General features: G+C 41.9%; 73 protein-coding genes, 5 tRNA genes and 2 pseudogenes (1 of these 80 only partly in view). 25 read left to right on the forward strand and 55 right to left on the reverse strand.

Features of this window, described 5'->3' with window-relative positions; translation table 11 throughout:
- From V6259_RS12055 to V6259_RS12080, 6 genes are all read right to left on the reverse strand, one after another.
- Positions 1-310 carry the 5' portion of a LysR family transcriptional regulator gene (locus V6259_RS12055; RefSeq protein ID WP_341584701.1) on the reverse strand. The gene continues 593 nt to the left of window position 1, outside the view, so the window shows 310 of its 903 coding nt (coding positions 1-310); its start codon is at positions 308-310; the stop codon falls past the left edge of the window.
- A 167-nt stretch (positions 311-477) separates the two neighbouring features.
- Positions 478-1,140: a helix-turn-helix domain-containing protein gene (locus tag V6259_RS12060; protein WP_341584702.1), complete on the reverse strand. Its 663-nt coding sequence runs from the start codon at positions 1,138-1,140 to the stop codon at positions 478-480.
- 182 nt (positions 1,141-1,322) lie between these two features.
- Positions 1,323-1,772, reverse strand: a complete 450-nt coding sequence (locus V6259_RS12065; protein WP_341584703.1) for a sodium-independent anion transporter — start codon at positions 1,770-1,772, stop codon at positions 1,323-1,325.
- A gap of 53 nt (positions 1,773-1,825) precedes the next feature.
- On the reverse strand, positions 1,826-3,031 hold the full coding sequence (locus tag V6259_RS12070) for a SulP family inorganic anion transporter (RefSeq protein WP_341584704.1): 1,206 nt from the start codon (positions 3,029-3,031) through the stop codon (positions 1,826-1,828).
- Positions 3,032-3,044: 13 nt separating this feature from the next.
- Positions 3,045-4,622 (reverse strand): beta-lactamase hydrolase domain-containing protein, encoded by a 1,578-nt coding sequence (locus V6259_RS12075; protein ID WP_341584705.1) that lies wholly within the window; start codon positions 4,620-4,622, stop codon positions 3,045-3,047.
- 59 nt (positions 4,623-4,681) lie between these two features.
- Positions 4,682-5,560 carry an MBL fold metallo-hydrolase gene (locus V6259_RS12080; RefSeq protein WP_341584706.1) on the reverse strand — a complete coding sequence of 293 codons (879 nt, stop codon included), beginning with the start codon at positions 5,558-5,560 and terminating at the stop codon, positions 4,682-4,684.
- 208 nt (positions 5,561-5,768) lie between these two features.
- Between V6259_RS12080 and V6259_RS12085 the strand changes: the two genes are divergently transcribed.
- Positions 5,769-7,115 carry a sigma-54 interaction domain-containing protein gene (locus V6259_RS12085; RefSeq protein ID WP_341584707.1) on the forward strand — a complete coding sequence of 449 codons (1,347 nt, stop codon included), beginning with the start codon at positions 5,769-5,771 and terminating at the stop codon, positions 7,113-7,115.
- A gap of 128 nt (positions 7,116-7,243) precedes the next feature.
- Positions 7,244-7,417 (forward strand): annotated as a pseudogene (locus V6259_RS12090) (redoxin domain-containing protein); the annotation flags it as partial.
- Between the two features lie 97 nt (positions 7,418-7,514).
- On the opposite strand, the gene V6259_RS12095 reads toward V6259_RS12090, so the two are convergent.
- The 5 genes from V6259_RS12095 to V6259_RS12115 form a co-directional block, all read right to left on the reverse strand.
- On the reverse strand, positions 7,515-8,381 hold the full coding sequence (locus V6259_RS12095; protein ID WP_341584708.1) for an energy transducer TonB: 867 nt from the start codon (positions 8,379-8,381) through the stop codon (positions 7,515-7,517).
- Positions 8,378-8,809, reverse strand: a complete 432-nt coding sequence (locus V6259_RS12100) for an ExbD/TolR family protein (RefSeq protein WP_341584709.1) — start codon at positions 8,807-8,809, stop codon at positions 8,378-8,380. Before V6259_RS12100 ends, V6259_RS12095 begins: the two co-directional genes overlap by 4 nt.
- Positions 8,806-9,228 carry an ExbD/TolR family protein gene (locus V6259_RS12105; RefSeq protein WP_341584710.1) on the reverse strand — a complete coding sequence of 141 codons (423 nt, stop codon included), beginning with the start codon at positions 9,226-9,228 and terminating at the stop codon, positions 8,806-8,808. Before V6259_RS12105 ends, V6259_RS12100 begins: the two co-directional genes overlap by 4 nt.
- The gene (locus tag V6259_RS12110) at positions 9,218-9,895 is read right to left on the reverse strand and encodes a MotA/TolQ/ExbB proton channel family protein (RefSeq protein WP_341584711.1); all 678 of its coding nucleotides are present in this window, start codon (positions 9,893-9,895) and stop codon (positions 9,218-9,220) included. The genes V6259_RS12105 and V6259_RS12110 overlap by 11 nt, the downstream gene beginning before the upstream one ends.
- Before the next feature lie 374 nt (positions 9,896-10,269).
- A complete protein-coding gene (locus tag V6259_RS12115) occupies positions 10,270-11,724 on the reverse strand; it encodes an aldehyde dehydrogenase family protein (RefSeq protein ID WP_341584712.1) in 1,455 nt (484 codons plus the stop codon).
- Between the two features lie 464 nt (positions 11,725-12,188).
- On the opposite strand from V6259_RS12115, the gene V6259_RS12120 reads away from it, so the two are divergent.
- Positions 12,189-13,283 (forward strand): GGDEF domain-containing protein, encoded by a 1,095-nt coding sequence (locus V6259_RS12120; RefSeq protein WP_341584713.1) that lies wholly within the window; start codon positions 12,189-12,191, stop codon positions 13,281-13,283.
- Between the two features lie 30 nt (positions 13,284-13,313).
- On the opposite strand, the gene V6259_RS12125 is transcribed toward V6259_RS12120, so the two are convergent.
- Positions 13,314-14,261 (reverse strand): LysR family transcriptional regulator, encoded by a 948-nt coding sequence (locus V6259_RS12125; protein WP_341584714.1) that lies wholly within the window; start codon positions 14,259-14,261, stop codon positions 13,314-13,316.
- Between the two features lie 116 nt (positions 14,262-14,377).
- On the opposite strand from V6259_RS12125, the gene V6259_RS12130 reads away from it, so the two are divergent.
- Positions 14,378-15,148, forward strand: a complete 771-nt coding sequence (locus V6259_RS12130) for a class II aldolase/adducin family protein (RefSeq protein ID WP_341584715.1) — start codon at positions 14,378-14,380, stop codon at positions 15,146-15,148.
- A gap of 82 nt (positions 15,149-15,230) precedes the next feature.
- Here V6259_RS12130 and V6259_RS12135 read toward each other — a convergent pair whose 3' ends face one another.
- The 15 genes from V6259_RS12135 to paaF form a co-directional block, all read right to left on the reverse strand.
- Positions 15,231-16,256: a TRAP transporter substrate-binding protein gene (locus V6259_RS12135; protein WP_341584716.1), complete on the reverse strand. Its 1,026-nt coding sequence runs from the start codon at positions 16,254-16,256 to the stop codon at positions 15,231-15,233.
- Between the two features lie 91 nt (positions 16,257-16,347).
- Entirely contained in the window at positions 16,348-17,676 is a 1,329-nt protein-coding gene (locus V6259_RS12140) for a TRAP transporter large permease (RefSeq protein WP_341584717.1), read from the reverse strand.
- A 1-nt stretch (position 17,677) separates the two neighbouring features.
- Positions 17,678-18,211 (reverse strand): TRAP transporter small permease, encoded by a 534-nt coding sequence (locus tag V6259_RS12145; RefSeq protein ID WP_341584718.1) that lies wholly within the window; start codon positions 18,209-18,211, stop codon positions 17,678-17,680.
- Positions 18,212-18,278: 67 nt separating this feature from the next.
- Positions 18,279-20,333, reverse strand: coding sequence for a phenylacetic acid degradation bifunctional protein PaaZ (gene paaZ / locus V6259_RS12150; protein ID WP_341584719.1), 2,055 nt, complete (start codon positions 20,331-20,333; stop codon positions 18,279-18,281).
- Between the two features lie 77 nt (positions 20,334-20,410).
- Complete coding sequence (gene paaE / locus V6259_RS12155) at positions 20,411-21,484, reverse strand: 1,2-phenylacetyl-CoA epoxidase subunit PaaE (protein ID WP_341584720.1); 1,074 nt, start codon at positions 21,482-21,484, stop codon at positions 20,411-20,413.
- Positions 21,485-21,521: 37 nt separating this feature from the next.
- Complete coding sequence (gene paaD / locus V6259_RS12160) at positions 21,522-22,055, reverse strand: 1,2-phenylacetyl-CoA epoxidase subunit PaaD (protein WP_341584721.1); 534 nt, start codon at positions 22,053-22,055, stop codon at positions 21,522-21,524.
- A complete protein-coding gene (gene paaC / locus V6259_RS12165) occupies positions 22,042-22,809 on the reverse strand; it encodes a 1,2-phenylacetyl-CoA epoxidase subunit PaaC (protein ID WP_341584722.1) in 768 nt (255 codons plus the stop codon). The genes paaD and paaC overlap by 14 nt, the downstream gene beginning before the upstream one ends.
- Positions 22,810-22,814: 5 nt before the next feature.
- Positions 22,815-23,096, reverse strand: coding sequence for a 1,2-phenylacetyl-CoA epoxidase subunit PaaB (gene paaB / locus V6259_RS12170; protein ID WP_341584723.1), 282 nt, complete (start codon positions 23,094-23,096; stop codon positions 22,815-22,817).
- 18 nt (positions 23,097-23,114) lie between these two features.
- Complete coding sequence (gene paaA, locus V6259_RS12175) at positions 23,115-24,101, reverse strand: 1,2-phenylacetyl-CoA epoxidase subunit PaaA (protein WP_341584724.1); 987 nt, start codon at positions 24,099-24,101, stop codon at positions 23,115-23,117.
- 162 nt (positions 24,102-24,263) lie between these two features.
- Entirely contained in the window at positions 24,264-25,583 is a 1,320-nt protein-coding gene (gene paaK / locus V6259_RS12180) for a phenylacetate--CoA ligase PaaK (RefSeq protein WP_341584725.1), read from the reverse strand.
- A 97-nt stretch (positions 25,584-25,680) separates the two neighbouring features.
- Positions 25,681-26,895 (reverse strand): 3-oxoadipyl-CoA thiolase, encoded by a 1,215-nt coding sequence (gene pcaF / locus V6259_RS12185; RefSeq protein ID WP_341584726.1) that lies wholly within the window; start codon positions 26,893-26,895, stop codon positions 25,681-25,683.
- Positions 26,888-27,349: a hydroxyphenylacetyl-CoA thioesterase PaaI gene (gene paaI / locus V6259_RS12190; protein WP_341584727.1), complete on the reverse strand. Its 462-nt coding sequence runs from the start codon at positions 27,347-27,349 to the stop codon at positions 26,888-26,890. Before paaI ends, pcaF begins: the two co-directional genes overlap by 8 nt.
- Positions 27,342-28,868 carry a 3-hydroxyacyl-CoA dehydrogenase PaaH gene (gene paaH, locus V6259_RS12195; protein WP_341584728.1) on the reverse strand — a complete coding sequence of 509 codons (1,527 nt, stop codon included), beginning with the start codon at positions 28,866-28,868 and terminating at the stop codon, positions 27,342-27,344. Before paaH ends, paaI begins: the two co-directional genes overlap by 8 nt.
- 3 nt (positions 28,869-28,871) lie before the next feature.
- Positions 28,872-29,663, reverse strand: a complete 792-nt coding sequence (gene paaG, locus V6259_RS12200; protein ID WP_341584729.1) for a 2-(1,2-epoxy-1,2-dihydrophenyl)acetyl-CoA isomerase PaaG — start codon at positions 29,661-29,663, stop codon at positions 28,872-28,874.
- Positions 29,664-29,715: 52 nt separating this feature from the next.
- Positions 29,716-30,501, reverse strand: coding sequence for a 2,3-dehydroadipyl-CoA hydratase PaaF (paaF, locus tag V6259_RS12205; RefSeq protein WP_341584730.1), 786 nt, complete (start codon positions 30,499-30,501; stop codon positions 29,716-29,718).
- A gap of 343 nt (positions 30,502-30,844) precedes the next feature.
- Between paaF and V6259_RS12210 the strand changes: the two genes are divergently transcribed.
- On the forward strand, positions 30,845-31,432 hold the full coding sequence (locus V6259_RS12210; RefSeq protein WP_341584731.1) for a phenylacetic acid degradation protein PaaY: 588 nt from the start codon (positions 30,845-30,847) through the stop codon (positions 31,430-31,432).
- Between the two features lie 109 nt (positions 31,433-31,541).
- Complete coding sequence (gene paaX, locus V6259_RS12215; RefSeq protein WP_341584732.1) at positions 31,542-32,465, forward strand: phenylacetic acid degradation operon negative regulatory protein PaaX; 924 nt, start codon at positions 31,542-31,544, stop codon at positions 32,463-32,465.
- Positions 32,466-32,581: 116 nt separating this feature from the next.
- Here the strand turns inward: paaX and V6259_RS12220 are convergent, their stop codons facing one another.
- A complete protein-coding gene (locus V6259_RS12220) occupies positions 32,582-33,826 on the reverse strand; it encodes a dihydrolipoamide acetyltransferase family protein (protein ID WP_341584733.1) in 1,245 nt (414 codons plus the stop codon).
- Positions 33,827-33,834: 8 nt separating this feature from the next.
- Complete coding sequence (locus V6259_RS12225; RefSeq protein ID WP_341584734.1) at positions 33,835-35,940, reverse strand: alpha-ketoacid dehydrogenase subunit alpha/beta; 2,106 nt, start codon at positions 35,938-35,940, stop codon at positions 33,835-33,837.
- Positions 35,941-36,100: 160 nt separating this feature from the next.
- Here V6259_RS12225 and V6259_RS12230 point away from each other — a divergent pair, with 160 nt between their 5' ends.
- Both V6259_RS12230 and V6259_RS12235 read left to right on the forward strand, forming a co-directional pair.
- Positions 36,101-36,583, forward strand: coding sequence for an Lrp/AsnC family transcriptional regulator (locus V6259_RS12230; protein ID WP_341584735.1), 483 nt, complete (start codon positions 36,101-36,103; stop codon positions 36,581-36,583).
- 177 nt (positions 36,584-36,760) lie between these two features.
- Complete coding sequence (locus V6259_RS12235; protein WP_341584736.1) at positions 36,761-38,608, forward strand: M3 family metallopeptidase; 1,848 nt, start codon at positions 36,761-36,763, stop codon at positions 38,606-38,608.
- A gap of 159 nt (positions 38,609-38,767) precedes the next feature.
- Here V6259_RS12235 and V6259_RS12240 read toward each other — a convergent pair whose 3' ends face one another.
- Both V6259_RS12240 and V6259_RS12245 read right to left on the reverse strand, forming a co-directional pair.
- Positions 38,768-39,793, reverse strand: a complete 1,026-nt coding sequence (locus tag V6259_RS12240; protein WP_341584737.1) for a TRAP transporter substrate-binding protein — start codon at positions 39,791-39,793, stop codon at positions 38,768-38,770.
- 328 nt (positions 39,794-40,121) lie between these two features.
- Positions 40,122-41,807, reverse strand: a complete 1,686-nt coding sequence (locus V6259_RS12245) for a thiamine pyrophosphate-dependent enzyme (RefSeq protein WP_341584738.1) — start codon at positions 41,805-41,807, stop codon at positions 40,122-40,124.
- A gap of 194 nt (positions 41,808-42,001) precedes the next feature.
- On the opposite strand from V6259_RS12245, the gene V6259_RS12250 reads away from it, so the two are divergent.
- The gene (locus tag V6259_RS12250) at positions 42,002-42,928 is read left to right on the forward strand and encodes a LysR family transcriptional regulator (RefSeq protein ID WP_341584739.1); all 927 of its coding nucleotides are present in this window, start codon (positions 42,002-42,004) and stop codon (positions 42,926-42,928) included.
- A 33-nt stretch (positions 42,929-42,961) separates the two neighbouring features.
- On the opposite strand, the gene V6259_RS12255 is transcribed toward V6259_RS12250, so the two are convergent.
- The 11 genes from V6259_RS12255 to hpaE all read right to left on the reverse strand — a co-directional run bounded on the left by V6259_RS12255 (position 42,962) and on the right by hpaE (position 54,887).
- On the reverse strand, positions 42,962-44,017 hold the full coding sequence (locus tag V6259_RS12255; protein ID WP_341584740.1) for a methyl-accepting chemotaxis protein: 1,056 nt from the start codon (positions 44,015-44,017) through the stop codon (positions 42,962-42,964).
- A gap of 116 nt (positions 44,018-44,133) precedes the next feature.
- Positions 44,134-45,525 carry an APC family permease gene (locus V6259_RS12260; protein WP_341584741.1) on the reverse strand — a complete coding sequence of 464 codons (1,392 nt, stop codon included), beginning with the start codon at positions 45,523-45,525 and terminating at the stop codon, positions 44,134-44,136.
- A gap of 38 nt (positions 45,526-45,563) precedes the next feature.
- The gene (locus tag V6259_RS12265; RefSeq protein WP_341584742.1) at positions 45,564-46,856 is read right to left on the reverse strand and encodes an NAD(P)/FAD-dependent oxidoreductase; all 1,293 of its coding nucleotides are present in this window, start codon (positions 46,854-46,856) and stop codon (positions 45,564-45,566) included.
- 66 nt (positions 46,857-46,922) lie between these two features.
- Positions 46,923-47,345, reverse strand: coding sequence for a RidA family protein (locus V6259_RS12270; RefSeq protein WP_341584743.1), 423 nt, complete (start codon positions 47,343-47,345; stop codon positions 46,923-46,925).
- A gap of 81 nt (positions 47,346-47,426) precedes the next feature.
- Complete coding sequence (locus V6259_RS12275; RefSeq protein WP_341584744.1) at positions 47,427-48,566, reverse strand: tyramine oxidase subunit B; 1,140 nt, start codon at positions 48,564-48,566, stop codon at positions 47,427-47,429.
- Between the two features lie 422 nt (positions 48,567-48,988).
- Positions 48,989-49,918 carry a 3,4-dihydroxyphenylacetate 2,3-dioxygenase gene (gene hpaD / locus V6259_RS12280; protein ID WP_341584745.1) on the reverse strand — a complete coding sequence of 310 codons (930 nt, stop codon included), beginning with the start codon at positions 49,916-49,918 and terminating at the stop codon, positions 48,989-48,991.
- A gap of 24 nt (positions 49,919-49,942) precedes the next feature.
- Positions 49,943-51,271: a TRAP transporter large permease gene (locus tag V6259_RS12285; RefSeq protein ID WP_341584746.1), complete on the reverse strand. Its 1,329-nt coding sequence runs from the start codon at positions 51,269-51,271 to the stop codon at positions 49,943-49,945.
- Positions 51,271-51,807, reverse strand: a complete 537-nt coding sequence (locus V6259_RS12290; RefSeq protein WP_341584747.1) for a TRAP transporter small permease — start codon at positions 51,805-51,807, stop codon at positions 51,271-51,273. Before V6259_RS12290 ends, V6259_RS12285 begins: the two co-directional genes overlap by 1 nt.
- 6 nt (positions 51,808-51,813) lie before the next feature.
- Positions 51,814-52,845 (reverse strand): TRAP transporter substrate-binding protein, encoded by a 1,032-nt coding sequence (locus V6259_RS12295; RefSeq protein WP_341584748.1) that lies wholly within the window; start codon positions 52,843-52,845, stop codon positions 51,814-51,816.
- Positions 52,846-52,953: 108 nt separating this feature from the next.
- Complete coding sequence (locus V6259_RS12300) at positions 52,954-53,334, reverse strand: 5-carboxymethyl-2-hydroxymuconate Delta-isomerase (protein ID WP_341584749.1); 381 nt, start codon at positions 53,332-53,334, stop codon at positions 52,954-52,956.
- 89 nt (positions 53,335-53,423) lie between these two features.
- Positions 53,424-54,887 (reverse strand): 5-carboxymethyl-2-hydroxymuconate semialdehyde dehydrogenase, encoded by a 1,464-nt coding sequence (gene hpaE / locus V6259_RS12305; protein ID WP_341584750.1) that lies wholly within the window; start codon positions 54,885-54,887, stop codon positions 53,424-53,426.
- A gap of 263 nt (positions 54,888-55,150) precedes the next feature.
- Here hpaE and V6259_RS12310 point away from each other — a divergent pair, with 263 nt between their 5' ends.
- Positions 55,151-55,900, forward strand: a complete 750-nt coding sequence (locus V6259_RS12310; protein ID WP_341584751.1) for a helix-turn-helix transcriptional regulator — start codon at positions 55,151-55,153, stop codon at positions 55,898-55,900.
- Between the two features lie 73 nt (positions 55,901-55,973).
- On the opposite strand, the gene V6259_RS12315 is transcribed toward V6259_RS12310, so the two are convergent.
- A complete protein-coding gene (locus V6259_RS12315) occupies positions 55,974-57,332 on the reverse strand; it encodes an aldehyde dehydrogenase family protein (RefSeq protein ID WP_341584752.1) in 1,359 nt (452 codons plus the stop codon).
- Between the two features lie 259 nt (positions 57,333-57,591).
- Here V6259_RS12315 and V6259_RS12320 point away from each other — a divergent pair, with 259 nt between their 5' ends.
- The 7 genes from V6259_RS12320 (at position 57,592) to V6259_RS12350 (ending at position 63,680) form a co-directional block, all read left to right on the forward strand.
- Positions 57,592-58,329, forward strand: coding sequence for a fumarylacetoacetate hydrolase family protein (locus V6259_RS12320; protein ID WP_341584753.1), 738 nt, complete (start codon positions 57,592-57,594; stop codon positions 58,327-58,329).
- A 9-nt stretch (positions 58,330-58,338) separates the two neighbouring features.
- Complete coding sequence (locus V6259_RS12325) at positions 58,339-59,106, forward strand: fumarylacetoacetate hydrolase family protein (RefSeq protein WP_341584754.1); 768 nt, start codon at positions 58,339-58,341, stop codon at positions 59,104-59,106.
- Between the two features lie 10 nt (positions 59,107-59,116).
- Positions 59,117-59,920 carry a 2-oxo-hept-4-ene-1,7-dioate hydratase gene (hpaH, locus tag V6259_RS12330; protein ID WP_341584755.1) on the forward strand — a complete coding sequence of 268 codons (804 nt, stop codon included), beginning with the start codon at positions 59,117-59,119 and terminating at the stop codon, positions 59,918-59,920.
- 12 nt (positions 59,921-59,932) lie between these two features.
- A complete protein-coding gene (gene hpaI / locus V6259_RS12335; protein ID WP_341584756.1) occupies positions 59,933-60,739 on the forward strand; it encodes a 4-hydroxy-2-oxoheptanedioate aldolase in 807 nt (268 codons plus the stop codon).
- A gap of 99 nt (positions 60,740-60,838) precedes the next feature.
- Positions 60,839-61,768: a helix-turn-helix domain-containing protein gene (locus V6259_RS12340; protein ID WP_341584757.1), complete on the forward strand. Its 930-nt coding sequence runs from the start codon at positions 60,839-60,841 to the stop codon at positions 61,766-61,768.
- Between the two features lie 36 nt (positions 61,769-61,804).
- The gene (locus V6259_RS12345; RefSeq protein WP_341584758.1) at positions 61,805-62,230 is read left to right on the forward strand and encodes a GlcG/HbpS family heme-binding protein; all 426 of its coding nucleotides are present in this window, start codon (positions 61,805-61,807) and stop codon (positions 62,228-62,230) included.
- Positions 62,231-62,249: 19 nt separating this feature from the next.
- Positions 62,250-63,680, forward strand: a complete 1,431-nt coding sequence (locus V6259_RS12350; protein ID WP_341584759.1) for an aldehyde dehydrogenase family protein — start codon at positions 62,250-62,252, stop codon at positions 63,678-63,680.
- A gap of 242 nt (positions 63,681-63,922) precedes the next feature.
- Here the strand turns inward: V6259_RS12350 and V6259_RS12355 are convergent, their stop codons facing one another.
- Entirely contained in the window at positions 63,923-64,933 is a 1,011-nt protein-coding gene (locus V6259_RS12355; RefSeq protein ID WP_341584760.1) for an MsnO8 family LLM class oxidoreductase, read from the reverse strand.
- Positions 64,934-65,166: 233 nt separating this feature from the next.
- Here V6259_RS12355 and V6259_RS12360 point away from each other — a divergent pair, with 233 nt between their 5' ends.
- From V6259_RS12360 to V6259_RS12375, 4 genes are all read left to right on the forward strand, one after another.
- Complete coding sequence (locus tag V6259_RS12360) at positions 65,167-66,336, forward strand: p-hydroxyphenylacetate 3-hydroxylase oxygenase component (RefSeq protein ID WP_341584761.1); 1,170 nt, start codon at positions 65,167-65,169, stop codon at positions 66,334-66,336.
- 80 nt (positions 66,337-66,416) lie between these two features.
- Positions 66,417-67,331 (forward strand): p-hydroxyphenylacetate 3-hydroxylase reductase component, encoded by a 915-nt coding sequence (locus V6259_RS12365; protein WP_341584762.1) that lies wholly within the window; start codon positions 66,417-66,419, stop codon positions 67,329-67,331.
- A gap of 205 nt (positions 67,332-67,536) precedes the next feature.
- Positions 67,537-67,959 (forward strand): homoprotocatechuate degradation operon regulator HpaR, encoded by a 423-nt coding sequence (hpaR, locus tag V6259_RS12370; protein ID WP_341584763.1) that lies wholly within the window; start codon positions 67,537-67,539, stop codon positions 67,957-67,959.
- Between the two features lie 186 nt (positions 67,960-68,145).
- Positions 68,146-68,661, forward strand: coding sequence for a GMC family oxidoreductase (locus tag V6259_RS12375; protein WP_341584764.1), 516 nt, complete (start codon positions 68,146-68,148; stop codon positions 68,659-68,661).
- A 218-nt stretch (positions 68,662-68,879) separates the two neighbouring features.
- Here the strand turns inward: V6259_RS12375 and V6259_RS12380 are convergent, their stop codons facing one another.
- The gene (locus V6259_RS12380) at positions 68,880-69,911 is read right to left on the reverse strand and encodes a phenylacetaldoxime dehydratase family protein (protein ID WP_341584765.1); all 1,032 of its coding nucleotides are present in this window, start codon (positions 69,909-69,911) and stop codon (positions 68,880-68,882) included.
- Positions 69,912-69,980: 69 nt separating this feature from the next.
- Positions 69,981-71,009, reverse strand: coding sequence for a carbon-nitrogen hydrolase family protein (locus V6259_RS12385; RefSeq protein ID WP_341584766.1), 1,029 nt, complete (start codon positions 71,007-71,009; stop codon positions 69,981-69,983).
- 332 nt (positions 71,010-71,341) lie between these two features.
- Between V6259_RS12385 and V6259_RS12390 the strand changes: the two genes are divergently transcribed.
- Positions 71,342-72,292 (forward strand): AraC-like ligand-binding domain-containing protein, encoded by a 951-nt coding sequence (locus V6259_RS12390; protein ID WP_341584767.1) that lies wholly within the window; start codon positions 71,342-71,344, stop codon positions 72,290-72,292.
- A 349-nt stretch (positions 72,293-72,641) separates the two neighbouring features.
- Here V6259_RS12390 and V6259_RS12395 read toward each other — a convergent pair whose 3' ends face one another.
- Positions 72,642-73,415: an IclR family transcriptional regulator gene (locus V6259_RS12395; protein ID WP_341584768.1), complete on the reverse strand. Its 774-nt coding sequence runs from the start codon at positions 73,413-73,415 to the stop codon at positions 72,642-72,644.
- 163 nt (positions 73,416-73,578) lie between these two features.
- Between V6259_RS12395 and V6259_RS12400 the strand changes: the two genes are divergently transcribed.
- A complete protein-coding gene (locus V6259_RS12400) occupies positions 73,579-75,423 on the forward strand; it encodes an FAD-dependent oxidoreductase (protein ID WP_341584769.1) in 1,845 nt (614 codons plus the stop codon).
- Between the two features lie 354 nt (positions 75,424-75,777).
- Here the strand turns inward: V6259_RS12400 and V6259_RS12410 are convergent.
- A pseudogene (locus tag V6259_RS12410) lies at positions 75,778-75,985 on the reverse strand (IS5/IS1182 family transposase); the annotation flags it as partial.
- 155 nt (positions 75,986-76,140) lie between these two features.
- Here V6259_RS12410 and V6259_RS12415 point away from each other — a divergent pair.
- Positions 76,141-78,075 carry an FAD-dependent monooxygenase gene (locus V6259_RS12415; RefSeq protein ID WP_341584770.1) on the forward strand — a complete coding sequence of 645 codons (1,935 nt, stop codon included), beginning with the start codon at positions 76,141-76,143 and terminating at the stop codon, positions 78,073-78,075.
- A gap of 1,292 nt (positions 78,076-79,367) precedes the next feature.
- Here the strand turns inward: V6259_RS12415 and V6259_RS12420 are convergent.
- The 6 genes from V6259_RS12420 to V6259_RS12445 all read right to left on the reverse strand — a co-directional run bounded on the left by V6259_RS12420 (position 79,368) and on the right by V6259_RS12445 (position 80,488).
- Positions 79,368-79,444 (reverse strand) — tRNA-Met (locus V6259_RS12420).
- Between the two features lie 130 nt (positions 79,445-79,574).
- Positions 79,575-79,651 (reverse strand) — tRNA-Met (locus V6259_RS12425).
- A 74-nt stretch (positions 79,652-79,725) separates the two neighbouring features.
- Positions 79,726-79,802 (reverse strand) — tRNA-Met (locus V6259_RS12430).
- A 71-nt stretch (positions 79,803-79,873) separates the two neighbouring features.
- A tRNA-Met gene (locus V6259_RS12435) sits at positions 79,874-79,950 on the reverse strand.
- A gap of 162 nt (positions 79,951-80,112) precedes the next feature.
- Positions 80,113-80,189: transfer RNA gene (locus tag V6259_RS12440), tRNA-Met, on the reverse strand.
- A 95-nt stretch (positions 80,190-80,284) separates the two neighbouring features.
- Positions 80,285-80,488 carry a hypothetical protein gene (locus tag V6259_RS12445; protein ID WP_341584771.1) on the reverse strand — a complete coding sequence of 68 codons (204 nt, stop codon included), beginning with the start codon at positions 80,486-80,488 and terminating at the stop codon, positions 80,285-80,287.
- A gap of 158 nt (positions 80,489-80,646) precedes the next feature.
- On the opposite strand from V6259_RS12445, the gene msrA reads away from it, so the two are divergent.
- The gene (msrA, locus tag V6259_RS12450) at positions 80,647-81,306 is read left to right on the forward strand and encodes a peptide-methionine (S)-S-oxide reductase MsrA (protein WP_341584772.1); all 660 of its coding nucleotides are present in this window, start codon (positions 80,647-80,649) and stop codon (positions 81,304-81,306) included.
- A gap of 96 nt (positions 81,307-81,402) precedes the next feature.
- Here the strand turns inward: msrA and V6259_RS12455 are convergent, their stop codons facing one another.
- On the reverse strand, positions 81,403-88,242 hold the full coding sequence (locus tag V6259_RS12455; protein WP_341584773.1) for an Ig-like domain-containing protein: 6,840 nt from the start codon (positions 88,240-88,242) through the stop codon (positions 81,403-81,405).
- Between the last annotated feature and the right edge of the window lie 17 nt (positions 88,243-88,259).

Here is an 88,259-nt window from a genome sequence, read left to right on the forward strand (position 1 = left end):
CACCTGAAATCGTCGGTACAGAAATACGAATATGACCCGACATCGATTCACTATAACCCGCAATAGCATCAAAGGCAGACTGTGCTACCTGATTTAAGGTTTTTGCACGACGGTATAGTACTTCTCCCGCTTCTGTCAGAGACAATTTGCGAGTAGTTCGATAGAGCAGCTGAACACCAAGTTCTTTTTCTAATTTACTGATGCGCTTACTCACTACGGATTTTGTGATGCTATTTAGGTCAGCCACTTTACTAAATGAACTGTGCTCAATGACTTGAGTGAATAGAATTAAATCGTCTATAGCAGGCATGCTGAGTCTCAGGTTTGGGTCGGTTATTTGGATGTTACAGAGGGATTATTGAATGATTTACGGTCTAGAATAACATAATCAGCGCATACAGAAATACGAACTGGCACTAGTATGACCTGGGTCTTGAATGTGACCACTCATCATATCAAGACAAGGCAAGACAGTAATCACGCCTTAACCAAAGAAGTGGATTTTATATCATCGATTAGACTATTCATTGCAGGAAAATCTATGATCGAAATGTCTTTTCCTTTTATTTTGATGATATTTTCATTCTGAAACTTAGTGAATGCTCGGCTGACCGTTTCTACGGTCATCCCCAGATAACCACCAATATCATTACGAGACATGGTTAGCCTAAAAAAATCAGACGGTGAATCTTCTCTATTAAATCGAGCAGACAAGCTAAGTAAAAATGAAGCCACTTTTATATCAGATCCACTTCCAAGTAATGCTAGCATTCTTTGATTATTAACTATTTGTTGGCTCATTATTTTGAAAATTTGATGTTTTAAATAGGGTATTTCTGTCGATAACTTTTCCAGTTTATGAAATGAAACTTTACAGATAGTCGTTGTTTCCAACGTTTTGGCAGAAATATGGTAATAACCAGAATCAATACCACTAAAGCCCACGATATCATTCGCGTGGTAAAATCCCGTGATATGCTCTTTCCCAAGGTCATTCATATTGAATGTTTTAACACTACCCGTTTGCAGCACATATACAGAGTCAAACGCTTGACCTTGTCGACAAACAAATTCACCCTTGCCAAGAACCAACGTTTTTTCTATTACATCTCCTAAACAAATAGAATGCTCATTGGCCAATGAAACTGAAGAGCAAAACAGGCTGGCTCATTTGACAGATCTGGCACTGAAAAGAGGACTATTTATCACTAACCTGACGAATAGAATTTGACATATAAGTATCTATAATTTAAACCTTTCAACGCTAACTAAGGTCGAGATAAACAACCTATTATGTATAAAATCTAAACAGAAAATAACGATTACATCTCAGACAATATCTTAAATGCCTTATATTGAGATAGATACACTTTCCCACTCAAGTGTTGCAAAAAGCCGCTTAGCTCTAATCGATCCATGACCGGCCCCTTAACTTCAGACAATGAAAGTGTAATATGCAATGCGCTTAATTGATTATTCAGCGATTCAAGCATTTCTAAAGCACTGAAATCAATTTCATTGACAGCACTACACTGAATAACCACATTGGTAATGTCTTGGCGTTTATTAATACAGTCGAGTATAAAGTCTTCCAGAAAAGCAGCATTAACAAAAAACAAACTTTCATCAGGACGTAAACAAAGCAAATTTGGGGATATTTTAACATTATAACGTTTTACATTACGAAAATGCTCTGTTCCTTCAATCAAACCAACTTCAGCAACATGAGGTTTAGAGGTGCGCGACAAGTGCAATAAGATAGACAAGCCCACGCCAGAGGCAACGCCTACTTCTACCCCTAATAATAGTGTGATGATAATAGTCGCTAATACCGCATAAAAATCACTGCGCGAAAAAAACCAAGTTTTTTCAAAATTGAAAAATCAATCAGTGTAGTCACCGCCACAATAATAGTGGCTGCCAGCGTTGCTTTAGGTAAGAAAAAAAGTACGGGAGTCAAAACAACAGAGGCTATCATAATACCGAGAGCCGTCATTATACCGGCTAGCTGAGTAACCGCCCCCGCATCAAAATTCACAACTGAACGAGAAAAGCCACCAGTTACTGGAAAACCGCCAGAAATGCCGGAAGCGATATTCGCAGCCCCTAAACCAATTAATTCTTGGTTTGGTTGCACTTTTTCGCCGCGTTTTGCGCCTAAAGTTTTACCCACTGAAATGGATTCTACATAACCTATCACTGAAATCATTAATGCCGGCAATGCCAATGTCTTAACTAATTCAAGTGAAGGAAAAGTCAAACTCAAATGCGGCAATCCAGCCGGTATATTGCCGGTAATATTGACACCATAAGCTTGTAAATCAAAGGCATACACAAGACCTAAACTGGATAAGACACCCAGAATAGGCGCTGTTTTTGCTAAGGAAGACGCATAGGTTTCAGGCACTTTTAACATGATAAAAAAGCGTTTTGCATAACGGCGAGCTAACAATAAAAATAAGACAACCGAAGCGCCCACTACAAACGTCATCAGATTAAATTGCCCGATATTCTTAATCATACTAAGCAATTGTGTAACGACATTATCACCATGTGATTGAATGCCAAAAATATGCTTAAGCTGGCTCAAGGCGATAATAATACCGGATGCTGATATAAAGCCTGAAATAACAGAGTGAGAAAGAAGATTAGTAATCATACCAAGCTTCATAACTCCCATAACCACCAGCATAGCCCCTGATAATAAAGCGAGTGTGATGGCTCCAGTTAAATAACTTGTCGTGCCCTGTTCTGCAATTGCCGCTAATGCGGTTGCCGTCATTAAAGAAGCAACCGCTACAGGGCCTACCGACAAAGAGGTACTCGTACCAAATATGGCATAAAGAACTAACGGCAAAATACTTGAATACAAACCCACTTCTGGCGGCACTCCAGCCAACATTGCATACGCTAAGGACTGTGGTATCAGTAACATAGTAACAATAAATGCAGCCGTGGCATCTTGGCCAAATTGCACCTTGTTATAGTTTTTTAACCAAGATAATGCTGGGAATACGCGTTCAAATATCATGCTTGAGCTCTCACTATTTACGCATTTTTGGTTTAACGAACCACTCATGACCCTTTAACATGCCATGCCAATAAAATGGAGGTAAGATATCTTTTTTTAAGATCCAGGCTAAGCGCGTGGCCTTAGAACCATCATTAATCCACTTTGGAAACGTTGGCATAACGACCCCACCGTAAGCAAATTCAGCCAATACAATCTTCCCAACTTCTACCGTTAATGGGCATGAGCCGTAACCATCGTAAATCGCATTAATTTGACGTTTTTCAATACTGTCTGAAATATTTTGCGCAACCACTGGGGCCTGTTTACGAACAGCTGCCATTGTTTTCGCATTAGGACTATTGGCAACATCACCTAACGACCAAATATTGGAAAAAGAGGTGTGCTGTAACGTTTCTTTGTCCACATCAACCCAGCCAGCAGCATCTACTAAAGGACTATTACGAATGAAATCTGGTGCGGTTTGTGACGGGCAAACGTGCAGCATATCAAACTCAGCTTCTACTATGACAGCTTGATCATTTCCATCTTTCGTTTCGAAATACGCGCGTTTATTTGGGCCATCGACTTTGACTAAGTTATGGCTAAAATGTGTGCCAATTTGATATTTTTTAATGTAGCTTTCAAGTGCTGGAACATACTCAGAAACACCAAACAACACACCACCTGCATTGTAAAATGAGATGTCAATATTACTAAGTGTCTCTTGTTTGAACCAATGATCACACGATAAATACATCGCTTTTTGTGGTGCACCAGCACACTTAATAGGCATAGGAGGTTGTGTGAATATTGCTTTCCCAGTGTTAAGTTTCTGGGCTAGCTCCCACGTATAAGGGGCTAAATCATAGCGATAATTCGACGTAACACCATTTCGGCCTAATGTTTCAGACAAGCCTTCCACCGCATCCCAATTTAATTTAATGCCCGCAGCAACCACCAAAAATTGATACGTTACTTCTTGTCCGTTTCCAAGCGTCACTTTATTGTCACTTGGCTGAAAAGTATCCACCGCCTCTTTTATCCACTTAACACCTTTAGGGATAACATCTGCCATGTTTCTTCGCGTTTTCTCAGCACTAAACACACCACCACCGACTAACGTCCATCCCGGCTGATAAAAGTGATCCGATGCTGGGTCGATTAAGCAAATAGTCACATTCGGTTTACGCTTCAATAGACTCGCTGCGGTTGATATCCCTGCCGTACCAGCACCCACAATAACAACGTCGAAGTGAACACTATTCACTTTTGCTTTTTGAGAAGACTCATTAGCCGCTTCCCAAATTAAAGAGGCTCGCTTGCCTGTACGGCAGAAAGCATGAATATTCTCACTACCTTTCGTGGCTTCTTTAAACGCTTCAATATCAGACGATTGCATCTGTCCAGCAGAAAAAGGTATATGCACCGCCTTAATATTCTTTTCTTTCGCCGCTGCCGCAATGTCAGCAAAAGCCAACTGCCCTTCTTCTTCATTATCTGGTCGATTCGATATAATCAATGTAATGCCAGACTCTGCCAAGGTATTCACATCGTCTAAGCTAATCTGCCCAGAAACTGAGTATTTGCCTGTTATTTGTTTACGTAGCATGGTTATTCTCCCGATATTTTTATTTGATTGCTGCGGCCTTTACGAACAATACCGCTATCTTATTTAAACGCATTCAAAGGGATTTTTAAGTAGGCCAAGCCATTGGCCTCTGGCTCAGGCATGTGACCTGCTCGCATATTTACCTGTAAAGAAGGTAAGATTAAACGTGGCATATCGAGTGTCTTGTCTCGCGTTTCACGCAAATCAACAAATACCGATTTACTGATGTCTTTTTTCACATGAATGTTTTCTTCACGCTGCGCTTTAACCGTTGATTGATACTCTAACTCTCGACCATTAGGGCAATAGTCATGGCACATAAAAATACGATAATCCTCCGGCAACGCTAATATTTTTTGAATAGAATCGAACAAGGTTCCAGCATCACCACCCGGAAAATCAGCGCGAGCCGTACCGGCATCAGGCATGAATAAAGTGTCACCAACAAATACCGCATCACCTAGAGTGTGGGTAAAACAAGCTGGCGTATGTCCTGGTGTATGCATTGCAGTACATGACATTGAACCAACTTTATAGTGTTCGCCATCATGAAATAAATAATCAAACTGAGACCCATCGTGTTTAAAATCCGCCCCTTCATTGAAAACCGTACCAAAAGTGTCTTGCACGATAGTAATCTGTTCACCAATACCAATTTTCCCACCTAACTTTTCTTGAAGGTACGGAGCGGCTGAAAGATGGTCAGCATGTACATGGGTTTCAATTAGCCATTCGACGGTTAACTGATGAGAAAGAACGTATTCTACGATCTCGTCTGCCCCTTTATAGCCAGTACTACCTGAGGAATAATCAAAATCTAAAACACTGTCTACAATTGCACAACTTGATGAACTCGGATCCTTAACAACATAAGAAAACGTATTCGTGGGTTTATCAAAAAAAGCTGCCACATTAGGCGTCATCACAGCATCAATCATAACTTGTACCTCTATTTCAATCTGTTGATCAGTCGAAACCGCTTAGCGGCTTTATACTTTAGATATAGCAGAAAGCGTGCCATTCCAAAAAATACTCATAAGGCGCTGATTTATATAGATTTAAAATAATAGATTTCAAATTAGATTTGACTGAAATGGTTTTAATTGTCATATTTGACTTTATATTTTGACAAATATGGCAATCACTATGAACATCATTTCTTCTGACGCACCGACTTATGAAACGCTCGCCAATATGCTTGAAGGGTACGACTGTCCTGCTATTTTAGTGTCTGTTGATTATCACATTCTCGCCATCAACAAACATTATCGGCAAGAATTTGGCGAGGTGCCATTACAGAAGCAATCTCGATGTTTTGAGGTCTCTCATGGCTATAGCGTTCCCTGCGATGAAGCAGGCGAAGACTGTCCTTTATCCGCTGTGTTGCAAACGGGACATAGAGAGCGTGTGCTTCATATTCATCAGACACCAAGAGGCAAAGAGCATGTGGATGTAGAAATGCTGCCGATTCATGACAATCACGGAGAACTTCTTTTCTTTGTCGAATTGTTGCGCACAGTCTCAGTGGCAAGCGCTGAGAACATGAGTAGTACACTAGTGGGGTCGAGTAAAAAGTTTAATCAAATGCTCGAAAAAATCACTCGTGTCAGCCAAAGTAATGCTTCTATTCTCTTACTCGGTGAGTCAGGCAGCGGTAAGGAACTCGTGGCCAATGCTGCTCACCAAGGAAGCCAAAGAGCCAACAACGCATTAGTGACACTAGAATGTTCAGGCCTTACTGATTCGTTGTTTGAAAGCGAATTGTTTGGTCATGTCAAAGGGGCTTTTACAGGAGCAAACTTTAATCGTACAGGATTAGTAGAGTTGGCGAATGGCGGTACTTTATTTCTAGATGAAATTGGTGATGTCCCCCTTTCTATGCAAGTAAAACTATTGCGCCTTATCGAGACAGGCTCCTTTCGTCCAGTTGGATCATCGACCGTCAAGCACACTAATTTTCGCTTAATATGCGCGACCAACAAAAACCTAATGAACATGGTTAACAAAGGAGAGTTTCGTAAAGATCTCTATTATCGAATTAACGTCTTCCCTATCTATGTGCCTTCATTACGCGAACGCCGAGATGATCTATCCTTGTTAATCACCACCTTACTGAAGCGCATCAGCGAACGAAAAGAGTACCATCTTACTGACTCTGCGTTACAAACCTTAAAGCAATATGACTTCCCGGGCAATATTCGTGAGCTTAGAAACATCCTTAATCGTGCCATTATCCTGACTGACACTAATGTGATCGAACGCAGTACAATTGAAGAATGTTTAGAGATCGATAAGGAATCTGACCAACAAGAAACTATTTTTCTAGTACCTGAATCAGAGTCAAACGCTGCCCGTGAATGGGTCGACTTAAAAACAGCAGAGAAACGCTATTTATCAGACCTCATGTCATTTCATAATAATGATAAAGAAAAAGTAGCGAGCATCGCCAACATCAGCCTACGCTCGTTATATCGAAAGCTTGAATTATCATAGTAATTACTAATGAGACAAATAGTAAAACAGTGATTGAAATTAACATTAGATAGCTCTAATGTTTATAGATCAAGCAGAAACACTTACCGTTAACTACCTAAGTAAATATCACTCGAAGGAGTACCGTTATGTCGTTACGCATTAATGATATTGTTCCAAATTTAGAACTTGAAACAGATCAAGGAACATTCAAATTACACGACTGGATTGGCGACAGTTGGGCTATTTTATTTAGCCACCCTAAAGACTTCACTCCAGTTTGTACGACTGAATTTGGTGCCGTTTCTCGACTTTCTGCAGAATGTCCCGTCCTGAAATAGGTTTACACCTAGGAGACCTATTTTAGGACGAGACATACTAACAAAGCGTCACCACAATGCTTTCTATCGTGATGATGTTTTAGTCACTCAACTGGAATGATACTGGTAAGGTGATTTTCAAAGACTTCTCAGTCATATCATCAGAAAATCTAGGCAAAGGGACTGCTCGTTTCAACATATCCAAAACAGCCTTATCTAAACGATGATGCCCCGAACTTTTAATGATTTTCGCATCAGACACCCCACCATTCGCATAAGCCATAAACGATAAAGTAACAACACCCTCTTCGTTTCGACGACGAGAGGCCCGTGGGTATCGTTTGCTTTGTGCCAGCGCAGAAGCCAGCAAGGTAAAGTACTTAGCTTTTGCGCCCGCATGACCACCAGTCGTAGCCGCATGGGACTGACCCGTCGTTGCCTTTTGATTTGCTTTGGAAACTGGTCCCTTATTTATTGGCTTAGCATCCGCTATTTGTGTGTCTTTTTGCGTTGTTTTCACGTCAATAGACTTGAGGGGCGCATCCTGCTTCTTCTTTGGCTTCACTTTTGGCATCACAATGGGTGAAGTTTGTTTTACAACCACTGGTGGCTTAGGTTTAATCACAAGCTCTGGCTTTTCTACAGTGTCTGGTTTCGGTTCTTTTATTACCACCGTTTTTTCTTCTATTTCTTCAGACTTCTGCTCCTCTACAATATCTGGGACTTCTTTTTCTGGCTCTTCTATCGGCTCTACATTAGTTTTGGGTGCAGTGACTGCCTCTTGCTGAGCTACCCTTGTTTGCGCAGCGGCCCCCATATCTCCAATCATGCCAAGATCAAATTGAACGCCTTGATCGCCCGGCGCCTTACTGCCTTCCAAGGGTTGGTAAAAGACCGTATAAAAAACAATACCATGTATAAAAATAGCCACGCAACCTGCGATCAACCAATGGCGCTTAGACATCATTTCGACCCTCTTTGTAACTGAGTGGCTAAGCTAACTTTGGTTAATCCTGATGCACGAATTTCGTTAAATATTGGGCGCAATGTCTCTACCGGAACAAGGCCATCTGCTTTAATTTGAACCCAAAATTTTTCTTTGTCTTCTACTCCTTTAAACTGACTTTCTAAGGCAGGCTTTATCGTCTCAAGTGTGGCCAATTTATCGTTCAAATAAATCTGTTTATTTCCTCCTACAACAATCAAGACGTTCGGATCTGTCGCTGCCTTATGGTCGTTAATGGAGCTGGGTGGGATCACTGGAATAGGATCAGCTTTACGAATTTGCCCTGCCACCATAAAAAAGACCAACATTAAAAACACAACATTGATCAGTGGCACCATAGCATCGTCATCGGTTTTATTTTTGACCGCGAATTTATCCGCTATCTTCATTTGTCATCCTTACTCGAAAACGCGTTCGCAATAGACACGGTTTTCGCACCACTTTCCTTGAGACGATCTGCTAAATTCATCAAAGTTTGTAGATTCACGCCATTTTCTGCATTCACAGAAAAGGCACTATTTTCATGATCTATAAACAATTTTTTAAACCAACGAGTATCTGACAAAGAATGGCTGACGCCATCTACCCATACCATTTGATCGTTCTGTTTTAACGTTAACACAACAAGATCATTATCCTTAAGGGGGGCGGTTTTATCAGAAGGAACCGCTAAAGGAGCATCCACCGTACGCCAAGGTACAAAACTAGACGTCAGCATGAAAAACAACAGCAAAATAAAAACAACATCAATTAGGGGGGTCAGACTAATCGCGGTCTTGCGCTTCGGCTGGCTTAAATTAAGCGGCATGCAAAACCTCTTTCGCCGCCTTAGTGACCAAACGTTCCGCCTCTTCGCAGGTAAACACCTGAGTGACAGCATCATTGATCAGATTAGAAATACGCTCAACCTTACGTTCTAACCAGCTGTGCATCGTTACGACAGGGATCGCCACCGCCAAACCAACTGCAGTGGTTAACAAAGCCTGCCAAATGCCCCCAGACAAAACCGATGGATCAACCTGATTACCTGCGCCTTCCATTTGTTGAAACGCCGTAATCATACCCAATACGGTTCCTAACAAACCAAGCAAGGGACTAAGAGAGGCGATAATTTCCAATGGACGAAGATAAGAACGCAATTGATTCAGCTTGCTCATTGCAAGCCGCTCAACCTCCTCGCGGATAAGAGCGACATCCATATTAGCGACTTGCAAAGAGCGAATAGAAAAGCCTACTAGAAAATCAACAGGGCGTTTTTCATCAAGCAGCTCAAGCGCTTCAACGGCATTATTGTTACGCCAAGCAATCAAGGCGATATCGACTGTATTGCGACTTTCGGCCCGAATTGAAGCAAATTGCCAAAGCTTCATCAGAACAATAGTTAAGGCGACAACAGAAAAGCCCATTAATATCCAAACTACGGGCCCACCGACCTGAAGGAAACCAATAATCTGTTGTTGTGCTGAATTATCCACGCTGAACTCCAAATAAAGGGACGATTAATTTTTTCAAATGATATTCATTATCAACAGTATTTTCAATACATTGTTGGATGCTTTTTGTTTTTTAAAACACTAAGGTAGTTAACAGAAATTTTTTAAAATGCTTACCCAAAGAGGGTAAATGAAAACAAGGAGTAATGATTTAGCGCGAGAGAATATGAAACCGACCCTACATCCAATACTAGATTACATAGGTGCCATAACCTTTCAAGTTCAGCTTACAAAGAAGAGATAAGAATGAAGGAAAATAGATAATTGGACTGTTTATTAATATTAAAGACTAATGTAAAGCCATATCTGAAATATGGCTTCCAACAGCATTGAGGTTTGGGAATGAAAGTTAGCGGCTAGGATTTGAGTTTTACAATGAAATTCAGTATTCGAGTGGCTAATTTCCCATAGGGTGGCATTAAAAGTTTGGCACTTGAGATATTCGCTTGATAGAAAACAGGCCGCATTTTTGAAAACGTAACAAAGCCTTCATAGCCATGATAATGACCCATGCCACTGCCTCCGATGCCCCCAAAAGGTAGGTCATGCTGACCCACATGAAACAAGGCATCATTTACCGATACACCACCAGAGAGAATCTTGTCTATATAGTGACTTACTGTTGTTTTATTATGACTAAATGGATAGAAAGCTAAGGGGCGATCACGCTGTACAATGTAACGAATTACCTCATCAGCCTGCTGATAGGTTTTTACCATTAAAATAGGCCCAAACGTCTCCCGCTGGCTGATGATCATGTCATCTGTCGCACCTAAAATTAACATCAATGGGAATTTTCGAGTCTTAGCATCAGGCTCTTGCTCACTTAAATTAATAACACTCGCACCCTGTTTTCGAGCATCATCAACGGTTTCGAGCAAGCGAGTAAAGGCGGTATTATCTATAATCGAAGTGTAGTTCTTATGATGAATATCTGAGCAGCGCTTCTTAACCCATTTTTTACAGGCCGCTATAAAAGGCGCTAATTGTGTTTGATGCACAAACGTATAATCGACCGTAGTACAAATCTGCCCCGCATTAAATTGCTTAACGAACATGATCCTCTCAACTGCTTTTACTAACGGAAATTCTGGATCAATCACCGCTGGGGATTTTCCCCCCAACTCTAACGTAACTGGCGTTAAGTTAGACGCACAAGCGGCCATCACTTTTCTGCCAGTCGCACCTGATCCAGTGAACATTAAGTGATCAAATGGTAACGCTGAAAAAGCAATACCCACCTCACCCGTTTCCGTGAAAAATTGCAGTTTGTCTGAGCTAAAATACTTCGGGCTCAATACTTTACATAACTCAGACAAAGACACCGAATTTTCCGACATTTTAACCATGGCTCTATTTCCTGCGGCAAAGGCAGCAGACAACCCTGAAAAACTTAAGTTAAGTGGAAAATTCCAAGGAATAATAAATCCAACAACCCCAATACCTTGGGGAATAACTCGATTTTTAGCGCCCAAATACAAGCTATGATCCACGCTGCGCTTTTGAACACGCATCCATTTTTTTAGATGCTTAACCGTACTGGTAATATCACTGATCACGGTGATCACTTCAGCCAACAACGTTTCATGGTATGAGCGATTGCCATAGTCTTGATTGATCGCCTCAATGATTGCTTCACGATTTTCGGTCAATAATAGCTTCAGATTAAGCAGATGCTGTTTTCGCTCTTCATAACTTTCTTGCCCATGCACAGCAAAAGACTCTCGCTGCTGAGCAAGGCATTGGGTCAGTTCGTCTGTTGTGTTCTTTTCACACAATTCGAGGGTGTTAAGCGCAGTCGTGTTGTTCATAACTAATGACTCTCAGCAATAAAAAATGTTATGACACCTTAAGATAGAGCTATGATAGCCCTCGGTGCAAGGCAATAAACAGCTTAACCATTATTTATCATTTATTGATTCTTAACAAAATAGAAAAGACAATTAAACACAAGCCCAACAAAATCGACATTATCAGGCATTGTAAAGATAATACTATTACTGCAGCTTATAATTACTCTCTTCTGCATAGTAAATTTTAGTTCCTTAAACGAATTAATCTGGTACTGTTTAATTAACCAATTGTTTTCTAAAGGATCTTAGGTTTCCTAAGCTAGAATACGGCCATTTACTCCAAATTTTTGGATTATTACTAAAATCAAGGATTGATAAACCATGAAAAATCACAGCCAACTGATCACCTGTTTAATCAAAGATTCTATAAAGCAAAGATAGTATCGCCCCTTATTCTGTATGAGAGTGTCACAGGAGTTATGATGTCTACCACTCATCCAAAACTTATAAGAATTCTGATCGATCAAACGCCTAGAGCAATGGTTGCAATGCTGATCGTTACTGCAACGTATTTTTTGATCTTTATCAAATATATACCAGCTATAGATTTAGTTGCCTGGTCTTTTCTTCAGATTATCTTAGCTGCATTACGCATGCATAATATAAAAAGCTTTGAGAAAAACTTATCATTAGAAGATGAAAAGAATATAGAAAAAGATGAATGCTTTTTTATAATTTTAAATCTATTTCAGGCTTCAACATGGACGATATCATCTATATTAGTAACAATTTACGCACCTGAGCCTTATGAATTAGTCAGCTTGTTAATGATCATAGGTATTATCACTGCGGCTACATTATCTATGTCTTCGTTGCATAAAGCGTACTTAACTTTCTTCTTTGCTATGATAATCCCACAAATAATCATTTTGCTCTATCATGGGAAACATCAGCACCTTGCTTTAATCGCACTCATCTTGATTTATATACCAGCGACTATTTTATTATCAAAATCTATATTATACAGCCGCATATCAAGCATTAAAGCTCATGATGAATTAGAGCAAAATACTGAGAAATTTAGAAAGCTATCAACCATCGACAATCTTACAGACATATATAATCGGAGATATTTTTTTGAAATATCTCAGGATATAATTTTATCCTCCTATATGGAGCGTAAGAAAGTATCACTTTTAATGATTGATATTGATCATTTTAAAAAAGTAAATGATAACTACGGCCATCATGCTGGCGATTTTATCTTAATGAGTTTAGTGAAAGAAATTGAAGCAATCATACGCAAAGAAGATATCTTTGCTCGTATTGGGGGTGAAGAGTTCGCTATCTTGCTTAACCATACGTCGCTTTATGATGCGAAGTCTATCGCAGAAAAAATACGCATATCGATAGAAAATGAAATTTTTTATTATAATACCACTCAGATAAAAATAACGCTTAGTATTGGTCTATCTAACTTGAATGAAGAAAATACATTAATAGACCACTTATATAAAAAAGCGGACCAACAGCTCTATATCGCTAAAAAGAATGGACGGAACCGTGTATGTTACTGATAGTCTAAATAATAAATCAACATCAGTTGATTATAGAAGTAGTTCGCCCTGCCAGCGACCAGATTTCCATTCTGATTTCGTCACCTCCTCTATTAAGGGTATAACCGCCTTAAGTATAGCCGTTTGAGGACGCTCCGTTGAGATCGATACATAAACATTTCGCCATAATGTCGGCTTTATAACTTCTATTGCTTGGACTTGGCTTGTTTCCTGTAAATGATAAAAAGCTGATGTTGGGGATAGTAAAGCACCATAGCCATCAATGACGTATCGCAAAGTAGTCATTAGCTGACCGAAGGCAGGTTTATGACGCAATTTTATAGTGGTTTCCTCCTCATATTGACTTAACAGATACCCTAGAGAATCACGCACACCTGTGATCATCACATCATGATTTGCTAACTCTTCAAAGGTAATCGTCTTTTTTCCAGCTAGACGCTTATAAGATTCAATTTTTGGATTATGCCCTATCGCAAGAAAAAGCTTTTCCTGAAATATTTTTGTTTGTTGTGTCAAACTGCTATCAGAACCATCTGGAGATGAAATAGCGAGGTCTATTTCGCCACACTGTAATTGGCTTGATAAAACATAAGAAAGGCCAGTATGAAAGTCTAATTCAATATTAGGATAACGCTGATTAACAAGAGCTAATAAGGGCACTGAAACAATATTGCCAATGGGCTGCGTCATTCCAATAGATAAAACCCCTGATGGTTCATTTTCAAGCTGCTGAACGTCACATTTTGCCTGCTCTATATGCCGAATTATTGACTCTGCATGCTCTCGAAATACATGGCCACTTTGAGTTAATACAACGCCTCGAAAGCTACGAATAAATAAACTAGCGTTAAGTTCATGTTCTAAGTTTTCAATTTGTAGACTAATACTTGGCTGTGCCACATCCAACGCTCTTGCCGCTGCAGCAATGCTACTTAGCTCTGCAGTCTTCAGAAAAAACATAAGCTGTTTACTGTTCATACGCCCCTAGCTACATAATAAATATTGAACCACAGCATATTTATTATAGTTTTTTATAGCCACCTTTTTCTTTATTCTTCTAATTAAAATAACAATACAAAAAAAGTGAGTATGAGATGTCTTCAAATAAACGATATTTTGAACAGCCTAGTCGATTTAGTAATGAGGAGTGGCAAGCTCGTCTTGATTTAGCCGCCATGTATCGCATCTTTGCCTATCTAAAATGGGATGAGTCTATTTATAACCACATTTCACTGCGGATCCCAGGTGACGATGATCACTACTTGATAAATCCCTTTGGTTTGCATTACAGCGAAGTATCAGCCTCAAACCTCGTCAAAGTAGACCTAGAAGGGAATATCATTGGTCATTCAGATTGGCCAATAAATCCAGCAGGATTTACATTTCATAGCGCCATTCATGACAAGGTAGAAAGTGCTCATTGTGTCATGCATGTCCATACCACTTCGACATTAGCAGTCTGCTGCTTAGAAGAAGGTATTTCTTATAGCAATTTCTACTCAGCTCAAATTTTCGACAAAGTCGCCTATCATGATTTTGAGGGTATAACGCTGCATATGGAAGAAGGTCAACGCATTTTAGACAGCGCAAATGGAAAGCCCATTTTGATGTTACGCAATCATGGCCCAGTTATAATGGGAGCAACATTAGCTCAAGCGTTTGCTTTAATGTGGCTTGTTAATCGAGCCTGCGAAGTTCAATTGGCGTCTATGTCGATGGGAAAAGTACGAGAAATACCAGAAGAAATATGTCGAAAATGCACAGCTGATTCACTGCCACTTAATCCTAAATACGGTGCAGGCGAGGATGTTTTTGCGGCTATGAAGCGCATCATTGATAAACAAGATCCTTCATATAAACAATAAAACCGATGTACACGTTATAAATAAAAACCGCTATGATATTTTCATAGCGGTTTTCATAATAATTGATCAAAAAACAGTCAGCCTATTGGCTTAACTCATTCATATTTTTTCTAAAATAAGCCAATGCCCCTTTTGCATCAACTTTTCGGTCAGCAACAGACTCAATCCATGTTTGATCCATTCCTTCCTCTAACTTGTGTACGTTTATTACTCTTGGGTCATCTTTAGCTAGATACACCACATTCACTCCACTTGCTTTCGCAGCAGCGATCCCTTCTTTGTCTGCTTCTCCCCAAGCAGCCCCAGCCAATTTTGACAATTTCTCACCTGAAACGCTCATGATCGCGTCTTGATCTTTTTTACTGAGACTATCAAATGTATCTTCATTCATTACGATACTAAATGCTGTGGTATAAAGCCCTTTAGGAAATAAAGTCAAATTGGTAGAAACTTCACTCAAACGAAGTGTTTTTTGCTGTTCCGCTGGCAAAAAAGTCCCATCAACCACACCTTGCTGCATTAGTTCATAAGATTTAGTTGCTGGTGCCGAGATAGGTGTTACCTGTAAACGCGCAGCAAGCTCATTAACCAAGCCTCCGCCCACGCGCATTTTCTTGCCCTTCAAGTCCGCCAATGAGTTCACTGGAAATTTTGTTTGCAACTGACCTGGCCCATGTACAAATAGAGCAAGTAACTGAAGGCCTTGAAATTCTTTAGCCGGCTTAAAAAACGCTTCATATGTACGCCACAAAGCGACGGATCCCGCTTCAGCACTCGTAATTTCTCCAGGTATTTCAGATACACTAGCCAATTTAAAACGCCCAGGAAGATAAGCATTAACACTAAAACCCACATCATACACACCATCTTCTACTGCATCGAAAATGGTCTTAGGCGCACCAGTATAATTCTCAATATCCACTTTAACACGACCTTCTGTCGCCGTTTCGACCCATTTTTTCCATGTTGGCCATACCACCGCATTCTGAGCACTAGTCGGTGGCAACCACGTAGCTACGTGCAATGTCGTCGTAGCTGACGCAGCGCCTGACACAGATAATAGACCGACACAGAGGCCTGAAAGTAAACTTTTCTTAAGATTAATCATATTTATTATTCCTATTTTTATGATTCGTTGTGTTGAGAATGACTCGTTCCATTACTTTTTATATCTATCTTGATATTCATAATACCGGTACTTATTTATAGAGAAGATGTGGCAAAAACATTGAGACCTGAAACACAAAAACAATGATCAATAGCCTGATAATGTCCGCACACCAAAATGGCGTTACTCCTTTAAAAATAGTACCCGCTTTAACGTCTTTTAAGACCGCACTTAACACGAAGACATTCATCCCCACTGGCGGAGTAATCAAACTGATCTCAGTCACCACTACAACCACAATACCAAACCAAACAGGGTCGAACCCGAGACTGACCACAAGCGGATAAAAAACCGGCACAGTCAGTAACAGCATAGAGAGACTCTCGAATACCATACCCAGCACGATGTAAATGCCTAAAATGACCATAATAACCAGCATCGGAGACAAGTTCAGCGCCGTAACAAAACTCAACAAGGCGTCTGGCAAGCCCGCACGGTTAATAAAATCTGAGAATATAAATGCCCCAATCACCACACAAAATAACATCGCAGATGTTCGAGTGGTGTCGACCAAGGTTTCAAAAATCGCCCCAAAACTTAAGCAACGTCGCGCTAGACCAATAAGAAGTGCACCACCAGAACCAATACCTGCCGCTTCCGTTGGGGTGAATATACCTAAATAGATCCCGCCCATAACAACGGTGAAGAGTATTAAAACGCCCCAAATACTTCTTAATGCAATCAGGCGTTCTTTATACCCCATTTTTTCGCCAGCAGGACCCGCAGATGGATTACGCCACACCACATAACGAACCGCACACATGTACAAAACAATACCAAGCAGGCCCGGAATAAATCCTGCGGCAAAGAGCTCACGGATGCTGGACTGAGTTAATAGTCCATAAATCACTAAGATAACGCTGGGGGGAATTAAAATCCCCAGTGTTCCACCGGCGGCAATCGAGGCCGTAGCCAGACTATCCGCGTAGCCAAACTTACGCATCGGCGGCATGGCGACTTTAGCCATGGTGGCAGAGGTCGCCAAACTGGAACCACAAATGGCAGAAAAACCACCACAAGCCAACACAGTAGACATCGCCAGGCCGCCTTTACGGTGACCTAAAAAAGCATATGACGCGTTATATAACTCTTGAGACAATCCCGTTCGAGTGACTAAATTCCCCATCAAAATAAACAACGGGATCACCGACAAATTATAATCTTGTACTGTTTCTATAACGCGGTTAGAAGCCAGCGTTAATGAAGCGGTCCAACGAAACGAGAAGACATTATCGAAGCTTAATCCCTGCAAAATAGCAAAGCCAAAGAAGCCCACGATACCCATTGCAAATGCGATCGGCATACGCAGAACTAAAATCATCAAAAGAAGAACAGCAAAGCCTATTAATACCACCGTCATACTATTCTCCAACCGTTTGTGTAACAGGGCTTTCTTTCAGCACCCGATAAGCGCCATACGTCAGCATGCATGCTGCCGTCACCCAACTCATAATGGCAATGTACTGAGCCAGATACCCTGTCGGTATATGCAAGTACTCAGTCACTTCGCCACGACGAAGTGACCGACCTGCAAGTTCATAAATGCGTACCGCTAAGAAATAAAACGATGTGGAGACAATAAAGACGGAAAAGATGCCAAGGACCTTGATGATGCGATGGCCTAAAATATGATCCAAGAGATCCACCACCACATGACTTCCTCGCCAAGTGATCACGGGCATTTGAGCAAATACCATGATCGCCAGCCCCATTTGAGTAATTTCAAATGCCCCATTAATAGAATTATTAAACAGATATCGTCCGATGACATCGCAGCATGTCAGCGCCATTAAAAAGAATAAAACGGCGGCTGAAATGCCTTCTAACAACAATCCCACCCAGCGATAGATGTTGGGTTCTGGATAATGTTTTTCTATCCATCCACGTAATGACATGGAAACTCCTATGTTTTTTTATTATTGTAATTAGGTCATATAGACAATGTCATCGAAAACACTATTTTCAATTGGACTGCTTTTTAACCAAGGTCAAAATATCATAACTTGCGACTAATTCATCGTCTTGATTTGTTACTTGAACATCCCAAACGACCACACCTTGAGGCTCTCCTTTTGGACTAACTTTACCTTGGTCTATTTTTCGCTTACACGTTAAACGAGCACGAATAGTTGTGCCAATCGGTACTGGTGTAATAAATCGCAAATTATCCAAACCATAATTGGCGAGTACAGGACCTTCGCCAGGTGATACGAACAAGCCAGCAGCGGCAGACAAAACAAAATAACCATGTGCAATGCGTTGCTCAAATTGAGACTCTCGTGCGGCAATATCATCAAAATGCATGTAAAAATGATCGCCAGACAAACAACCAAAATTAACAATATCCGCTTCTGTCACCGTTCTACGGTGCGTCACTAAGGACTCGCCAATTTGGAGGTTTTCAAAGTATCGTCTAAAAGGATGCACTTCCGTTTCAATCGTCGCTCCGCCACGAACAAATTCTTTTGTGACAGCACCCAACATCGTTGGGGAGCCTTGAATCGCAGCGCGTTGCATATAGTGCGTAACGCCACGAATACCGCCTAATTCTTCACCACCACCCGCTCGGCCTGGTCCGCCATGTTTCAGCATTGGCAGTGGCGAGCCATGACCCGTTGATTCTTTAGCCGCTTGTTCATCCAATATATGAACACGACCGTGCCATACAGCTAGTTCTGGGACCACAACAGCCGCGACGCTAGGATCTTTCGTCACTAAGGTAGACACGAGAGAACCTTTACCACGAGCGGCTAATAACACAGCATGATCCAAATCTTTGTATGCCATTAATGTACTAATAGGGCCAAAGGCTTCGATGTCATGCGCACCGCCTTCTGCATCCGGATCATTGCTTAATAACAAAGTAGGTTGGCAAAAAGCGCCCTTGTCCGTTCCAGTACCCACCAATTCAAATGAGTCAGTGCCACCACACAAGGTACTGCTTGTTTTAAGTAACGTATCTAATTGTTCCAATACATCTCTTTGTTGATCGTGAGAGGCCAATGCCCCCATGCGAACATCATTGATTCTCGGATCACCAACCGTCACTTTAGCCAAACGCGCTATTAAGCGTTCAGACACTGCTTCAATATGATTCTCAGGCACTAACACTCGGCGAATAGCGGTACATTTCTGACCCGCTTTGGCGGTCATCTCACGCGCGACTTCTTTTACAAACAAGTCAAATTCAGGGCTATCAACAGACACATCTGGTGCTAAGATTGCACAATTTAATGAGTCAGCCTCTGCGTTAAATGGCACTGAATTATTAATAAGATTTGGGGTTACTCTGAGTTTAGCCGCTGTCGCTGCAGAGCCGGTAAAAGTCACAATATCTTGGCCATCTAGACGATCAAGTAGATCACCCGTTCGCCCAATCACTAACTGCAAACTTCCCTCGGGTAAAAATCCGGATTGTTGCATTAAACGAACACACGCTTCGGTAAGGAAAGAAGTAGACGTGGCAGGTTTAACAATACAAGGCATGCCAGCAATAAAGTTAGCTGCAAATTTCTCAAGCATTCCCCAAATGGGAAAGTTGAAAGCATTGATATGCACAGCCACACCGTGGCGTGGCACTAAAATATGAGAACCGTAAAAGTGGCCATCACGCCCGAGAGGAATTGCATCGCCTTCGTGAATCAAATTACCAGAAGGTAACTCGCGACGTCCCATGCTTGCATAGGCAAACAGCGTGCCTGCTCCACCTTCAATGTCGACCCAGCTATCGGCACGAGTCGCACCTGTTAAGGCTGATATTTCATATAAAGATTCTTTGTGTTCAAGAATATATTTTCCAAGATCTCGCAAACAAGACGCTCTTGTTTGAAAGTCCATAGCGAGCATTGATTTACGCCCTTTAGTCTTTGCAAAATCGATCGATTGGCCAAAATCAATAACATCTGAATGGGTCGTGTAAATAACCTCACCAGTAATAGGGCTCAATAGAGATTGCTTAGCTTGTTGACCTAGCCATTGTCCGGCAATGAAACTTTGTAAAATAGGATGATTACTCACAAAAAAACTCCGTAGACGACACGCGTCTTCATTTTTATTCTAATGTTTTAACAAGGCAAAATACGATTATAAAAGGGTTACACTTCATCAAAATCCAACACGACCTTTTTGGATACTGGATAAGATTGACAAGATAAGATGTAACCCGCCTCCACCTCGTAATCTTCTAAACCGATACTGATGTCCATGTCTACTTCACCCTCAATAACCTTGCATTTGCAGGTCGAACAAACCCCAGCTTTACATGAAAAAGGCAAATCAGCGCCATGCTCATTACCAGCGTCTAACAAATTAGAGGTGTTTTGTTTTAAGGTGAATTGCTGAACGCTGCCATCACGGATAACGGTAATATCAGATTCATTAACACTGGCGGGTATGGCGGCACGTTCAGCACGCTTGCGCTCACTGCCCACGGCAGAAAATAACTCAAAATGAATGTTAGCCGCTGGCATACCGGCTTCAATCAACTCATCACGTACGGTTTCAGTCATCACCTGAGGCCCACAAATGAAGGCACCGTCTAAAGACTTCGCATCTACCCATCGAGCAAACAAGACTCGGCATTTTTCTGCGTCAATATGGCCGTTATAAAGCTCTATATCCTGCTGCTCTCGACTAAAGATGAAGATCAGATTTAATCGCCCCATGTATTGGTTTTTTAAATCTGTTAATTGGTCACGAAACATAGTCGAAGAAGTGGCACGATTACCAAACAACACGGTAACTTGACTGTTTGGTTCAGCAGCCAGTGTGGTTTTAGCAATAGACAATATCGGTGTAATGCCACTACCGGCAGCCACTAATAGATAGTTTCCATTGCGACTTGGATCCAAATCCGTATAAAAATTTCCTAAAGGAGGCATTACTTCGATTGAATCGCCGACCTTCAGTTGCTCATTAGCATAGGTAGAAAAAACGCCACCTGGCACGCGTTTAATGGCAACTCGCATCTCGCCATCTTCGATACCACTGCAGATAGAATAAGAACGACGCACCTCTTCACCATCAATAGTGGTACGAAGAGTCAAAAACTGACCTTGTTTAAAACGAAAGGTCTCTTCTAAAGCCGCTGGCACATCAAATGCCATCGAAATAGCATCACGTGTTTCACGATGTAGATCTCGTACCGTTAAAGTATGAAAGTGATTCATAAGTTCTCCGCTGCCACTTATCATTATTATTCGTGGCTTATATACATTTGAAATAGTCAAATGGCTCTAAACAGTCATTACAGCGATATAAAGCCTTACACGCAGTAGACCCAAATTCACTAATTTGTGCTGTGTTTTCACTGGCGCAAATGGGGCAAGACACGACCGGTTTCTCAGACGTTAAACTGCGCTTATCGGCGCTTCCAACCGGTGGTGAAATACCGTAAGCTTTCAATTTTTCGCGCCCCTCTTGCGTAATCCAATCGGTCGTCCACGCTGGGTCTAAACGCTGAATGACTTGTGTATTCACAAAACCGGCTTGTATTAAGGCATCGCGGATCGAAGTTTCAATCACTTCCGTTGCGGGACAACCTGAATACGTCGGCGTAATCAGTACATTGAGATGCCCATCACGCCATGACACGTTTCTCACAATACCCAAATCAAGCACACTCACCACGGGGACTTCTGGGTCCATCACATCCGCCAGAATAAGGTTTGCAAGAGGCAAATCTTGTTCGGCTTTAGGCTCTGCCTGCTGGTCAGTGACGATCAAGCTACCAAGATGCATCGGGATGCGCTCTTTGTAAAAATTGCATTTCGGCCAATAAAATCCCCAAGCACTCAGAATGCACACCGTTTCGACTGTTTAAGTAAAAAGGCTCTGCTGGGGCCGGCATTTCAAGGGTGGCTTTTGCTAACGTATCGCTCACCATAGACTGCCATTGATCCGACACTAGAGTGATATCGCCTAGCGTTTTATCTGCGCACAGCGCTGCTTCTTCTTCGCTGACTAGCAGTAAGTCATAAGTAAAGCGCCATACCGTATCAACAGCCTCTACCATTCTTTGGTGACTCTCTGCCGTACCATCTCCTAACCGCTCAATCCATTGTGATGAGCGACGTAAATGATAAGTCACTTCTTTGAGAGATTTCGTCGCAATCGCTACGACTCTTTCATCTTTCGAATCACGTAATTGAGACAACAGGTGGTATTGCCAAACGTCATAGAAAAACTGCTTCGCCATGGTGACTGCAAAATCACCATTTGGCTGCTCAACCATCAATACGTTGCGGTAATTACGCTCATCACGACGGTAAGCAAGCACGTCGGCATCAATCGCATCATCACCTATTCTCTCTGCGGCGTATTCCAACCAGTTGCGGGCTTGACCAACTAGATCCAAGCCAACATTCATCAGAGCAAGCTCTTCTTCTAACGCAGGTGCCTTGCCAGTCCATTCACATAATCGCTGAGCTTGTATTAATGCGCTGTCGCCCATTCGTAACAAAAACTCGGTTAACTCATCGTATTTATTCATCATAAAACCTACATATGTCCGACTTCTTCAGGCAACTTATAAAAGCTTGCATGGCGATAGACCTTATCTTCAGAAGGATCAAATAAAGGCTCTTTCTCATCACTTGCGGTGGCCGTTATCGCGGCAGAAGGCGTTACCCAAATACTGACGCCTTCATTACGGCGTGTATAAAGCTCACGTGCATTTTCAATTGCCATTTCCGCATCTGCAGCGTGTACGCTGCCCACATGCTTATGATTCAAGCCATGCTTACTGCGAATGAATACTTCGTATAATGTCCATTGAGACATAACAAATACCTCTCTAATTTATGCAACTGCTTGTTGTTTTTTTTGCGCATGTGCGACGGCGGCTTCACGAACCCAAGCGCCACTATTAATAGCATTGCGGCGTGCTTCAAGACGCTCTCGGTTACAAGGACCATGTCCTTGAATAACGCGGTAAAACTCTTCCCACTGGATCTCACCAAAATCGTAATGCCCGGTTTCTTCGTTCCACTTCAAATCAGGATCTGGTGCCGTACAGCCCAGTATTTCCAGCTGAGGAATGGTTTGATCAATAAAGCGCTGACGTAATTCATTATTCGTATGTCGCTTGATCTTCCATGCCATAGATTGAGCACTGTTTGGAGAATGTTCGTCACTTGGACCAAACATCATTAAAGCAGGCCACCACAGGCGATTAATGGCGTCTTGCACCATCTCTTTTTGCGCCTCTGTTCCTTGTTGCATCATATGCAGCAAGATTTCATAGCCTTGGCGCTGATGGAAGCTTTCTTCCTTGCATACTCGGATCATGGCCCGAGCATAAGGACCATAAGAGGTTCTTTGTAAAGGGACCTGATTGACAATAGCTGCGCCATCTACTAACCAGCCTACCGCACCCATGTCTGCCCAATTTAGCGTTGGGTAGTTAAAAATACTGGAATACTTAGCGCGCCCTGAATGAAGTTTTTCGATCTCCTCATCACGATCGGCACCCAATGTTTCCATTGCGCTATATAGGTATAAACCGTGGCCTGCTTCATCTTGGATTTTTGCCATCAACTGTAGCTTGCGCTTCAGTGTTGGTGCCCGAGTGACCCAGTTACCTTCTGGCAACATGCCGACAATCTCTGAGTGCGCATGCTGAGAGATCTGACGAACTAAGGTTTTTCGATAGCTATCCGGCATCCAGTTCTTTGCTTCAATTTTAATTTCAGCATCAATTCGTTCTTGAAAGGCACGTTCTTCCGGGCTCATTTCCTCAAGGGACTTAAGCTTCTTTGTCCCTGTTTCAACCTGTTGTGCATACATACTAAATACCCCTAAATAACCGTATATAAGAATGTCACTTAACTCAATAATGACACGTAAATTATAAAATTCAATATATTTATGTATCATATTGAGTCGTGGCTTTTCGCAGCGACTTTTCATGCCGCTCATATCAAAGAAAACAGCGTTAATAAATAAGGGTTAAGCTATGATTCTATTATCGTATACACGTTTCGCTTTACCTTCAGAACGAGTGATTGACCCTATATCTCTTACCTTAACGGCAATCGATATACCAATCGAACTTTTAACATGATGACACAATTGTTTTACCAAGTTCTGTATTTCTGAATCACCAATTTGAGAATGCTCAGGTCGCAATTCAACATGCACTTCCATTCCATCCATATTGCCTTTACGAGCAAGATGAATTTCATAGCTTTCAGAAAAGTGATTGATTTTAAGAATTTCCTCTTCTACTTGCGTAGGAAAAACATTAACCCCTCGAATAATCATCATGTCGTCGCTCCGACCAGTGATTTTATCGATACGGCGCATCCTTCTTTCTGTTCCTGGAAGCAAACGAGTAAGGTCTCGTGTGCGATAGCGAATCATCGGCAATGCTTCTTTACTTAATGTAGTAAAGACAAGTTCACCCATCTCACCATCTGGCACCAACTCACCTGTCACAGGGTCGATGATCTCAGGATAGAAGTGGTCTTCCCAAATCGTTGGACCACCCAGACTGTCAGCACATTCCATTGCGACACCTGGCCCCATAATTTCTGATAGGCCATAAATATCCATGGCGCGAATACCCATTCGTTCTTCGACTTTACGGCGTAACTCATTGGTCCATGGCTCAGCGCCAAAAATACCCAATCGTAGCTTCAGTGAATGCGGATCAATACCCTGACGTTCCATCTCATCTGCTAGATTTAGCATGTAGGATGGTGTCACCATGATGATATCAGGCTGAAAATCTTGAATTAAACGCACTTGCTTTTCAGTTTGCCCACCTGACATAGGAATGACAGTACAACCCAATCGTTCAGCACCGTAATGAGCACCTAAGCCACCTGTAAATAAGCCATAACCGTAAGCATTATGAAGTTTATCTCCACGACGACCACCAGCCGCACGAATCGAACGAGCAACAATATTCGCCCATGTATCAATGTCATTTTGCGTGTAACCAACGACGGTAGGTTTACCTGTTGTGCCACTGGATGCATGTAAACGAACCACCTGATCCATCGGTGTGGCAAACATGCCATAAGGGTAGTTATCACGCAGATCGCTTTTGGTGGTAAACGGAAGCTTGGCAAGGTCGTCAAGCGATTTGATATCATCCGGATGAAGCCCTAATTGATCAAAACGCTGCTTGTACATAGCAACATTGTCGTACGCATGCTTAACAGTCCATTTCAATTTTTCTAACTGATGCGCGCGCAGCTCATCAAGGCTTGCGGTTTCCATTGGATCTAGTTTTTCTGGATTAAACTGACTACGAATATCCATAATATCTCTCTATTATTATTTTTAGCTAAGATTTTTATTAATCTATAGAGCCTTATAGTAAGGCCCTATCATTAACTTTTACTGTCTCTGTCATGGCTTACGCCAGTCGTTCAATAACCATGGCAATACCTTGCCCAACACCAATACACATAGTACAGAGCGCATAGCGTTTATTTTTATCTTCTAACTCATTCAATGCCGTCGTAATAAGACGAGCACCACTCATTCCCAAAGGATGACCCAGTGCGATAGCACCACCATTGGGATTAACACGCGGATCATTGTCCTCTAGCCCCAGCTGTCTTAATACCGCCAAACCTTGTGATGCAAATGCCTCATTCAGCTCAATAACATCCATATCTTGCAGTGTTAAACCAACTTGTTTTAATACTTTTTCTGAGGCCGGTGCTGGTCCAATTCCCATGATACGAGGTGCAACACCTGCTGCAGCCATGCCTAATACACGGCCACGCGCCTTAAGACCATACTTATCCGCCATTTCTTGGCTTGCCAGCAACACGGCACAAGCACCATCATTAACACCGGATGCATTACCTGCCGTTACCGTTCCCGCGCCATCCTTACGAAATGGCGTAGCAAGTTTAGACAAGGCTTGTACCGTCGTATTTGCTCTAGGGTGCTCATCTTGATCTACAACAACTGGATCACCTTTTCGCTGCGGAATAGTCACTGGGGTTATTTCTTTCGCAAGGCGACCATTTTGTTGTGCTAGTGCGGTTTTCTGCTGACTAGTAACGGCAAACTGATCTTGATCTTCTCTTGAAATGTTAAACTCTTCGGCCACATTCTCAGCAGTCTCCGGCATGGTATGAACGCCATATTGAGAGGCCATCAACTTATTAACAAAGCGCCAACCAATCGTTGTGTCATACATTTCAGCATTACGTGAAAACGCGCTCGTTGCTTTTGCCATCACAAACGGTGCTCTAGACATGGATTCAACACCACCAGCAACCATCAATCCTGCTTCACCGGCTTTAATAGTACGAGACGCCAAACCAATCGCATCCATACCTGAACCGCACAACCTGTTTATCGTTGAACCTGGAACAGATTCCGGCAGTCCGGCCAACAACGCAGACATACGCGCAACATTACGATTATCTTCACCGGCTTGGTTCGCACAGCCATACAACACATCATCTACAGACGACCAATCAACAGAAGGATTGCGTTCCATTAAGGCTTTAATTGGAATGGCACCTAAGTCATCCGCTCGCACGCTAGACAAAGCACCACCATAACGGCCAATAGGTGTTCGTATCGCGTCAATAATTAATGCATCAGTCATTCTTTAACATCTCCTGGGAGAGAATCTCACCCTTTACTTGATAGGATTTACCATGAAAAATAGCGATCAATTGATCTTTCTGATTACGTATCTCAACATCATAATTTCCGGTTCGACCGCCTCGGCTTTTCTCAATACATTTCGCCGCCAGTTCATCCCCTTCGAATGCAGGCGCCACATAATCAATAGAACATCCCAAAGCAACGGTTGGCTTGTTATAGGTATTACAAGCAAACGCAAAAGCAGAATCCGCCAGTGCAAATAGGTAACCGCCATGACACGTTTTATGGCCTTGAACCATATAGTCTTTAACCATCATTTTTACTAAAGACTCACCCGGCGCAGAGTGTAATAACTCAATGCCCAAATGCTGTGTCGCTGCGTCTCTTTGATACAGTTCTTTTGCACACAACTGAGCCAGATGAAGTGCATCATTTTTTGTACCTTCATTCATGAAAGTTTCTCCCTTGTTCTGCAAGACGTTTTATAAGTAACGAGGCACGATAGCGATCTTCACCGTAGGAATGCTGCAAGGCATTAAGTACTTTCTGGATGTATTTCACGCCAATATGGTCTGCCCAAGCTAAGGGTCCTTTGGGGTAATTCACACCATATTTCATTGCTGTATCGACACCGTCTACACTGGAAACACCATTTAACACCGCATCAGAAGCCTCGTTCGCCAGCATCGCCACAGTACGCATAACAACTAATCCAGGAGAATCCTCGACCTCAGAAACGTTAATGCCAATAGAAGCCAGGCAATCAACGACCTTTTGAAAGGCTTGATCGGTTGTTGTATGTGCGCGTGACAAGGCTACGTGTGTGGTCTTTTGATAATCCAAAGCCAAATCAATCAATACTAAATTTTCAAGTTGCTCACTATTCGCTCGCTCGCTTGCCATTCGACCATCCGTTAATGCAAGCGTTGCCGCTCCAATTTTCAAAAAGTTATGAGAAGAGACAGGCCCCACATCAACACCAATCCCCGCACCTAACAAGCGAGTGACTAATCCAGACAAAACACCCAAATCACCCATGGCCACACACAATACAGAAGCAGTGTTGGTAGAGGCTAAAATACTAGGTTCTGGCTTAGTCGCCCCCTCATGATAAGAGTAGAAACCTTCACCACTTTTACGACCAAGATAACCGGCATCAACAAGGTCTTTTTGAATCAAAGAGGGCTGAAAACGAAAATCGCCATAATAGGAGTCGAATACAGAACACGTCACCGCATAGTTAACATCGTGTCCAATCAAGTCGGTTAGCTCAAATGGCCCCATACGAAAGCCACCAGAGTCACGAATTAATGAATCTAACGTTGCACAATCAGCCACCTGCTCTTGTTTCATCCGTAAACTTTCGGCATAAAAAGGGCGAGCCACACGATTGACAATAAAGCCTGGTGTAGATGCCGCGTAAACAGGCATTTTTCCCCATTCTGCGGCCGTCTGATAAATGGTTTTAGCAACCTCTGGTGAAGTCACTAAGCCAGACACCACTTCTACCAACTTCATAATGGGCGCAGGGTTAAAAAAGTGCATCCCCACAAAACGCTCGGGATGAGACATACCTGCTGCTAAACGTGTAATAGAAATAGACGACGTATTACTGGCAAAAATACAAGTTGAAGCACAGATAGACTCTAATTCAGAAAAAACAGACTGCTTAACATCTACATTTTCGACGATGGCCTCAATCACTAAACCCGTCTCTTTAAAATCATTCAATGACGACGCTACTTGCAGATTCGATACAATTTTTTGCACTTGCTCAGCGGTAAATTTTTTACGTTCAACCAAGCGACTCAGTTGTTTTTCGACGAGCTCAATGGCCGCCGCCGCTGCCCCTACTCGATTATCATAAAGCTTAACAATATGGCCAGCCTGAGCGGCTACTTGGGCAATACCTGCCCCCATGGCGCCAGCACCAATAACACCAATCAACCTTGACTTATCTAAAGCGGTCATCACTTATTCCCCTTTAAATTCAGGAGCGCGTTTTGCCATAAAAGCTGCAACGCCTTCACGGTAGTCCTGTGTCTGCCCGGCCAAGCGCTGTAAATCTCGCTCAAGCAACAAGTGTTCATGTAAACCATGATCAAACGTTTGGTTCAAAGCCCGCTTGATATACGCTAAGCCTTGGGTGGGTTGTGTGGCTAATTTTTGCGCAAGATCCAAAGCCTCTTGTCGCAGACTGTCATCTTCCACAACACGGTTAATCAATCCCATGTCTAACGCCGCTTCCGCCGTCACAGCCTCACCCAACAAAGCCAATTCTTTTGCCTTAGCCATCCCCACTAAACGAGGTAGAAACCAAGTACCACCAGAGTCAGGCACTAAACCAATTTTGCAAAACGCCTGAATAAACTTAGCGGAACGGCCCGCCATAATAAGATCACACGCAAGTGGTATATTGGCGCCTGCGCCCGCCGCGACACCATTTACCGCACAAATTACCGGCATTGGTAGATCTTGAATGGCTTTAATTAATGGGTTGTAGAATTTCTCAATAGAACGCCCTAAATCAGGTGATTCGGCATTGGGGTCTACATTACGATCAGACAAATCCTGACCGGCACAAAAACCACGACCTTCGCCAGTCAACACCAAGGCACGGACCTGCTTATCATTTTTAATAAGCTTAAAAGCTTCACGCACTTCTAAGTGCATGGCCTCATTGAAACTATTGAGAGATTTAGGACGATTCAGACTCAACAACGCAACACCAGAGGTGACTGAATATAAGATATGTTCGAAGCTCATTGCGATAATGCCCCTATTATTTTTGAATTATTGGCCGGTGAAAAGTAGTAAATTATTGACCGGTAAATGTCGGCTTACGCTTCTCTAAGAATGCAGCAATGCCTTCATCACGATCCTTGGTACCTGATAAAACAGTAAAAGCGTGCCTTTCAAAACGCAGACCCGTCGCTAAATCAGTATCCATGCCTTTTAGGACAGCTTCCTTAGCAAGCCTTACTGCTAAAGTGCTTTTCTCAGCAATGAGTGATGCAACGTCCATCGCTCGTGTGAGGGTTAATTCTGGCTGAGTAATTTCGCTAATCAGGCCCGCACTTTTCGCCTGATTTGCATCGATTGGCTGGCCGGTAAGAACCATTTGCATCGCTAGAGATTTACCCACAGCACGCACAAGTCGTTGCGTACCTCCGGCTCCAGGCATGATGCCAAGATTAATTTCAGGCTGACCAAATTTTGCGTCTGTTCCAGCGATCAGAATATCGGCATGCATTGCCAATTCGCAGCCGCCACCTAAACAGTAACCATTAATCGCCGCAATGAGAGGTTTTGAGAAATGAGTGATTCTTTGCCAGCTTTGCTGACGAGGGTCGTTCAATATTCCGACCATATCTCGAGACGCCATTTCTTTCACATCAGCCCCTGCGGCAAAAGCACGAGATGAGCCGGTTAAAACAACGACCTTAACCATTTCATTCGCTTCAGCATCATCGAGCGCTAAAGACAACTCGTTCAGCATTGCGGTTGTCAGTGCATTTAATGCTTCAGGACGATGCAGTTGAATTTGCTGTACACCATTTACAGGTGAAGGGACATTGAGCATTTCATATGCGCTATTGGACATCTGACTAAACTCTCTATTTATTTTTAATTGTCAGTCATATAAATTCAGATCAATGACCCAAATCAACATGTACAACCGTAAGATGCATCAAATAAAGACACAGAACAAGATATTTTTATATATTTTCCGTATCGCTTTTAGATATCGTTTCACAAAATCAAATAAAATCCTTAATAAACATAAACTTAAAAAATAATAAAATTAAAATTTCAAAATAACTCATCGATATGATGACATTTTTCTTAATTATAAAATGATTTCGACACGAAATTTATATATTATTTTAAAAAAATGAACCATATTTATAAAAACTAATACAAGATTAAAAAGAGAGTAAATAACAATGGCTTGTTACAAAATTGATGGCGTTACTCCTGTTGTCCATTCCAGCGCGTATGTTCACCCTACTGCGGTTCTCATTGGGGACGTTATTATTAAGCAAGGTTGTTATGTTGGCCCAGGTGCCTGCCTAAGAGGGGATTTTGGCCGCATTACCATGGAACAAGAATCCAATTTACAAGACAATTGCGTGGTTCATGGTTTTGCAGGCAGTCATACTATTATTGGAAAACATGGCCACATTGGTCATGGTGCTATTTTACATGGCTGCATTATTGGAGAAGACACACTCGTTGGTATGAATGCAGTTGTCATGGATCAAGCCAACATTGGGCCAGAGTCTATTGTTGCGGCGGCCGCTTTTGTCAAAAGTCATTTCTCTTGTGAAGCGCGCTCTCTGTTAATGGGTAGCCCAGCTAAGCTCACCCGACAAGTCAGTGATGAAGAGCTAAAGTGGAAACAAACCGGTACTCAAGAATACATTACTCTGACCTCTCGTTGCTTGGACTCAATGGTGGAATGCAATCCATTGGCAGAATTAGAGGAGAATAGACCAACGTTAAAAACAGGAGATCACGCTCTAAAAAAATAGAGCTTTAGGCTCTAGATCACATCGTGTTGAAACACAATTACGCTTTACTATCTCCACGTTGTTTCAGAGAATAGTCCTTTAAACTTAATACTACTGATAGCCTGTCTGAATGAATGAATTAAAAACACTAAGCAACTTACTGACACGTTTCCAGAGCCAAAAGCCAATCAGGGCATCTTCTCTGATTATTTCACTCTATGGAGACAGCATAGAACCACATGGCAGTACTGTATGGCTTGGAAGTTTGATTAATGCCTTAGAGCCTATCGGTATTAGTGAACGACTAATGAGAACATCCATTTTTAGACTGGCTCAAGATGGTTGGCTAAACAGTGAAAAGGTGGGCCGTAAAAGCTATTACGGATTAACGCATCAGGGACACAGGAAATTCGAGCAAGCCTTTCAGCGCATCTACAGTCCTAGCATACAGACATGGAATGGAAACTGGTTGCTTATTATTGGTTATCAGCTCAGTCCAGATGAAAAGAAACAGCTCATGGACGAACTCCAATGGCAAGGATTTGCCAGTGTATCAACGCAGCTCATTGCCAGCCCATGTTGCGATGTTAAATTGCTTAACAATATCCTGACCGCCCTTAAGTTTGAAGATAAGGTCATTGTATTTGAAGCGTCATCCAATACGCAGTTTAGTAATAAACCCATTCAAGAATTGGTTAAAGGCGCCTGGAACTTAGAAACGCTTGGCCAGCAATATCAAGAATTTATCGAATTATTTCAGCCTGTTTGGCAGGAATTGACAGAGTTAGAGCGGCTCGATCCAAAATCTTGTTTTTTAGCACGAACCTTGCTCATTCATGAATACCGCAAGCTGTTACTTAGAGATCCACACCTTCCAAGAGAGCTGCTGCCCATTGATTGGGAAGGAAGAGCGGCGCGTCAGCTTTGCAGAAATATTTACCGTAGGCTAACTCCCGCTACTGAAAAGTGGATTGAGTTTAATTTGGAATCTGTCCATGGCCCGCTACCAGAAGCTAATGCTTTATTCTTCGAACGTTTTGGCGGCCTTAACTAGGCGACCTGCGCGACCACGAATTTCCTATTTTGTTATAGCCTAATCATTCTAGAGAGCCCTAAACCCAAGTAAAAGACAGAAGCCATCACATCATGATAGCTTTTGTCTTTATGGCATTATTCCCCCCAGTTTTCTATCACCTCAACAAAATGACTAAGGAATAAATTTGTCTGATACGCGTCCAGCGCTCTATGATCAATACTCAGTGAAACATAACATTTTGGACGTATTACCATCACATCTTCGCCATTCACTTCTTCAACCACTACTCTTTTCTCAAGTTTTCCTATACCTAAAATCGCGACCTGTGGCTGATTAATAATAATTGGCGTAGCAAATAAACTGCCTCCGACACCATGATTTGAGATAGTAAACGTACCATCACTCATCTCCGACATAGTGAGTTTGCCATTACGTGCTTTTTCCGTTTGCTGTTCAAGCACAGTGGCAATGCCAAACAAATTCTTTTCTTGCACTTGCTTAATGACAGGCACGACAAGACCATCGTCACCTAATGCAGTGCCGACCCCTATATTAATGTCGTCGAAGACCTCCAAATGGTCATCATAAAAACGAGAGTTTACTAATGGCACTTTTCGTATTGCCTGAGCGGCTGCTGCCAAGAAATAGGCAGTAAAAGTCAATTTCACCCCGGCTTCCGCAAACCCCATTTTGCACATTCTTCTATGTTCTATGACTCGGCCCATGTCCATTTCAAAAACACTGGTGACATGTGGAGAAGTATGTAACAAGCTTTCGACCATGTGATTGGCAATGCTTTTTCTCATGGATGTATGTGGAATGCTTTTACCATTTAAAGCACCTGTTTTAATAACGGATTCAGAGACAGTCGCTATGTTCACAGGACGCTGCACAGGCGCCGCATTATTTGATTTCAAGGTCTGATGATCATGAATAAAGGCCGTAATGTCATTTCTTGTTACGCGTCCGCCCTTCCCTGTCCCCACAATTCCTTCAATGTTTAAATCGTACTCTCTAAGCAGTTTTCTAACAGCAGGGCCAATAAGGTGTCGCTGACTTATCGCATCAGAGCAATTTTCTACTTCAATCGCACTTTCACATACAACTTGATCGTTATTTTCTCGTCCTTCTTGACGACGACAATCCAAATAACCAAATACCGTATCTTCCCCTACACTGTCTCCAGGGGCGATGAGGATTTTAGCAATCACACCACTCGCCTCTGCACATATCTCCATCGTGACTTTATCAGTTTCTAGTTCAAGTATCGGATCGCCCTGCTGAACACTCTCTCCCTCTTTTACCAGCCAGGTAGAAAGCGATGCTACAGTTCCCTCAAGTGTGTCATTAGGCAAGGTAATATTCATTGAATTCGTCATACTACGCCTCACACTTCAATCAAGGTTTGCATTGCTTGCGCAATGCTTTGTTCGTTTGGAACCGCACGCTCTAACAGTGAAATATTATGCGGATTAGGAATATCAGGCATGGTTAAGCGTTTGATCGGGGCGTCCAAACTAAAAAACAATTCATCAGAAAGCGTGGCCGCTATTTCTGCACCAAACCCTGCTGTTTTATTGTCTTCATGAACGATTAAACAACGGCCTGTTTTCTCAACAGAATTCAGCACGGCCTCTTTGTCCCAAGGCTGAATCGTTCTTAGATCAATCACTTCGATACTCATAGCTAAGCTAATCGCTGCTTTTTCACAACGCTCTACCATCGCTCCCCAACAAACCACCGTTAATGCCGTACCTGTTAATATGGTTTTCGCTTTACCAAAAGGAATCACGTATTCGTCCCCAGGGTAGGGCCTACGTGACCAGGCACCATCAAGCAAAGATCGATGCTCAAAGAAAATGGTTGGATTATTGTCTCTCAGTGCAAAACGAAGCAAACCCACGGCGTCTTCTGCATTGGAGGGCATGGCCAATTGCCAGCCAACCTTATGCGCCCATTCAACCTCATCACACATTGAGTGCCAAGGATCACCTCTGCGCGCAAAACCACCAGGAATCCTCACGACCATAGGCGCCGCAAATTGGTTATTGGTTCGCCAGCGCATGATACCCGTGTCGGTTAATTGCTCTGCAGCGGGTTCGGCATATTTACGGAATTGTATTTCTGGAACAGGCATTAAGCCACTCAATGCCATCCCGACTGAACGACCAATAATGCCCTCTTCAGACAAGCTAGTGTCGAAGACTCGATGATCGCCAAACTTACTATTCAGCCCCAGTGTTGCCCCATGAACACCCCCTTTCGGGCCTACATCTTCTCCAAAAACTACCACTTTAGGGTTTGTTTCCAATTCATAATCTAATGTTTTACGAATTGCCGTTAACATATTAAGTCGAGCCCCTTCAGGGCTAGGCTGATAACTCTTGCTCGGGAACTGGTGATGACTTGCCGCTAAACCACCTCGAAGTTGAACATGCCCTTCTTCTGAATAGACAAATTTTGTTAACTTATCCACGTCAGGTTCATTACGTTTTTTTGCCTTTTCTACGGCATCTAATACATTTTGATAACTGTCTGTTTCTAACGTTTCCCAATCACTAGCACTGATTAATTTCATACTAATAAGGTGATTTTTTAATTTAGGGAGAGGATCACGAGCTTGCTCACTTTCTATAAAATCAGGCGTTTTGTAGGTTTGCGTGTCTTGAAAAGTATGACCACATAAACGAGGAACTTTTAGTCTCAATAGGCAAGCACCCTGCCCTGATCGTACGTAATCAACCGCTTCTTTGATCAAAACTGGAGTGCGGATAGGATCAGTACCATCACCATCGATGATTTTTAAGTTTTTATACGCACTAAGATTCGCAACTTGATCACCACCGGGAGTTTGTACTTCTTGAGGAACAGAAATACCGTAGCCATTATCTTCAATGTAAAAAAGGTGAGGTAAATTATTAGTGGTAGATATGTTCAATGCCGCCCAAAAACCACTGGTCGACATGGATGAATCTCCTCCCATCGATACCGCAATCGCCCCTGAATAACGACGGTCATTCAATTGGTCTCTATGATAAAGAATTGATTGTGCCCAACCAGAAATAGGGGAATATTGCGCACCAACTCCACCGCACATTGGAAACAACATGGCACCATTTCTTTCAACATTAGGGTAATTACATACCACCCCGATGTCTCTCCCATCGCTGTAGCCACCTTCTTTTGCCATCGGTGCTGCAACCACCTCATCCAAACTTATACCAAGGCTCATGACAAAAGGTCTAGAACGATAATAGCCTGTGGCGGCATCATGAGGATGAGTCAAAAGTGATCCTAATAGAATCTGAGCAAAATCATGACCGCGAGCAGAAAATTGATTGAACACCAATTTTTCAGGGACGAGCAGCTTCTCTTCAATCTCATCTAAAGCACGAGATTTTAGCATTAACTGACTGACATTAAGCCAATCGACTGTTGGCTCATTTTTGAGGATATGACTTGTATCGTTGATTTCTTTCAATGCTTCGTTCATAGAGATACACCATTTGGTAGTCAGCTTTTCAGCTTTATTGTTATTAGAATGATGTAATCAATATTAACCATGATCGACGGAAATTTTCTTTCTTAATTGCCCAATATTAGGCAGACTAAGCAATAACGTTTCTCCAAATAACAATAAATGGAAACAATCTATGTTGGATAAGTTTGATCTAAATATCCTGTCAGCGTTACAGAAAAATGGCCGCCTCAGCAACAAAGAACTAGCTGAAAGCATTGGACTCTCTACAGCGCCTTGCTGGCGACGACTAAAGCATTTAGAAGATGAAGGCTATATAAAGGGTTATACCGCCGAGTTAAACGCAAAGAAAGTACATTTGAATGTGATCGCTTTCGCTCAAGTGTCCATGGATAACCATCACACAGAAACCCTCACCCCATTTCTCTCAATCGTTAATGACTGCCCCGAGATACAAGAATGTCATTCAGTCAGTGGTGACTGTGATTTCATGCTAAAAATAATCACTAGAGATCTGGATAGTTATGATGAGCTATTGAGTAAAAAGCTCTTACAAGCAAAAGGTGTGCGCTCGGTAAATACAATGTTTTCGATGAAACAACCGAAAATATCCAGAGAATTTCCTTTAAGTACATTGCTCATTACTGAGCATTCTTAGGGCACCATTACGAGACATTATCTTCATTTTGAACTTTACATATTGCTGCTTAAATTATGCATTTATTATCTCAATAGAATTAAATACAGCAATCATAATATATTTTTTTAATAACACTACATTGTGCGAAACGAAGTCACATTTATTCTCTAAATTTGGGCATTACTAAGGATCACCATGACGGCAACTGATTATTTAAATCAACTCAACCACGATTATCTTAAGGTTCACCGCGTTAAAGAGGATTTTTTTTGGGATACCTATATGGGGATAAGCGATGACAACGAAGGACCTACTCAAGCACAAACGAATTGGACAAATTTTTTAAGCGATCCCAAACGAATTGAAGCCATTAAAGCACAACTTTTCGCAGCAGAATCTATCAAAGAAGAAAACGAAAAACTATCAACTATCAAAGGCTTAACTGGCTGGTTAGCCATGTTTGAAGCTCATGCGATTTCTTCTCCTAAGGCTCAATTACTAAAAAACCACCTCATTCAAGAGGAAGCAAAACTGTTTGAAAAAAAACAACAACATGTGATGACTTATCAAGACGAGAATGGTCACTCAATAGAAGCTTCGTTAGTCTCTATACGTTCAGTTATTCAAACCAATGACATTGAAGCCACACGAAAAAGCGCACATCAAGCCTTGCTTGATTTAGAGCAGTGGGTATTAAACAATGGGTTTATTGAGTTAATAAAACTGCGCAATGAGTTTGCTAACGCTTTGGGATTTGATAACTTTTTTGATTACTCTGTACGCAAGGGTGAGCAGATGTCTAGTAATGAATTATTTTCGATTCTAGACGATTTTGAACAACGTACCCGCGAACGCAACCAGCGCAGCATGAGTGATTTGGCTAAAGAGAAGGGACAATCGGCATTATTAGGTCATAACATTTCCTATGCCTATGCTGGGGATGTGATGCGAGAACTCGATCCGTATGTCCCGTTTTCTCAATCATTACGACGCTGGGTTGAATCATTTGGTCGCCTCAATATTGATTATTCTGGCGCTGAGTTAACCTTAGATTTATTAGATCGTAAAGGAAAGTACCCTAATGGTTTTTGTCATGCGCCTATTCCCGCCTTCTATGATCAAACTAAGTGGATTGCTGGTAAAGTAAACTTCACCAGCAATGCTAAACCAGACCAAATAGGTAGTGGCTTCAGTGGTATCAATACCTTATTTCATGAAGGGGGACACGCCGCTCATTTTGCTAATGTCAAAATGAATGCTCCATGCTTTTCCCAAGAATTTGCACCAACATCAATGGCTTATGCTGAAACTCAATCCATGTTTTGTGACAGTCTGCTCAACGATGCCGATTGGTTAAAAAACTACGCAAAAGACACACAAGGTCGCGTCATCCCTGATGATGTAATTAAAGCAATGGTGGCAAGTAGCCAACCTTTTAAAGCTTACGAAGAGCGTAATATCGTGGTGGTTCCATACTTTGAACGTGCTCTTTATCAGCTTAGTGACGAAGAGTTAACACCTAAACATGTTACTGAATTAGCCCGTCAATGTGAAAAACGTATTTTAGGTGTTGCTTGTAGCCCTCGCCCTTTAATTTCCATCCCTCATTTACTATCAGATGAATCCGCTTGCTCTTACCATGGATATTTATTGGCTCATATGGCCGTGTACCAAACACGCGCTTACTTCTTATCGCAATTCGGTTATCTGAGTGATAACCCAAAAATAGGCCCCCTTCTCGCTAAACACTATTGGAATTGTGGTAACAGCCAAACCCATAACGACACAATTACAGCCTTAACAGGAGAAGGGTTTAATGCTAAATATTTAGCCGATGAATGCAACCTTAGCGTAGAACAAGCGTGGCATAATCAACAACAAAAAATAACGAGTTTTACACAACGTGAATTACTGGAACCTGAACCCTTGAATGCTTATATTCGAGTCGTCGATGGGGCAACAGAATTAGCCTCTAACCAAGAATCAGACCTGCAACTTTGCGAACAATTTGAGCGCTATATATCTGAACACTATGCTTGCTAAGAAAGGTCTAGTCCTCGAAGAAATTATCACGCGGGGTCGTATTAATAACCTAGGTATGTACGTAAGAAAGTAAATCGCAAAAAAGCCAGTGTTTAATAACACTGGCTTTATGGTGTTTTTACTAATTTTAGAGCAAAACAGACGTTTTACTACGATGCCTTATTTACTTAACTCGTCTACATTTTTTCTAAAATAAGCCAATGCCGCTTTTGCATCCACATCACGATCGGAAACAGATTCTATCCATGTTTGATCCATTCCTTCCTCTAATTTATGTACGTTTTTTACTCTAGGGTCATCTTTAGAAAGATATACCACATTCACACCATTCGCTTTTGCAGCCTGTATTCCATCTTTATCCGCATCGCCCCAAGTAGCCCCTGCCAATCTTGATAATTTCTCACCCGAAACACTCATGATTGCGGCTTGATCTTTTTTGCTGAGACTATCAAACGTATCTTCATTCATTACGATACTAAATGCTGTAGTGTAAAGCCCTCTAGGAAACAAAGTCAGATTGGTAGAAACTTCACTCAAACGAAGTGTCATTTGCTCTTCCGCAGGCAAAAAAGTACCGTCAACCACACCTTGTTGCATTAATTCATAAGATTTAGGTGCTGGTGCTGAGATAGGTGTTACCTGTAAGCGCGCCGCAAGCTCATTAACTAAACCACCGCCCACTCGCATTTTCTTGCCTTTCAAATCCGCTAATGTGTTCACTGGAAACTTAGTATGGAGTTGACCTGGTCCGTGTACAAATAAGGCCAGTAGATGAAGTCCTCTAAACTCTTGAGCGGGTTTAAAAAACGCTTCATATGTACGCCATAAAGCGACGGATCCCGATTCTGCGCTGGTAATTTCTCCGGGTATTTCCGCCACACTGGTTAACTTAAATCGCCCCGGAATATAAGCATTAACACTAAAACCCACATCATACACACCATCTTCTACTGCATCGAAAATGGTCTTAGGCGCACCGGTGTAATTTTCAATATCCACTTTAACACGGCCTTCTGTCGCTGTTTCGACCCACTTCTTCCATGTTGGCCATACAATTGCATTCTGCGGATTCGAAGGTGGTAGCCACGTAGCCACGTGCAATGTCGTCGTTGCTGACGCGACACCTGACACAGACAACAAGCCGATACACAGGCCTGAAAGTAAACTTTTCTTAAAATTGATCATATTTATTATTCCTATTTTTATGATTCATTGTGTTGAGCAAGGTATTCGGTCGATATATACAAGTATTCGGTCACTTCTCCATGACGAAGTGGCCGCACTGCAAATTCATAAATACGCACTGCTGAGAAATAAAATGGCGGCTGAACTACCATCTAACAAAAAAATTACCCAGCAATAGATATTGATTCGGTTCTGGGCAATGCATTTCAATCCATCCTCGCAATGTCGTAGAAACTCCTAATAAATTCTATGAATTATTATCTTTAGTTACCATGTTAACTAATGAGTTTTTAAAAACAATCAAAATAATACCGTCATCATGAAATACTCAACTCGCTTTAGTAGACCTTAGAACACCCTTATCTTGCAAACTAGATGTCATATTAATGAATTCCCAAGGAGAGGTTTCCGAACATCGCTCACAAACCACTTCAATTAATGCTGGCTGATTATTATTGATACACATTTCTAAAACAGGCTTGAGCTGCTGAGGAGTAAATACTCGATGAGCTTTTACATGACAACTTTCAGCCAGCTTGACAAAATCTGGGGTGGTTAATTCTGAACCAGAGAAGCGACCACCATAGCCCATTTTTTGATCTCGCATCACATTGCCATAACCTTGATTATTAAACACTAAAGTAATCAAGCCTATATTATGCTCAGCAGCAGTAATCAACTCCTGAACACTAAACATAAAGCCTCCATCACCGCACACAGACAAGACGACTTTATCAGGATTAGCTACTTTTACACCTAGCGCAGTAGGAAATCCATACCCCAAAGTACCTTGAAAACCAGCATCTACATAAGTTCTGGCTTTGAGTACCGGCAGGCCTCCAGCCCAAGTCGCAAACCCCATTTGTGATAATTCGGGAATGTAAAAACCATCCCTTGGCAATAGCTCCCGTATCACATTTAAATACGACAATTGAGGTTGAATTTTTTGAATGGCTTGCCAAGCAGTGTGTTTTGCACAAGCAATATCATCTAAGCGACGAACATCCGGCGCTACTTTATTAGACAACGCATCAAATAATAAGCGGCAAGCTTTAGCTGAATCCGCAACGATTCCAACATCTGGTTGAAAAATCTCCATTTGTTTAGGGTCAATGTCGATCCGAATGAGTTTAGGGCCGTAACTTGGTGCCGACTCATAGCTCATGTAATTCCCCCAACGCATATAAGGCATTTCTAATCTCGTTCCAATACCTATAAGCACATCAACCTCGTCCCATAATTCTCGGGCTGCAACAGGGGGTACCCCTAAAGGATGGTCTTCAGGAACGACACCTCGACCGCTACGAAACGCAGACACTGGTGCGTTAAATAATTGAGCAAGCGCCAGTACCTCTTCTGACGCATGCAGCGCACCAGAACCACACATGATCATAGGTTTTTTGGCATTAACCAGTAATTTAACCGCAGCATTAATCTCATCTAGATTAATACTTGGCTCTTTCTCTTCCTGAGTTTTAGGCTCTTCAATACTATAATCCGATATCTGAGCCATAGTATCCCAACACATTTCGACACTGACAGGACCAGGGCGACCGCTCTGGGCTAATCGAAAAGCCTCATTGACTAATTGTGACGTACTCTGTGAATCAGTAATCGTGATCGCTTCTTTTATTAAGGTACGTAACGTACCTGCTTGATCTGACAATTCATGTAAATGACCCCGCCCCTTTCCCATAAAGGAGGTTGGTACCTGCCCAGTTAATGCCACAAGAGGGCTACAATTGCCCATGGCCGTACAAAGCGCAGCTGTCGTGTTTAAAATACCAGGACCAGGTACAACAGAAAAAACCCCTGTTTTCCCCGTAGATTTAGCGTACCCCATTGCCATGTACCCAGCACTCTGCTCATGACGCGGTGTGATTAATTTGATGTGAGACTTATAGATACCATCAAACAATGGGTATATTTGAGCCCCAGGAATACCGAAAATAGTGTCTACTCCATTAGCGACAGTAGATTCGATAATGGCATCACCACCTGACATAGATTTCATTATTTTTATTCCTTTTTTAGAAAAATACTCTGTACGTATATAGCTATATTTCAGCAATAAGCTTTCAACTATCAGATATATTATGGGAAGCCTTAACACCCAACAAATCCTTAAAATATTGATTAGGTATAATGATTTTGTTATAGATTGATAAATCTATAATCAAGTTAATAAATAAACTGAGAAGGATTCCAATGAATATAAAACAACTTAACTATTTTTTATCAGTGGCTGAATGTAAGAGCATAGCCTCTGCTGCTAGGGAGCTAAAAATTGCCCAGCCTGCACTCAGCCTACAAATATCCAAACTAGAACATGAACTAAAAACAACTTTATTTAGCCGTGGTGTGAAAGGAGTTCAACTCACTGAGTCAGGAAATATTTTTAAAGAGCATGTACGTTTAATGCTCACTCAACTAGACAAGGCCGTAGCTGACCTATCTGAACTAGATGGCTCACCAAAAGGAACTATTATCATTGCTATGAACCAGGCAACAGATAACATTTTAGCTTTACCTTTATGCAGGGCTGTTGAGAAAAAATACCCCGAAATAGATCTCGATTTGAGAACTGGGTTATCTTATGAAGTCGTTAACATGCTAAAGCGAGGTGAAGTAGACTTAGCTATTATTTATGAAGATGGATTAAATTCCGACAATATAAATCGTGAGTTATTAATTAAAGAGAATCTATTATTTGCTACTAAACCAAATCATACGAACAAGTACCAAACTAGTATTGAATTCAACAAACTCACCGAATATGAACTTGTAATCACTTCTGAAAAAGAATCTCAAGGTTATATCATCGAAAAGTATGAAAGAAAAACAGGCATAAAACTTAATAAAAGACGCCCTTATGGTCAATTACTGACTAGCCTACGTTTTGCATGTGAAGGATATTGCAACTTATTACTACCCTCTTCAGCTTTCTATCATCTAGAAGATAATAAATTTATTAAAAGCTTAAAAGTTGTAGAGCCAGAAATATTCCGAAATGTCTATATAGCGACAGAGGCAAACCGACCAGTAAGAAACATAAGCCTTGAAATAATAAAAATAATAAAAAACCTAACAAAAGAATTTAATGAGAAAGGTATATGGCAAGGAGACTTGCCTTGACAAAGAATTAGGTGAAAACCCTCACCTTTAACTCTATATTTTTTTAAATAAATAGTCTTGAACTTGCTCTAAAGAATCATGAATTGATTTAATTTTATCAATCATTTCATGCTCTATTAGCATCACTCCATTAATATCAGTATTTTTTAATTTTTTATTTAAATCATTAATTTCTCCGAGTTCAACCCCAATTTTTATAAAACTAGGTAAAGCTCGAAAATCGAACTCATTATCGCTACCATGATAGTACCAGTCACCAAAATGAGTTTCTTTCACATCAACAACGTCCAATTTACTATGCTGTAATGCTGCAAGAAGTTGTCGTGATTGCCATTGATTGAGCTCCAACAATGCAGATGATGAGTGTGCAAATGCCATTGAGTAATAACTCGCTTTCATTATTTTTTCAGAATCATGTGTGGTCTTTGTAAAGGATTTCTCTAGCCACTCACTAGATTTAGTCAGAGTTAGAGCTGATTGGTATAATACATCAATTTGTTGACTGACTTTGTTCGTCCCATCATCAATTCCTTTTACCAAGATTGATATTTTTTCACTAGACTCCCTAGCTTTATTAGCCAACATTCTTACTTCATCAGCGACAACAGCAAAACCTCGTCCATGCTCGCCAGCACGAGCGGCTTCAATAGCCGCATTTAATGCTAACAAATTGGTTTGCTCAGAAATATTTTGAATGATATCTGTAAAACCTTTTATATCATTAGCTATTTCTTTCAAAGCATTAATATCTGTTAAGCTAAGGTGTGTTTTTTCAGCTATATCAGATATAGATTTCGTTAATTGAGCTATTTCTAACTTGTTTCGCTCTATATGCTCATTTGTACCCTCTGAGGCACTCATAGGTTCAAATAAGCATTCTGAAATTTTATTAATCGATGATAAAACTCGTGACTGAATAGTCTGTTGTGTAACTAATAATTGGTCATCTATAAAAGGGGGAGCAATTTCTATCGTAGGTTGATCTAATAGCAATTGTAATTCTTTGACTTTTAAAAATAAAATTTCGTTTTCAGATTGAGACTTTTCCAAACCTCGTTCAAGCATTTTTATACGCTTTCTTCCAAACATCTTTATATTCCTGCTATTCAACACTTCTATGTTCAATTATTAATTTCATTAGAAATATATTAAAAATGCCAAGTAAGTCTATTGACCTACTCGACATTTTATAAAAAATTAACTAATCAATCCATATCTGGTTCAAATAGGTTTCGCTTCATATAAAACTTAACCCAGAGTGCTGCAATAATTCCAACCACTAATAAAATACCACCTGCAATAGAAAAAACAGCTTTTGTCATATCAGGAGAAGGAGAATTATTTAAAATAACATAAACCATTGCAACAATACCTAAAATCTGTGGTACTGGGTAAAATGGTGTTTTATATGGGCGGTCATGGTTTGGTAGACGTTTTCTTAATACGATAACGTTTATGTGTGCAACAATATAAGCAAGAAGCCAACTGCTTGTTGCGGCTATAACCAAAGTGATTAATGAATCGATATCAAGAGCTATATATGGGATAGCAATAAATAATGTCATCATTACTATTCCAACCCAAGGTGCATCAAAACGATTTTTTGCTTTTAATTGTGGGAACGCTTGTTTTTGTTCAGCCATACCATGAAGCATTCTTGGTACTGAAGCAAGAACCGTATTAATGGTACTGCAAGTAGCCGCTATGCCCATAATAGTAGCAATAACTAAACCACTTGGCCCAAAGACTGCATTTGCGTAATCTAAATAAGGAATAGGTGAATTAGTTAATGTGTCAACATTAAGATATAAACTAGCGCCATATGCAAATAGCAAAAAGATAGTAAAAATCAAAAATAATGACCAGTGCATAGCTCTAGGGATATTTTTATGAGGATTTTTCACCTCATTGATCATGGGGCAAATAAATTCAACACCGACCATCAACCACATAGCAAGTGCTACATAACTCATAAATGAGCCATTCAGTACTCCTTCAAAGCTCCAATTAACAGTCTCTCCAGTTAATTGTGGATGGGGAGTAAATGTGCCAGTAATTGCAACAAGCCCAATAATAACAAGTGCACTAATGAGTATACATACAAGAAAGTTTTGCACTTTAGCAAATATATCGGCGCCAATAAGATTAGTAATCATCAAAATTGCTAGTATTATAAGCGGAGCTACTTTGCCAATAGACATATGAGGAAATAACTGGCTGAGCATGGCATCAACCAAAAACATTTCTACAGGTACAGCCAAAGCAGCGACAACAACATATCCCGAAAATACAGCAACAATAGCGGGAAAATGCCCGATTGCTTTTTGCGTATAGGTAGCCAATGTTCCTTCGTTAGGAAACATCAATGACAACTCTGAAAAGCTCATTGCATTAAATTGAGCAATAATAAACGCGGTAACCATTGCTGCTATAAAAGCCATCCCCCCCATGCCAATACCCTGAGTAGATGAAATCATTGACCCTTGAACAATCACCACCCCGATACAGACCCCCATCATGGTTAGAAAGCCTAACTTTTTAGTGGTTGAAGGGGTTTGAGAAGAGCTACTTGTTTTTATTTTTTTAGTATCACTCATTTTTTAACTACCTTTAGTGAATAAACATATTAATCAATTTAAAATCGATCAAAACGATAAGGGCTAGGATCTATAATAGGATTAGAGTTAGAAACAATATCTGCGGCAAGTTGACCTGCAGCAGGCCCTGTTCCAAAGCCATGCCCAGAAAATCCAGTTGCGACAGTCAATCCAGGAATGGATTTAATTCTGTCAATTATTGGTGTTGAGTCTGGTGTAACATCAATAACACCAGCCCATGATTCATCGATTTTTGCATTCTCAAATGCTGGCCAAGCATTTAGCAAATTTACCATCGCGTCTTTATTCAGTTCGTGATTTACCTTTGGTTCACGGACACGATTATGTTCAAAAGGTGAACTATTCGTTCCATTCCAGTGACGAGGCATAGATAAGTCTTTAAAAAACTCTTTACCAAATGACACCTTCAAAAAACCTCGAGAAGATCGTAGTTGGTCCTTATATTTCAAACCAATTTTAAAATGGTCCAAAATTATTGGAGCGTCTAGCCTGCCTCGTTGAGTAATGATGAAGCCACCATCTTGGTGCTTACGAAATGAAAAATCAGGTCCACCAACAGCAATATCAGTTGGACCTTCCATAGGTGTCGTTCGTAAAACAGAACAAATTAATGGTAATGTTGGTAACGAAACGCCTAAATTACCTAGGAACCGGCGAGACCATGCTCCACCTGTAAGTAACACTTGTTCACACTGAATTTCTCCTCGTTCAGTCATGACTCCGGTTACTTTTCCTCCCGTCATAACCAAGGTGCGAACAGCACAGTTTTGTACAATAATCGCGCCTTTTTCTAATGCACCTTTTGCTAATGCTGTGGTGGCTAGTGCAGGTTCAGCGCGGCCATCTGATGGCGTATAGATACCTCCTTTCCAATCACCAGTACCATTAGGCACTAATGCATCAATCTCTTTAACGCTCAATATCTTAGAGTCTAGTGACAATGAGTCGACAGATTTCAGCCAGTTTTCATGCATCGCCATTTGCTCATCGGTCTTACCCAAGAACATAATGCCTGCCTGCTTATAACCTACATCTGCACCAATACGCTGTGGCATCTCTGCCCACATTCTATCGGCGGCCATAGCCATAGGAACATCGGCCGCATGACGACTCGTTTTTCGTATCCAACCTAAATTGCGTGATGATTGCTCACAAGCAATATGACCTTTTTCTAACAAGACTACTGAGATATTTCTCTCAGCCAAGGCTAGTGCTGCAGACACTCCTACGATTCCGCCACCGATAATAACAACCGATGTTGATTCTGGAATTTGATCTGAGGTTATCAATCTTTCAAGTTTTTTTGTCATAACATGTATCCTACAGCGAGATATAAAAAACTTAGATCTCTGCTCTTATTACTATTCGACGATTTTCTAATCAGCAAGATTTATGTATTTAATGTCTGCTTGTGAAGCACCACGGAAGGCAGTCACTTCAATTTCTACTTTATAAATAGAAGACCCTAATGGTGGGCAAGTCACTGTGGTAGTCGGATCAACACCGCGAAATTTAGTGCCGATAAACGCCATAACTTCATTGGTGTCTTCAGGGTTTTGAATAAAAACACGAGAACACACTACATCAGATAGACTTGAATCAACGGCTTTTAAGGCTGTTTCAATATTGCTGAAAATTTGCTCAGTTTGCGCAATAGCACCTTCTGGCATTTCTTTAGTTTCAGGATGGCGACCAGCTGTATTGGAAACATATATCCAATTATCTACAGCGACCACACGAGAGTAGCTAGCAACTTCTTCAAGCTTAGAACCAGTTTTTACTTTTACAATTTGGGTCATTTAGATTACCTAACGAATTAAAAAACTAAAAAAGAAGAGCTCTATAAAATTGAAAGAGCTCTTAAAGGGGAGGTATATGGATTAACGAAGCGTTGGGGTTTCCCAAAGGTTAAGCTTTACACCAATGCCTTTTTCTAAAGCATTTCGGTATAACTTAGTTCCCCAAGCCACATCTTCTGTTGGTAATCCTCCGACAGAAAGCACAATGATTTCTTCATCATTTTGACGGCCTGGAGCATCACCTGCAGCGATAGCGCCGAGATCTTCAAGTTGATTTCTAGTCATCAGACCTTCATCAATCATATCCATGAAGCGACAACCAATAATGGGTATATATTTATGAGCAGGTTTTGGTACTTCAGAATGCCAAGCTTCATAAAGACCAATGTTATCCATCACTTTACGTACATCATCCGCTTCAAGAGCCGAGTCAAAACGACTGTATGCAGGCATAGAAATAAAAGCGCCCGCTTTAACCCACTCTCTCTTAACAATTGGATAAGATGAAACATCCCCTGTTTCACCTGAATTACAATATGTGACGATATCCGAACCTCGAACAAGGTCTTCTAATGAGTCTACAACTTGAAGTGTTGTAATTTGCGGATAGGTTTCTTTTACCCAAGAAGTAAAACTATCCAAGCTTTTTTGGCCACGTCCCTTTACTTTCAAAGTATCAATATTTGGACAAACAGCCATAAAGGCAGCGATTGACGTCTTGCCCATTACTCCAGGACCTAACAGACCAATAACTTTTGAATCTTTACGAGCTAAATGACGAGCGCCCACACCAGGCACAGCACCAGTACGATAAGCAGATAACAAATTGGCAGACATGTAGGCTAATGGCGCACCAGTATGAACATCATTAAGAATGAACATTAAAATAGAACGAGGAAGGCCTTTCTCACGGTTAGCAATATTAGAACCGTACCATTTGACGCCACAAGTTTGATAATCACCACCAAGGTATGCTGGCATGGCCATAAGACGACGATCTGGAGTATGTCGAGGCATAGTAGGAATTTCTGGTTCTTCAGGGAAAGTTACCATTGCCCCATGCGAATCATTATTAGCTCCGGCCATGCGATAATCACCTTTGTGCATTAATACAAACATCTCTTCAATTGTATCTACACAACTCGGCATATCTGTCACGCCCGCTTTAATCATATCGGGCTCAGAAAGGTAAATAAAATCAATCTTAGTATCTTCTGACATAATGGTCATACCTATTAATATTTTTATTTTTAATAATTAAAACAGAATGCATATATAGTATTTATCACTCTGAATTAAAACTACAAGTATATAATGCCTTTAGATGTTTTTATGAGAATTGTCTGTATTCATTCATAAAACAAAATGTAATTACACTCAAAACAATCTTTAAAAATAAGCATTGATTTTCATTTTATATAGAAAATAAATAAATAATATGTCCCTTTAGGGACATTCTTGTTTAACAAATAAAGTCATGCATATTTTATTAAGAAAGGTAGTCTAATGGGGTGAAGAAAGTAACACTGAATAAGATTAGGAATTAGGAATAGTTTGACTATAACAAAAAATCATTAACCACTTAGTTGACTAAGTGATTAATGATCATAGCGTTCTTTATCGCTTTGTTTTAAATGGTTACTTTAAAGGCGGCTGTCGCCATATATGAAAGTTCCATTTTCTACAGATGCTTGTGGTGCCGGTACTGCGTCGCCTGTTTGTGGTGAAACAGGGAAAATTGCATTAATTTGGCCCGTACCAGAACTACCGAAATAAGGCGTAACCACTTCGACCTTCTGATCATAGTCTGACCACCCAAGAGCACCAAGTAACATGGCAGTATCATGCATAAAACCTTCACCATGGCCCTTTGCAGCATACTCTGGCAACATCTTACAAAAGGTTTCCCATTCTGCATTTTCCCACATTTGCACAACTCTATGGTCAAGCTCTTCTAAGAAAGGGCTCCAAACTTTAGTAGAAAATTCTGGTGCACGGCCATTTTGCGCAAAACGATGAGACAAAGAACCACTCGCTAAAATGGCGACAGTACCATCGTAATGTTTTTCAATAGCTTCTCGAATAGCCCAACCCAGCCTAGCCGAATCATTAAGATAATGCACCGTTAGCAATGCAGAAATAGAAACCACTTTAAAGTGGTTATCTGCATTCATATAACGCATAGGCACCAAGGTGCCATACTCAGGAGCTAATGTCGTTTTATCATGAGCTAACGTCTCCACTCCCTCGGCATTGCATACTTCAGCAATAATTCGCCCCAGTTCAGGGTTACCATCCATTTCATATGGCATATTGTTAATAAAATGAGGCAGTTCATTGCTTGTATAAACGCCTTTCCAGTGCTTTGCACAGTTCACATGGTAATTGGCATTGACCAACCAATGAGTATCAAACACCACAATTGTATCAACACCAAGCTCACGGCAACGTCGTGATATTTCATGATGCCCATCTATTGCCGCTTGCCGAAAGCCTTTTTGAGGGCCATCTAACTCTGAAAGATACATTGAAGGTACATGCGTAATTTTCGCAGCAAGCGCTAACTTACCCATACATTTTCTCCATACTTATTATAATTATCGATATAAAATTTCTGGCAGTATAAGTGCGATGGAACTAATGAAAATAATCAAGCCCAAACGAAACATATCTGCACACCAGAATGGTGTAATCCCTTTAAAAATTGTTCCTGCTTTTACATCTTTTAATACCGCACTAAGCACAAATACATTCATGCCAACAGGTGGCGTAATCAAGCTAATCTCAGTAACAACAACAACGACGATACCAAACCAAACTAGATCGAAACCTAAGCTTTGCACTAAAGGATAAAAAATAGGTACAGTTAATAAAATCATCGATAGGCTTTCGAAGACCATGCCTAAAACCAGATAAATACCAACTATAATAAGAATTACACCCATCGGGGGTAGGTCAAAACTTTTCACAAAAGCCAATAACTCACCGGGCAAACCAGCAATGGTAATAAAATCTGAAAAAATCAAAGCACCAATCAAAACAACAAACAACATGGCAGTAGTTCGGCCTGTGTCAATTAATGCATGAAAAATCGCTGACACTGATAATGATCTACGCATTATAGCGATCAAAAACGCACCGCCAGCGCCAATCCCAGCGGCCTCTGATGGTGTGAAAACTCCCATATAAATGCCGCCCATGACAATACAGAACAGCAACAGCACGCCCCATACGTTTTTTAATGCCAGAATACGCTCTGAAAAAGACGATTTTTCCGCACTTGGGCCACGCTCTGGATGACGCCATACAACATAACGTACTGCCAGAAGGTATAAGAAAATACCCAACATACCAGGCAAGAATCCTGCAGCAAATAACTCACGAATACTCGTCTCAGTTAATAAACCATAGATTAGCAAAATAACACTTGGTGGAATTAAAATTCCTAAAGTTGAACCTGCAGCAATCGATGCACTCGCTAAACCATCCTGATAACCATATTTGCGCATGGATGGCATAGCCACTTTAGCCATCGTTGCAGACGTTGCTAAACTAGAGCCACAAATAGCAGAGAAACCACCACAAGCCACTATTGTTGCCATGGCCAAACCGCCTTTTCTATGTCCTAAAAAAGCATTCGATGCCCGATACAATTCACCAGAAAGGTTTGCCTTGGTGACAAAGTTCCCCATTAAGATAAACAAGGGAATCACAGACAAACTGTATTCTTGCGCCGTATCTATTATACGATTTGATGCTAAAGCAATCGGACCTGTCCAACGAAAATCAAACAGATTGTCTATTCCTAATCCTTGTAAATAGGCGAATCCAACAGTACCTACAAAACCCATAGCAAAAGCGATCGGCATACGAAAAACTAAAATAAGACACAACAGAACCGCAAAACCAATAAATGATACCAGCATTAGGCACGCCCTCTAATACAAACAAGCAGCTCTTTTAATGCTCGATAAATTAAAATAGCCGCTGTCACGTACATCATGATCGAAATGAATTGCACAAAATACGCAACAGGGATTAACAAGAACTCAGTGACTACACCTCGTCGCAAAGAACGCAGTGCCTGAAACCAAATACGGTCTGCAATAAAGATAAAACCAGCACCAACACATACATTGATGATCACTGAGCTACAGCGAACGAACCACATAGGCAACACACGATCTAAAATATCGACAACCACGTTGGATCCCGTCAGTGTGATGACGGGGACTTGGCAAAAGACAATAATACCCAATGCTAATTCGGTTAATTCAGTGGTTCCATTGACCGAATTAGCCAGAGCATAGCGTCCGAACACATCACTGCAAGTGAGTAGCATCAAAGCAAACAGCACCAAGCTGGAAACGAGCTCAAGAATGAAAATGACCCATTTGGCCAGTCCGAATTCACTATGATGCGTATTAACCACTGCTGACAACTTGGCTAAAGGAGCAAACATATCCGTTTACTCCTTGTGTTCAGCAGCATATTTAGTCGCAGTTTTCTTTAAATATGACAGTGCGGCTTCACCGTCATAGCCATCTTTATCCACTGTTTTAACCCAGGTGTCTGACACATCAGCGATCGTTTTATCCATCTCTTTTACTAAGCTTGAATCTGCTTTTAAAATGTTCACTTTCACGCCAGAGTCCCGAGCACTTTTTAAACCAGCTAAATCTCCAGCATCCCATGCTTTACCGGCTAAAACAGACAAGCTCTCACCCGATACCTTGTTAATAATCGCTTGGTCTTTTTTGTCTAAATCAGCGAATACATCAGGGTTCATAAACATCGAAAAACTCCCCATATACAAGCCACCAGGGAATACAGTCAGATCTTTCGTTACTTCAGAAAGACGAAGTACTTTTTGTTCGACCACAGGCAAAAATGCGCCATCAATAACGCCTTGTTGCATCATTTCATAGACTTTTGTCGCTGGTGCACCCACTGGCGTCACATGGAATTTTTCGGCAAGAATAGTTTGCACACCACCGCCGATACGGATCTTTTTGTTCTCTAGATCTTTGATGTTATTAACGGGGAAATTAGAATGAATTTGACCTGGCCCATGGGTAAACAGTCCCAGTAACTTTAAGCCTGCAAATTCTTTAGACTTAACAAAAAATTTTTCATAGGTTTTCCATAACGCATAAGAGGCTGCTTCTGCATTAACACCAAGACCTGGTTGTTCTACAACTTGAGGCAATTCAAAACGTCCTGGTACATAGCCATGATAGCTATAACTAGCATCCACAATACCATCTTCAACAAGGTTCCACATGGTTTTAGGGTGACCCAATCCATAGACAATTTCGACCTTGATTCGACCATTAGTTGCCTTACTAATAGCATTACCCCATTGAGGGATTACGACTGCATTCATTGGATTAGTTGGTGGAAGCCAGCTTGCTACGCGTATCGTTTCTGCGGAACTGGATGTTGCTACTGCTACTGACAATAATGCTGCTGTCACGGAAAATATATGTTTAAATTTCATCACGATTATCCTCGTTTTTATAGTTATAAGAATCGTTATCTAATTATTTTTTAAGCGAGCTTTGAGCTATTTTTTACAATCTATTAATGATTTCAAGTAAAGTGTTACTTATTTAAATAACGCATGTAGGTTATTTTTATTAAATTTAAGAACTGGATCCAGTTCGGTTAATTCAAACGAAATCTGACAGTATTGTTTATCAGTAACATTTTTCATGAAATCACAAAGAATATTAAACACATTATCTGCGACCTCCTGTTTAATATCCTGACTTCGCCCATGTCCTATTTTTAGATTAAGATTTATTAATGAAAAGTCGTCACGCCCATCAGCCACACGATAATGATCCAGACAAATTGCACGACTACGAACACCGGCAATCGGGAAATACCCTGTCGACACTACGTATTCGTGAAACGCCCTGAACATCGGCTGAAAATCAATTTTATCTTCTAAATTAGCAGAATATTCAATAACGAAATGGGGCATTTTTCACCTCAATTTAGCTTGTTATAGCAGTAAATAAATATTTAAAAAGAAAGCGACTTAATCATTAAAGCCGCTCCATCTTATTCTCGCTACACACCCCATTTAGGAATATGATGACTTCCCATACTGATACATACATTCTTTGGCTCACAGAAAATCTCATAGCTGTAAACCCCGCCTTCTCGGCCTGTACCAGATGCCTTCATACCACCAAATGGCGTGCGTAAATCTCGTACGTTTTGGCTATTAACAAACAACATACCCGCTTCAATACGACGCGCAATTCGATGAACCCTACCGTTGTCTTGTGTCCACAAATAAGATGCCAAGCCATAATCGTTATCATTAGCCATACGCAGAGCATCTTCTTCATCCTTAAATGGAATCAGCACAGCCACAGGTCCAAAAATTTCTTCGCGAGCGATGCGCATATCGTTAGTTACGTCACGGAATGCTGTTGGACGAACGAAATGTCCTCCTTTAAGATGCTCTGGCAAATCTGCAACTGGCTTATCAGGGCCACCAGCAATCAGTGTGGCACCTTCTTCAATTCCAGTTCTGATATAACCTGTGACTTTTTCCCAATGTTGTTGGTTAATCAACGAACCCACTTTTGTATTCATATCAGTGGGATCACCCACTTCAATTTTATTTGTACGGGCAGCAAAATCTTCACAGAATTTATCGTAGATAGTTTCTTGTACAAAAATTCGAGAACCTGCCGTACAACGCTCGCCATTAATAGAGAAAATACCAAATACAGCGGCATCAAGAGCACGTTCATAGTCGCAATCATCAAAGATCATAACCGGTGATTTACCACCTAACTCCATTGAGAATTTCTTTAACCCTGCAGCGGCAATAATGTGCTTACCTGTCGCTGTACCACCGGTAAAAGAAATCGCAGCTACATCTGGATTAGTAATTAGAGCGTTCCCAGTGGTTGAACCAAAACCATGTACGATATTGAACACACCAGCAGGGATACCTGCTTCAAGTGATAAACGACCTAGAAAATCTGTTGTCAACGGGGATAATTCAGATTGTTTCATCACCGCTGTATTACCCAACGCTAAACAAGGTGCCGTTTTCCAAGTTCCTGTCATAAAAGGCACATTCCAAGGAGATATCAAGGCACACACACCCGTTGGCTGATACAAAGAGTAATTCAGCATCTGATCGTCCATGGGATAAGTATGGCCGTTCATTTGTTTCGCCATTTCTGAGAAAAAATAAAAATTATTTGAGGCTCGAGGAACGAGGGCATTTTGTGTTTGATAGATTGGCAAACCCGTATCAGCCGTTTCTAATTGCGCAAGCTCTTCAACATTATCGGCAATTAAATCCCCTAATTTGCTAATAATTTTGGAGCGTTTCGCAACCGGCATGTTTGCCCATGCAGGAAACGCCGCTTTTGCAGCTGCCACAGCTTCAGCCACTTGAGCATCAGAAGCATGTGCAACTTCAGCCAACACCTCACCTGTAGCAGGGTTGAAGGTTTGAAAAGTTTCTTTACTTTCTACCCACTTACCATTAATTAGATTTTTTATCATTTTTATCCTCCTTGGTGGATCTTATTCTTTCTAACGCAGCTATAAGAGCTTTAGATATAAGCATGACAAAATCGCTGCAACTTTGTTAACATGTTAAGTAAATTATTACTAGAACGTCCTTTTGTCAAGCGACAAAGGCAAATTTAGTTAACAAAGAAATTGCTGATAATTAATTTTTGTTGTGCTTATACTAACTTGACAAGTACTTGTAATTAGATCTAAAAAATAACGACTTAATAAAAATAAAAGCGGAGACTACTGAAATGCAACTAAGCGCTTATGAATCGTTACCAGTCCTCATTGATAGTATCGGAAAGCTGGAATTTTATGAGAAAGTAATTGATTCGATTAGAGTTATTCAGCAAATAAAAAGTTGCATTGTTTTTAGTTACGCACCAAACAGCGCCCCTATATCAATCATTTCTGATAACGTAATAAGATCAGATTTAGATAATGAGTATTGTCAATCAGCCTACTTGTTAGACCCTTTTTATGAGTGGATTTGCAACAGGCAGGCAAGCGGTTTTATTTCACTTCGTGATATTGTGCGACAAGATTTTGAACGCTCCACTTATTATGATGAGTTCTATCATAAACTTGGTTGGTCGAATGAAACAAACTTTGTCATCGGTTCCATCAATGACAGAATAATTGCCCTTTCATTTACTACAGAAAGTAAGAATTTAAGTCACATAAGCCTTGAACTACTGCCTTTTTTCAACTCAGTGAAAGCTGCCATTCATACCCATGAATCCATTAATAGATCCTTCACCCCTTTAGAAAAAGTCGTCTCTAACCAACCCAAAACAGACAAAATCAAAACAATACTATGTCATTTCAACTTAACGCCCCGTGAACAAGAAATTACTCAACTTATTTTGGAAGGCCATTCATCTGCCATCATTTCCTCTTTATGTTTTGTGTCTGAAGGAACAATAAAAAATCATCGTAAAAGTATTTATCGAAAACTTGGCATAAAGTCTCAAGGCGAGTTATTCAAAAGATTTATTTAAAAAGCTGTACATGCTTTACCATGAAATTTAAAAAAAAGGGGCGTATTTTTCAACACGACCCTTCTCATTGCGCTTATGTCCTAGAGTAACTAACTACTTTACGCTGAGTGTTCTCCAGAAAACCCTCTACGCCAAACTCAACACCTAAACCAGATAGTTTATTACCTCCAAAAGGTATATGGGGCAAAACTTCGGCGTGATTATTTATCCAAACAGTGCCGGAATCTAACTGCCCTACCACCCAATCCAACTCTTCACTTTCTTCTCCCCATACAGAGCCACCCAAAGCAAATTCTTTATGAATGGCGTCTTTCATGATTTCCTTGATATCATCATAAGGAATCACTGGAAGCACAGGGCCAAACTGCTCATCACAAACGACGCTTAGCTCTAATGGTGGATTTTTGATAATAGTCGGCGCGATAAAATAGCCATCCAGCCCTTCTGGTAATTCAGGTGCAATAACCTCAGAGCCACTGTCACGCGCCTGCTGAATCATAGATGTGACCAAGTCATATTGGTTTTTATTCTGCACAGGTCCGAATGTCACACCTTCTTCCATGCCATTGCCAACCACTTCTGCTTTCGCCATATCAACAAGAGCATCACACAAGGCATCGTATTTTGAACGATGGACATACAGTCTTTTCAGAGCGGCACATGTTTGGCCCATATTAATAAAGGCACCCATGTATATTTTAGAAGCCAGTTTATCAATATCTGCATTCGCTAAAACTATGCCGGCATCATTACCACCCAGCTCTAATGTCACCTTTTTTAGGTCTTTTGCTATTAGACTTGCCAAATGAGTCCCTGTTGGCGTTGACCCAGTAAACACTAATTTCTTCACCTCGGGGTGGGTAACTAAAGCCTCTCCAGCAATTTTACCACCTAATACAATCCCTAATATCCCAGGCTCAATGGCTGACACAATATCCACCAGCTTAATCGTGCTAAGTGGTGTATTTGAAGAAGGCTTTATAACGACAGCATTACCAGCTTTAAGCGCGGGCATGATATGCCAGATAGCAATCATCAAAGGCCAATTCCATGGTGTTATTGAAGCAACAACACCCAGTGGTAATCTGTGCACTTGTACCAATCTATCGGCACTGTCCTCTAATACTTCCGGAGCTTGAGATAAGTCCGCATTGTAACGAGTCCAAGCAACAGCACCTCCCACTTCCATCATCGCCACAGGCAATGGCTTCCCCTGCTCTGCAACGATTAAATTCGCCAATTCAGTCGCTGAAGCTTCAATGCCATCTGCAATCGCGTGCAATACAACACCTCTTTCTTCTGATGTTTTCTGACGCCACGTTTCAAAACTCTGAAGCGCAGTGGCAACCGCATCGTTGACTTCTTCTACACTTGATCTATTCAATGTTTCAACGACTTGCTTTGTTGCGGGATTAATTACGTCGATCTGCATACTTTCCACCTTTAGATTTATTATTTTGGATAAAGACAGTTTATGAATTCAAACCTTCAAACCTATATCCCTATGGGGATATTTTTACCTTTGAAAGCCTTTGAGAAACGATAAGACCTTCTGCCACATGGCATGATTCGAGCTACACAGAGGCAAAATAAATTCACCCTCAGCACTATTACAAATCACTTTTAGTTGACAGAGGAATTATCTTAGGTGAATATAATTAACATGTTAAGCATATTAGGGCAATAAACCGATGTTCCATTACAGAATAAAAAAATCAAACGAAGCATTATCCTTGCACACTGATGCAGCTCTTGACGTGCCTTTAAAAGAAGGTCTCCTACCTGCAACAAATGGCGCGGTTATCGGAGTTGCGCTGAATGACAAAGGGTTATATCAGTCATTAGTAGCAAGCTTTAACGAAAAGCCTCATGTAGCACCGCCAAAAACACCAGTGCTTCACATTAAGACAGACAATACTCACCTTGGTTATGGGCAACCCATTCGTATTCCAACGGACAAAGGCCCTGTTTATGCAGGCCCAGCATTGGGTATTGTCATTGGTAAAAAAGCTTGCCGCGTAACGGAAGAAGAAGCTTTAGAGTATGTCAAAGGCTATACGATAGTGAATGAAGTTAGCCTTGCTGAAACATCCTTTTATCGCCCTGCCGTTAAAGCAAAATGCCGTGACACTTTTTGCCCAATCGGGCCATGGATAATCGACAAAAACGCCGTGGACGAACCCAATAAACTGGTTATTAGTACTTATATTGATGATGAACTCGTGCATGAGACCAATACGGATCAGCTCATCTATTCCGTTGAAGCCGTGATCAGTTACATCAGCGGTTTTATCACGCTTGAAGTTGGTGACCTTATCATCGCCGGCACGCCAGAGCGCACAGCTGCACTTGAAATTAAGTCAGGCAATAGCGTGACAATCAACATCGAAGGCATTGGTTGCCTTACTAACCCAGTAACGCAAGCATAGGAATCGATCATGAAACACGCTCGTATATTTTTTAATAATGAAATACTCACTGTCACCGTTAATAAACAAGACCAAGTCGTCACAGAGCAAGGCGATGTGCTCGCAGAAGGTACCTTTCAATGGCTACCACCGTGTGAAGGCAAGGCCTTTATACTTGCGATTAATTACGCTGACCACGCGGCAGAGCTTTCTTTTAAAGCCCCTGAAGAGCCATTGGTTTTTTTAAAGAATAAAAACTCTTTGATCGGTCACAACCAACATACTTATCGCCCTGATAATGTGGATTACATGCATTATGAGTGTGAGTTAGTGGTCGTCATTGGAAAAGAAGCAAAAAATGTCTCAATGGAAGACGCTATGGATTATGTCGGCGGCTATACCGTGGGCAATGACTACGCCATTCGCGACTACTTAGAAAATTACTACCGCCCTAACCTTCGCGTAAAAAGCCGCGACACTTGCACTCCCATTGGTCCTTATATCATTGATGCAGCCGAGGTCAAAGACCCGCATAATTTGATGCTAAGAACCTATATTAACGGCGAGCTAAAACAAGAAGGCAACACTAAAGATTTGGTCTTTAATATCCCACATCTGATTGCTTACTTAAGTGACATCATGACATTAAGCCCTGGCGATATGATTTTCACCGGTACCCCTGAAGGTCTTGCGGATGTGAAATCTGGTGATGAGATCATCACAGAAGTAGAGGGTGTGGGCGTACTGCGTAACACAATTATCTCTGAAACAGACTACCTCGCCAATCTAGCAAAATAAGGATAATAATATGCTTGCTCCTCACATCATTACTGACTGTGCAAAGCGCTTACATCAAGCGGAAAAAGAACGTATTCAAGTACGCCAGCTTTCCCTTGAGTATCCAGATATTGATTTTAATGACGCCTATGCAATTCAGCGTGAATGGGTGCAAATGAAGCTAGATGAAGGCCGTAAAGTCATCGGCCATAAAATCGGGCTAACGTCGCGAGCGATGCAAATGAGCTCACAAATAGACGAGCCAGATTACGGCACCCTACTCGATGACATGCTTTATCATGATGGCTGTGAAATCGACACAAGCAAATTTATTGTCCCTCGTATTGAAGTTGAATTAGCCTTTATTCTAGATAAACCGCTTAAGGGGCCAAACTGCTCCATTTTTGATGTTTACGATGCTACTGGCTACGTTGTTCCCGCGTTAGAGTTGATTGATGCCCGCAGTCAATCTATTGACCCAGAAACAAAACGTCCACGCAAAGTATTCGACACTATTTCAGACAATGCAGCCAACGCAGCCATTATTCTGGGTGGGCGACCAATCAAAATAGGCGACCTTGATCTACGTTGGGTCTCTGCAATCATGCAACGTAACGGCATCATAGAAGAAACCGGCGTTGCCGCTGGCGTATTAAACCACCCTGCTAACGGTGTGGCATGGCTCGCGAATAAATTGGCACCATTTGATGTGGCACTAGAACCTGGGCAAATCATTCTAGGGGGCTCCTTTACTCGGCCTATTGCTGCACGAAAAGGCGATACATTCAATGTCGATTATGGTCCGTTAGGCACGATTTCCTGCCACTTTGCTTAGGAGTGAATCACCATGTCAGCGCCAAAAAACATGTTTAAAGCAGCAATGAAAAACCAGCAACAGCAAATTGGTTTATGGCTAGGATTGGCCAATAACTATACCGCTGAATTGATTGCTTCGGCTGGATTCGATTGGTTATTAATCGATGGTGAGCATGCACCTAATACGCTGCAAACCATGATAGGGCAACTGCAGGCTATCGCCCCCTACCCAAGCCATCCTATCGTTCGCCCTGCGTGGGCAGATCATGTGTCCATCAAACAAATTTTGGACCTTGGAGTACAAACCATACTCGCACCAATGGTCGATAATGCAGAGCAAGCCAAAAGCATTGTTGAAGCCACTAGGTACCCTCCGGCTGGTATTCGAGGTGTTGGCAGCGCCTTAGCACGAGCATCGGCCTTTAATCGTACCGCCAACTACCTGACAACCGCTAATGATGAAATTTGTGTGTTGGTGCAGATTGAATCGGCAAAAGCGGTCGCGGCATTAGAGGATATTCTCAACGTAGACGGTGTAGACGGTGTGTTTATTGGCCCAGCGGATTTAAGTGCCTCATTAGGGTACATTGGCCAACCGAACCATCCTGAAGTCGTCCGTGTTATAGAAGATAGTATTAAAAAAATCGTCCGAGCAGGCAAAGCACCAGGCATTCTGATGGCCGATAAAACACAAGCAAAACGCTATCTATCATTGGGGGCCTTGTTTGTTGCCGTTGGCAGTGACACTGGATTATTAATGAACAGTACTAAAAGCTTAGTCCAAGCCTTTAAACCTGAACAAACAGACCTAGCTGACTCTGGACCGTCTGTGTATTAAGCAAGTTACTGTGCCGTACTATTGCGCCCAAGATAAGGGAAAAGGTAGGCGGCACGGTTACTGACGCATATTAGATAATAACAATAAAGACAGAACGTTATGACGAAAGAGTGGATTCCCAATATTGACATTGGTCAGGATTATGATGCGTCCTATAACGATGCCATCATACATTTTGATAAGCTAGGTCACATGGCTGACTTTTTTGGCCGTGATATGCCAATGCATTTGCATGCGCAGTTTTGCCAAATTCATCTGGTGAAAACGGGTAAAACTCTATTTAACATTGATCAGAACAACTATGAGACGAATGGTTGCGCCATTTTTTATACGCCACCAGCAACCCCTCATGCGTTTCTCACCGAGCCATCCTCTCCGGGCTATGTGATAACCATTCATTCTTCATTTTTGCAAACCATCATGAGTCATTTGGACGCGTATCGAATTAATGATTCGTTATTAATGCCTTTTTGCATTAGCCAAGAAGATAGCGATGCTGACCGCACTTCACACTGGGACGCTATGTCGAATTTATTCGCGATGCTCAAACACGAATGGAAACTCAACACGCAGTATAAAAGCGAAGCGATTGAAGGCATTGTCACATTGATTTTCATTAATATGCTGCGTTTATGCGATGCTCCTCAAGCAAAAAAACAACACAACCATTCTGAAGTGCAAAGCTTTCGAGCTTTTAGTACCTTGGTGGAAAATCATTTTTCCAGCAAGAAGCAAACGTCATTCTACTGTGAACAACTCAATATTAATGACAGTCGTTTGCATTACATTTGCAAAAAAATCGCCAACATCAGCCCCAAAAAAATCATCAATGGTCGTGCACTACTAGAGGCCAAAAGACTGTTATCACACACTAATATGAACCTTACCGAAATTTCTTATACCTTAGGCTATATTGACCCATCGTATTTCTCGCGCTTTTTTATTAAAAACATAGGTGTAAGTCCTTCTGAATTTCGCCAAAAAAACCGCCATGATCAAGATCTGACGACGGTATCAAAAAATGGCTGAGAGCCTGCTAATCTATTATTCTTTCGAGAGCCTCGCATGAACCAACTGACAGTAACAGAGTATAACTTGAGCACACGTGCTGCGGCTCAGCTTTGTTCGACAGCCATGACCTATGCTGAGCAACAGGGTATTGCCATTTGCATTGTCATCGTATGCCGAGCCGGACATACCCTCGCTTCTATGCGAATGAATCATGCACCGTTAGTATCCACCGATCTGGCACTCAAAAAGGCCTACACCGCGGTCAGTTTTAAACAGAACACCCATGATTGGCAAAGTAAGTTAGCGAACAAACCTCACACCTTAGTCGCACTCCAAAGCGAGCCTATGTTTACTTATCTAGGAGGCGGCTTGCCCATTTTTATCGAACAACAACTGGTCGGTGCCATTGGTGTATCTGGTGGCAACGAGCAACAAGACATTGAATGTGCCCAAGCGGCCATATCAACCTTATTATCCTAATAAAATAAGAGAGAATCTCATGCTAAACACAAGCTACCCGTTTTACTTAGCCAGCAAGCCCGTCTTCGCGAATGAAGATTTGGCAGTCAATAATAAATTCAATGGTGAACTCATTGCCAAGGTCGCATTAGCCAATGCTGAACACATCGATGCCGCCATTGCGGCCGCGGATGGGGCGAAAGACGCCATGCGTAAAATGCCCTCCTACCAACGTCAGCAAATCCTCAATCACTGCGTCACTCGCTTTAAAGAGCGTGCCGAAGAACTTGCACAAGCATTATGCTTAGAAGCAGGTAAACCAATCAAAGACTCCCGTGGTGAAGTTACTCGTCTTATCGATACCTTTCAAATTGCCGCAGAAGAAGCCACTCGTATTTACGGCGAAGTCATGCCGATGGACATTTCACCACGCGCCGAAGGTTATCAAGGTATGTGGAAACGTGTGCCGATTGGTCCCTGTTCTTTCATCTCGCCCTTTAACTTTCCACTTAACCTTGCTGCTCACAAAATTGCGCCGGCCATTGCCGCTGGTTGTCCGTTTATTTTGAAGCCAGCGAGCTTAACGCCTATCAGCGCCATTATTGTCGGTGAAATATTAGCGGAAACCTCATTACCAGAAGGCGCCTTCTCGATTTTGCCATGTCGACGAGATGGCGCAGACTTGTTTACCACCGATGAGCGCTTGAAGCTATTAAGCTTTACGGGGTCTCCTGACGTAGGTTGGGCACTGAAAGCCAAAGCGGGTAAAAAACCAGTGGTTCTAGAGCTCGGTGGCAATGCAGCTTGCATTGTGGATGAAGGCACAGACCTTGAAGACGCTGTGCAGCGCATTGTCTTCGGCGCATATTATCAATCAGGTCAAAGTTGCATCAGCGTGCAGCGCATCATGGTCCATGAATCGCTCTACGAAGCGGCCAAAGAAAAATTAACCAAAGCCGTTAGCGCTCTGGTTATGGGTGACCCACAGAATGAAGACACCTTTATTGGCCCAATGATTTCAGAAAATGAAGCCGCACGTTTGCATGGCTGGGTGCTGGCTGCGCAGCAAGGTGGTGCCCGCGTATTAGCTGGGGGGAATCGCAAGGGAGCCATGCTTGAGGCAACGTTGCTCGAAGGTGTCACTCCTGATATGGACGTTAACAATAAAGAAGCGTTTGGTCCCGTTGCTATTTTGTCAGCGTTTTCCGATTTTGACCAAGCCCTAAAAGACGTCAATGACTCCAACTTTGGTTTACAAGCCGGCGTGTTTACTAAAGATATTTACAAAGCCTATAAAGCGTGGGATGAACTGGAAGTTGGCGGCGTCGTTATTGGTGATGTGCCATCGTGGCGCGTAGACCATATGCCCTACGGCGGAGTAAAGGACAGTGGTCTTGGTCGAGAAGGTATACGCTTCGCCATCGAAGACATGACGGAAATAAAATTAATGGTGTTGCGCACACCGCAGTAATAGATTATTTCAGTCAATCAACATCTACAGACTAAGCCAGTTGTTGGCCTGCCATGACAAGATAAATGGGCAGACAACGACTGGCTTTCTATTGAGTAAGGAACCGTCATCTCATATGTTAACAGCAAACTTTTAATCCCATTGTTGGGCTATTTAGTAGCTTTTGGCTTTCATTGCGCCTCACGGCGAGGGGTTTAGCCCCTCACTCTGATTTAGCCAACTAGCTAAAGCTGATGCACAACTTAGCGGATAATATTGCTGAGTAAGCGATAGCTATCAAGGCGTTCCGCTTGGCTATAAGTGACTGTTACCGTAGATATTTCGTCTGTCTTAAAATGACGAGCTAAAGATTCAATTTCATCTTGGCATTGAGCCACAGAGCCAATGGTATAACTGGCTTGTATCTGATCAAACATCGCCTGCTCAGACACAGATAAACGTCGATATCGATCTTGAACTTGCTCTGGTGTCAGAAAATCTTCTCTTTGTCCTATTTGTGATGCGAACTTTCGGTACACCGCGGTACCTGCTCTCAACTTGGCTTCTTGACCTGTTTCTGCACAAATACAGGCTATCGCCAACATACGTTTAGCAGGCATCTCATGGCCGGCCTCCTGCCACGCTTTTTCATGCTGTAAAAATATATCAGGATGACAATTATCAGGATCAATAAAGCGTGCTAACGCTATATTATAGCCAAGTTGCCCTGCTAACCCGGCACTACCACCACTGGAACCCAGCATCCATAACTCAGGTATGTCGCCTTTTTCTGGCAACACATGGATCTTTTTATAAGGATGATTGTTATCTAAAGTATCGTGGATAAAACCTTCTAGTAGCTGTGCTTGATCCACATAATGGCGCCCTGAATCCGCTTGATGTGGATACGCTAATGCACTAGACGTTAACCCAGAACCACCAGGAGCTCGGCCAACACCAAGATCTATCCGTCCTGGAAATAACGTCGACAGTAAGCTGAAACATTCAGCGACTTTCAGCGGGCTATAATGCGACAGCATAACACCGCCACTGCCCACTCGAATGCGCTTGGTGACGCTCGCCAAATGCGCGACTAAGATTTCCGGGCAAGGGTTTGCAAAGTGAACACTATCATGATGCTCTGCCACCCAGTATCGGTAAAAACCCAACTCATCACATAATTTGGCCAATTCCACACTTAAAAATGGGGCCTCTTTTTTCGAGTGTGATCCATGGACCGGCGTTTGGTCCACAACAGAAAGTTTAATGCTCACTGTCTTTATCCTTATATTTGTCCAATGAATTTATGCATAAAAAAACATACAGCAGAGAGTATCAAATTAAAAATATAATAAACATGTTAAGTAATATTTAAATAACTTCGTTTAACTGTTTTTCATAAATTCTGGAAAAGTCCTAATTTTTGATTGAAATGAACCTTCTCTCATTGAACCAAAAAATGAACACTAAACAGACGTTAACAATAACAACAAAAAAGGTTTGTATCATGAAACGCTCTAATCCTTTATTAGAAGAGTTGAAATCCGTTCTACCCGACATTGCTGCCAATGCGTCAAAAACAGAAGAACTTCGAAAAGTCCCAGCAGAAAACATCGCACTGCTTAAAAAAGTCGGCATGCACAAAGCCTTCTTACCTAAAGTGTATGGAGGCTATGAAGTTTCCCTGCCAGAATTTGGCGACTGTGTCGCGGCATTAGCGGGGGCTTGTGCCAGTACGGCTTGGGCATTCAGCTTATTGTGCACACATAACCACCAGCTGGCTTTATTTTCAAAACAACTACAAGATGAACTATGGGCTAATGACCCTGATGCGTTGGCTTGCAGCAGCATCGCCCCTTTTGGTAAATCCGCAGAAACCGATGGAGGCGTTATTTTTAATGGTGATATGAAATGGAGCAGTGGTTGTGACCACGCCGACTGGTCCATCGTTGGTTTTCTTCGTGATAACAAAGAAGGCGGAAAAGACTATTGTTTCGCCGTCATTCCAGCCACCGATTACACCATCGATGATGATTGGCATGCGATGGCGATGAAAGGATCCGGTACCAAAACATTACAGATTCGTGATGCTTTTGTACCAGAGCATCGCATTCAAAAAGCAAAAGACATGATGGAAGGTAAATCGGCAGGTTTCGGGTTATACCCAGACAGCAAATTATTCTACGCGCCTTACCGCCCTTACTTTGCTTCTGGCTTTGCGGCAATCTCCCTAGGCATTGCTGAACGCATGCTTGAGCTATACAAAGAAGTCACAAGCAACCGAGTTCGCGCTTACACAGGAGCCAAAGTAAACGCGGCGATTCCAGCGATTCTTCGCACTGGCGAATCCACCCATCAAATTTTAGCCGCGCGAGCCTTTTTAGAAAAAACGTGGCAACAACATGCCGAATACGCTGAAGCTCACCGTTACCCAGACCAACACACTCTAGCCCATTGGCGTACCAACCAAGCATACGCTGCAAAAATGTGTATCGAAGCAGTAGATCGCCTATTCAATGCCATTGGCGCCAATAATTGGCTATTAGATAAAGAAGCTCAGCGCCTCTTTCGCGATAGCCATATGACAGGCGCTCATGCCTATACTGACTACGATGTTTGCGCGCAAATCATTGGTCGCGAAGTAATGGGCTTAGAACCAGATCCAAGCCTGCTATAAGCATTCTCCCATGACAATGGTTGAGGCTATCTTCTTAGCCTCCCTTTCTTCCAGATAATAATAAATAAGAGAGAATCATCATGAGTTTCGACCCGAAAGAATTTAGACGCGCCTTGGGCAATTTTGCGACTGGTGTCACCGTCATTACCGCTCAAGCACCAAATGGCGAGCAAGTGGGTGTCACCGCCAATAGCTTTAACTCAGTGTCACTTGAACCACCTTTAGTACTTTGGAGCATTGTTAAAAACTCTAATAGTTATAAAGTTTTTGAACAAGCCGATCAATTCGCCGTCAATATTTTAGCTGCAGATCAAATCGATTTATCCAATCACTTTGCCAAGCCAAGCGACGATAAATTTGCCAACGTGGACACCCAACCTGGCGTCGGGCAAGCACCATTATTGACTAACACTGCGGCCAACTTCCAGTGTGAGAAACACCAAGTCGTTGATGGCGGCGACCATTGGATCATGATTGGTAAAGTGATTGAATTTGAAAATCATGGCCGAGCGCCGTTGCTCTACGTTCAAGGTAGCTACGCAGGCGCTATTCCTTTTACCGGCGCCAAAAATGAAGACCTTAATGTTGCCTCACCAGCCACCTTGGCTCGACTACATGACAGTGCCATTTATTTAATGAACAAGGTGCTGCAGAAAATCCAAGAAAACTACCTGCCAAAACAAGCTTCTACTGGACTAAACAGCAGCGAAGCACGCCTATTATTAGTACTCAGTGATGCATCAGGTGTCACCTTGGACGATCTCAAAAACCTAGTCACCATCCCTGATGACGACGTTAAAAATGGTGTTGAGAGTTTGCAGAGCTTTGGTTTCATTACACCGCAATTAGTACTCACACAAAAAGGGCACGATACTGCTAGCCGATTGTGGGCCATATCAGATGCTCAACAAGAAGAAGTATTTGGCACCTTTAGTGAAGGAGATTACGCAAGTTTTAAGCAACAGTTACAAGCATTACTGAAGCAGCTTCCTTAGAATATACGTTTTATTTCTGCTGATATTTCGACTTAACAAGAAAAATCCCTTCGTGGGATTTTTTTGTTTCTACGGCTCCTAACAAACATAAAAAACACGTACTACCTCTCAATACTCACGATAAAGTCCCTTTATCGACTGGCTATTTAGTTATCTTGTTAACTGATATAATTTTATACTTTTATCGTTAGGCAATTCGTTTCATATGAAAAAACTAGAAGACTCCTTAACCCTGCAACTGCTACGCGCTCGCGAATCGGCTATGCAATTCTTTCGCCCCGTACTACAAAAAGCAGGCTTTACCGAGCAACAATGGCGTGTGTTACGTGTACTTAACGACCATGAAGAGCTGGATGCGAAACAACTTGCAGAGCTATCATGCATCCTGAGCCCTAGCTTAACGCGTATTATTACCCGCTTTGAAAACGACGGTTTTATGGTACGTAAAAAATCGCCTCATGATCAGCGGATCTCTTTACTCTCTTTAACACCTAAAGCCATTGAGCTAGTGACAGAGTTTCGTCCTGAAGTGGACGCGGCTTATCAATCATTAATTGCAAAGCTTGGTCCTAAAAAAATGAAAACCTTAAGCGCTTTATTAGACGACATCATCAAATTGGAAGCATAATAATGACAAAGTTTGGAAATCAACTCTGATCAATTGAACGATCCAACTCTCTAGTTTGACTTGGTGACTCGTTATGATATTACTTATGTGAACGGCTGGCGCATTATCAACCCCTAAAATATTAATGAATCAGGTGGCTTTGTTGATACCAGTAATTGTGGGCGCCCTGACATTCAATTCCATGTAATGCTTACTTTAGTTGGAGATGTAGATCGTGAACCTATCGAAGGTCACGGCATTTCCATCAACCCTTGTTTCTTACGGCCTAAATCTCGAGGATTTGCTCGCCTACACTGTGCTGATCCAACAGACTCAATGATTTTCGAAAGCGGTGCATTATCACATCGTGACGACGTAGATACACTTATCCGTGCCGTTAAACTAGCCTGTAAAATTATACGTGCACCTGCTATGGCTGCACTGATCAGCGAAGAACTTCGCCCATCTGCAAAAGAAGATATTTCAGATGATGAAAGCGAAGCACACATTCGCAGCCACGCTAAAACCGTTTACCACCCAGTTGGAACTTGCCGAATGGGCTCTGATAAGCAAGCCGTTGTTGATACTAAGCTCCGTGTTAATGGTGTAAAAGGTGTGCGCATCTGCGATGCCTCTATAATGCCTACCATTGTGTCAGGTAATACCAATGCCCCAACCATTATGATCGCAGAACGTTGCGCTGAATTTATTTTGATGAATTAATGTTTTGAGGTCAATTAGACCCTTTTGTTAAGCCGTTTTGACTGGGTTAATATTAGGACAGGGAGTCCAGCAACAGAAAGGATGCTGTTTGCAGGGTTAACATTGCATAATTCCAGCCTTTCCCACAATAAACCTTAGACGTAAAACATTATTACAGGTCAATTCGGTTTAAGTGTCGTTACTAGGAATACCTTTTTTGTAATTTCTGAAAAGCCCACTCAAGCGAGTTTCAACATCCCAGTCTTAGAATGACAATTATAATATTCAAAACGTTGTTCTGTTTTGTCTGCCACTGACACTTCATGATACAAAGTCAATTTCGCATCACTCGAAAATTTGTTTAAGTATTTCATTGCGGCACCAAATATAGCCACATGAGTGGGATGTGATTTTGACCATTTTTCTAGTGCTTCCAAACTTCTCCACCACCCCATACCAAAAGATTGCTCCATAAGGTTGCCATTGGAATCCAATATCTTCATATATCGATTCACATAACAGTCGACACTTTCTCCTTCATCTCTTAAAAAAAGCATTCCTTTAGAAAGTACAGGTTCCACCTCTTCTAAGTACATTTTTCGTTGATCGGTACAAGTCATCGTCCAATCTTGACCTGAACGGATCAGACATAAGTTTTGCTGTGGCAGCACTTTTTTAATTAAGCCTACCTCAGTAACTTGAGGATGCCCAACTGCGTCCATTGCATCCGTTTGAGAAAGGGGAATTCTATCCCGCATTGATCCCCAGTAACCATGTTCCTGCATGGGGCTGCTTCTTTCACTAGACATGTGATCTACCCCATCAGACACCACTGAGGAGTAAAGTGTTTCAAAACGTTCGACACTGGGTGTTAATTCTTCCAAAAATGTTCCGATTAAAGAATCGTTAAAAGGGTTATTTAACCAATTTGACACATTTGCAATATACCATTTTTCATAATTTGATGGTTGGTCCCAATAAGCGATAAAGAGTAGGTTAACAAATGATTCCTCATCTTCATAAGTAGCAATGTCCCAATGCGCTGGCCCTAGTTTTTTAGACAACTTTATGCCCATTTCTTTTAATACTAGAGGTGTTAATACATCAGCATGTTCCTTAGGAAATTGCACGCCAAAATACGCCATAACGACATTCTTAATATCTTTAGTAAAACGGGCTACTGTTGCAGGATAAGGAGGCTGAAAGTCCTCTTTAATACTTCTGGAACGCGTTCTTTGCTGTTTTAAATACTTAGGAATAGCAGATTCCATGACCCTCTCCTTGATGTAAACTGTATTAATGAGGATAAGCCTCAAGTTAACTTAAGGCTTATCCAAAGCTTATTTTGCGTCTTCTAGTTCAGGTATGTTTTCAGTGAGGGTTTCAGGTATGGGCTCCGGATTCCATTGGGTAACAACTCGGTCACCTGGTGTTTTGTTAAGAAACAATCTAGTCACATCAGGGCGTGCATAATGGCCAGCTGGATCTGCTGCACTTTTTGACAATGAAATCACAGACAAATCAATGTCAGCAATAATCAAGCCTTCTTGATCTGGCTCTAAAATCGTTCCCAATGAAGAGCCATCTGGAGCAAAAATTCGCGCAAAGCCTCCACCTAATGCCAATAAGGCTTTCCTTGATTCATCATCTCCACAGAGGAACGCTTGCATTTCTTGTGATACAACAGCAGAAGCCCCAACAAAAAAACACTGCCCTTCTACTGCGTACACTTGACTGACGGAAGTATTAACCTCACCAGATAAAGCATTTGCTATGCCGTTATACATAGAAAAACTTGGCCAAGCCGCTAAATGAATTTGTTCATTTTGGGCATACATTGCATATTTTGTCAGTGGCTGTAAATGCTCCCAACAACACAACATACCGACATTACCAATAGGTAATTTTTCTACTGAGAGATCACTGCCATCACCATCTCCAAATACGGATCGCTCAACGTGCGTTGGCTTCAATTTTCTACGTGTTTTTACTAGCTTTCCTTCCTTATCAAAAAGAGCTTGAGCAATGTATAAACTTCCCGCATCTCTTTCACTAAAGCCGATGCTAACGTAAATACCTAAGTTTTTAGCCGCATCTGCTATTCGCTGAAATTCAGGCGAGCCGACTTCAAGGGAATTATCAAAATACTTTTGCACATATTTTTGCATGCCTTCCGCTGGTGTCATTAACCAAATCCACCACGGATAGCCTGGTATCCAGGTTTCAGGAAAAGAAATTAAATCAACACCTTGATCGGCAGCCTCTTTCATTAAATTAATAGTTTTATCTATGGTTCCATCAATATCAAAATACACAGGAGCCGCTTGAACAGCGGCAACTCGAAGCTTGGGGTGACATTTGCTTGGCATAGTTCGTTCCTTTTTAAGTATTATTTTTTATAAAAATCTGTCTATTTTTATTAAGCTACGAAATAAACATGTGTTTTATACTGATGAAGAACGACTATCTTGTCTTGTCCAAAAGTCTTTTACTTGTAGCTTTAAAGGCACACTTCAAATAAACCCTTTGGCTTCAACAATGCTTTAACTACAGAAAATACATAGACCCTATTCTCTTTGGAAGCCGACATTTGATTGATCGTTGCACTTAGCTTGTTTCTACGTATCGTAAACGGTTATCTTGTGTATATACTGTAAATATGTGCTATACCAATTTATCTGTAAGAATATGGGAAGTAGCGATGAGAAATGTATTAAGCACCGACAATATAGGTCAAGCAGAGCGACTTTCTTTTTGGAACGATGTGATTTGCAAAACTTATGTGAAACTAGATTGCAATATTCCTGATAAGGACACGTTCCGAGGGGATATTATTTCCTATGACTTACCTGATCTAAATTTTTCCATAATTAACTCTACTGACCAAACTGTCAGTCGAACTAAATCAGCAATATCAACTGATACTGAAAACTGGCTAATTTCTAGCTTTCAACTAAAAGGGAAAAGTAAGATATCTCAAAATGGTCGAGAGGCGTTTCTATTAGCTGGTGACTTCGCAATTTATGATAGTTCACAACCTTATCACCTCACAATGGAAGGTGAATTTGAGCAAATTGTCTTGAAGATCCGACTCAACACGCTGAAATCTAGATTATCTGATGTTGAGGAGTTAACAGCAAAAGCCATTTCCTCTAAAACAGGAGCAGGTAATATCCTCATCAATATGCTTAAAACCCTAAAGCATGAAGCCGATAATCTTGATTATGCATCAGCCTCTGCGGTCACATCGGGTATTGTGAGTGTTCTCGCAGGCGGGTTACAACCATTAACACGTGAAAAAAACAATAATGTATCTAATCTAGCAAATTATCATTTAGAGCGAATAAAACAACAAATCGATAATAACCTTTCTGATTCCACCTTAGACATTCAGTCTCTAGCAAATCATGTAAACTTATCTTGCAGTCATATTCATAGACTTTTTCAATCACAAAGCGAATCAGCGTCTCAATACTTATGGCGTCGCCGTCTGGAGTCATGCCAACGAGATATTATCAATCCAAATTATCGGCATATTTCACTTGCTGAAATAGCATTCCGCTGGGGGTTTAATGATGCTGCCCATTTTAGCCGGCTTTATCGTTCCCATTTTGGGTGTAGTCCAAGCCAACAACGACAACAAGCTATTTAAGTCTTGAAAAACAGCAGACTTTCAAAGCTTATCAGCCACAGTTGATTCTAAAAATAGGGACAACCTGCTTAGAAGCCTAGTCTCATCATGGCTCTTTTTTTGTCTCTTAAAATACCCAATAACCAACAGCGAAAGCAACAGGAAGGCATACCAACAATATACAAAGAAAACTATCTTCAAGTTTCCTTTGTAACCAGCAATTTGTCATGTTTCGATTATTCATGAAACCAAATACACCTTTTAGTCCATCAAAATCATTCAGTGAAGAGCATAAAAAACTTAAGCTTAAACCGAGTATTTACTATCTAAAAATACATTTTGGCTGATCAAGAGAGATGATATTCAACGATTACTGCATACCTTCTTCCGATTTTATTTTATAAAGCGATCGCTCAATATCCTCCCTCGCTTCACATAGCGCAGCAATTAACTCAGGCTCATGCTGTTGTTTGATATCCCCCTGCAAAGCGATAGCAGAGTTTACTGGATTTCCTAAAGCAACAGCCAATGTATAGGCCGTTGATCCAACTTCACCTGCTTGCTGAGAAATTTGGAATTTAGCGTAGCCTTGTTCACGGATCTTGGCCAACTCGGCTAGTAAACTGTCTAAACCATCAGGAAAACCAGCAATTATTTTATTCTGATAAACGTCAATGACAGACTCTTCAGAGGCATTCGCTAGCAGGACCATTCCAATACCGCTAGTCGTTGCAGCACGCACCCCTATTCGGCCAATTCCTTCAGCGACAGACATACCTGGTTTGGCATGATATACGTATGAAACCTTATCAAACCATAAAACCCCCAACGCGACAGTTAGCGAGTACTGGTTAAGTTTCTCCAATGAAGGGATCGCACTGCGCAATAATCCAGAAGCATATAAACTTTGTGCTGACAGCACGTGAATACCTGGTCCTGGTGTGTATTGGCGGCTTTTGTTTTGCTGAGTCATACCAATAGAAGCTAATGTTTTAAGGAGTCGATTGACCCGAGTGGCATCCATTCCAAGCTGACTAGAAAGTTCTTTACCGCCAACAGGTGTATTAGAACCCGCTAAAGCCTGTAATACAGCAATCCCATCAACAATGCTTTGATTAATTTGTGCACCAGCTTTTGTCTTCATAACAATGTATTAATCCTAAAAATCTACTCACATAATAACACATAGCAAAGATCACAAAAGCCAAGTAAGGCGCTGAAAAGTAGTAATCCAACCAAAACAAATTGCTATAATAGATATTATTAAATAGACTTAATACATTACCTCTCAACGCAGTGATAATATTATGAGTAAATTTATTGATCTATCAGATCGCTCAGGCGATCACTGGACCCAGATGGGCAGTAATGAACGTAAATATCCAATTCGACAGAAAACTGTCGACTACGACGTCGCCGTTATTGGTGGCGGTATGGCAGGTATTTGCGCAGCTGTTGCAGCCGCACGCAATGGAGTAAGGGTTCTTCTAGTACAGGACAGAGCCATATTAGGCGGTAATGCGTCTAGCGAAATACGCGTAATTGTTCATGGGGTTACGAAATTAAAAAGTGGTTTGCCAGAACGTGAAACCGGCATTTTGGAAGAAATACTATTGCTCAACCGTTTCTATAATGAGCAACATTCTTTTACGGTGTGGGATCACGTGTTATACGACTTTGTGACACGCGAAGAAAACCTGACCTTAATGTTAAATACCCAAGCGGTACGTTCACAAGTCTCCAAGAATAAAATCACCTCGTTACTATGCTGGCAAATGAGTAGCGAAACTCTCATAACCATCAACGCCAAGGTTTTTATCGATTGCTCAGGTGATGGATTAATGGCTGCCACCGCAGGCGCAGAGTATCGCACCGGACGAGAAGGCAGTACGGAATTTGGTGAAAAATACGCACCTAAAGAGCCTGATGGCTGGCAAATGGGCGCAACGATTCTTTTATCGTCTAGAGACATGGGCAAGCCTATGACTTTTAAAGCGCCACCTTTTGCAATTAAATATGATGCAGAGAAAACCCATACTGACCGACGTATCATTCCATTTGTAGAAGGATTTTGGTGGGTTGAAGTGGGGAGTCAAGACGATATTATAGGTTCGTCCGAAACCGACATGCACCGTTTAATCGGTTTTGCTTATGGCGTATGGGACTATGTAAAAAATTCAGGGAAATTTCCTGAAGCCGACAGCTTTGCTCTGGATTGGGTTGGTTCTTTACCGGGGCGCCGTGAGTCGCGCCGATTTATCGGTGATTATATACTGTCAGAACCAGATCAAATTGGGCTTAAACAATTTGATGATGCCGTCGCTTTTGGAGGCTGGCCACTGGATGAGCATAACCCTGGTGGCATTGAAAACCTGAGTGAGCCACCGAGTTTCTGGCATGAACACTTTGAAGAAGTATATCAAATCCCATTCCGCTCACTGTATTCCAAAAACATTGAAAACCTTATGTTTGCTGGACGTAATATCAGCCAAACGCACGTTGCTTTGTCTTCCTCTCGGGTTATGGGGACTTGTGCAGTACAAGGCCAAGCTGTCGGTACCGCTGCTGCTTTTTGCATTAAAAAAGACGCTACACCTCGTCATATCGCACAGCAACATATTAACGAAGTGCAAGAGCAATTACTCAGAGATGATGCCTATATTCCGCAAAGATATGCCGATGACAGCAAAGATTTAGCGTCCACAGCCGATAGGATTTTTGCCTCGTCTACTAGCAGTGGTGATGTAAAACTATTAACAGATGGTATGTCACGAGATGAGCGCGGTGAAATTCATCACTGGTGTAGTGCTGGATTAAACGAGTTGGTTACGTTTGAGTGGAACAACGCCATTGAGATTTCCAAGGTGGAAGTCAAATGTGACACCAATGTTAAGAAGAATATTATGATGCTTAAAAATACTCGAGAAAATGAGGCCTATACGACTAAAATACCGATAGAGTTACTTAAATCTTTAACCTTAGAATTAAAAGTACGAGGCCAATGGAAAAAAGCGGGTGAAGAAGTTAATAATCAAAAACGTTTGATTAAATTTGATTTTGATGGCCAATCTATTGAAGGATTTCGCCTAAATCTGAAAGAAACTTATGGTGCTGATAAAATAAAATTATTTGAAATACGCTGTTACCAATAAAGGGAAAACTACGATTAAGAAGTCGCAATGCAATCACCGCTTCTCATTCGATTAAAGAGCACAAGAAGCCACTTATTTTGATAAGTTCCGCCCTTAAATAAGCTAATTTAGCCTTATTTAAGGGCTTTTTAACAGATTAATCCCTTTCGGTTCGTATCATCTGGTTAGTTCTAAATACTTTGATTTAGGCAACAGCATCGCTAGTTTGTTGTCATGTTTATCCAAGGCTCGATTAAATAACCCTAAAACCAAACTGACGCTTTATGATCCGAAACGGGCGCTCTACTTTCAACCAAATACTGGTTTTTACACATTCCGTTCGGATCAGCTGTTTATTCTTTCTATGGTATGCCAATACCAATGTTGCATGCAGTGAATGCGAAACATAGTAGACAACGGATAAGACCTTCTTCCTTTCACAGTCTTTGGATAGAGGCTCAATCACTGCTTCAAACTGATCTCAAGGCATCACCACATCCATTCAGATCAAGAAAATCTCTTTACATTTTTTACGACGTTTGTTGTTGAATTCACGGGCGAAAAAAGTAAGTTGAGATGACATATTCAGGCCCAAGATTAAAAGTAAATTGTTGCATGAGACGGACTTGTTCGCATCTTCCTTAGGTCATTTCATATCTGTTGACATCGATAAACTTAACATGTTAAGTTTATTTCTATATTGTAACTTTGAATTATAAGAATCAGAGGATCTTAGTTATGCAATATCATTTAAATGGTTTCAAGCCAGGTAATTATCAAGTTTCTGACGAGGCTCGCAAGGCCTACCCTACCCCTCCTATCATCGATTTGCCAAGCCAGGTAGATGTCCTAATTATTGGTACAGGCCCCGCTGGTCTGACAATGGCAAGACAAATGTCAGAGTTCGATGATATCAAGACATGTATTGTAGATATGGCGCCAGGGCCGTTACTTTTTGGACGTGCCGATGGTATTTCATGTCGTACTATAGAAATCATGGAAGCTTTCAACAGCAGTGAAATGGTTGTGAAAGAGACCTACCAGTTGAAGCAAAATACTTTCTGGGAGCCAGACGCAAAGAACCCTGACAACATCAAGCGAACAGAAAAAATTGCCGACGCAAGGGCGGGGTTATCTGAATTTACACACGGTATTGTAAACCAGGCGAGATTGCATGAATTATTAATTGATGGCATGCGTAATTCGATCACCAATTTAGAACCACACTACAGTCGTGAGCTTGTCGACTTAATCATTGACGATAACTTAACTCAAGATGTTTCAGCTTATCCGATAACAGCCACTTTCAAGCGTGTTGATGAAGCGGGTAACGGCAAAATTGAAACCGTGAAGGCTCGTTATGCGGTAGGCTGTGATGGCGGTCGTAGCCGTGTTCGTAAAACGTTAGACATTACAATGCAAGGCGATTCTGCCAACAAAGCTTGGGGTGTAATGGACATATTGCTCAATACGGATTTCCCTGATATTCGTGTGAAAAGCTTTATACAATCTAAAGATCATGGTGCTGTCATGACGATTCCTCGTGAAGGTGGTTATCTTTGCCGTTTTTATGTGGAGCTAGCTCATATTGATAAAGGCAAGCGCGCTTGTGATGTGAAACTAACAGAAAAAGATTTGATCGCAACAGCCCAAAAGATCTTTCACCCTTACAAGCTTGATGTCAAAGAAGTCGCTTGGTGGTCTATTTACGAGGTTGGGCAGCGAATTGCGGAGCGCTTTGATAATCGCCCTCTTGGGTCCTCAGAGGAAATTATTCCTCGTGCTTTTGTTGCTGGGGATGCTTGCCATACTCACAGTCCAAAAGGGGGCTGGGGCCTAAATACTTCTTTACCAGATACCTTTAATCTAGGATGGAAGTTAGCGGCTGTATTGCAAGGAAAATGTGATCCTAAATTGCTTCATACCTATGAAACAGAGCGTCGTAAGGTTGCTCAGCAGTTAATTGATGCAGACCGTGAGTTGTCTAAGCTGGTGGCAACACGTCCTGCCGCGGGAGAAAGCACTGATCAAGCGCGAGTGGATACTGCCAAAATTGAAGAGTTTATGAAGCGTCAAAGCGGTTTTGTATCTGGTACATCAATTGAATACTATCCATCTTATCTTTGTACTGGCCAGAACAACCAAACTTTAGCGACAGGCTTCAAAATAGGTCAGCGTTTTCACTCTGTCGAGGCTCAACGAACGGCCGATGGCCGTGTCCAGCACCTAGGGCATCTGGTGAAAGCCGATGGTCGCTGGCGCTTGTTTGTCTTTGGTGGAGAGCAAAGCCCAACGGACACCTCTTCAGAGGTGTATAAGTTGATTGACTATCTGGCAAAAGATAATACTTCTCCTGTGTTGAAATACACGCCAGACGGAGCCGATATCGACTCAGTTATTGACACCTATGCGATCTTTCAACAACAAGATTTATCGATGCATGACCTTCCTCAGTATTTGTGGCCAGCGAAAGGCAAATATGGATTACATGACTACGAAAAAGTTTTCCAAAAGTCCGCTGAGCATGACCCTTATCAGCTAAGAGGCATAAATACAGAAAAAGGTTGCATGGTTGTGGTTCGACCAGACCAGCATGTTGCCACTATTCTTCCGTTAACAGCGCATCATGAGTTGGCTCAATTCTTTGATCATTTCATGATAGAACCAAAATAAGTGCCATTAGGCTCAGAGAGTAACGTTTTCTGAGCCTAATACCTCATCATTTATTCTTTACGCCCCATGACATAAGAAAGGATCGCACATTCGCTGCGGTCGTACTTAAGCGATAAATTGAGCCAGTTTTTGCTTCCATGCCAAGATACGCTTTCATTTCAAATTCCGTTTTAAGCTTAATGCGTTGCAGAGGCTTTTTACTTTTTCTTATCTTTAGTTGATGTGATTAAGGTTAATCACATCAAGGGCTATTTTGTCTTCGGTCAACGGCGAATACATCATGTTAGTAATGCTTCTACTGTCATAAGAAGAAGCGTAAACACTTCAGCAGTTGGCCTCTTCTCCGCCTTTTTTGCAGTGTCGCACTTGTTCTCTGAATTTAAGGGATTGCTATGAGGGATTAATTCACACTTACAAATTTTCAATATCAACTTTAACAGGCCCTCTCTCGTCGTTTCAACCCAAGCTGGCCACACGATTACATTCTATGGATTTGAAGGAGGCAATAGAAATCAAACCTAATTCAAATTAATTAGTTGATGCCATCAACTCGCTCAGAATAATTGATTGAACCACCTTACTTGAAATTGGGTAGCAGAAAAAGACCTTATCCTTACCCACTATGTTTAGGATTCACTGTGCAAAAATAATACAATCTGAGCGATCCAGCGATGAAATAGCACAATCCCCATGAAACAACCAACCTAATAGGAGACTACCTCAGCAGTTTCTGGCTACACATAATGCCCAAAAACGAGTAGAACTGAATCATACTAAAGCCAAAATCTGAGTGAAGTTTAGACATCCACTTTAATTGCTCAAATATTGAAATAGCCTAAAAAAGGAGAAAAACACAAGCTTTACCCAAAATCCTGATTAAGACTAGTTTATAGAGAACATTATCCTTTAAAATCAGTAATATAAATTAATTTCAGGAGCAGTGTTTCTAACTAAAGAGTAACCTACGACCGCTTTTGAATTGGTTGCGGGAGCAGCGTTTCTGACTAAAGAGTAACCTACGACCGTTTTTGAATTGTTTGCTTTTTGAATTGATTGCGGGAGCAACTTTACTAACTAAAGAGTAACCTACGACCGTTTTTGAATTGTTTGCTTTTTGAATTGATTGCGGGAGCAACTTTACTAACTAAAGAGTAACCTACGACCGTTTTTGAATTGGTTGCTTTTTGAATTGGTTGCTTTTTGAATTGGTTGCTTTTTGAATTAATTGCTTTTTGAATTGATTGCGGGAGCAGCTTTACTAACTAAAGAGTAACCTACGACCGTTTTTGAATTGGTTGCGGGAGCAGGATTCGAACCTACGACCTTCGGGTTATGAGCCCGACGAGCTACCAGACTGCTCCATCCCGCGACAAGTTAAACTATTGATATAGCTTACTTTTTGGTAATGTATTTCTGAATATCTGCATGACCAAATCTAATATTTTGCTACGAAAGCTGCTTTTCTTACTAAAAAGAAACCTACGACCGATTTATTAACTTGGTTGCGGGAGCAGGATTCGAACCTACGACCTTCGGGTTATGAGCCCGACGAGCTACCAGACTGCTCCATCCCGCGACAGATTAAACTATTGATTTATATAGTTTATATGCAGAAATTAAAGATAAATTTTGTGGACAAAAACTATGTTTTGGTTGCGGGAGCAGGATTCGAACCTACGACCTTCGGGTTATGAGCCCGACGAGCTACCAGACTGCTCCATCCCGCGACAAACTAAACTACTGATATAGAATAGATTTTATCTCTTAATACTGAAATTATTATGTGACCGAAACTAAATGGTTGCGGGAGCAGGATTCGAACCTACGACCTTCGGGTTATGAGCCCGACGAGCTACCAGACTGCTCCATCCCGCGACAAATTATGTTCTAATTCACTAACAATTTCGTTTTCGTTGCCCATATACAAATGATTTCAGAAGTATTTTTCTTACTAAAAAGAAAAATACTAGCATCATTTAACTTAGCTTTGGGAGCAGCTTTTCTTACAAAAAAGAAACCTACGACCATTATCTAAATTGGTTGCGGGAGCAGGATTCGAACCTACGACCTTCGGGTTATGAGCCCGACGAGCTACCAGACTGCTCCATCCCGCGACAACGAGGGCGTATTATAGGTGAGTTCAGATAGGAGTCAAGCGGTTCATAGGCGTTTATCCTTTTTATCGTAAAAAGAACAGGCTAATCCAAACCTACGGCAAAATATAGAATGCTTGTTTTAGAAGAGTCTTGATTTTAGGCTTTATCTTCCTAGACCGTGGGACATGCTCACAATCAAGCTGAATAAAGGTAGGCTCAGTTTTATTGAGGCATAACACCGCATCCAATTCATCAATAAACTGAATGAGCGCATCATTGGCATCTCTTGAATCCCATTGCACCAAAATACGAAGCATATACACTACTTCCTTTTAAACATTTATCAATCCTAGGCGCTAATGCGGATATTTCTATATCTCGGGTAGTTGTATTTTGTAATTTAGTTATTATTGACTGTAGTCATATGTAGTTAAAAGACTACTTCATTCAGAACACCTAGCTTTGGAGCCATCGCATGTTCAGTAAAAGCGAAGAATTACTAAAGAAATCAACGATACCCGATAAGGATTCCGCCTTAATAGGTAGACCAGAAGCGCTTTCTGTCTCAGGGAAGCACGCCGTCAATAATGAATCTTTCCTTAGACCATTAAAAAGCAACGAAGCTGAGGTTGTATTGGCAATGGGTTGCTTTTGGGGAGCGGAAAGAAAGTTCTGGAATACGCCTGGTGTCGTGGTTACCTCTGTAGGTTATGCCGGCGGCATTACCCCAAACCCTACTTATGAAGAAGTTTGCAGCGGACAAACGGGGCATACTGAAGCCGTAACCGTTCGCTTTGATACTAACATCACAACACTAGCCGGCATTTTAAAAGTCTTTTGGGAAAATCATGATCCAACTCAAGGCATGAGGCAAGGCAATGATATCGGTAGTCAATATCGCTCTGCCATTTATCTAAACAATGTGGACGATATAGATACTGCGGAAGCAAGCAAAGCCACGTTTCAAAAAGAACTCCTATCGGCAGGTCACGCTATGATCACAACAGAAATTGAGCCCCTAACGACTTATTATGTTGCCGAAGAATATCATCAGCAATATCTCCATAAAAACCCAGGCGGTTACTGTGGATTAGGTGGTACAGGCGTCAGCTGCCCTATTGGTTTAGGCGTTTAATACACCTAAAAAACCACAGCATTGCATCACTCATTTGCGAGATATAAAAAAACCGAATTAGATCTAATTCGGTTTTTTTGTTTCTACTAATGGCATCTAGCCATCAACATTAATACTGTACTCTTGGTCATTGAACACGACAGTCACCTGAGTCCCGCTAGAACCTAATGCTGAACCACTCCCAAAGGTTGCAACCTGATGGTCCGCATTATTAGAATCTTTAACAGAAAGACCGCTAATACCACTAGCATCCGTTGTCACACTAACTTTATCATTCAGATAGCTCTGTATGTCCGATGTTGAAGTTGGTACATCCAATAAATCGGATATATCAAGCGCATCTTCATCAATTTGGAAATCCGCTATAACAGTACTGCTATTATCGTCCTTGTCCAAAACAAACAAATCACGACCGTCACCACCAATCATTCTGTCTTGACCACCACCACCAATCAAAACATCATTGCCGGCACCGCCATATAAAGTATCATCCCCCGCGCCACCCAATAAGAAGTCGTCGCCAACACTTCCATATAAAGTATCTTCACCAGCGCCACCATCTAGACGATCCGACTCGCCCTCTACTGTATACAAATAGCCATTTCCGTATAAAATATCATCACCATCACCGCCCTCTAACCAATCAGAGCCAGCAGCACCTGCAATATTATCTTGGGCATTGAAGGACTTAATGTGATCATTACCATCTGTACCAGTGAGAAAATCATTATTACTGGTACCGGTAATAGTGTTGTCTGTACTTGACTCAAAATCCAAGAGATCAGATTCTAAGCTTCTAGATACACCTTCAAAGAAAGTTGGGGCTTCCTCAGTAGAATCAGGTTGTCCGATAGTTGCCGTCGTAGAAACTGGGGCACTAACGGAATCCCCATCTTGACTACGAACAGATACCGCCAGATCAAATTGATCTACATCACTTTTAACAGACAGTTGCAATCCTGAGATCTGCGTTTCTGACAAATCATAGTGTCCAGTAGTCTCATTTGAAGCAATAGGATTTCCATCAGCATCAAGCAAGGTTGCACCTTCCGGTAACGCACCTATTTCATAGCTAAGTGTTTCACTACCATCAGAATCATTATTAGTGCCAGTAATATCTAATGGGTACGTAATCGAATTGGTAGAAACCAAAGTACCACTAATATTAGAGACATTAACGATTTCGGTTGTCTGGGTACTTGCAACGAAGAAATCTACAGATACTTTACCTTGAGCATCCAAAGTAACTTGATAGCTATCAGTCTGGTTAGAGCTAAAACTCTCACTTTCAAAAGTACGGTTATAATCAAATGTATCTAAAGTAGAACCATTTGCTTTAATACTATAAGTATCTTTTGTATAACCAGCAGCATTATCCCAACTTCCTTGAACTTGCGTATCAAACGATAAGGTGATTACTTTACCCGCATTTTCTACACCAAAATTAAGAGTCCGGTTAACCATATCAGTTGTAACGACTGCGCTATTGATAAAATTATCACCATCCGATCCTAATTGGCTTATATTTGAGCCATTAAGTTTCGTCGTAACAACTTCAGACGCTCCTTCTCCAATATTGACAACAAGACTTGGGGTATCAGCGACTGGGTTCACTGTTAAACTCAGATTACCCTTCGCATCCGTATTAGTCGTATATGTAATATTTGGAACATCGCCAGACCAATCTTTCACTGGTTCAAAACTATAGGAGCCGTCCGTATTCACAAGAAGAACACCAACGCCAACTATCGAAATAGAAGACCCAGCTACAGATGACTGCTCACCAACACTAAAGGAAACGACAGATAAGTCAGATTCTTCATCTGAATCATTTGCTAATACGCCATTCGCAGCATCTTTGGAAATAGAAACATCTTCATTTGTAGAAGCCGAATCATCAACAATCACAGTGGCATCATCCACGCTATTAACCGTTAAGCTAACCGTTGCTGCATTTGAAACTTGGCCAGTATTATCTTCAACAGTATATTCGAAGCTGTCATTGCCATTGTAATGTTCATTTGGCGTATAGGTGACTTGGCCCGTTTCCGAATCAACAGACACTGTGCCATGCTCAGGTTGAGTAGTAATAACAACCGTCGTTGGATCAATAATACTATCTACGTCGGTATCGTTAACCAGAACATCTATAGTGATTGCGGTATCTTCATCAGTAGCAATGGCACCTTCTTTTAGACTGCTATCAAGGTCAACAAAATTATCTGTGAAATTGACTGAATCTCTAGGATCAAATACCAAGTTAGTTGTTGACTCACTGCCATCTGCTTGCAAGGTGGTTAAAATCACTGAGTCTGGAACAACTTCAGAGATCGTCATGTTCTGAACAACATAAGACCCATTACCGCCTGTTGTCGTCAATATAAAATAAGCAACAGGCTGATCTGCTGTGAAAGAATAAGTGTCTTCAAATTCACCACTTTGTCTATAGCTACCCTGAGTACTTATCTCCTCACCATCAGATGAGAAAGCTGTTATAGAGACTTCAGTTGCATGCTCACTGCCCTTATCAAAGTGCCCACCTAGGCCATCTAATGTAAATGATATTTTATTGATAGAAACATCTGTCGTATCAATATCGACTCTTAATGATTCGCTTAATATTGCATTTGAACTAAGGCCATTTCCAGTCTCATTACCAATACCATTACCTATGTGAGTATCCCCATTCCAAGCTGTTAAAATACCAGTAGAAACAGATGTAGTAACAGTAAGGTTAGACGTCCCGTCGTTGATCGTTTTAACGACCTGCCCATCATCATTTAAGACGCCCCAATCACTCACTGATGCCGTACCACTAAAGGAACCAACCTCAAAGGCAATAGCATCTTCTATTTTATCACCATCAGAAACAAAGCGAACGTCTGTATCAGAAGCGTAGGTAACACCCACAACCATATCAACCCAATCGCCGTCTGTATTTTGCACCTGTATTGTGCCAAATTCAGGCAACTCATCAAGGCGAATGCCCGTATCGTAAGTCTTGGTAGAATCATCAGTCACCACTGGCGCATCGTTTGTACCAGTAACCGTGATCGTCAAGCTCGTTATATCTGTTGCGCCTTGATCATCGGTAACAGTGACTGGGATATTAATGATCTGTTTTTGACCCTCTGCCAAGTTATCGTAAGATGACGCATCGAAACTGTAAGACCCGTCAGATTTCAACGTCAAGCCTGCAACATCAGATGTTGTGCTGAACGACAACGCTGCTCCATCCGCTAGATCGACATCGTTGGCACTTATGGTACCTGTGATAGCGCTATCTTCAGTTACATAGTCTACTTTCGCGGTAGCCGTCGGTGCATCGTTTGTACCAGTAACCGTGATGGTTAAAGTAGTTGTATCAGTCGCACCTTTATCATCAGTAACAGTGATAGGAATCTCTAATTTAAGCTCTTCACCATCCTTAAGGCTGTCATAAGAAGAAGCATCAAACGCGTAAGTTCCATTTGAATTAAGCACCAAACCAACCACGGTGGCTGTCGTACTAAATGTCAAGCTTGCAGTACTAGGAAGATCTGCATCACTTGCTGTAATGGAACCTGTAATTCTTGAATCTTCATCGACGGAATCATTTTTGGCCTCAGCGATTGGCGCTTCATTAGCCGCCAATGCTGTCGCTGTCGCTTCAGCCGATATGTTGCCCGCTGCATCCTCGATCGTTGCTTTGATCGTCGCTTCTGGTTCGATTTCTACGGTAATGCCGCTGCCAATCAAGGCGTCTGTTAAGACCACACTCACGGCGTCTGCATCACCCACTTGGTACGTCACTGTGTCGCCAGCAACCGCATCCGCTGGGATACTGATCGTTGCCGTCACTGTGCCATCTGTTCCAAGCTCCGCTGCGTTGTAAACGCCGTCTTCGTTTGTGTCGCCTGCTATCGATATCGTTGGTGCAGAAGCCAAGGTATCAACTAGAGCTGCATCTGACCCTACGCCACCTCCAGTAGAAAGAGATGCTGTTACTTTTAAGGTATCGCCTTCCGTAACGGCAATGTCAGATACAGACACAGATCCATTGGTAATATTATTTGAGTTAAGTGTAATTACTCGATCAGGCTCACCATTATTACTTTTAACAGTGATCGTATCGCCAACCTTCGCACCTATTGGTAAGCCGATAGAAACTGTCACACTGCCATCATAAGCCTCACCAGAATTTAATAATCCATCATTGTTAGTATCGCTAGCGATAGCGACGGTTGGTGTAAACAGTTCAGCAGTTGTATAGGTCACGCCATCGATTTTTACATTCTCAACATCAATCAACAGAACGACATCGCCAGTATCCGCACGAGTAATTTGTAGATTCCCATTCTCATCCACAACAAACGTCGCCTGACTAGCATCAAAGTTCTGGAAAATAACCGTATCAACACCAGCCCCACCATCAATAGTCAGACCATCATTAACATCGTCTCCAGTAATCGTAATTTGATCATTACCAGAACCAGACAAGACATAGTCGTCACCCACTTCAGTATCGACTGCAGCCGACGTTCCATGCCAATACTGCGCTGTATTGGAATCATCACTAACATTTCCAGCGGCATCCGTTTGAGTTGCTTTAAAGAACTCATTGTCATTGGCCTGAACATCAGTCAAGTTCGACACATCAGCAGTCCAATTACCATTTTCATCAACAATAATTGAAAGACCTTCAACCTCGACATACTCACCCGTTTGAGTGTTATTACCATTTCCAGATAATCCAGAGATAACATGTAAAGTGATCGACGTACCAGGTTCTCCAGTACCATGCAAAGTCACGGTTGAGTAATCAGAATTGGCAGAGTCATCAGTGATGTTCGTAATAACAGGAGCATCGATTAATGTATCCACGGTCACGTTTTGCGTGGTCGTGCTTTCATTACCCGCCACATCGACCGCTTTAATGCTCAGGGTGTTTGAGCCTTCCGCCAACGCATTCTCAATCGCAATGCTGTAATTACCATCTTCATCCGCTGTGCCAATCGCTGTTTGCGCGGTGCCCATCGCGTCTGTGTAGCTGATTGTAACGGTCGCACCCGCTTCCGTTACGCCACTAATCGCTGGTGTCGTATCATTGGTGATCGTGTCGTCGTTCGATCCACTATTAGTTTCATCCGTGATGTTCGACGTCAAGGTACTCACAGACGTATCCACTGTGAAGCCACCGTCGGTTGCGGCGCTGATCGCTGTAAAGGTGTTGCCTGCGGCGTCCGTGCCACTGACACTTGCGCTGATGGTGGTGTCCGTCAAGACAGACAAGACCGCACTTGGAATACCAATGCTGTAGGTACCACTGTCGCTCACCAATCCGGTGTAGTTCGCTGTCGTGCCATCGTTTAACGTCACCGACAAGGTCACGGTGTCGCCTTCGCTAGCGTCACCACCCACACTGCCTGTGATCGCCACGTTGCCTAATAGATCACCCACCAATTCACTGGCGTTCAAGATGCCATCACCACCAATCGCATCGATGCTGATGGTTGCACTCGCACTGGTGTCTAAGGTCACGTCCAAAATAGTAGAACTGTTGCTGTTGCCCGCCGTGTCCGTCACGGTCACGGTCAAGTCGTTACTGCCTACGTCCAGGCCACCCTCTTCGGTGGTCAAGGTCCAAACGCCCGCCACTTGCGTCGCGGTTCCCAAAGACTCGTCACCGTTAAACACTTCCACGCTGGCCGCATCGCTGTCGATATTGCCCAACGTTAAGGTCACACTCGTGTTGTTCGTTAAGTTGTCTGTGTCGCTGTCACCACTGTCGCTGGTCACCGCCAAGTCAATCGTTGGCAAGCTCACAGACACATCCACAGTGAAATCACCGTCGGTTGCGGCGCTGATCGCTGTAAAGGTGTTGCCTGCGGCGTCCGTGCCACTGACACTTGCGCTGATGGTGGTGTCCGTCAAGACAGACAAGACCGCACTTGGAATACCAATGCTGTAGGTACCACTGTCGCTCACCAATCCGGTGTAGTTCGCTGTCGTGCCATCGTTTAACGTCACCGACAAGGTCACGGTGTCGCCTTCGCTAGCGTCACCACCCACACTGCCTGTGATCGCCACGTTGCCTAATAGATCACCCACCAATTCACTGGCGTTCAAGATGCCATCACCACCAATCGCATCGATGCTGATGGTTGCACTCGCACTGGTGTCTAAGGTCACGTCCAAAATAGTAGAACTGTTGCTGTTGCCCGCCGTGTCCGTCACGGTCACGGTCAAGTCGTTACTGCCTACGTCCAGGCCACCCTCTTCGGTGGTCAAGGTCCAAACGCCCGCCACTTGCGTCGCGGTTCCCAAAGACTCGTCACCGTTAAACACTTCCACGCTGGCCGCATCGCTGTCGATATTGCCCAACGTTAAGGTCACACTCGTGTTGTTCGTTAAGTTGTCTGTGTCGCTGTCGCCACTGTCGCTGGTCACCGCCAAGTCAATCGTTGGCAAGCTCACAGACACATCCACGGTGAAATCACCGTCGGTTGCGGCGCTGATCGCTGTAAAGGTGTTGCCTGCGGCGTCCGTGCCACTGACACTTGCGCTGATACTATTGCCCTCAGCCAAGTCACTGCCAGCTACGTCGATGCTATACACCAAGTTTCCATCCACATCTTCGCTCACGGTGCCCGTATAATCGCTATTGCCGTTCACTGTTAAGGTCACGACATCGTCCACCGCTGCGTCACCACCGACACGGCCTGTGATTGTCACATTGCCTGCCGCTTCGCTCGCATTAATCACGTCATCGGACGCCACCGCGTCTATTGTGATCGTCGCCGCTGTCGTAGTGTCTAAATCTAACGTATCCGTTTTAGTTGACGTATTGCCCGCATCATCAGTTGCTACAGCGCTGACGGTAATCGTGCCGTCGGTCAGACCACTTAGATCCGCATCCGCCACACTCCAGACGCCGTCAGTTTGTGTCGCATCCACAACCACGTTGTTGGTGC

The organism is Marinomonas sp. TI.3.20 (assembly GCF_038155025.1).
Taxonomy (GTDB): domain Bacteria; phylum Pseudomonadota; class Gammaproteobacteria; order Pseudomonadales; family Marinomonadaceae; genus Marinomonas; species Marinomonas flavescens.

Coding starts and splice junctions, on each gene's coding strand:
- V6259_RS12070 (WP_341584704.1), bottom strand. CDS start 3,031: ATGATATTTGAACGCGTATTCCCAGCATTATCTTGGTTAAAAAACTAT.
- V6259_RS12075 (WP_341584705.1), bottom strand. CDS start 4,622: ATGCTACGTAAACAAATAACAGGCAAATACTCAGTTTCTGGGCAGATT.
- V6259_RS12080 (WP_341584706.1), bottom strand. CDS start 5,560: ATGATTGATGCTGTGATGACGCCTAATGTGGCAGCTTTTTTTGATAAA.
- V6259_RS12085 (WP_341584707.1), top strand. CDS start 5,769: ATGAACATCATTTCTTCTGACGCACCGACTTATGAAACGCTCGCCAAT.
- V6259_RS12095 (WP_341584708.1), bottom strand. CDS start 8,381: ATGATGTCTAAGCGCCATTGGTTGATCGCAGGTTGCGTGGCTATTTTT.
- V6259_RS12100 (WP_341584709.1), bottom strand. CDS start 8,809: ATGAAGATAGCGGATAAATTCGCGGTCAAAAATAAAACCGATGACGAT.
- V6259_RS12105 (WP_341584710.1), bottom strand. CDS start 9,228: ATGCCGCTTAATTTAAGCCAGCCGAAGCGCAAGACCGCGATTAGTCTG.
- V6259_RS12115 (WP_341584712.1), bottom strand. CDS start 11,724: ATGAACAACACGACTGCGCTTAACACCCTCGAATTGTGTGAAAAGAAC.
- V6259_RS12120 (WP_341584713.1), top strand. CDS start 12,189: ATGTCTACCACTCATCCAAAACTTATAAGAATTCTGATCGATCAAACG.
- V6259_RS12125 (WP_341584714.1), bottom strand. CDS start 14,261: ATGAACAGTAAACAGCTTATGTTTTTTCTGAAGACTGCAGAGCTAAGT.
- V6259_RS12130 (WP_341584715.1), top strand. CDS start 14,378: ATGTCTTCAAATAAACGATATTTTGAACAGCCTAGTCGATTTAGTAAT.
- V6259_RS12135 (WP_341584716.1), bottom strand. CDS start 16,256: ATGATTAATCTTAAGAAAAGTTTACTTTCAGGCCTCTGTGTCGGTCTA.
- V6259_RS12140 (WP_341584717.1), bottom strand. CDS start 17,676: ATGACGGTGGTATTAATAGGCTTTGCTGTTCTTCTTTTGATGATTTTA.
- V6259_RS12145 (WP_341584718.1), bottom strand. CDS start 18,211: ATGTCATTACGTGGATGGATAGAAAAACATTATCCAGAACCCAACATC.
- paaE (WP_341584720.1), bottom strand. CDS start 21,484: ATGAATCACTTTCATACTTTAACGGTACGAGATCTACATCGTGAAACA.
- paaD (WP_341584721.1), bottom strand. CDS start 22,055: ATGCATCTTGGTAGCTTGATCGTCACTGACCAGCAGGCAGAGCCTAAA.
- paaC (WP_341584722.1), bottom strand. CDS start 22,809: ATGATGAATAAATACGATGAGTTAACCGAGTTTTTGTTACGAATGGGC.
- paaB (WP_341584723.1), bottom strand. CDS start 23,096: ATGTCTCAATGGACATTATACGAAGTATTCATTCGCAGTAAGCATGGC.
- paaA (WP_341584724.1), bottom strand. CDS start 24,101: ATGTATGCACAACAGGTTGAAACAGGGACAAAGAAGCTTAAGTCCCTT.
- paaK (WP_341584725.1), bottom strand. CDS start 25,583: ATGGATATTCGTAGTCAGTTTAATCCAGAAAAACTAGATCCAATGGAA.
- pcaF (WP_341584726.1), bottom strand. CDS start 26,895: ATGACTGATGCATTAATTATTGACGCGATACGAACACCTATTGGCCGT.
- paaI (WP_341584727.1), bottom strand. CDS start 27,349: ATGAATGAAGGTACAAAAAATGATGCACTTCATCTGGCTCAGTTGTGT.
- paaH (WP_341584728.1), bottom strand. CDS start 28,868: ATGACCGCTTTAGATAAGTCAAGGTTGATTGGTGTTATTGGTGCTGGC.
- paaG (WP_341584729.1), bottom strand. CDS start 29,663: ATGAGCTTCGAACATATCTTATATTCAGTCACCTCTGGTGTTGCGTTG.
- paaF (WP_341584730.1), bottom strand. CDS start 30,501: ATGTCCAATAGCGCATATGAAATGCTCAATGTCCCTTCACCTGTAAAT.
- V6259_RS12210 (WP_341584731.1), top strand. CDS start 30,845: ATGGCTTGTTACAAAATTGATGGCGTTACTCCTGTTGTCCATTCCAGC.
- paaX (WP_341584732.1), top strand. CDS start 31,542: ATGAATGAATTAAAAACACTAAGCAACTTACTGACACGTTTCCAGAGC.
- V6259_RS12220 (WP_341584733.1), bottom strand. CDS start 33,826: ATGACGAATTCAATGAATATTACCTTGCCTAATGACACACTTGAGGGA.
- V6259_RS12225 (WP_341584734.1), bottom strand. CDS start 35,940: ATGAACGAAGCATTGAAAGAAATCAACGATACAAGTCATATCCTCAAA.
- V6259_RS12230 (WP_341584735.1), top strand. CDS start 36,101: ATGTTGGATAAGTTTGATCTAAATATCCTGTCAGCGTTACAGAAAAAT.
- V6259_RS12235 (WP_341584736.1), top strand. CDS start 36,761: ATGACGGCAACTGATTATTTAAATCAACTCAACCACGATTATCTTAAG.
- V6259_RS12240 (WP_341584737.1), bottom strand. CDS start 39,793: ATGATCAATTTTAAGAAAAGTTTACTTTCAGGCCTGTGTATCGGCTTG.
- V6259_RS12245 (WP_341584738.1), bottom strand. CDS start 41,807: ATGAAATCTATGTCAGGTGGTGATGCCATTATCGAATCTACTGTCGCT.
- V6259_RS12250 (WP_341584739.1), top strand. CDS start 42,002: ATGAATATAAAACAACTTAACTATTTTTTATCAGTGGCTGAATGTAAG.
- V6259_RS12255 (WP_341584740.1), bottom strand. CDS start 44,017: ATGTTTGGAAGAAAGCGTATAAAAATGCTTGAACGAGGTTTGGAAAAG.
- V6259_RS12260 (WP_341584741.1), bottom strand. CDS start 45,525: ATGAGTGATACTAAAAAAATAAAAACAAGTAGCTCTTCTCAAACCCCT.
- V6259_RS12265 (WP_341584742.1), bottom strand. CDS start 46,856: ATGACAAAAAAACTTGAAAGATTGATAACCTCAGATCAAATTCCAGAA.
- V6259_RS12270 (WP_341584743.1), bottom strand. CDS start 47,345: ATGACCCAAATTGTAAAAGTAAAAACTGGTTCTAAGCTTGAAGAAGTT.
- V6259_RS12275 (WP_341584744.1), bottom strand. CDS start 48,566: ATGTCAGAAGATACTAAGATTGATTTTATTTACCTTTCTGAGCCCGAT.
- hpaD (WP_341584745.1), bottom strand. CDS start 49,918: ATGGGTAAGTTAGCGCTTGCTGCGAAAATTACGCATGTACCTTCAATG.
- V6259_RS12285 (WP_341584746.1), bottom strand. CDS start 51,271: ATGCTGGTATCATTTATTGGTTTTGCGGTTCTGTTGTGTCTTATTTTA.
- V6259_RS12290 (WP_341584747.1), bottom strand. CDS start 51,807: ATGTTTGCTCCTTTAGCCAAGTTGTCAGCAGTGGTTAATACGCATCAT.
- V6259_RS12295 (WP_341584748.1), bottom strand. CDS start 52,845: ATGAAATTTAAACATATATTTTCCGTGACAGCAGCATTATTGTCAGTA.
- V6259_RS12300 (WP_341584749.1), bottom strand. CDS start 53,334: ATGCCCCATTTCGTTATTGAATATTCTGCTAATTTAGAAGATAAAATT.
- hpaE (WP_341584750.1), bottom strand. CDS start 54,887: ATGATAAAAAATCTAATTAATGGTAAGTGGGTAGAAAGTAAAGAAACT.
- V6259_RS12310 (WP_341584751.1), top strand. CDS start 55,151: ATGCAACTAAGCGCTTATGAATCGTTACCAGTCCTCATTGATAGTATC.
- V6259_RS12315 (WP_341584752.1), bottom strand. CDS start 57,332: ATGCAGATCGACGTAATTAATCCCGCAACAAAGCAAGTCGTTGAAACA.
- V6259_RS12320 (WP_341584753.1), top strand. CDS start 57,592: ATGTTCCATTACAGAATAAAAAAATCAAACGAAGCATTATCCTTGCAC.
- V6259_RS12325 (WP_341584754.1), top strand. CDS start 58,339: ATGAAACACGCTCGTATATTTTTTAATAATGAAATACTCACTGTCACC.
- hpaH (WP_341584755.1), top strand. CDS start 59,117: ATGCTTGCTCCTCACATCATTACTGACTGTGCAAAGCGCTTACATCAA.
- hpaI (WP_341584756.1), top strand. CDS start 59,933: ATGTCAGCGCCAAAAAACATGTTTAAAGCAGCAATGAAAAACCAGCAA.
- V6259_RS12340 (WP_341584757.1), top strand. CDS start 60,839: ATGACGAAAGAGTGGATTCCCAATATTGACATTGGTCAGGATTATGAT.
- V6259_RS12345 (WP_341584758.1), top strand. CDS start 61,805: ATGAACCAACTGACAGTAACAGAGTATAACTTGAGCACACGTGCTGCG.
- V6259_RS12350 (WP_341584759.1), top strand. CDS start 62,250: ATGCTAAACACAAGCTACCCGTTTTACTTAGCCAGCAAGCCCGTCTTC.
- V6259_RS12360 (WP_341584761.1), top strand. CDS start 65,167: ATGAAACGCTCTAATCCTTTATTAGAAGAGTTGAAATCCGTTCTACCC.
- V6259_RS12365 (WP_341584762.1), top strand. CDS start 66,417: ATGAGTTTCGACCCGAAAGAATTTAGACGCGCCTTGGGCAATTTTGCG.
- hpaR (WP_341584763.1), top strand. CDS start 67,537: ATGAAAAAACTAGAAGACTCCTTAACCCTGCAACTGCTACGCGCTCGC.
- V6259_RS12375 (WP_341584764.1), top strand. CDS start 68,146: ATGCTTACTTTAGTTGGAGATGTAGATCGTGAACCTATCGAAGGTCAC.
- V6259_RS12380 (WP_341584765.1), bottom strand. CDS start 69,911: ATGGAATCTGCTATTCCTAAGTATTTAAAACAGCAAAGAACGCGTTCC.
- V6259_RS12385 (WP_341584766.1), bottom strand. CDS start 71,009: ATGCCAAGCAAATGTCACCCCAAGCTTCGAGTTGCCGCTGTTCAAGCG.
- V6259_RS12390 (WP_341584767.1), top strand. CDS start 71,342: ATGAGAAATGTATTAAGCACCGACAATATAGGTCAAGCAGAGCGACTT.
- V6259_RS12395 (WP_341584768.1), bottom strand. CDS start 73,415: ATGAAGACAAAAGCTGGTGCACAAATTAATCAAAGCATTGTTGATGGG.
- V6259_RS12400 (WP_341584769.1), top strand. CDS start 73,579: ATGAGTAAATTTATTGATCTATCAGATCGCTCAGGCGATCACTGGACC.
- V6259_RS12415 (WP_341584770.1), top strand. CDS start 76,141: ATGCAATATCATTTAAATGGTTTCAAGCCAGGTAATTATCAAGTTTCT.
- V6259_RS12445 (WP_341584771.1), bottom strand. CDS start 80,488: ATGCTTCGTATTTTGGTGCAATGGGATTCAAGAGATGCCAATGATGCG.
- msrA (WP_341584772.1), top strand. CDS start 80,647: ATGTTCAGTAAAAGCGAAGAATTACTAAAGAAATCAACGATACCCGAT.